This is a genomic window from Mycobacterium sp. URHD0025, assembly GCF_000426065.1.
Lineage (GTDB): Bacteria > Actinomycetota > Actinomycetes > Mycobacteriales > Mycobacteriaceae > Mycobacterium.
In genome coordinates, this window is the sequence record NZ_AUEQ01000012.1 from 229,649 (window position 1) to 336,248 (window position 106,600).

116 protein-coding genes and 1 riboswitch (1 of these 117 only partly in view) are annotated in these 106,600 nt (G+C 65.5%); of the genes, 60 read left to right on the plus strand and 56 right to left on the minus strand.

Annotated elements, in window-relative coordinates:
- The 5 genes from H977_RS0119790 to H977_RS0119810 form a co-directional block, all read right to left on the minus strand.
- On the minus strand, positions 1-611 hold the 5' portion of the coding sequence (locus tag H977_RS0119790; protein ID WP_029109485.1) for an alpha/beta fold hydrolase. The gene continues 304 nt to the left of window position 1, outside the view; only the first 611 of its 915 coding nucleotides appear in the window; it begins with the start codon at positions 609-611; the stop codon falls past the left edge of the window.
- Positions 612-625: 14 nt separating this feature from the next.
- Positions 626-1,528 carry a fructose bisphosphate aldolase gene (locus H977_RS0119795; protein WP_029109486.1) on the minus strand — a complete coding sequence of 301 codons (903 nt, stop codon included), beginning with the start codon at positions 1,526-1,528 and terminating at the stop codon, positions 626-628.
- 97 nt (positions 1,529-1,625) lie between these two features.
- The gene (locus H977_RS0119800; RefSeq protein ID WP_029109487.1) at positions 1,626-3,101 is read right to left on the minus strand and encodes an amidase; all 1,476 of its coding nucleotides are present in this window, start codon (positions 3,099-3,101) and stop codon (positions 1,626-1,628) included.
- A 1-nt stretch (position 3,102) separates the two neighbouring features.
- Entirely contained in the window at positions 3,103-3,330 is a 228-nt protein-coding gene (locus H977_RS0119805) for a hypothetical protein (RefSeq protein WP_029109488.1), read from the minus strand.
- A 47-nt stretch (positions 3,331-3,377) separates the two neighbouring features.
- Positions 3,378-4,007 (minus strand): hypothetical protein, encoded by a 630-nt coding sequence (locus H977_RS0119810; protein WP_231396007.1) that lies wholly within the window; start codon positions 4,005-4,007, stop codon positions 3,378-3,380.
- A 407-nt stretch (positions 4,008-4,414) separates the two neighbouring features.
- Here H977_RS0119810 and H977_RS36145 point away from each other — a divergent pair, with 407 nt between their 5' ends.
- The 6 genes from H977_RS36145 to H977_RS0119835 are packed head-to-tail and all read left to right on the plus strand — an operon-like array spanning position 4,415 to position 9,009.
- Entirely contained in the window at positions 4,415-4,663 is a 249-nt protein-coding gene (locus H977_RS36145; RefSeq protein WP_353588615.1) for a hypothetical protein, read from the plus strand.
- Positions 4,585-5,388 (plus strand): TauD/TfdA dioxygenase family protein, encoded by an 804-nt coding sequence (locus H977_RS33540; protein WP_353588618.1) that lies wholly within the window; start codon positions 4,585-4,587, stop codon positions 5,386-5,388. The genes H977_RS36145 and H977_RS33540 overlap by 79 nt, the downstream gene beginning before the upstream one ends.
- 1 nt (position 5,389) lies before the next feature.
- The gene (locus H977_RS0119820; protein WP_029109490.1) at positions 5,390-6,253 is read left to right on the plus strand and encodes an ABC transporter permease; all 864 of its coding nucleotides are present in this window, start codon (positions 5,390-5,392) and stop codon (positions 6,251-6,253) included.
- The gene (locus tag H977_RS0119825) at positions 6,240-6,983 is read left to right on the plus strand and encodes an ABC transporter ATP-binding protein (protein WP_051288960.1); all 744 of its coding nucleotides are present in this window, start codon (positions 6,240-6,242) and stop codon (positions 6,981-6,983) included. Before H977_RS0119820 ends, H977_RS0119825 begins: the two co-directional genes overlap by 14 nt.
- A gap of 4 nt (positions 6,984-6,987) precedes the next feature.
- Positions 6,988-8,058, plus strand: coding sequence for a PhnD/SsuA/transferrin family substrate-binding protein (locus H977_RS0119830; protein ID WP_081681783.1), 1,071 nt, complete (start codon positions 6,988-6,990; stop codon positions 8,056-8,058).
- A gap of 33 nt (positions 8,059-8,091) precedes the next feature.
- Positions 8,092-9,009: a TauD/TfdA dioxygenase family protein gene (locus H977_RS0119835; protein WP_029109493.1), complete on the plus strand. Its 918-nt coding sequence runs from the start codon at positions 8,092-8,094 to the stop codon at positions 9,007-9,009.
- A gap of 39 nt (positions 9,010-9,048) precedes the next feature.
- On the opposite strand, the gene yaaA is transcribed toward H977_RS0119835, so the two are convergent.
- From yaaA to H977_RS36075, 3 genes are all read right to left on the minus strand, one after another.
- Positions 9,049-9,795, minus strand: coding sequence for a peroxide stress protein YaaA (gene yaaA, locus H977_RS0119840; RefSeq protein WP_029109494.1), 747 nt, complete (start codon positions 9,793-9,795; stop codon positions 9,049-9,051).
- Between the two features lie 53 nt (positions 9,796-9,848).
- Entirely contained in the window at positions 9,849-10,535 is a 687-nt protein-coding gene (locus H977_RS0119845) for a C40 family peptidase (RefSeq protein ID WP_029109495.1), read from the minus strand.
- 296 nt (positions 10,536-10,831) lie between these two features.
- A complete protein-coding gene (locus H977_RS36075; RefSeq protein WP_286162652.1) occupies positions 10,832-10,963 on the minus strand; it encodes a hypothetical protein in 132 nt (43 codons plus the stop codon).
- Positions 10,964-11,086: 123 nt separating this feature from the next.
- Between H977_RS36075 and H977_RS0119855 the strand changes: the two genes are divergently transcribed.
- Entirely contained in the window at positions 11,087-11,860 is a 774-nt protein-coding gene (locus H977_RS0119855) for an ArsR/SmtB family transcription factor (RefSeq protein ID WP_029109496.1), read from the plus strand.
- Here H977_RS0119855 and H977_RS0119860 read toward each other — a convergent pair.
- The 5 genes from H977_RS0119860 to H977_RS0119880 all read right to left on the minus strand — a co-directional run bounded on the left by H977_RS0119860 (position 11,857) and on the right by H977_RS0119880 (position 17,681).
- Positions 11,857-14,754: an MMPL/RND family transporter gene (locus tag H977_RS0119860; protein ID WP_029109497.1), complete on the minus strand. Its 2,898-nt coding sequence runs from the start codon at positions 14,752-14,754 to the stop codon at positions 11,857-11,859. The genes H977_RS0119855 and H977_RS0119860 overlap by 4 nt on opposite strands.
- Complete coding sequence (locus H977_RS0119865) at positions 14,751-15,224, minus strand: MmpS family transport accessory protein (RefSeq protein ID WP_081681784.1); 474 nt, start codon at positions 15,222-15,224, stop codon at positions 14,751-14,753. Before H977_RS0119865 ends, H977_RS0119860 begins: the two co-directional genes overlap by 4 nt.
- Before the next feature lie 412 nt (positions 15,225-15,636).
- On the minus strand, positions 15,637-16,101 hold the full coding sequence (locus H977_RS0119870; protein WP_036476476.1) for a DUF5078 domain-containing protein: 465 nt from the start codon (positions 16,099-16,101) through the stop codon (positions 15,637-15,639).
- 39 nt (positions 16,102-16,140) lie between these two features.
- On the minus strand, positions 16,141-16,473 hold the full coding sequence (locus tag H977_RS0119875; RefSeq protein ID WP_029109500.1) for a DUF732 domain-containing protein: 333 nt from the start codon (positions 16,471-16,473) through the stop codon (positions 16,141-16,143).
- Between the two features lie 47 nt (positions 16,474-16,520).
- Positions 16,521-17,681 carry an alkaline phosphatase family protein gene (locus tag H977_RS0119880; protein ID WP_029109501.1) on the minus strand — a complete coding sequence of 387 codons (1,161 nt, stop codon included), beginning with the start codon at positions 17,679-17,681 and terminating at the stop codon, positions 16,521-16,523.
- 100 nt (positions 17,682-17,781) lie between these two features.
- Between H977_RS0119880 and H977_RS0119885 the strand changes: the two genes are divergently transcribed.
- A complete protein-coding gene (locus H977_RS0119885) occupies positions 17,782-18,330 on the plus strand; it encodes an Rv1352/Rv1906c domain-containing protein (RefSeq protein WP_029109502.1) in 549 nt (182 codons plus the stop codon).
- 60 nt (positions 18,331-18,390) lie between these two features.
- Here the strand turns inward: H977_RS0119885 and H977_RS0119890 are convergent, their stop codons facing one another.
- Positions 18,391-18,642, minus strand: a complete 252-nt coding sequence (locus H977_RS0119890; protein WP_196808280.1) for a hypothetical protein — start codon at positions 18,640-18,642, stop codon at positions 18,391-18,393.
- A 404-nt stretch (positions 18,643-19,046) separates the two neighbouring features.
- Here H977_RS0119890 and H977_RS0119895 point away from each other — a divergent pair, with 404 nt between their 5' ends.
- Positions 19,047-20,261, plus strand: a complete 1,215-nt coding sequence (locus tag H977_RS0119895) for an acyltransferase family protein (RefSeq protein WP_029109504.1) — start codon at positions 19,047-19,049, stop codon at positions 20,259-20,261.
- 168 nt (positions 20,262-20,429) lie between these two features.
- Positions 20,430-21,119 (plus strand): Rv0518 family GDSL lipase, encoded by a 690-nt coding sequence (locus H977_RS0119900; protein ID WP_029109505.1) that lies wholly within the window; start codon positions 20,430-20,432, stop codon positions 21,117-21,119.
- A gap of 9 nt (positions 21,120-21,128) precedes the next feature.
- On the opposite strand, the gene H977_RS0119905 is transcribed toward H977_RS0119900, so the two are convergent.
- Positions 21,129-22,100: a GlxA family transcriptional regulator gene (locus tag H977_RS0119905; protein ID WP_029109506.1), complete on the minus strand. Its 972-nt coding sequence runs from the start codon at positions 22,098-22,100 to the stop codon at positions 21,129-21,131.
- Positions 22,101-22,219: 119 nt separating this feature from the next.
- Between H977_RS0119905 and H977_RS0119910 the strand changes: the two genes are divergently transcribed.
- A complete protein-coding gene (locus tag H977_RS0119910; protein WP_029109507.1) occupies positions 22,220-22,762 on the plus strand; it encodes a cupin domain-containing protein in 543 nt (180 codons plus the stop codon).
- A gap of 49 nt (positions 22,763-22,811) precedes the next feature.
- A complete protein-coding gene (locus H977_RS0119915; RefSeq protein WP_036476478.1) occupies positions 22,812-23,465 on the plus strand; it encodes an HD domain-containing protein in 654 nt (217 codons plus the stop codon).
- Between the two features lie 59 nt (positions 23,466-23,524).
- Here the strand turns inward: H977_RS0119915 and H977_RS0119920 are convergent, their stop codons facing one another.
- Positions 23,525-24,187, minus strand: coding sequence for an MOSC domain-containing protein (locus H977_RS0119920; RefSeq protein ID WP_029109509.1), 663 nt, complete (start codon positions 24,185-24,187; stop codon positions 23,525-23,527).
- A gap of 18 nt (positions 24,188-24,205) precedes the next feature.
- A complete protein-coding gene (locus H977_RS0119925; protein ID WP_029109510.1) occupies positions 24,206-24,457 on the minus strand; it encodes a hypothetical protein in 252 nt (83 codons plus the stop codon).
- Positions 24,458-24,585: 128 nt separating this feature from the next.
- Between H977_RS0119925 and H977_RS0119930 the strand changes: the two genes are divergently transcribed.
- Both H977_RS0119930 and H977_RS0119935 read left to right on the plus strand, forming a co-directional pair.
- Positions 24,586-25,554, plus strand: coding sequence for an o-succinylbenzoate synthase (locus tag H977_RS0119930; protein WP_029109511.1), 969 nt, complete (start codon positions 24,586-24,588; stop codon positions 25,552-25,554).
- Between the two features lie 159 nt (positions 25,555-25,713).
- On the plus strand, positions 25,714-26,037 hold the full coding sequence (locus tag H977_RS0119935; protein ID WP_155946727.1) for a hypothetical protein: 324 nt from the start codon (positions 25,714-25,716) through the stop codon (positions 26,035-26,037).
- 14 nt (positions 26,038-26,051) lie between these two features.
- Here H977_RS0119935 and H977_RS0119940 read toward each other — a convergent pair whose 3' ends face one another.
- The gene (locus tag H977_RS0119940; protein ID WP_029109513.1) at positions 26,052-26,945 is read right to left on the minus strand and encodes an aminoglycoside phosphotransferase family protein; all 894 of its coding nucleotides are present in this window, start codon (positions 26,943-26,945) and stop codon (positions 26,052-26,054) included.
- Positions 26,946-27,007: 62 nt separating this feature from the next.
- On the opposite strand from H977_RS0119940, the gene tpx reads away from it, so the two are divergent.
- Positions 27,008-27,502 carry a thiol peroxidase gene (tpx, locus tag H977_RS0119945; RefSeq protein ID WP_029109514.1) on the plus strand — a complete coding sequence of 165 codons (495 nt, stop codon included), beginning with the start codon at positions 27,008-27,010 and terminating at the stop codon, positions 27,500-27,502.
- Between the two features lie 63 nt (positions 27,503-27,565).
- On the opposite strand, the gene tenA is transcribed toward tpx, so the two are convergent.
- On the minus strand, positions 27,566-28,249 hold the full coding sequence (tenA, locus tag H977_RS0119950; protein WP_029109515.1) for a thiaminase II: 684 nt from the start codon (positions 28,247-28,249) through the stop codon (positions 27,566-27,568).
- Between the two features lie 347 nt (positions 28,250-28,596).
- Between tenA and ripD the strand changes: the two genes are divergently transcribed.
- The 3 genes from ripD (at position 28,597) to H977_RS0119965 (ending at position 31,190) form a co-directional block, all read left to right on the plus strand.
- Positions 28,597-29,214, plus strand: coding sequence for an NlpC/P60 family peptidoglycan-binding protein RipD (gene ripD, locus H977_RS0119955; protein WP_029109516.1), 618 nt, complete (start codon positions 28,597-28,599; stop codon positions 29,212-29,214).
- A 79-nt stretch (positions 29,215-29,293) separates the two neighbouring features.
- Complete coding sequence (locus H977_RS0119960; RefSeq protein WP_029109517.1) at positions 29,294-30,352, plus strand: M48 family metallopeptidase; 1,059 nt, start codon at positions 29,294-29,296, stop codon at positions 30,350-30,352.
- Positions 30,353-30,407: 55 nt separating this feature from the next.
- Complete coding sequence (locus H977_RS0119965; protein ID WP_029109518.1) at positions 30,408-31,190, plus strand: hypothetical protein; 783 nt, start codon at positions 30,408-30,410, stop codon at positions 31,188-31,190.
- Positions 31,191-31,205: 15 nt separating this feature from the next.
- On the opposite strand, the gene H977_RS0119970 is transcribed toward H977_RS0119965, so the two are convergent.
- The 4 genes from H977_RS0119970 to H977_RS0119985 are packed head-to-tail and all read right to left on the minus strand — an operon-like array spanning position 31,206 to position 35,016.
- Positions 31,206-31,892, minus strand: a complete 687-nt coding sequence (locus H977_RS0119970; RefSeq protein ID WP_029109519.1) for a CPBP family intramembrane glutamic endopeptidase — start codon at positions 31,890-31,892, stop codon at positions 31,206-31,208.
- Positions 31,889-32,518 (minus strand): uracil phosphoribosyltransferase, encoded by a 630-nt coding sequence (gene upp / locus H977_RS0119975; protein ID WP_029109520.1) that lies wholly within the window; start codon positions 32,516-32,518, stop codon positions 31,889-31,891. The genes H977_RS0119970 and upp overlap by 4 nt, the downstream gene beginning before the upstream one ends.
- 9 nt (positions 32,519-32,527) lie before the next feature.
- On the minus strand, positions 32,528-33,745 hold the full coding sequence (locus H977_RS0119980) for a URC4/urg3 family protein (protein WP_029109521.1): 1,218 nt from the start codon (positions 33,743-33,745) through the stop codon (positions 32,528-32,530).
- Positions 33,742-35,016, minus strand: coding sequence for a GTP cyclohydrolase II (locus H977_RS0119985; protein WP_029109522.1), 1,275 nt, complete (start codon positions 35,014-35,016; stop codon positions 33,742-33,744). The genes H977_RS0119980 and H977_RS0119985 overlap by 4 nt, the downstream gene beginning before the upstream one ends.
- 97 nt (positions 35,017-35,113) lie before the next feature.
- Between H977_RS0119985 and H977_RS0119990 the strand changes: the two genes are divergently transcribed.
- On the plus strand, positions 35,114-35,488 hold the full coding sequence (locus H977_RS0119990) for an NYN domain-containing protein (protein WP_029109523.1): 375 nt from the start codon (positions 35,114-35,116) through the stop codon (positions 35,486-35,488).
- A 2-nt stretch (positions 35,489-35,490) separates the two neighbouring features.
- On the opposite strand, the gene H977_RS0119995 is transcribed toward H977_RS0119990, so the two are convergent.
- The gene (locus H977_RS0119995; protein ID WP_029109524.1) at positions 35,491-37,044 is read right to left on the minus strand and encodes a class I adenylate-forming enzyme family protein; all 1,554 of its coding nucleotides are present in this window, start codon (positions 37,042-37,044) and stop codon (positions 35,491-35,493) included.
- A 45-nt stretch (positions 37,045-37,089) separates the two neighbouring features.
- Positions 37,090-37,860 (minus strand): DUF899 domain-containing protein, encoded by a 771-nt coding sequence (locus H977_RS0120000; protein ID WP_029109525.1) that lies wholly within the window; start codon positions 37,858-37,860, stop codon positions 37,090-37,092.
- A 104-nt stretch (positions 37,861-37,964) separates the two neighbouring features.
- Here H977_RS0120000 and H977_RS0120005 point away from each other — a divergent pair, with 104 nt between their 5' ends.
- The 9 genes from H977_RS0120005 (at position 37,965) to H977_RS0120045 (ending at position 46,437) form a co-directional block, all read left to right on the plus strand.
- A complete protein-coding gene (locus tag H977_RS0120005) occupies positions 37,965-38,297 on the plus strand; it encodes an ArsR/SmtB family transcription factor (RefSeq protein ID WP_029109526.1) in 333 nt (110 codons plus the stop codon).
- Positions 38,294-38,737, plus strand: a complete 444-nt coding sequence (locus H977_RS0120010) for an SRPBCC family protein (protein ID WP_029109527.1) — start codon at positions 38,294-38,296, stop codon at positions 38,735-38,737. Before H977_RS0120005 ends, H977_RS0120010 begins: the two co-directional genes overlap by 4 nt.
- Before the next feature lie 9 nt (positions 38,738-38,746).
- On the plus strand, positions 38,747-40,597 hold the full coding sequence (locus H977_RS0120015) for a fatty acyl-AMP ligase (protein WP_029109528.1): 1,851 nt from the start codon (positions 38,747-38,749) through the stop codon (positions 40,595-40,597).
- A 26-nt stretch (positions 40,598-40,623) separates the two neighbouring features.
- Complete coding sequence (cynS, locus tag H977_RS0120020) at positions 40,624-41,091, plus strand: cyanase (protein WP_029109529.1); 468 nt, start codon at positions 40,624-40,626, stop codon at positions 41,089-41,091.
- A gap of 9 nt (positions 41,092-41,100) precedes the next feature.
- Positions 41,101-41,757 carry a maleylpyruvate isomerase N-terminal domain-containing protein gene (locus H977_RS0120025; RefSeq protein WP_029109530.1) on the plus strand — a complete coding sequence of 219 codons (657 nt, stop codon included), beginning with the start codon at positions 41,101-41,103 and terminating at the stop codon, positions 41,755-41,757.
- A 73-nt stretch (positions 41,758-41,830) separates the two neighbouring features.
- Positions 41,831-42,844 carry an alcohol dehydrogenase catalytic domain-containing protein gene (locus H977_RS0120030; protein ID WP_029109531.1) on the plus strand — a complete coding sequence of 338 codons (1,014 nt, stop codon included), beginning with the start codon at positions 41,831-41,833 and terminating at the stop codon, positions 42,842-42,844.
- A gap of 226 nt (positions 42,845-43,070) precedes the next feature.
- On the plus strand, positions 43,071-43,946 hold the full coding sequence (locus H977_RS0120035) for a CE1 family esterase (protein ID WP_502691189.1): 876 nt from the start codon (positions 43,071-43,073) through the stop codon (positions 43,944-43,946).
- Between the two features lie 214 nt (positions 43,947-44,160).
- The gene (locus H977_RS0120040) at positions 44,161-44,817 is read left to right on the plus strand and encodes a class I SAM-dependent methyltransferase family protein (RefSeq protein WP_029109533.1); all 657 of its coding nucleotides are present in this window, start codon (positions 44,161-44,163) and stop codon (positions 44,815-44,817) included.
- A 63-nt stretch (positions 44,818-44,880) separates the two neighbouring features.
- Positions 44,881-46,437 (plus strand): threonine/serine exporter family protein, encoded by a 1,557-nt coding sequence (locus H977_RS0120045; protein WP_029109534.1) that lies wholly within the window; start codon positions 44,881-44,883, stop codon positions 46,435-46,437.
- A gap of 8 nt (positions 46,438-46,445) precedes the next feature.
- On the opposite strand, the gene H977_RS0120050 is transcribed toward H977_RS0120045, so the two are convergent.
- Positions 46,446-47,294 carry an SMP-30/gluconolactonase/LRE family protein gene (locus tag H977_RS0120050; protein ID WP_029109535.1) on the minus strand — a complete coding sequence of 283 codons (849 nt, stop codon included), beginning with the start codon at positions 47,292-47,294 and terminating at the stop codon, positions 46,446-46,448.
- A 24-nt stretch (positions 47,295-47,318) separates the two neighbouring features.
- Positions 47,319-47,549: a hypothetical protein gene (locus H977_RS0120055; protein WP_502691186.1), complete on the minus strand. Its 231-nt coding sequence runs from the start codon at positions 47,547-47,549 to the stop codon at positions 47,319-47,321.
- Between the two features lie 246 nt (positions 47,550-47,795).
- On the opposite strand from H977_RS0120055, the gene H977_RS0120060 reads away from it, so the two are divergent.
- Genes H977_RS0120060 through H977_RS0120070 form a run of 3 tightly spaced genes read left to right on the plus strand, consistent with a single transcriptional unit; the run spans position 47,796 to position 50,748 of the window.
- On the plus strand, positions 47,796-48,203 hold the full coding sequence (locus H977_RS0120060) for a YciI family protein (protein WP_029109537.1): 408 nt from the start codon (positions 47,796-47,798) through the stop codon (positions 48,201-48,203).
- On the plus strand, positions 48,204-49,373 hold the full coding sequence (locus H977_RS0120065) for an RNA polymerase sigma factor (RefSeq protein ID WP_029109538.1): 1,170 nt from the start codon (positions 48,204-48,206) through the stop codon (positions 49,371-49,373).
- 25 nt (positions 49,374-49,398) lie between these two features.
- Complete coding sequence (locus H977_RS0120070) at positions 49,399-50,748, plus strand: NAD(P)/FAD-dependent oxidoreductase (protein WP_155946741.1); 1,350 nt, start codon at positions 49,399-49,401, stop codon at positions 50,746-50,748.
- A gap of 26 nt (positions 50,749-50,774) precedes the next feature.
- On the opposite strand, the gene H977_RS0120075 is transcribed toward H977_RS0120070, so the two are convergent.
- Entirely contained in the window at positions 50,775-51,992 is a 1,218-nt protein-coding gene (locus H977_RS0120075) for an NAD(P)/FAD-dependent oxidoreductase (RefSeq protein WP_029109540.1), read from the minus strand.
- Positions 51,993-52,157: 165 nt separating this feature from the next.
- Between H977_RS0120075 and H977_RS0120080 the strand changes: the two genes are divergently transcribed.
- Complete coding sequence (locus tag H977_RS0120080) at positions 52,158-52,724, plus strand: hypothetical protein (RefSeq protein WP_036476549.1); 567 nt, start codon at positions 52,158-52,160, stop codon at positions 52,722-52,724.
- Here the strand turns inward: H977_RS0120080 and H977_RS0120085 are convergent.
- From H977_RS0120085 to H977_RS33550, 4 genes are all read right to left on the minus strand, one after another.
- Positions 52,714-54,075 (minus strand): TIGR01777 family oxidoreductase, encoded by a 1,362-nt coding sequence (locus tag H977_RS0120085; protein WP_029109542.1) that lies wholly within the window; start codon positions 54,073-54,075, stop codon positions 52,714-52,716. The genes H977_RS0120080 and H977_RS0120085 overlap by 11 nt on opposite strands.
- A gap of 9 nt (positions 54,076-54,084) precedes the next feature.
- Complete coding sequence (locus H977_RS33545) at positions 54,085-54,522, minus strand: hypothetical protein (RefSeq protein WP_036476481.1); 438 nt, start codon at positions 54,520-54,522, stop codon at positions 54,085-54,087.
- 148 nt (positions 54,523-54,670) lie between these two features.
- Complete coding sequence (locus tag H977_RS0120095) at positions 54,671-55,276, minus strand: class I SAM-dependent methyltransferase (RefSeq protein ID WP_029109543.1); 606 nt, start codon at positions 55,274-55,276, stop codon at positions 54,671-54,673.
- Between the two features lie 48 nt (positions 55,277-55,324).
- Positions 55,325-55,963 carry an FKBP-type peptidyl-prolyl cis-trans isomerase gene (locus H977_RS33550; protein ID WP_029109544.1) on the minus strand — a complete coding sequence of 213 codons (639 nt, stop codon included), beginning with the start codon at positions 55,961-55,963 and terminating at the stop codon, positions 55,325-55,327.
- A gap of 173 nt (positions 55,964-56,136) precedes the next feature.
- Here H977_RS33550 and H977_RS0120105 point away from each other — a divergent pair, with 173 nt between their 5' ends.
- Positions 56,137-56,568 carry a Fur family transcriptional regulator gene (locus H977_RS0120105; protein ID WP_029109545.1) on the plus strand — a complete coding sequence of 144 codons (432 nt, stop codon included), beginning with the start codon at positions 56,137-56,139 and terminating at the stop codon, positions 56,566-56,568.
- Between the two features lie 36 nt (positions 56,569-56,604).
- Positions 56,605-58,860 (plus strand): catalase/peroxidase HPI, encoded by a 2,256-nt coding sequence (gene katG, locus H977_RS0120110; protein WP_029109546.1) that lies wholly within the window; start codon positions 56,605-56,607, stop codon positions 58,858-58,860.
- A gap of 19 nt (positions 58,861-58,879) precedes the next feature.
- Here katG and H977_RS0120115 read toward each other — a convergent pair whose 3' ends face one another.
- Positions 58,880-59,458, minus strand: a complete 579-nt coding sequence (locus tag H977_RS0120115; protein ID WP_029109547.1) for an ATPase — start codon at positions 59,456-59,458, stop codon at positions 58,880-58,882.
- A gap of 37 nt (positions 59,459-59,495) precedes the next feature.
- Complete coding sequence (locus tag H977_RS0120120; protein ID WP_029109548.1) at positions 59,496-59,885, minus strand: TA system antitoxin ParD family protein; 390 nt, start codon at positions 59,883-59,885, stop codon at positions 59,496-59,498.
- A gap of 468 nt (positions 59,886-60,353) precedes the next feature.
- On the opposite strand from H977_RS0120120, the gene H977_RS0120125 reads away from it, so the two are divergent.
- From H977_RS0120125 to H977_RS0120135, 3 genes are all read left to right on the plus strand, one after another.
- Positions 60,354-61,709 carry an alpha/beta hydrolase-fold protein gene (locus tag H977_RS0120125; protein WP_029109549.1) on the plus strand — a complete coding sequence of 452 codons (1,356 nt, stop codon included), beginning with the start codon at positions 60,354-60,356 and terminating at the stop codon, positions 61,707-61,709.
- A gap of 398 nt (positions 61,710-62,107) precedes the next feature.
- Complete coding sequence (locus H977_RS0120130; protein ID WP_029109550.1) at positions 62,108-62,518, plus strand: transglycosylase family protein; 411 nt, start codon at positions 62,108-62,110, stop codon at positions 62,516-62,518.
- Positions 62,519-62,996: 478 nt separating this feature from the next.
- Positions 62,997-64,226, plus strand: coding sequence for a S1C family serine protease (locus tag H977_RS0120135; protein WP_029109551.1), 1,230 nt, complete (start codon positions 62,997-62,999; stop codon positions 64,224-64,226).
- A gap of 67 nt (positions 64,227-64,293) precedes the next feature.
- Here the strand turns inward: H977_RS0120135 and H977_RS33560 are convergent, their stop codons facing one another.
- Positions 64,294-65,343: an AraC family transcriptional regulator gene (locus tag H977_RS33560; RefSeq protein WP_051288971.1), complete on the minus strand. Its 1,050-nt coding sequence runs from the start codon at positions 65,341-65,343 to the stop codon at positions 64,294-64,296.
- 296 nt (positions 65,344-65,639) lie between these two features.
- Here H977_RS33560 and H977_RS0120145 point away from each other — a divergent pair, with 296 nt between their 5' ends.
- Positions 65,640-66,956 carry a DUF1254 domain-containing protein gene (locus tag H977_RS0120145; protein WP_502691187.1) on the plus strand — a complete coding sequence of 439 codons (1,317 nt, stop codon included), beginning with the start codon at positions 65,640-65,642 and terminating at the stop codon, positions 66,954-66,956.
- Between the two features lie 95 nt (positions 66,957-67,051).
- Positions 67,052-67,312, plus strand: coding sequence for a hypothetical protein (locus tag H977_RS0120150; RefSeq protein ID WP_029109553.1), 261 nt, complete (start codon positions 67,052-67,054; stop codon positions 67,310-67,312).
- A gap of 47 nt (positions 67,313-67,359) precedes the next feature.
- Here the strand turns inward: H977_RS0120150 and H977_RS35380 are convergent, their stop codons facing one another.
- From H977_RS35380 to H977_RS0120160, 3 genes are all read right to left on the minus strand, one after another.
- Complete coding sequence (locus tag H977_RS35380; RefSeq protein ID WP_155946728.1) at positions 67,360-67,650, minus strand: hypothetical protein; 291 nt, start codon at positions 67,648-67,650, stop codon at positions 67,360-67,362.
- A gap of 206 nt (positions 67,651-67,856) precedes the next feature.
- Positions 67,857-68,276 carry a nuclear transport factor 2 family protein gene (locus H977_RS0120155; protein WP_029109554.1) on the minus strand — a complete coding sequence of 140 codons (420 nt, stop codon included), beginning with the start codon at positions 68,274-68,276 and terminating at the stop codon, positions 67,857-67,859.
- 33 nt (positions 68,277-68,309) lie between these two features.
- A complete protein-coding gene (locus tag H977_RS0120160; protein ID WP_029109555.1) occupies positions 68,310-68,813 on the minus strand; it encodes a DinB family protein in 504 nt (167 codons plus the stop codon).
- A gap of 436 nt (positions 68,814-69,249) precedes the next feature.
- Between H977_RS0120160 and H977_RS0120165 the strand changes: the two genes are divergently transcribed.
- Positions 69,250-70,011, plus strand: coding sequence for an alpha/beta hydrolase family protein (locus H977_RS0120165; RefSeq protein WP_029109556.1), 762 nt, complete (start codon positions 69,250-69,252; stop codon positions 70,009-70,011).
- Positions 70,012-70,049: 38 nt separating this feature from the next.
- Here the strand turns inward: H977_RS0120165 and H977_RS0120170 are convergent, their stop codons facing one another.
- On the minus strand, positions 70,050-70,331 hold the full coding sequence (locus H977_RS0120170; RefSeq protein ID WP_029109557.1) for an ANTAR domain-containing protein: 282 nt from the start codon (positions 70,329-70,331) through the stop codon (positions 70,050-70,052).
- Between the two features lie 125 nt (positions 70,332-70,456).
- Positions 70,457-71,188 (minus strand): PAS and ANTAR domain-containing protein, encoded by a 732-nt coding sequence (locus tag H977_RS0120175; protein ID WP_231396009.1) that lies wholly within the window; start codon positions 71,186-71,188, stop codon positions 70,457-70,459.
- A gap of 84 nt (positions 71,189-71,272) precedes the next feature.
- Between H977_RS0120175 and H977_RS33565 the strand changes: the two genes are divergently transcribed.
- Entirely contained in the window at positions 71,273-71,734 is a 462-nt protein-coding gene (locus H977_RS33565) for a heat shock protein transcriptional repressor HspR (protein ID WP_051288963.1), read from the plus strand.
- Positions 71,735-71,785: 51 nt separating this feature from the next.
- On the opposite strand, the gene H977_RS0120185 is transcribed toward H977_RS33565, so the two are convergent.
- Positions 71,786-72,241 carry a DUF1942 domain-containing protein gene (locus tag H977_RS0120185; protein WP_029109559.1) on the minus strand — a complete coding sequence of 152 codons (456 nt, stop codon included), beginning with the start codon at positions 72,239-72,241 and terminating at the stop codon, positions 71,786-71,788.
- 119 nt (positions 72,242-72,360) lie between these two features.
- On the opposite strand from H977_RS0120185, the gene pip reads away from it, so the two are divergent.
- On the plus strand, positions 72,361-73,335 hold the full coding sequence (pip, locus tag H977_RS33570) for a prolyl aminopeptidase (protein WP_036476488.1): 975 nt from the start codon (positions 72,361-72,363) through the stop codon (positions 73,333-73,335).
- Positions 73,336-73,394: 59 nt separating this feature from the next.
- Here pip and H977_RS0120195 read toward each other — a convergent pair whose 3' ends face one another.
- Positions 73,395-74,351: a zinc-binding dehydrogenase gene (locus tag H977_RS0120195; RefSeq protein ID WP_231396011.1), complete on the minus strand. Its 957-nt coding sequence runs from the start codon at positions 74,349-74,351 to the stop codon at positions 73,395-73,397.
- A 115-nt stretch (positions 74,352-74,466) separates the two neighbouring features.
- Between H977_RS0120195 and H977_RS33575 the strand changes: the two genes are divergently transcribed.
- Positions 74,467-75,099, plus strand: coding sequence for a TetR/AcrR family transcriptional regulator (locus tag H977_RS33575; protein ID WP_286162655.1), 633 nt, complete (start codon positions 74,467-74,469; stop codon positions 75,097-75,099).
- Positions 75,100-75,115: 16 nt separating this feature from the next.
- Positions 75,116-75,931, plus strand: coding sequence for an MBL fold metallo-hydrolase (locus H977_RS0120205; RefSeq protein ID WP_036476491.1), 816 nt, complete (start codon positions 75,116-75,118; stop codon positions 75,929-75,931).
- 80 nt (positions 75,932-76,011) lie between these two features.
- On the opposite strand, the gene H977_RS0120210 is transcribed toward H977_RS0120205, so the two are convergent.
- The gene (locus H977_RS0120210) at positions 76,012-76,296 is read right to left on the minus strand and encodes a DUF1905 domain-containing protein (protein WP_029109562.1); all 285 of its coding nucleotides are present in this window, start codon (positions 76,294-76,296) and stop codon (positions 76,012-76,014) included.
- Between the two features lie 41 nt (positions 76,297-76,337).
- The gene (locus H977_RS0120215; RefSeq protein WP_029109563.1) at positions 76,338-76,721 is read right to left on the minus strand and encodes a VOC family protein; all 384 of its coding nucleotides are present in this window, start codon (positions 76,719-76,721) and stop codon (positions 76,338-76,340) included.
- A gap of 518 nt (positions 76,722-77,239) precedes the next feature.
- Here H977_RS0120215 and H977_RS0120220 point away from each other — a divergent pair.
- The 3 genes from H977_RS0120220 to H977_RS0120230 all read left to right on the plus strand — a co-directional run bounded on the left by H977_RS0120220 (position 77,240) and on the right by H977_RS0120230 (position 79,335).
- Positions 77,240-77,869 carry a hypothetical protein gene (locus tag H977_RS0120220; RefSeq protein WP_231396013.1) on the plus strand — a complete coding sequence of 210 codons (630 nt, stop codon included), beginning with the start codon at positions 77,240-77,242 and terminating at the stop codon, positions 77,867-77,869.
- Between the two features lie 192 nt (positions 77,870-78,061).
- Positions 78,062-78,436, plus strand: a complete 375-nt coding sequence (locus H977_RS0120225) for a cellulose-binding domain-containing protein (protein WP_051288973.1) — start codon at positions 78,062-78,064, stop codon at positions 78,434-78,436.
- A 293-nt stretch (positions 78,437-78,729) separates the two neighbouring features.
- Complete coding sequence (locus tag H977_RS0120230; RefSeq protein WP_029109566.1) at positions 78,730-79,335, plus strand: LGFP repeat-containing protein; 606 nt, start codon at positions 78,730-78,732, stop codon at positions 79,333-79,335.
- A gap of 21 nt (positions 79,336-79,356) precedes the next feature.
- Here the strand turns inward: H977_RS0120230 and H977_RS0120235 are convergent, their stop codons facing one another.
- Positions 79,357-80,229 carry an HlyD family secretion protein gene (locus H977_RS0120235; protein ID WP_029109567.1) on the minus strand — a complete coding sequence of 291 codons (873 nt, stop codon included), beginning with the start codon at positions 80,227-80,229 and terminating at the stop codon, positions 79,357-79,359.
- Positions 80,230-80,450: 221 nt separating this feature from the next.
- On the opposite strand from H977_RS0120235, the gene ctaD reads away from it, so the two are divergent.
- On the plus strand, positions 80,451-82,178 hold the full coding sequence (gene ctaD / locus H977_RS0120240; protein ID WP_029109568.1) for an aa3-type cytochrome oxidase subunit I: 1,728 nt from the start codon (positions 80,451-80,453) through the stop codon (positions 82,176-82,178).
- 5 nt (positions 82,179-82,183) lie between these two features.
- On the opposite strand, the gene H977_RS0120245 is transcribed toward ctaD, so the two are convergent.
- Positions 82,184-83,545, minus strand: a complete 1,362-nt coding sequence (locus H977_RS0120245) for an NAD(P)/FAD-dependent oxidoreductase (RefSeq protein ID WP_051288964.1) — start codon at positions 83,543-83,545, stop codon at positions 82,184-82,186.
- Between the two features lie 116 nt (positions 83,546-83,661).
- On the opposite strand from H977_RS0120245, the gene H977_RS0120250 reads away from it, so the two are divergent.
- Positions 83,662-83,928, plus strand: coding sequence for a hypothetical protein (locus H977_RS0120250; RefSeq protein ID WP_029109570.1), 267 nt, complete (start codon positions 83,662-83,664; stop codon positions 83,926-83,928).
- 121 nt (positions 83,929-84,049) lie between these two features.
- Complete coding sequence (locus H977_RS0120255) at positions 84,050-84,733, plus strand: DUF4304 domain-containing protein (RefSeq protein WP_029109571.1); 684 nt, start codon at positions 84,050-84,052, stop codon at positions 84,731-84,733.
- A gap of 59 nt (positions 84,734-84,792) precedes the next feature.
- On the opposite strand, the gene H977_RS0120260 is transcribed toward H977_RS0120255, so the two are convergent.
- From H977_RS0120260 to H977_RS0120285, 5 genes are all read right to left on the minus strand, one after another.
- Positions 84,793-85,179 carry a hypothetical protein gene (locus H977_RS0120260; protein WP_036476494.1) on the minus strand — a complete coding sequence of 129 codons (387 nt, stop codon included), beginning with the start codon at positions 85,177-85,179 and terminating at the stop codon, positions 84,793-84,795.
- Positions 85,180-85,278: 99 nt separating this feature from the next.
- Positions 85,279-86,088 carry an LLM class F420-dependent oxidoreductase gene (locus H977_RS0120265; RefSeq protein WP_029109573.1) on the minus strand — a complete coding sequence of 270 codons (810 nt, stop codon included), beginning with the start codon at positions 86,086-86,088 and terminating at the stop codon, positions 85,279-85,281.
- Between the two features lie 101 nt (positions 86,089-86,189).
- Positions 86,190-87,866 carry a GMC family oxidoreductase gene (locus tag H977_RS0120270; RefSeq protein ID WP_029109574.1) on the minus strand — a complete coding sequence of 559 codons (1,677 nt, stop codon included), beginning with the start codon at positions 87,864-87,866 and terminating at the stop codon, positions 86,190-86,192.
- Between the two features lie 762 nt (positions 87,867-88,628).
- The gene (locus tag H977_RS0120280) at positions 88,629-89,741 is read right to left on the minus strand and encodes a serine hydrolase domain-containing protein (RefSeq protein ID WP_231396014.1); all 1,113 of its coding nucleotides are present in this window, start codon (positions 89,739-89,741) and stop codon (positions 88,629-88,631) included.
- Positions 89,742-89,965: 224 nt separating this feature from the next.
- Positions 89,966-90,421 (minus strand): hypothetical protein, encoded by a 456-nt coding sequence (locus tag H977_RS0120285; RefSeq protein ID WP_155946729.1) that lies wholly within the window; start codon positions 90,419-90,421, stop codon positions 89,966-89,968.
- Between the two features lie 107 nt (positions 90,422-90,528).
- On the opposite strand from H977_RS0120285, the gene H977_RS0120290 reads away from it, so the two are divergent.
- Positions 90,529-91,335 carry a helix-turn-helix domain-containing protein gene (locus tag H977_RS0120290; protein ID WP_036476501.1) on the plus strand — a complete coding sequence of 269 codons (807 nt, stop codon included), beginning with the start codon at positions 90,529-90,531 and terminating at the stop codon, positions 91,333-91,335.
- Between the two features lie 69 nt (positions 91,336-91,404).
- Here the strand turns inward: H977_RS0120290 and H977_RS34490 are convergent, their stop codons facing one another.
- Positions 91,405-92,763 carry a DUF2625 family protein gene (locus H977_RS34490; protein WP_051288966.1) on the minus strand — a complete coding sequence of 453 codons (1,359 nt, stop codon included), beginning with the start codon at positions 92,761-92,763 and terminating at the stop codon, positions 91,405-91,407.
- Positions 92,764-93,240: 477 nt separating this feature from the next.
- Positions 93,241-93,426: riboswitch (cobalamin riboswitch) on the plus strand.
- Positions 93,427-93,507: 81 nt separating this feature from the next.
- Here H977_RS34490 and H977_RS0120300 point away from each other — a divergent pair.
- From H977_RS0120300 to H977_RS0120315, 4 genes are read left to right on the plus strand one after another with little or no spacing between them, the layout of a single operon-like run.
- A complete protein-coding gene (locus H977_RS0120300) occupies positions 93,508-94,518 on the plus strand; it encodes an ABC transporter substrate-binding protein (protein ID WP_029109579.1) in 1,011 nt (336 codons plus the stop codon).
- Positions 94,515-95,285: a class I SAM-dependent methyltransferase gene (locus H977_RS0120305; RefSeq protein ID WP_029109580.1), complete on the plus strand. Its 771-nt coding sequence runs from the start codon at positions 94,515-94,517 to the stop codon at positions 95,283-95,285. Before H977_RS0120300 ends, H977_RS0120305 begins: the two co-directional genes overlap by 4 nt.
- Positions 95,286-95,338: 53 nt before the next feature.
- Positions 95,339-96,313 (plus strand): FecCD family ABC transporter permease, encoded by a 975-nt coding sequence (locus H977_RS0120310; RefSeq protein ID WP_231396018.1) that lies wholly within the window; start codon positions 95,339-95,341, stop codon positions 96,311-96,313.
- The gene (locus H977_RS0120315; protein WP_029109582.1) at positions 96,310-97,104 is read left to right on the plus strand and encodes an ABC transporter ATP-binding protein; all 795 of its coding nucleotides are present in this window, start codon (positions 96,310-96,312) and stop codon (positions 97,102-97,104) included. Before H977_RS0120310 ends, H977_RS0120315 begins: the two co-directional genes overlap by 4 nt.
- On the opposite strand, the gene H977_RS0120320 is transcribed toward H977_RS0120315, so the two are convergent.
- Positions 97,105-97,866: an IclR family transcriptional regulator gene (locus H977_RS0120320; RefSeq protein ID WP_029109583.1), complete on the minus strand. Its 762-nt coding sequence runs from the start codon at positions 97,864-97,866 to the stop codon at positions 97,105-97,107. It abuts the gene before it with no gap.
- 178 nt (positions 97,867-98,044) lie between these two features.
- Between H977_RS0120320 and H977_RS0120325 the strand changes: the two genes are divergently transcribed.
- Entirely contained in the window at positions 98,045-99,322 is a 1,278-nt protein-coding gene (locus tag H977_RS0120325; RefSeq protein WP_029109584.1) for a DUF6986 family protein, read from the plus strand.
- 8 nt (positions 99,323-99,330) lie between these two features.
- Positions 99,331-100,146 (plus strand): bifunctional allantoicase/(S)-ureidoglycine aminohydrolase, encoded by an 816-nt coding sequence (locus H977_RS0120330; RefSeq protein ID WP_029109585.1) that lies wholly within the window; start codon positions 99,331-99,333, stop codon positions 100,144-100,146.
- 65 nt (positions 100,147-100,211) lie between these two features.
- Here the strand turns inward: H977_RS0120330 and H977_RS0120335 are convergent, their stop codons facing one another.
- Positions 100,212-100,934: an aspartate/glutamate racemase family protein gene (locus H977_RS0120335; protein WP_029109586.1), complete on the minus strand. Its 723-nt coding sequence runs from the start codon at positions 100,932-100,934 to the stop codon at positions 100,212-100,214.
- Positions 100,935-100,945: 11 nt separating this feature from the next.
- The gene (locus H977_RS0120340) at positions 100,946-102,451 is read right to left on the minus strand and encodes an NCS1 family nucleobase:cation symporter-1 (protein ID WP_029109587.1); all 1,506 of its coding nucleotides are present in this window, start codon (positions 102,449-102,451) and stop codon (positions 100,946-100,948) included.
- Positions 102,452-102,675: 224 nt separating this feature from the next.
- Between H977_RS0120340 and allB the strand changes: the two genes are divergently transcribed.
- From allB to H977_RS0120355, 3 genes are all read left to right on the plus strand, one after another.
- Positions 102,676-104,043, plus strand: a complete 1,368-nt coding sequence (allB, locus tag H977_RS0120345; RefSeq protein WP_029109588.1) for an allantoinase AllB — start codon at positions 102,676-102,678, stop codon at positions 104,041-104,043.
- An 81-nt stretch (positions 104,044-104,124) separates the two neighbouring features.
- Positions 104,125-105,273, plus strand: coding sequence for a GDSL-type esterase/lipase family protein (locus H977_RS0120350; RefSeq protein WP_029109589.1), 1,149 nt, complete (start codon positions 104,125-104,127; stop codon positions 105,271-105,273).
- 198 nt (positions 105,274-105,471) lie between these two features.
- The gene (locus tag H977_RS0120355) at positions 105,472-106,275 is read left to right on the plus strand and encodes a ParA family protein (RefSeq protein ID WP_029109590.1); all 804 of its coding nucleotides are present in this window, start codon (positions 105,472-105,474) and stop codon (positions 106,273-106,275) included.
- Between the two features lie 28 nt (positions 106,276-106,303).
- Here the strand turns inward: H977_RS0120355 and H977_RS0120360 are convergent.
- On the minus strand, positions 106,304-106,600 hold a 297-nt coding region (locus H977_RS0120360), incomplete at its 5' end, for a YaeQ family protein (protein ID WP_029109591.1).

Genomic DNA, 106,600 nt, shown 5'->3' on the forward strand with positions numbered 1-106,600 from the left:
TTGAACTCGGGCCGCGCGAGCATGCGCCGGTCTCCCTCGGGGGATATCCGCGCATAGATCTCCAGCGCGGGGGAGGCGACCGGCCGGATGAGCCGGATCAGGCCCGAGGCGGCCAACCGGATCGGTGCGCCCGCCACCTGCAGGATCGGTGCGACCGCCGCGCCGAGTTGCATCAACGGACTGCTGATCGCGTCGGGGCCGACCATCGGCGCCACACCGCCGAGCACCCCGGCCGCCATGACCCGGTCGGGCATGGCGGCCGCGGTGGCCAGCGTGTAGGGACCGCCGCCGGACAACCCGATGACGGCCATCTTGTCGATGCCGAGAACGTCGGCGATGGTGCGCAGATCGTCACCGAACTCCAGGACGCGGCCGTACTGGTGTGGCGTGGAGGAGCCGATGCCGGGACGGTCCACCCCGATCAGCCGGATGTGATTGCGCTCGGCGTAGATCCGGGCCTCGGTGGGGATCTGCCTGCGGGCCCCCGGAGTGCCGTGCAGCCAGAAGACCGCACGGCCCTGCGGATCACCGAACTCGGCGAACCCGAGTTGCCGGCCGTCGCCGACGGCGACATTGCCCTCCAGTTTGGGGCGATCGATCGGGATGACCATCTGCGCGTGCCGGATTACTCTGCGCCAGAAGCGACAGAGGCATCGAAGATCGACTGGATGGACTTGTCCAATGTCGCATTGAACTCGTCGTCACTCTGCTGGGCAGACAGACCTTCGGTGAGCGCGCGGCTGAAGCTGGCGATAACGCCGGAGTTCTCGGCGAGCAGCTTGTTGGCCTCGTCGCGCGAGTAGCCGCCGGACAATGCCACCACCCGCATCACCTTGGGGTGGTCGACCAGCGACCGGTAGTGGTTGGCGTGAGTCGGCAGGGTCAGCTTGAGCATGACCTTCTGATCGGCGGGCAGGGCGTCGAGGTTCTTGGCGATCTCGTTCTTGAGCAGTTCCTCGGCCTCAGCCTTGTCCGAGATCGAGATGGTGACCTCAGGCTCGATGATCGGGATCAGGCCGTGCGACAGGACCTGCTTGGCGACGTCGAACTGCTGGGCGACCACGGCGGCGATGCCGTCGGCGTTGGCCGCGCCGATGACCGACCGCTCCTTCGTGCCGAAGATGCCGTTCTTCGCGCCGCGGGCCAGCAGATCGTCCAGGCCCGGCATCGGCTTCATCACCTGCACGCCGTTCTCGACGTCGGCCAGGCCCTTGTCGATCTTGAGCAGCGGCACCACGCCCTTGTCCTCCCAGAGGTAGGTGGCGGTGGGCTTGCCGTCGATGGAGCGGTCCATGGTCTGCTCGAACAGGATCGCGGCCAGTACCCGGTCCCCGGTGAACACCGGGGAGGTGATGATGCGTGAGCGCATCTGGTGGATAAGGTCGAACATCTCCTCCTCGGAGGAGTAGGCGCTCTCCTCGACACCGTAGAGACGCAGGGCCTTGGGGGTGGACCCACCACTCTGGTCGAGCGCGGCGATGAAGCCCTTGCCCGTGGTCATCTTGTCGGCCTGCTGCTGGTTCACCATGAGGTTGTCCACTCCTTTGAAGACGGCGTCCTGCTGTTGTCGAGCTGTCGGGGCGCACACCGCGGGTGGCGCACAGTTCGACTCAGAGGATAGGCGGCTAGGTCCCGGCGGTAGCGGCCACCCATCGGGGTGGGGTGCGAGCCGCCCACGGGGCCGCTTGTTCGAGCTGGCCGGCCAGGCTGAGCAGCACCGATTCGTCGGGAGCCATCAGCTGCACACCGATCGGCAGACCGTCGCGGGTCTGGCCGAGGGGCAGTGAAATCGCAGCCCAACCCGTCACGTTGGCCAGCGCGGTCCATCCGGTGGTGGCGAACTCGACGTCGAAGAAGGCTCGAGTGGTGCCGCGGGGCTGGTTCAACAGTCCGTACGGCGGTGGTCCGGTGAGCAGTGTCGGCACGAGCAGCACGTCGTGGCCACCCATTTCGGCGGCGAATCGACGGGTCTGGGCATGGATGGTCGAGATCGCCTCGGCGTAGGCGAGGCCCGTGGTGGTGAAACCCTCGCGGATCATCACCCATGTGCTGGGCTCGAATTCGTCTTCGCGGGGTGTTCGTCCCAGATGCTGCCGGGCCAGTTCGTGCAGCTCCGCGTTGCTCACGGTGTGCAGCACCGCGATGGCCTCGGCGACCGCATCCGCGTCGATCGTGGGAGCCCCGGGCTCGACGTGATGCCCCAGGGTTTCCAGCAGCCGGCCGGTGGCCTCGACCGCCACCACCACTTCGGGGTCGATCCGGTCGGTGGGAAAGGGCGACGACGTGGCGATGAGGATGCGCTGCGGCGACGGGGTCCGGGCGCAGGATTCGAGGAAGGAGACCTCCGGCATGGCCGCGCTGTAGGGATCGCCGGGTGCGGTTCCCGCGATGACGTCCAGCAGAGCCGCGCAGTCGCGCACGGTGCGGGTGAGGGCGTGGCTGTTCACCAGGCCCTCGAGCCCGTGGCCGCCGTCGGGGGAGAAGGAAGACCGTCCGCGCCGCGGTTTGAGGCCGACGACGCCGCAACACGAGGCCGGCACCCGGATCGAACCGGTGCCGTCTCCGCCCGATGCCGCGGGCACGACGCCGGCGGCCACGGCCGCCGCCGAACCGCCGCTGGATCCTCCCGGGGTGACGGTCGGGGACCACGGGTTCACCGTGGCGCCGAAGAGCAACGGCTCGGTGGTGCAATGGTTGCCCCACTCCGGGGTGTTGGTCTTGCCGAAGACGACGAGTCCGGCATCCAGATACCGGTCGACGGTCCAGGCGGATTCCGTTGCGACATGGTCGCGTAACGCCCGTGAGCCCATGGCTTCGGGGGCGCCCGCGAGGGCGGCCCCCAGATCCTTGAGCAGGAACGGCGCGCCTGCCAGCGGACCGGCCTGCCCGGAGCGCAGCACCCCGGAGCGGTCGAGCGCGGCGGCCTGGCTGCGTCCCCTGTCGAACAGGTCGGTGATCACAGCGTTCAGACCACGTGTCGCCTCGACCCGGATGATCGCGGCGTCGAGTAACTCGGTGGCGGTCAGTTCACCGTTCGCGGCCAGTGCTGCCTGCCCGATGGCGTCGGTGCGGGCAAGTTCGAATGCCGAAGAGGAATCCATTTCACTTCACTCCCGGGAGATCTCTGGTGGTGTCCGGCGGAGCGGTGCCGCGGGTCAGCGCGAGCGCGATGAGAACCTCGATCGCCGTGAGGATCAGACCAGTGAAGTACATCCATTTCAGGGTCGGATCAGGTTGTGCAGCAAAGTAAATGATCAGGAAAATCGGGCCGACGATGCCGACTACGAACACCATGGCCTGGATACGGAGGTACCGCCAGAATGTGGACATCGATCTCCCGCCGCGTGGCCGATGAGCGAGCGGCCAGCTTAGCGTGGTTATCGGGGTGCGACGACGACCGGCGTGGACAGGATCTCTCGGTACTCCACCATCGGTTCGCGTTTGAGAACCGCGCTACCCGAGGTGACGAGCAGTTCGGTCGGCGACACTGCGTAATCGACCTGGTAGTTGCGCGCGACGAAGCGGCGGCCCGGCGTGACATCGGCCGACGCCGCCAGCGCGGCCCGGTCGGACAGCCGGACACCGTGGTATTCCAGCCGGCCGGTGCGGTCGAGGCAGATCACCACGAGTGACCTGTCGGTGCGGCCGATGGCCCGGGCTGTCTGGGTGTCACGGCACCGCGCCGCGGAATCGACGAAACCCGATCCGTCTGAGGCGAACGCCGCGGCGGCCGGGGCAGCGGCCCGCTCGGTCAAGCCGCGGTGCAGCAGCCGGTTCGGTTTCACGTCATAGGTCCTGGCGCCGACGGCATATACCGAATCCTTGGCCGAGAACTTGGAAGCGAGTGTGGTGATGATGACGAATGCGGTGAGCAAGGAGCTGACAACGGCCGTGGCCGCCACCCCGATGCCGACGGGCAGCCAGCGTCGTTGCGGCGCTTTCCGGTGCCGTCCCCGGCGAGCCGGCTGATACGGCGGATGCGGTGTGGAAACTGGGCAGGTGACCAAACTTGCTCCCGGAAACGGCGGTGTGATGGGCACAGGCGAAAGGCGACACGCGACGGGCGCTGACGCGAGCTCATATTGTGCACGACGAGGTGGGGCGTTGTGGGCGACACCCGGGAATTCGCCGAAATCTGGTTCCTGTGCGGCACTGTCGAGCCCTGACGGCGACGTATCGATGAAATTAGCTCGGCAACAGTCTGATTCGTATCCATCGACCGGCGCCACCCCAGTGCGCCGCAGGCAGAAGCGATTTGGATCATCTGCTCAACCCTGCCCCGGCAACACTGATCGAGTATCACGAGCGTCGGATGCCATTCACGTCACGTAGATCCAAACCGGTAAGCACGGAGGCGAATCTCGTTAGCGTCGAATCGCCGATATGAGCGGCCGCTGTCGAGGGGAGCGTGGCCATGTCCACTTCTGAACTGTCTACTACTGAACTGTCCACTTCCGACCTGTCTTCGTCCGGACTGACGATCAGTCCGTTGTCGGGATTCACCGGCGCGTTGATCGACGGCGCCGATCTGTCGGTGCCTCTTCCGCACGAACAGCTCGAGGCCATCCGCGCGGCACTGCACCGATGGAAAGTGGTGTTCTTCCGGGGCAGGAGCTCGACCATGCCTCACAGGTCGCGTTCGGTACCCAGTTCGGCGACGTGACACCCGGCCATCCGTATGAGGGTGACTCTGCCCCAGCCGGATTCCCGCAGATCCACACGGTCTCGCCGGCGGCCTACGACCACCGGTACGGCACCAGGTACCGCAAGAGGCAAAGCCCGAACGGCCCCGGGTGGCATGCCGATGTCACTCCGCTGATCAACCCGCCGTCACATTCGATACTGCGGGCCGAGCGTGTGCCCGACTACGGCGGCGACACGCAGTTCACCAATGTTGCTGCCGCATATGCGGGTCTGTCGCCGTCGGTGCGGGCACTCGTCGACGAGCTGCGTGCCGAGCACCGTTTCGGGGCGAGCACGTCGGCCGAACGCAGCGCCGAGAAGATCGGCGATTTGGTACGCAGCAATCCGCTCGCCACCATCCATCCGGTGGTCCGGGTCCATCCCGAGACGGGGGAGAAGGTGCTCTACGTCAACCCGTCTTTCACGCGCGAGATCGTCAACCTCTCGCCTCGGGAGAGCAGGCACCTGCTGGATCTGCTCTTCGAGGAGATCGCGCGGCCCGATTACTCGGTGCGGTTCAAGTGGGAGCCGGGCAGTGTCGCGTTCTGGGACAACCGGGCCGCCCTGCATCTGGCCCCGCGCGACTTCGAGCACGTCGAAGGCGATCGGGTGTTGCATCGCATCACGCTGGTGGGCGACATTCCGGTGGGCCCCGATGGTGTTGCCTCGGAGTCAATTTCGGGCGATTACTTCGGGGCCGCCTGAGATGTCCATCGTGATGTCGCGGCCGGCCGGAACCCCGCGGGCCGGAGCCGCGATCGGACTCGTCGATCCGCGGGCGGCGGTGCGGCGGGTGCAGCGCAAACCGGCGGTGCCTCGCCCGGTACAGCGGCTGCTGGGTCCGGTCCTGTTGGTGGTCCTGTGGCAGCTGCTCTCCACCGTCGGCATCTTCGACGAGCGTACGGTGCCTCCGCCCACCCGGGTGCTCGGTGCTGCGTGGACCCTGATCGCCGACGGCACTTTCCAAGAGCATCTGACCGCCAGCCTGTTGCGAGTCGGATACGGCCTGGCATTCGGCATCGTGCTCGGACTCGGGCTGGCACTGATCTCCGGGCTGTCCCGCATCGGGGAGAACTTCGTCGACGCCAACATGGAAGTGCTGCGCGCGGTTCCGAATTTCGCGCTGGTGCCGCTGCTGATCGTGTGGTTCGGCATCAGCGAGGTGCCGAAGATCCTGCTGATCACCCTGGCCGTCGCCGTCGCGATCTACATCAACACGTTCAGCGCGATCCGCAGCGTCGATGCCGCACTGGTGGAGGCGGCACGTTCCTTCGGCGCGGGCCGGGCCGAGATGATCTACCGGGTCATCATTCCCGGATCCCTGCCCGGGTTTCTGGTCGGGCTGCGCCTTGCGCTGACGGCGTCCTGGTTGGCGTTGATCTTCGCCGAGACGATCAACGCCAAGAAGGGTCTGGGCCGGATGATGACCGACGCCCGCGAGTACTTCCAGATCGACATCGTCTTCGTGCTGATCGCCGTCTACGCGATCCTCGGGCTGATATCGATTCTGGTTGTCCGGTTCCTCGAAGGGCGCCTGCTCACCTGGAGACGGGCCTATGACGGCGACTGACACCGCGACAACCTCTGTGGGCACGTCGTCGGTGGTGATCGCCCGCGACATCCGGAAGCGGTTCGGGGACAACGTCATCATCGACGGCCTGGATCTGGAGATCAAAGCCGGCGAATTCGTCGCGCTGCTGGGTCGGAGCGGGTCGGGGAAGAGTACGTTCCTGCGCGCCCTGGGTGCGCTGGACGGTGACGTGGACGGCTATCTCCGGGTCCCCGAGCGCCGTGCCATCGTGTTCCAGGACTCTCGGTTGCTGCCGTGGCAGCGGGTGCTCGCCAACGTGACCATCGGATTGCCTTCGACCGGCGTAGTGCAACAACGCGCACTGGCAGCGCTGGACGAGGTCAATCTGGCGGACAAGGCGAAGGCGTGGCCCCGCACGTTGTCGGGCGGGGAGGCCCAACGAGTCGCGCTGGCCCGGGCCTTGGTGCGTGAACCGCAGCTGTTGCTGCTCGACGAGCCGTTCGGCGCGCTCGACGCACTCACCAGGATCAGGATGCACGGGCTGCTGATGGACCTGTACCGCAGGCACACGCCGGCAGTGCTGTTGGTGACCCACGATGTCGATGAGGCGATCCTGCTCGCCGACCGCGTGATCGTGCTGACCGACGGGGTCATATCTCTCGACGTCGATGTCGCGGTGCCGAAACCCCGTACCCGCGATACTCACGAATTCACCACGCTGCGAAAGCGATTGCTTTCCGAACTCGGTGTGTCCGAAGACAAGGAATAATCAGATGCCATTTGGTGGTCGAGTGCTGCGGGGTACTGCTGTGCTGTTGCTGATCCCGTTGGTCCTCAGCGCGTGCGGATTGTCCGAGGACGAGGCCGATACCGCGATCGACACCGTGAAGATCGCCGCCAAGACCGAGGTTCCGCCCGGCACCAAACTCGTCGTCGCCGAGCAGAACGGGACGCAGTCTTTGCCGTGGAACCTGGCCAACGCCGGTCAGGGAACGCCTTACGAGGTCGATTTCGCCGATTTCAGCGGGGGCGCGGCGGTCATCGAGGCACTGCGCTCGGGGGCGGCCGACATCGGATCGATCGGCGAGGCGCCGGTGCCGATTGCGGTGGACAGTGGTGTGACCGATCTGGTGACCATCGGGCTGCAGGCGAACCCGGGCACCAGCGGCGGTTACTACCTGGTGGCGCGCCCCGACAGCGGGGTGCGCACCATCGAGGATCTCCGCGGTAAGCGGGTGGCCTACCCGCCGGGATCGGGCCGGCACATGGTCACAGCCGGACTGCTCAAGCGCCACGGTCTGGACCTGAGAACGGATGTTCAGCCTGTGGAACTGGCTGGGGCGGAAGTAGTTCCGACATTTGCCGCCGGCGCTGTCGATGCCGCCATCGTGCTCGGCAACCAGTATTACCAGCTGGGTGAACCGCCGATCCTCGGTGACGGCAAAGGCATCAACACCGGCATCCAGACGTTGATCGTGCGCCGTGATGTGCTCGGCGACCCCGCCAAGGTGGCCGCGGTCGGCGACTACGTCGGCCGGGCCGTGGCGGCGAACAACTGGAAGGACACCCACGCCGACCAGTGGATCGACCAGTACTACGTCAAGGTGCAGGGCATCACGTTCGACCAGGGCAAGAAGTTGTACGAGGAGGACGGGATCGCCTCGTACTACCCGATCGATGCGGACTCCACGGCGCTGTTCCAGACCGTCGCCGATGGGCTGCACGAGACCGGGACCATCAAGGGCCGCGTCGACGTCAAGCCGTACGTGGACGGACGCTACAACGCCATCGTCATCGCGCAGAACGAACTCGACAGTGTCACACCGAAATCACTCAAGTCGTAACGACTCCGAACGCACAAAATCCAGGGAGACAAGATGACTCGATTGGCATCCGCACTCACGATCCGTCCACAGTCCGGGTGGACCGGTGCCGAGATCGGCGGAATCGATCTCACCGCACCGCTTCTCGACGAGCATGTGGCCGAAATCCGTGCCGCACTTCTCAAATGGAAGGTGGTCTTCTTCCGTGACCAGTTCATCGGTCACGATGACCACCTTCGAGTCGCCCGGGCCTTCGGCGCGCCGACGCCGGCCCATCCGTTGTTCGATTCCATTCCCGACCCCGACTATCCGACGATCTATCCGATTTTCGCCGACCGGTTCAAGTCGCGGTATGGCAGTAGCCGGGGATACGACAAGGCGAATTGGCATGCCGACGTGACCGCGGCGGTGAATCCGCCTGCGGCATCGATACTTCGGGCCGAGGTGATACCGCCGTACGGCGGTGATACTCAATGGGCGAACACCGTTGCCGCCTATGCCGGATTGTCCGCTCCGTTGCAGCGGTTGGCCGACGGGCTCCGGGCGGTACACCGGTTCTCGCCACCGGACGGCGCGACGGCAACCGAGGACTATGAGCGCCGCGTTCGGCAGCGTCCTCTGCTGACCGAACATCCGGTGGTGCGGGTGCATCCAGAGACCGGAGAGCGGGCGCTCTACGTCAACCCCGGTTTCACCAGCCACATCGTCGACGTGTCACCGCATGAGAGTCGCCGGCTGCTCGGCCTGTTCTACGACGAGCTGGTGCGGCCGGAATACACCGTGCGGTTCAAGTGGGAGCCGGGCAGTATCGCCTTCTGGGACAACCGCTCGACCGTGCATCTCGCACCGTCGGATCTCACCGGCGAACACGACCGTCGGCTGTATCGCGTGACGCTGGTCGGGGATGTGCCGCGGGGTCCGGATGGCCGACCCTCGCTGGCTTTGGACGGCGAGCCGTTCGAGGCGGCCTGAGGCGGCGAGCCGTTCGAGGCAGCCTGAGGCGGCGAGCCGTCAGGTCGGCACCACGACGGTGAGTTCGTTCCCGTCACGTTCCACGCGCATTCCCGCACGGCGGGCGACCCCGGCGACCGCGGCCGCATCGTCGGGCTCGCTGCGGGAGCCTGCGAGGGTACGGGCCAGGTGACCTTTGTGGGCCTTGTTGAAGTGGCTGACCACGGTGCGGTGCCCGTCGCTGTGTTCGGCCAGAACCTGCACGCGAACCGCACCGGCGATCCGGCCCAAGCCTTCATACGAGCCGGAGCGAAGGTCGACGATCAACTCACGGGTGGAGAGGTCGGCGAGCACCGGCTCCAGCAGCGGACGCCAACGTTTGGCCAGGCCGGGCTGTGCGGGCAGCTTGGATGAGGCGGAGAGCCGGTACGCCGGCACCGGATCGTCGGCCCGAAGCAGACCGAACAACGCCGATCCCACGGCCAACCGGGTGCGGGCTCGCGTGACGGCGGTGCCGCGTAGGGATCCGATGTCGAGGGCGTCGTACAGCACCCCGGTGTATCGCTCGATGGCCGGCATCGTGGGTGCCTGCCGGAGCGTGGCGTTGCGCTGGATCTCGGCATCCTGGCTTGCCGAGATGCCGAGGGCCTTGCGGCACGCCGGGGGGTCGGCAGCGAGGTCGACGAGTTCGTCGATGAGTGACTGGCGAAGCGGGGTGAGTTCGGGTGAGCTCAGAACGTCCAAACGCACCGGTGGGCCGTCCCCGCCGGTGCGTTTGGTCTCCGACGGTGGCAAGAGCACGATCACATCCAGACGTTATCCGAACGATCGTGGCCTCCTGACCACCGACAGGTGTGATGTCAGATGGCGATCGGAGCCGGTTCGTCGGGAGCCGGCGGCGCCGGCGGGGGCGGAACGTCGAGCACGATGGGTGCCGGACCGTCCATCGGGGCCGGCGGCATCGCATCGGCCGGTGGTGGTGGCGCGAAGGGGGCCATCGGGGCCGGAGCGGCCATCGGATCGACCGGGGCGGGAGCGGCCATGGGATCGACCGGCGGCGGTGCGAACGGGTCGATCGGGGCCGGAGCAGCCATCTGCTCGATGGGAGCCGGGGGAGGTGGCGGTGCGTCGAAGGGCAGTGGCGCGTCCGCAGGCGCATCCTGCGGGGCCTCAGGTGCCACGGGCAGGTACATGTGGTGGTTGAACTGGCGCTGATAGGCACCGCCGCCACCGACCCTCACGCCGTGGCCGCCTTCACCCGAGGACACGGGCGTGCCGTCCGGCAAGGTCACCGCGGTGTGGCCGCTGTTCCAGCCGATCACCAGGGCGCCCGGCTGCGTGCCGTACTTGAAGCCACGGGCCAGGAGTGCACGCTCCTGATTGCCCGTGTTGAAGCGGTCCCCGTAGACCGGTCGACCCGTGGCCATGTTGCTGACCCAGGAAGCCAGGCCGGAGCAGTCCGTGCCGGCCGGGGAGTCTCCACCGGTGATGTACGGCGTGCCCGAAACCTGCTGGACAAGCGCCATAAGCGTCGCGATAGCAAACATGCGGCGGGACGCTAGCAGAGCGGATTTTGGGCGGGCAAAATATGTGACTCCCTTCACAACGGGTGCGGTGTATGGACTGCTTCACGCATTTCGGCATTGAGTGCGATTGCCTGCGCGAGCAATTCGGTTGCCAGTGGCACCTGTTTGCCAGAGGGGTGACGCACGGTCTGGACTATCGCCAATAGTGCTGTGGCACTGGGCTTGTGCTGCACCATGTTGCGTCGGTGATCGGACTTGCGTAATGCAAGTCATTGGCGAAACGCGTTGAGGGAAAAGACCGTTCGACGGCTTGCATGTCAACGGTCCGGCTCGGAGAAGTCGTGCGCATAGGCGACCGGGCGGGCGGCGGCGTCCCGCGGAAGGGCAGTGCCGGGCGCGGTGGCGTCGGCAAAATCGGCACCTGCCCGATGGTGGCTGGCGGCACCCACCCGCCCAGCTGCGATTCGTGGGTCCGGCCCCTCTGGTCCGCCCGGGCCGTGTTTGACAGGCAGCCGTTTGGCTGCATGATTGACGGAGGCGGGTGGCGCCCGCATGAGAGGGGGACGGTGAGGATGGACGAAGTCTTCAAAGCGTTGGCCGATCCGAGCCGGCGGCTACTGCTGGACAGCCTCAACGACCGGAACGGACAGACCCTGCGGGAGCTCTGCAGCTGCCTTTCGATGGCCCGCCAATCCGTGAGCAAGCATCTGGCAGTGCTGGAGACGGCCAACCTCGTCACGACAGTTCGCCAGGGCCGGGAAAAGCTGCACTACGTCAACGCCGAACCCGTCGTTGCCATAGCGGACCGGTGGATCGACCGCTACGACGCCGCGAGGCTGCAGACGCTCGCAGAGCTCACGACGGTGCTGGAGAGTCCCGCCATGGCCGGCGAGTTCTCGTACACCACCTACATCCGCACCACCCCGGAACGGCTGTGGCAGGCGATCACCAATCCGGCGTTCTCCCGCGACTACCTGGGGCACGCCATCGAATCCGAATGGCAGAAGGGCTCGTCCTACGTCTGGCTCGAGGCCGGCCTACGCATCGAGGACCCCGAGCAGGTGATCGTCGAGTCCGATCCCTATCAGCGGCTGGCTTTCACATTCCACGCGGTCACTCCCGAACTGCGGCAGATCGCGCCCGATCTGAGCGAGGAGACCATTGCCCAGGCCCCGACCGAACCGCGGTCGCGGGTGTCGTTCGACATCGAACCGGTCGGGGATCAGGTGAAGCTCACCCTGACGCACGATGGTTTCGGCCCGGGCAGCCCCGTGCGAGAGATGATCTCGCACGGTTGGCCGCTCAAGTTGTCGAGTCTGAAGTCCGGACTGGAGCAGATCGACTAGACCAGTGAGTCCTGCGGGTCGCGTTGGACCGGGGCCGGCCATGGCGCAGGCAGCGGACGCTGACGGACCCGTTGCGGCCACCAGAACCACTTGCCCATCAGGGCCGCGATCGACGGCGTCATGAAGGACCGGATCACCAGGGTGTCGAACAGCAGGCCCAGGCCGATCGTGGTGCCGACCTGACCGATCACCGCCAATTCGCTGATCGCCATCGACATCATGGTGAACGCGAACACCAGGCCCGCCGAGGTGACCACCGACCCGGTGCCACCCATGGCACGGATGATGCCGGTGTTGAGCCCGGCGTGGATCTCCTCTTTGAACCGTGAGACCAACAGCAGGTTGTAGTCGGCACCCACGGCCAACAGCACGATGACCGCCATCGCGATCACCATCCAGTGCAGCTCCAACCCGATCAGGTGCTGCCAGATCAGCACCGACAGGCCGAAGGATGCGCCGAGGGACAGCACCACCGTGCCCACGATCACCGCCGCGGCCACCACGCTGCGCGTCAGGATCAGCATGATGATGAAGATCAGGCACAACGCCGCGATACCGGCGATCAGCAGGTCGTAGTTCGCGCCTTCCTGCATGTCCTTGAAGGTCGATGCGGTACCGCCGAGGTAGATCTTGGATCCCTCCAGCGGCGTGCCCTTGATGGCTTCCTTGGCGGCGTTCTGGATGGCGGCGATGTGAGAGATTCCCTCGGGGCTCATCGGGTCGCCCTCGTGGCTGATGATGAACCGCACCGCATGTCCGTCGGGGGACAGGAACATCTTCATGCCGCGCTTGAAATCCGGATTGTTGAAGGTCTCCGGCGGCAGATAGAACGAGTCGTCGTTCTTGGAAGCGTCGAACGCCTGGCCCATGGCCGTCTGGTTCTCCATCATCGCTTCCATCTGATCCTGCAGGCCGCCCATCGTGGCCTGCATGGTCAGCATCATGGTCTTCATGTTCTTCATCGTCGCGATCATCGGCGGCATGATCGTGAGCATCTGCGGCATCAGCTCATCGAGACGATCCATGTCCGGCATCATCTTCTGGATGTCATCGGTCATGGTGTCGATGCCGTCGAGCGTGTCGAAGATCGACCGGATCGACCAGCACATCGGGATGTCGAAGCAGTGCGGTTCCCAGTACAGGTAGTTGCGGATCGGCCGCAAGAAATCGTCGAAATCGGCTATGTGATCCCGCATTTCGGCAACATCGTCGACCATGGTGTGCATCTTGGACACCATGCTGTGGGTCGTGTCCGACATCTGCTTGACCAGCACGAGCATCTGCTGCATGGTGTCGACGGTCGTCTGCATCTCGTCGGCCATCTTCAACATGTCCTTCATGCGGTCCTGCATGTATTTCATGTTCATCATCTGCGTGGTGCCCTGCATGCTGATCTGGAACGGGATCGAGGTGTGTTCGATCGGGGTTCCCTGCGGGCGCGTGATGGCCTGGACGCGAGAAATGCCGGGCACCTGGAAGATTCGCTTGGCGATCCGGTCGATCACCAGGAAGTCCGCCGAGTTGCGCAGATCGTGGTCGCTCTCAATGAGCAGCAACTCGGGGTTCATCCGGGCCTGTGAGAAATGCCGGTCGGATGCGGCGTATCCGGTGTTGGCCGGCAGATCGGCAGGCAGATACTTACGGTCGTTGTAGTTGGTCATGTAGCCCGGCAGGGTCAACAGTCCGACCAGAGACAGTGCGATGGTGGCGATCAGGATCGGTCCGGGCCAACGCACCACGGCCGCACCGACCTTGCGCCAGCCGCGAGTCCTCATGGCCCGCTTGGGTTCCAGGGTCTTACCGAACTTGCTGGCCACGGTGATGATGGATGAACCGAGGGTGAGCGCGGCAACGACCACCGTGACCATGCCGATGGCCAGCGGGATGCCCAGTGACTGGAAGTAGGGCAGGCGGGTGAAGTGCAGGCACAACGTGGCGCCGGCGATGGTCAGACCCGAGCCCAGCACCACGTGCGCGGTGCCGTGGAACATCGTGTAGTAGGACTGTTCGCGGTCTTCGCCGACACTGCGGGCCTCTTGATATCGGCCTATCAGGAAGATCGCGTAATCGGTGGCCGCCGCGATCGCCAGTGTCACCAGCAGGTTGGTGGCGAATGTCGAGAGCCCGATGATGTTGTAGTAGCCCAGGAATGCGATCACGCCGCGGGCGGCCGACAGCGACAGCACCACCATGACCAGGGTGAGGATCACCGTCACGATGGACCGGTAGACCAGCAGCAGCATGATGATGATGACCGTGAAGGTCAGCGCCTCGATGATCTGAACACTGCGGTCACCGGCGATGTGCTGGTCGGCGGCCAACGCGGCCGGTCCGGTCACATAGGCCTTGACACCCGGCGGCGGTGTGACGCTGTCGACGATCTGCTGGACGGCCTCGACTGATTCGTTGGCCAGCGCCTCGCCCTGGTTGCCGGCGGTGTAGACCTGCACATAGGAAGCCTTGCCGTCGGAGCTCTGCGCACCTGACGCGGTCAGCGGATCGCCCCAGAAATCCTGAACGTGCTCGACGTGCTTCTTGTCGGCCTCGAGCTTGGCCACCACTTGGTCGTAGTAATCGTGCGCCTTGATGTCCAGCGCCTCGTCGCCTTCGAGGACGACCATGACCGAGCTGTTGGACTTGAACTCCTGGAACACCTCGCCGACGCGCTTCATCGCGATCATCGACGGCGCCTCGTCCGGGCTCATCGAGACCGAGCGCATCTTGCCCACCTCTTCGAGCTGGGGCACGACGGTGTTCAGGACAGCGATGACGGCGATCCAGCCGATGATGATCGGCACTGCCAGGCGCCGGATCCACTTGGCGATGCCGCTGTGCTTGGCAGGCCCTGGCCCAGTGACCGGAAAGGCGTCGGTCGGGGCGTCGTGGGTGCTCATGCAGATTTCACCAAGCAGAAGGTCTGGGCGTTGACGCCGTTGGAGGTTCTCTCGTCCTTGAGTTCGTCATCGACGGTGATGCGGCAGCTGATCGTGTCGCCGTTGCCCTGGGCCACGATGTTGGGGAAGACCGACGGCGCGGTGGACTCCAAGCGCAGTGTCCACGGCAGGCTGACCCCGTCGATGCGCTGCGGCTGCGCGTCGAGGTCGAGGTAGTTCACGTCCGCGGTGGCGCCGGGCTCACCGTAGATCTCGTAGACCACGACCTTGGGGTCGAAGGGCTTGGTGTCATCGACCTTGGCGCTGGCGAAACCGGAGCCGTCGCCTGCGCCGAAGAACGTGCGCACCCGCATCACCGTGAATCCGCCGACCACCACCACCGCGATGATGATCAACGGAATCCAGAACTTCTTGGCCAGGCCCGAAATCGAAAACTGTTTCCGGCGAGAGCTTTTCGTCGCATTGGTCATCGTGAAAGGGCACCGGTCCGTCGGTAGTGGGCAATGTGGGCAATCAGTGGGCGGTTCGAGGTCGACATACCGACGGAACGGCAGTCGATGGGGCAGCACCTGTGCACCATGTTCACCTCGATCACCCCTTGTTGTCTAGCCGAATGGCTAACTGAAGTTAGCGAGATATTAGCCTATTTAAATGAGTGGCAAAACGGTGACACAGCTGTGACGCCACAGGCCTGCCGCAGCCGGCCACTGGCGGCGTTCAACGTCGTCACAGGGCGCGTACGCCGAGGTCAGGCAGCCTTATTCGGCGCACGCTGGATAAGGCTCAAGCCAAGCGAAGCTGCCGACTGTGATGGAGCTAACGGAATGGGCTGGGCCTGGCTGCCGTGTCGGCCGCCAGGCCCAGCCCTGGGAAATCCTCGGACTAGTGCCAGTCCCACACAGACATGTCGTTGGGCGGGTAGTTCTGGCAGACGTCGGTGGTGTTGGCCGCGACGCCCTTGTTGTTGAAGAACAGCTTGGCCCAGTTCGGCCAGCGCCACGACATGTTCTCGAAGAACGCGTTGGTGGCTGTGTTCTCGGAGTACTGGCGGCGGCCGGCGTAATCCATCGAGAAGAACCAGTGGATGCGGTCCTGGGCACCCTGCTGATCCGCGACGGGCTTGTTGTTGTAGTCGATCATGTAGCGCTCGTAGTACACCGGCTCGACGTCGCGGGCCGCGGCCATGATCTGTTCGGCGGTGCACGGTGTGCGCAGGATCCGGTTGGGGATCGGGTAGTCGTCGGTGGCGTCGGCTCCGGCGATGCCGGCCCCCGCCAGGCTCGCGGCGACCGCGCAGGTGGCCACACCGGTTCGGATCAGGTTATTGACACTCTTGCGGTTCAACATCTCGCTCCAAGACTCGTCAGATCTGCGTCGGGAATCAGACTACGGCCGCGTAGCGGCCTGTTCGTAGATAAAGCGCTGATCGGGGCAGTAGTAATTGATCGCGGTACCAAGGAACTGCCACGCCTGAGCATCGGTGCTGTCCTTGGCCAGTTGCTTCTTCACGAAACCGACCGAGTCCTGCGCATTGTGGTCGACGCCGTTGTGCAGTCGCTTGCACATGATCTTGGCGATCCAGGCGTTGTAGTCACGTTGCCCATAGATACCGAATGTGTGCAGCTCATTCGCGAAATCAGTGTCGGGATCGGCATGTGCGGGAGCGGCGAAGGCGATAGCCGCCGCGGCACCGATTGCTGCCAGGCCTGCAAGCTTCATGCGGTGAATCTTAGCCCATCTAAGCCTGTTCCGGGCGGGTGCTTTGCTCATCCGATCGCGGACAAAAGCGGGATTTTCTGCTCAGCACTCGTCAGCGACCCGTGGTGGCCGATCAACCCGGACTCCAGGGGTTCGGCGGTTCGGCGCAGCAATGCGGCCGATCCACGGGCGGCCGCGACGACGTCGCCGATGCGGACCCGGACGTCATCGCACACCGTGGCGCCGAACCAGCCGGCGGCGATGGCCTCATCGCGCGACAACACCCAGGCGGAATCGGCCAGGATGCCGCGCCACGCCGCGAGGACGTCATCGGCAGCCCCGGCCTCTGTGTAGATGTGGCGGGCGCGGGCTTCGCCACCTACCGCGGCCACTCCGTCGAGCAGCGGTTCGCACTCGTCGATGTCGGTCACCTCGGTCTGATCCACGCTGACCATTCCGTGGTCGGCCACTACGGCCAGCAGGCACTCTGACGGCAGAGCCGCCAATATCGACTCCACCAGGCGGTCGACCTGTCGCAACTGCATGCGCCAGGCGGGGGAGCCGGGTCCGTGCAGGTGGCCCACGAGGTCGAGGTCGGCGTGGTATCCGTAGCAGAAACCGTGGCCTTCTACGGCCGCGATGACCCCGGCCGCGAGATCGCCGAGGGCGTGCACGCCGACGTAGGTTGCGCCGCGCAGGATCGCCCGGCTCAAGCCTGATCCGGCGTGTTCGGCGGCCGAGACCACCGAAACCTCGAATCCGGCTGCTCCCGCCCGTTCGAACGTGGTGGGCGACGGTTGAACCCGCTCGGGCACCACACGGTCACGCAGGTCCGGACCCCACGGATGCGGACGCCAGCGCAGCGCGTTGATGACGTCGAATTCCGGGCCGGCCTCAGGAACTCGGAAGGAGTAGCCGACAAAGCCGTGCTCACCCGAGCGGCATCCCGTGCCTATCGCCGCCAATCCGGCCGCCGTGGTCGACGGAAACCCGACGTCCAAGGTCCGGTAGTGCGACCTCCCGGCCAACTGGGTCAGGACCGGTGCATCGTCGGCGTGGGCCGCGAGCAGCTCGGCGCCCAGTCCGTCGATCAGCAATACGCATGCACCGCGGACCGGGCCGGGCCAGGACAGGCGCCCGTCGAAGCCGGGCACGCCCATCGCGGCGAGGACCGAAGGGACGACGTCGGCCAGGTGAGGCACATCGGGATCGGGACGCGGAGGCTCCACTCCGCGAGCGTGCCACAGATCACCTCAGCCGGTTTTGGCAACGTAGACCTCGTCGCAAGTGCGCCCGACCAGTTCGCCGTACCCGGTACGCTCGGTTTTCATGAAGCCGATGAAAGCCGTGATCTTCGCTGCCGCTTTGGCGGTGTCCGCAGGTGGGGCATTCAGTGGCGTCGCCGGCGCGGATCCGGAGGCACCCATGCCCGTGCCCGCGCCGGGTCCGCCGCCCGGACCGGTGGACCCCGCACCCGCACCCGCGGCTCCTCAAGGCGCCCCCGCTCCGGTGGCGTCCGGGGTGATCGACCACGACGGTCTCTTCATGGTCGGTACCGACATCCAGCCCGGCAACTATGCCTCGGCCGGTCCGGTCGAGGGCGGCACGTGCTACTGGAAGCGGATGGCCGATCTGCACGGTGGCGAAATCATCGACAACGCATTCAGCAAGAAGCCGCAGGTCATCACGATCGAGGCCACCGACAAGGCGTTCAAGACCAGCGGTTGCCAGCCGTGGCAGCCGACCGATGCCGTCCCGGATACGCCGGCCAACGGCGCCATCCCGGCGTTGGTCGGCCAGGCGAAGCTCCGGGCGTGGATGGACTCACTCAACAACAACGCCCGCAATTACGACGGGTCCTCGGTGCCAACTCCCTGATGACGCAGCGCTGATGACGCAGCCGTGAGTCATCACGTTTGAGTCAGCGCCCTCGAGTCATCAGCCGGGCGGGATCAGCGGCGGCCGGCAGGCGTTGCCCACGGGGTCCCACCACCAGCCGTCGTCGCACATCGGCGGCGGAGGTACCACGGGTGGGCGACAGCTGTTGGCCACCGGATCCCACCAGGCGCCGTTCTCACAAGCCAACGGCACGACCGGAGGGCGACACACGCTCGCCACCGGGTCCCACCATTCTCCGGCCCCACAGTCGGCCCAGCTGACGGCAGGCGTGGCCACCGTGACCACCGCCATCAGGCCGAGCGGCGCCAAGACAGCGCCGATGCTCGCCGCGCAACGGCTGACGATGCTGGTCATCTCAAACCTCCCCGAGAGATCACGTCGCCGAGCCTATCCGGACCGCAGGTCGACGGCCAGGAATCGGACACGCCGGGCCGTTGCCGTCCTGACGGCCCGGCGACGCGGTCGGCGCGGCAATTGCCTTGCTGCACAAGATCGCCCGGGACGCTGACAGCAGGCGCACGGATTTTGCCCAGGAACCGCACACGGCGCGGTCGGCACGCCGCGCGGGGCCTCGCTGCTAGTCTGCGAGAGCTGCCGGTTGCGCGAATCACGGGCCGATCCGCCCGGCCAGCTGCGGCGGTGACATGACAAACAGCGAAGTGACGAACTGCTGAGTGGATACGGAAAAGGGTGTTGTGCGCGGCGCAGAGATCAAGGCCTTAACGGGCCTGCGCATCGTTGCGGCGGTGTGGGTGGTCCTGTTCCACTTCCGGCCCTTGCTCTACCAGGTGGCACCCGACGTCACCCAGGCGCTCGCCCCGATACTCGACTGCGGAGCTCAGGGCGTCGATCTCTTCTTCATCCTCAGCGGATTCGTATTGACCTGGAACTACATCGATCGGATGGGCCCGACCTGGTCCACCCGGGCCACGCTTCACTTCCTTTGGCTGCGGTTGTCGCGGGTGTGGCCGGTGTATCTCGTCACGCTGCACCTGGCGGCCTTGTGGCTGATTTTCACCCTCAACGTCGGCCACATTCCACCCGAGGACACCAGCGGCTACAACGCCGTCAGCTATGTGCGTCAGCTGTTCCTCGTCCAACTGTGGTTCCAGCCCTACTTCGACGGTTCGAGCTGGGATGGACCGGCGTGGTCGATCAGTGCCGAATGGCTGGCATACCTGCTTTTCGGAGCGCTGATCCTGGTCATCTTCCGGATCGCGCGGGCGACGCGGGCGCGGAGCCTGGTCGTGCTGGCCATCGCCGCCGCCGTGCCGCCGGTGGTGCTGCTGATGGCCACCGGCCACTTCTATACCCCGTGGAGCTGGCTGCCGAGAATCGTCATGCAGTTCACCGCGGGTGCGCTGGCGTGTGCGGCGGTTCGCAAGCTGCACCTGACAGAGCGCACCCGGCGGCGAGCGGGCTATCTGTCGATCCTGCTGGGTGTCCTGATCGTCGGCGGGCTGTACTTCTTCGACGCGCATCCGTTGAACACCGTCGGTGATGCCGGCGGCCTGGTGGACATCCTGTTCGTCCCGCAGGTGGTGGCCCTGGCGGTCGGCGTCGGGAGCCTGCCGGCACTGCTGTCGACCCGGCTACTGGTCTATGGCGGACAGATCTCCTTCGGCCTGTACATGGTGCACGAGTTGGTGCATACCGCGTGGATATGGACCACCAGGCAGTTCGAGCTCACCCTGACACCCACTCTCTCGGGCAAGGCGACGCTGATCGGCCTGTTCGCGATCGCGCTGCTCGGAGCGGTCGCGCTCTATCACCTCGTGGAGGAGCCGGCCAGGCGGTGGATGCGCAGGATGGTCGACATTCGTCCCGTCGAGCCGGTCAGCAAGAAGCTGCACCGGATCGACACTGAGATCGAAGACACGTCCGACAAAGTTTCCGCCCGCGCGGGCTGACTCCCGCAGCTGATCGCTGTAACTATCCAAACCCGCTGCGCGACAGGTTGTTATGCCCTTGTTATCGGTGTGTCATCGACCGCTTATGTCCGGCCCGGGTTCACCCCATAGGCTGTTCGGCGTATCGCGGTCCGGGACGAATTGGTCCCGCCGGCAGTGGAGGTTGCAGTGAGTCGTCTGACCACTTTCATCGTCTCGCTCGCCCTCCTGGTCGGGCTGTTCATGCAGGCTCCTCAGCAGCGTTATGTCGCCTCCGGTCTGGACCCGCAGATCAACCACATCTCCGTGATCGGGGACTCGTACACCACGGGCATGCTCGCCGAAGGCGGCATGGGACCGAGGAACTGGGCGCCGCTGGCCTGGCAGAAGCTTTCGCAGCGCGGTGTGCAGGTGGATGCCGATGTGGTGGCCGAGGGTGGCGCCGGCTATGAGGCGCGCGGAAATCACGGCAGCATCTTCGCCGACCTCACGGCCCGGGCGGTGCAGCCTGACGACGCCTTGATCGTGTTCTTCGGGTCGCGCAACGACAAGGATTCGGACCTGGGCATCTACACCCGTTTGAGCCACGATGCCCTGACGATGGCGCGGCAGGCCGCCCCCACAGCGCGGATGCTGGTGATCGGGCCGCCGTGGGTGAATGCGGACGTGCCGCCGAATCTGCTGGGTGTTCGGGACATCCTGCGGGATCAGGCGCGGCAGGTGGGTGCGACGTTCGTCGATCCGATCGCCGAACGCTGGTTCTTCGATCGTCCGGAGTTGATCGGTGCCGATGGGATCCACCCGACCGACGCGGGCCACGCGTACATGGCCGACAAGATCGCCCCGCTGATCGGCAAGGAACTCCCGCGCTGGGTCTGAGGCCCCCGCTCAGCCCCGCGACGTGGTGCGGAACCTGTCCCGGTACGCCTTCGGTGACACCCCGAGATGACTGGTGAACACCCGGCGCAGGGTCTCCGCGCTCCCGAACCCGGCGAGCCGGGCGGTGTCTCCCACCGGACGTCCCGCGTCCAGAGCTGCCCGTGCGACATCGATCCGCACTATTTCGACGTAGCGTGCCGGTGTGGTGCCCAGCTCGGCCTGGAACAGCCGGGTCAACTGCCGGGTGCTCAATGAGGCAAGGGCTGCAAGGCTTTTCACGCTGTGGTCGGCGGCGGGGTCGGTTGCGATCGCGTCGGTGACCCGACGCAGCGCGGATTGTGCCGGCGCGTCCGACTCGACCAGTGTGGAGAACTGGGACTGGCCGCCCGCACGTTTGAGGTACACCACCAGCGATCGTGCGACATTGCGGACCAGATCGGCTCCGCAATCGGATTCCACCAACGCCAATGCCAGGTCGATGCCCGCCGACACCCCGGCCGAGGTGTAGACGTCACCGTCCCGGACGAAGATCGCGTCGGGCTCGACCGAGATCTTCGGATACGCCCGCGCCAGTAGCCGCGCGTGGCGCCAGTGCGTGGTGGCCCGGCGGCCGTCGAGCAGTCCTGCCTCGGCCAGGATGAACGATCCTGTGCAGATCGACGCGAGCCGCCGGGTCCGAACGGGCAGATCTCGAAGCGATGCCACCAGTTCGGGATCGATCGGCCGGCCCACGAGATCGTCTCCGCCGGAAACCAATACGGTGTCCACGCCGCAGATGTCCGCGATGCGGTCGGTCACGGCGAACGCGGTGCCGATCGAGGTGATCACGTCGGCGCCGTCGACCGAGGCGATGCGTAGCCGGTAGTCGGCGCCGAACCGATTGGCCTCGGCGAAAACCTCGGCGGGACCGGCGGCATCCAGCAGTTTCATTCCGTCGAAGACCACGATCACGATCTCGCGCGGCCCCACAGCTCGTGCCATGCGCCCATTGTGTCGCTTCTTGTGGGAAACGTGGCTCATCGGCCACGGGTCCGGCGGCCGGTGGCGACGCAGACTGGTCTCAGATCAAGAGGCACATCGGAACGCACAGGGAGGTCGACATGTCATTCACCGAAGGCGCAACCGTCACCGTGGTTCGGCCGGGAGCAGGGGACACCGCCGAAATACCGGGATTCGGTGCGGTCTTCAAACTCACCGGCAAGACGACCGGCGGCTTGGTCTCGATCGTCGAACACCCCTTCGGGGTCGGGATGATCACCGCGGCACATCGGCACACCAACGAAGATGAGCATTCGATCGTGCTGGCGGGTGAGATCGGATTCCGCTCCGACGACAACGAGGTCGTGCTCGGTCCCGGCGGCTACATCACGAAGCCGCGCGGTCAGATGCACGCCATGTGGAACGCCGGTACCGAGCCCGGCCGCATCATCGAAGTGATCACGCCCGGAAACGGTTTCGAGAACTACTTCCGCGAGCTCGGTGAGCTGCTCACGACTGCCGGCGAATCCGGTCCGGACGGCCCCGCACTGCACACCACCCCCGAATTCATCGAGCTGTCGCACAAGTACGGGCTGACCTATGGGGTGCCGGACTGGTTCGACGACATCGTGGCCCGCTATCACCTGCACCCGCCGACCCATTGACCCGCACCGCCTACGTCCACCGAAGAACCGAGCACCCGGGAGCCACATCATGACCACGTCCCTGACCAACAACATCGCCGGAATCGAATTGCCCGACACCGCGCTGACGCGAGACGTCACCGAGTACATCCGCGATGTCGAGGATGACCTGCTGTTCAATCATTCCCGCCGGGTGTTCTACTTCGGCGCGCTGCAGGGCCTGCGCCGCGGATTGCGGCCCGATCTCGAATTGCTCTACGTGGGAGCGATGTTCCACGACATCGGACTCACCGAGGCTTACCGCACGACCTCGCAGTTGCGCTTCGAGGTCGACGGGGCCAATGCCGCCCGGGACTTCCTGTTGCAGCGCGGGCTCGACGAGGCGGCCGCGCGCAAGGTGTGGCTGGGCATCGCATTGCACACCACGCCTGGAGTCCCCGAGTTCCTGGACCCCGAGATCGCCCTGGTGACAGCGGGCGTCGAAACCGACGTTCTCGGTATCGGCCGGGACGACCTGATGCCGGAGGAGTTGAGCGCAGTCACCGAGGTGCATCCGCGGCCGGATTTCAAGAATCGGATCCTGCGCGCGTTCACCGACGGGGTGCGGCAGCGGCCAGGGTCGACGTTCGGCACCGTCAACGCCGACGTGCTGGCGCACTTCGACGACTCGTTCGTCCGCGAGGATTTCGTCGACATCATCCTCAAGAACGGCTGGCCGGAATAGTCAGAGCCGCAGCATGTTTCGCTATGCCGGAATCGGGACGCCGAAATTCACCGGGTTGATCACGCAGTGCCTATGCGGCGTTCGGCGAGCTCCCGCAGGGGCTCCGGCAGTGCGGCCGCCTGCAGGATCGCGGGCAGATGCTGCGACTCCAGGGTCAAGGCACGGAACACGAACCCGACGGTGATGTCATGATCGGGCCGGTCGAAAACCACGATCTCGTCGCCGGCCGATACCGGTCCCGGTGTCACCAGGCGCAGGTAGGCGCCCGGAATCGCGGTTCTGGTAAAGGTTTTGACCCATCCGTTGATCTGCAACCAGTTTGCGAACGTGCGGCAGGGGATGCGCGGCCGGGATACCTCGAGCTCGAGGCCGCCGGACCCGACCCGCCAGCGTTCACCGATGACGGCGTTGGTGACGTCGATACCGGCGGTGGTCAGGTTCTCGCCGAACACCCCGTTGGCGATGTCCCGGTCCAGCTCGGTCTGCCAGGCATCGAGGTCCTCACGTGCGTAGGCGTACACAGCCTGGTCGTCTCCGCCGTGAAACTGTTGGTCGCCGATCGTGTCGCCGACGAGGCCGCTACCGAGCCCGCCGTGCATGGGGCCGGGGGCGCGCACCGCGACCGCTCCGTCGACGGGGCGCTTGTCGATGCCGGTGACGGCACGCCCCTCGGCGGTGTTGGGTCGTGGATGGGCCACGTTGACCGTCAGTACCTGCGCCATGCCGCACAGCGTAGTGGCTTAGAAGAGCGGTGTCGCAACGCCATTCGGGGCGCCCGGCGGTGGAGGCACCGGCAGGCACAGTCCGGTGGCGATATCGAGCTGCCGGCCCGGTACGCAGAACGGCGAACAGCCGTTGGTCACACCGGTTTCCCCGGGCGCACAGGCCGAGCTGGGGGCTGGTGTCACGATGGTGGCCACCGCCATCGACCCGGCTGACAGCACCGCGGCCGATACCACGGTGAACACCCCGCGCCACACTGCGCTCGTCATCGGTTGTCTCCTCATGAGCTGCACCTGCCCCGACCTATGGGCAAAGTCTAGGTGGCGCACCCGGCCCGTACCGGCAGTTGCCCCGTTGTCCGCCCAGACCCGGGCCCGTCCGCTAGCGTCACGTGGTTGTGCAGACCCTGATCGACTTCGACCGTGCGCCCGTTTTCGCCATTCCGACCGTCGAGCCGGTCGGCGGGCTCACCGTTCGCGAGGGCATGCTGCTCGAGGGCCCGCAGGGGTGGGGGGAGTTCAGCCCACTGCCGCACGAGCGTGCGCTGGGCCGCTGGCTCACGGCGGCGACCGAGCCGGGAACCGTGGGCTGGCCCGATCCGGTGCGTGGGCGAGTGCCGGTCGCGGTCACCATTCCGGCCAACGTGGACCCCGAACGCGCTCACCAGATGGCCGTGGCATCGGGCTGCCGGACCGCGGCTGTCGAGGTCGGTGTCGCGGGTCTCGCGCAGGACGTCGAGCGGGTACAGGCCGTGCGCGACGGGCTCGGAGCGGGCGGCGCACTCAGATGCGACGCCAAGGGCAGGTGGGATCCGGACGCCGCGGTCACCGCCATCACCGCCCTCGATCGTGCTGCCGGCGGACTGGAGTTCGTCGCCCAACCGTGCCGGACACTGGACGAACTCGTGCAGGTGAGACTTCGGATCGAGGTGCCCGTTGCGGCCGCCGAGTCGATCCGCGACGCCGACGACCCGATGAGCCTGCGCCTGGACCGGGCGGCCGACATCGCGGTGCTCGCCAGCGGGCCACTGGGCGGGGCCCGGCGCGCGTTGCGGGTCGCCGAGTCGTGCGGCTTGCCGTGTGTGGTCAGCTCAACCCTGGAGACGACGATCGGCCTCGCGTCGGGGCTCGCTCTGGCCGGGGCGCTACCCGAGCTGGCGTTCGCGTGTGAACTGGGAACCAGGGAGTTTCTGGCTGGTGACCTGGTCGCGGATTCGCGTTCCCTGGTCGCGGTCGATGGCTACCTACCCGTCGCGCCCATGCCCCCGGCTCCGCAGCGTGACCTGCTGGAGCGCTACGCCGTCACCGACCCGCGCCGAGCGGCGTGGTGGCGCGAACGTCTGCGCACCGCCCTATCTGCGTCCTGAACTGCGCCGATGTGATTTGCGGTGACCCAGCGCCTCTCGCGCCCGGCACCGGTTGCCCAACAGATTCAAGTAGCGCACTACGCATGTGCGCGGACCGCAGGCAACTCGAGAATCGACTTGGTCAGCTACCGCTGGCGGGAAGATCCAACGGAGGATGCCATGTCGATGTTCGCCAAGCTGTCGGAACTCCGGGCCGTCAAGACCCAGGACTCTGGTGGAACCGACGAGCTCAGTATCAGCAGAGCGGACGGGTTCCAGTTCAAGGCTGTGTCGATGTGCCAGGGGGATGTGGTGAATCTGGACCGACTGCTGCCCTTCGACGGCAAGCTCGAGATCGTGTTGAGGGAAGTGGATGTGCGTACCGACGAGATGGAGGATGTCGGCTCGATACTCATCTGTTCCGACGACTTGGGACGGGGAGAGCTCACCCAGCAGTTCAGGGGCGCGGGGGCCCAGTACGACCTCACCTACAAAGTGATCTGAGCCGCCTGAGAATCTCAGTCCTGTACTGCCTTTGCGATCGCCACACAGGTGGTCACCCAGTCCGCGTCGGGTTCGGGCATTTCCGTCAGCTCCCACATCGCGTTGTGCATCATCCGGACGATGACCCAGGCCCTGGCCCGGTCCATATCCAGGGCGGCGGCGTCGACCAGAGCCGACAGCCGGCGTCGGACGCCGTCGCGAACGTAGCCGGCAAGCTCGTCCCACCGGTTCCACAGCATCGGCGCGACCTCGTAGTGCGGGTCGCCGTTCATCGGCTTGGGATCGATCACCAGCCATGGCTCGCGATCGCCGGCGAGCACATTCTCGTAATGCAGGTCCCCGTGGATCAGGGTGCCGGTGACCGTCGGGTCGGCGGCCAGATCGTCGCCGAGGGCGATCGCCTGTTCCACCAGCCGACGTGGCACCGGGGCATTGCGGGGGAGCCGCTTCAGATCAGCGGTCGACCGGGCGGTGTGCACGGCCAGCGACCGCAGCTGCGGCAGCGCCGGGACATGAATCCTCCGGTAGAGCTCAGCCACGATCTCACAGGCCTCAATGTCCCAGAGCTCGTTGAGGTTTCGCTGGTGCAGCCGTTCCAGTAGCAGCATCCGACGGTGCGGGTCGGCGCTGAGCAGTCGGGCCGCACCGGCGCCTGCCCACCGGCGAAGCGCCAGGTGTTCGTGTTGTGACTCGTCGTCGGGAAAAGCGGCCTTGAGCACCGCGGGCACATCGTCGCGGGTCCGTACCGGCAGCACCATCGAGCAGTAGCCGTGAATTGCGGGCCCGTCGGCGTGCAGGTCCCATTCGTCGACCTGGGCGCGGATCAGTCTCGGCAGGCTGTCGACCCACGATTGCCACTCCGGCCCTCGTGCGCCCATCGCGCGCACGCCCTCGGGCAGATCGATCATCGCGGTCCATGGTCGCACCCCGGGCGGTCCGTCAGGCATCCGGTTTTGACAGACTGTGCCCTATGGCACAGATAACTCTCAAGGGAAACCCCATAAACACGGTCGGTGACCTGCCGGCAGTCGGTAGCGCGGCCCCCAGCTTCTCGCTGACCGGCACCGATCTCGGTGCGGTCACCAGCGAGCAGTACAACGGCAAGTCCGTGCTGCTGAACATCTTCCCGTCCATCGACACCGGGATCTGCGCGGCCAGTGTGCGCGCCTTCAACGAGCGTGCGGCCGCAAGCGGCGCCACGGTGCTGTGTGTGTCGAAGGACCTGCCGTTCGCGCAAGCGCGGTTCTGCGGTGCCGAGGGCATCGAGAACGTCACCACCGCGTCGGCGTTCCGGGACAGCTTCGGTGAGGACTACGGCATCACACTCGCCGACGGCCCGATGGCAGGTCTGCTCGGCCGAGCGGTCGTCGTCATCGGCGCCGACGGCAAGGTGGCCTACACGGAGCTGGTGCCCGAGATCGTCCAGGAACCGAACTACGACGCAGCCCTGGCCGCGCTCAAGTAGTCGCGTTCGTCCCTCACCGGCGCGACGCGCCGGTGAGGGACGAAGCGCAACCAGTGCCGGCGATCAGACCGGCCACTGCTCGCGGCGATAGGCCGCGTCGAAGAACATCCACTCGTATTTCGCCGTGACCGCGAAATGGGCTTGCGCGGCGGCCTCGTCCGCCCCGCCCAGTGTCGGTCCGAGCCGATCCGTGAGTTCCAGCACCTCGGCGACGGTGGTCGCGTATTCCTCGCCTCCGTAGCTGTCGATCCACCGCTGGTAGCGCCGATCGGGCGAACCGCGTTCCAGCAGCGCCGTCCCGACCCGGGCATAGATCCAGTAGCAGGGCAGGACCGCCGCCAATCCCTCGGCGAACCCGCCTCCGTAGGCGGTGGCCAGCAGATAACTCGTGTAGGCGCGGGTGGTCGGGGTTACCGGCGTCGCGTCCAGTGCAGCCGCATCCAGCCCCAGTTCGGGCAGCAGTTCGTTGTGTAGTGCGAGTTCGACATCGAAGACCTCGGCGGCATGCCGGGTGAACATCGCGGTGTCGGCGAGTGTGGGCGCCTTGGCGGCGACGATCGCCAGCGCGCGGGCGTAGTCGCGCAGGTAGTGCACGTCTTGCGCGACGTACTGCGCAAACGCGCCGTCATCCAGGCCGCCGTCGGTGAGGCCCGTCAGGAACGGGTGCGCCAGGATGGCGGCGAATGTCGGTTCGATCGTCTCCCACAGTCGGGCCGACCAGGATTGCGGATTCGCGTCGGGGCGCATGTCACCATCGTGGCAGGTCGCCCGCAAACGTTGGGTGCCACCTCTGCAAGCAGTCTGCCGCAACGATTTTCGTGACGGTGGGGCTTCGGGCGGAACCCAGGCGGATACTTTGCCCTGGCGCGCATGTGCATCGCGGTTCAGCGGTGTCCTGGACGGTGTGACCGGCGCCGCCACTCGCACTGGCTCCGGCGCGCGCGGTAACCGTTCGGTCACGGTAATGCATCTGATCGTGCTTGTGCCCCATACGGATTGGGCAAATCGCTCACCACGCGGTACAAATGGTTGACTCGACTGACGACGACCCGCAGTCGATGTCGTCGTCCGGTGGTCGAGAGAGTTGATGTTCGATGAGACGTACCTTTGCCCTTCTGTTCGGTCTGGCATTTCTGGTAGCGACTCCCGGACTGGCCGGCGCCGCACCGATCGAACGCCCTACCGGCAATCAGCGTTATGTCGATCTCGTGATCGCCCGCGCGTTGTCGCAGCGCGGTGTGCCCTTCAGCTACGGGGGCGGCGATGTCAACGGGCCGACCCGCGGCGTCGCCCGCACACTGCCCGCTCCGGGCCTGACTCCGGTGACCCCGCCCGCCATCGGGGGCGGTCTGACACCTGGGCTGTCCACCCCGGCGGTAACCGCCCCGGTGCTGACGCCGGGTGTCGGCCTTGCCCCTGATCCGTCGTCGAGCGTGGTCGGATTCGATGCCTCCGGCTTGATCGTGTATGCCTTCGCGGGGGCCGGCGTGAAGATGCCGCGATCCTCAGGTGAGCAGTACAAGGTCGGTCAGAAGGTGTTGCCGTCGCAGGCACTGCCCGGTGACCTGATCTTCTACGGGCCCGAGGGCACCCAGAGCGTGGCGCTCTACCTCGGCAACAATCAGATGATCCAGGGCACCGAGCCGGCAGTCGCCGTCACGCCGGTGCGGGGCGCGGGTATGACTCCCTATTTGGTCCGCATCATCGCCTGACCGCCGAAATTTGTGCGTCCTGGGCAGCTCAACTCTCCGTAGGCTGTGAGCCGTCGACGACGAAGGGCGCACAGGACCGATGGAACAGATCCCCGCGATCACGCGAACCGTTTTTCCCGACATCAGTTCGCGCGCCTGGGAGCACCCGGCGGACCGGACGGCGCTGACCGCGCTGCGCCGGCTCAAGGGATTCGACCAGATCCTCAAGGTGCTGTCGGGGATGTTTCGCGAGCGCAAACACCGGTTGCTGTACCTGGCCAGTTCGGCAAGGGTGGGTCCACGGCAGTTCGCCGACCTGGATGCGCTGCTGGAGGAGTGCGTGCAGGTGCTCGACGCTCCGGTGCGTCCGGAGATGTTCGTCATCCAATCCCCGGAAGCCAACGCGTACTGCATCGGCATGGACGATCCGTTCATCGTGATCACCTCCGGCCTCTACGACCTGATGACACACGACGAGATGCGTTTCATCATCGGTCACGAGCTCGGCCATGCGCTCAGCGGACATGCCGTCTACCGCACCATGCTCAATCATCTGATGCGCCTGGGCTCGTCGTTCGGTTTCATCCCGATCGGAGGCTGGGCGCTGCGGGCGATCGTCGCGGCCTTGCAGGAATGGCAACGTAAATCCGAGCTTTCGGGGGATCGCGCGGGCCTGTTGTGTGGCCAGGACTTCGACACGGCCATTCGGGTCGAGCTGAAGCTGGCGGCAGGTAGTCATCTCGAGAAGCTCGACACGCAGGCCTTCCTCGCGCAAGCGCGTGACTATGACGCCACCGGAGACATGCGCGATGGGTTGCTCAAGCTGCTCAACCTGGAGTTGCGCACCCATCCCTTCTCGGTGCTGCGGGCCGCCGCTCTGACCAAGTGGGTCGACACCGGCGGATACGGGGCGATCATGGCCGGCGACTATCCGCTGCGGTCCGATGATGACACGGCGAGCTGGACCGAAGACGTCAGCGCGGCGGCACGCCATTACAAGGATGGATTCGACCAGTCCGATGATCCGTTGATCCGTGGCATCCGGGACGGTTTGGGCGGTGTCGTCGACGGAGTGGGCCAGGCCGCGACGAGCGCTGCCGACGCGATGGGCCGCAAGATCTCCGAGTGGCGCCGCAACAACCGGCCCGGCGAGGAGTAGCGGTCCGGTGGGTAGTTGCCGTCGGGTCTACGGTAAGCCCCTAGACTAGGCGCTCGTGGGCATCCTGTTTGGCTTCGCGCCGTGGATCATCTACTGGGTACTCGTCGGCAATGTGCCGTTCCTGGTCGCCGTGCTGGTGGCTCTGGCGACGGCGATCGCGACGTTTGTGATCAGCCGGATCTCCGGCACGCCGGGACGCACATTGGAGGTCGGCGCTCTCGCGACCTTCGTCGTGCTGACGATCGTGACCCTGGTGCTGAGCCAGGACGTCATGGAGCGCTGGATCCAGCCGCTGAGCACGGTGGGCATCTTCCTGGTAGCGCTGATCGGCCTGTTGATCGGAAAGCCGTTCGTCCTGGAGTTCGCCGCGGCGGGCCAGCCGCCCGGAGTCGTGGAAAGCGATCTGTTCCAACGGATCGTGAAGATCCTGACCTGGATCTGGGTGGGCGCATTCGCCGGGATGACCATCTCCTCGGCGATCCCGCCCATCGTGCAGGGTGATGCCACGATCCTGGACACCAAGACGCCGCTGTCGTTCGTCTTCTACTGGGTCATCCCGTTCGCCCTGTTGGGCCTGGCCGCGCTGGCCTCCCGGGTCCTGCCCGACCGGATGACGGCGGGGATGAACGACATCGTGCGCAAGACCACGTTCGTGGCGTTCTCGGAGGCCGAGATCGACCAGCTGTACTACCTGGCGCAGGAGCACGCCAACCGCGAGGTCGGCGCCGGGCAGGAGGCGTACGACGTTCGGGTCGGCGGATCCGGAACTCCGTTGGTGGGTGACGAATCCCGGATGTCATGGCCGTCGACGTACAAGGTGCGCGACCGCAGGCGATAGGCAGGCGGTGACACCTCAGCCCGCCGGCACCATCCCGAGCAGGCCGAACATCATCACGATGCCCGGCAGCAGGTTGGTCACCTGATGGGCGATGATGCCGCCCCACAAGCTTCCGGAGTACAGCCGGGCCAAGGCAATCGGGATTGCCACCACCAGGAGCAACGGAGCGCGCTGAGGTTCCATGTGGGCCAGGGCGAACACCAGGGTGGACACCGTCACGGCGGTGATCCGACCCCAGCGTTGTTCGAGCGCGCCCCAGAGCAGTCCCCGGTAGACCACCTCTTCGCAGATGGGGGCGACGACGGCCACCAGGAGCAAAACGGTCACCGCGACCGGCCAGACGGTCCGTACGCCCTCGTAGACACCTCCCACGGCTGACGTCGCGTCCGGCCCGACGATCGACTGGTAGAGCAACGCCGCGGGCAGGGTGACGAAGAGGCCGCCGACGCCGAAGGCCACCCCGATACCGATGGCGCGCCAAGACCATTGCCACCGAAAGTCGATACGGGCCCCGTTGCCTCGCCATGACGCGATCGCGATGGCCAGAGCTGCGGCCACCAGTGTCGGCACGCCGATCGCCAGGGTGATCAACCAGGCGGGCGGTGGACCGGCGGGTGCGAACACGCCGAACGCTGCCGAGGTGAGCAGGTAGACGGCCTCGACGATCAGGAATGCGCCCAGACCCCAACGGTGAGTGGTCACTTGGTTCCGAAGATGCGGTCACCGGCATCGCCGACGCCGGGCACGATGTAGCCCTGCTCGTCGAGTTCCCGATCCAGTGCCGCAGCGTAGATGGGAACGTCCGGGTGCGCCTCGTGCATCGCCGCGACGCCTTCGGGGCATGTCAGCAGGCAGACGAACCTGATGGAGCGGGGGCCGTACTCCTTGATGCGGTCGATCGCCGCGACGGCTGAATTGCCGGTGGCCAGCATCGGATCGACGACCACGACGTCCCGTTCCTCAAGATCACTGGGCAGCTTGAAGTAATACTCCACGGCCACGCGGGTCTTCGGGTCGCGGTACAGGCCGATGTGGCCTACCCGGGCATTGGGCATCACACTGAGCATGCCGTCCAGGATGCCGCTGCCGGCCCGCAGAATGGACACGAACACCAGTTTCTTGCCGTCGATCACGGCTCCTGTGGTCGATTCCAGTGGCGTCTCGACGTCGATGTCGTGGACGGGGATGTCGCGCAGCACCTCATAGCTCATGAGCATCGATATCTCGATGAGAAGCTGGCGAAATCCTTTGGTGGACAGGTCTTTCTGCCGCATCAGTGTCAGCTTGTGCTGTACCAGCGGATGGTCGATGACGTGCAGGTTTCCCATGGTGTCCTCCTAGAAGACCGTGCCGTCGCTGACGATGGACAACGGCGGCCGGCCGTCGTGCAGGCGGGCAGCGAGTGCGCGTCCGGTCGCCCAGGTTCCGCCCTCCAGCACGCAGGCCAGCGGTAGTTGCGGGACCTCGAGATGGCGCACAACGAGGGGCGCCAATTCGTCGAGCAGCGCGACGGTCAGTGCCCGCCATTCCACCACGATTTCGTCGCCCACGGCCCAGTCCCGTTCGGCGAGCGCGGGATCACGCAACCGCAGGACGCCGGTGTCCAGGAGCAGACCGCCGTTTCGGTACTCGGGCAACCCGGTGAGGGCGTCGATGTCGGTCACCGTGACTCCTGCCCATTCGAACGGCTCCAGCAGTGAATAGGTCAGCCATTGCGACAACTTGTGAAACGGCATCCATCCACGCGAGAGACCGGGCCCGGGGACCTCCGCGTGCGGCCAGCAGTCACCCAGCGGTCGGCCATCGATGGCGTTGCCGGTCAGCCACACTCCGGAGAGGGTCCCCAATACGGTGGAGAGCAGGTCGTGGGCCGCGACCGCGGGACCGGACACCGTGTCGAACAGCCCACCGGGCCGGCCGTGCGGGCCGAACACGCCGGGGTGAGTGGCCAGTTGCGTGCCGAGTCGGCGCAGCAGTTCGACGCGGCCTGCGAGCCCGACCAACGGGTTCTCGGGGCCCACCTGAAAGGCGGCGGAAAGACTCTCGGCGTCGAGGCGCCGGAGCGCGGTTGCATCGACCCGCAGGGGATCGCCGGGATCACTGGAGAACAATCCACCGCAGAAGGCATGCCAGCCGGCCACCCCCAGCCCTTCCGACCGGGTCAGGACCAGGCCGGTGTCGGATTCGGTGTATTGCCAGTCGGTTCCGGCGCCCGCGTCCAGTAGCACGCTCACGACCGCCAGGTCGATCATCGAGCGAGCTTGGGCTGAGGCATCCATATTTCTTGTGCGCGTGGATAACTCGGCTCGACGGTCGATCCCGCCTGCCTCGAAATGACGCCATCTGCTGTGGTAGGGGATGGCGAGCGTGGGGTAGCGGGTCCGCGTCACGTCGGCGACGCTGACGGCCGCGTGGTCCAGGGCATCGTCATCGACCAGGAACCAGGGCGACTGGCCGGCCCGCGCGCGCCGGAGAAGGTGTTGGGCCCGTTCGCGAATCGCGGCGGTGGTGCGCAGGGTGGCGACGGCCGCCGAGCCGTCCACGGTGGTGGTCACGGGATGAGTCCGCGGCCCTTGGCGATCTTGAGTTCGTCGACGCCGGGCACCGGCCCCGGGGTGAAGTAGCCGGCGGCCATCTTGGCGTCGATCTCGACCCGGGCGTCGTCGGGAATCAGCTCGTCGGGAATGTTCACCCGTTCGCCGACCTCGATCCCGGAACCGGTGATCGCGTCGTATTTCATGTTGCTCATCGAGACCAGGCGGTGAATTCTGCGGATGCCCAACCAGTGCAGGACATCGGGCATGAGCTCCTGGAACCGCATGTCCTGCACGCCCGCCACGCATTCGGTACGGGCGAAGTACTGGTCGGCGGTGTCGCCGCCGTCCTGGCGCTTGCGTGCGTTGTACACCAGGAACTTGGTCACCTCGCCCAGTGCGCGGCCTTCCTTGCGTGAATATGCGACCAGCCCCACGCCTCCACGCTGGGCCCCGGCGATGCACTCCTCGAGCGCGTGGGTGAGATAGGGCCTGCACGTGCAGATGTCGGAACCGAAAACATCCGAACCATTGCACTCGTCGTGTACCCGAGCTGTCAGTTCCACGGTCGGATCGGCCAGATCGCGTGGTGCACCGAAGATGTAGAGGGTCTGCCCGCCGATCGGGGGCAGGAACACCTCGAGGTCGCCGCGGGTGACGAGTTCTGGGTACATTCCGCCGGTCTCCTCGAACAGCACCCGGCGCAGCGCGGTCTCGGTGCATCCGAACCGGGCCGCCACACCGGGCAGGAACCACACGGGCTCGATGGCGGCCTTGGTCACCAGTGCCGCACCGTTTTTCAGAAGCACTTCGCCGTCCGGATGCAGCCGTCCGGCAGCGATGGCCGTGGCGATCTCGGGCACGAGCACATGGGCCTTGGTCACCGCGATGGTGGGCCGGATGTCGTAGCCGGCCGCCAGCTCGGTGGCGAACGCGTCGGAAACCAACGCGCCCCAGGGGTCAAGGCTCACGATCGCGTGCGGTTGGCTCCACTGTGGGTATGGCCCGATCACGTCGGTGGGAGCGGTGTTGGTCAGGTCGGCACGGTGGGCGGGGGACAGCGCGCCGGCGGCGACGGCCAGTGCCCGGTACACGCTGTACGACCCGCTGTGGGTGCCGATCACATTGCGGTGTGCGCGCGTGGTGGTGGTACCGATCACGGGACCCCGCTCGGCGGCACTCGGTGCGGCCCAGTGGATCGTCGGGGTACCCGCGACAGCACTGTGGGATGTCAGCCGGATATGTCGGGCCTTCGCGGGCTCCGCCGATGCACCACTCGATTCGACGACCATCTCGGTGCTCCTTCCTCGGCGCACGCGCCGGCTGAGACATTCCAGTGAACCCTGATTCGGCGGGTTCTGCATGCGGTGTCGCCGTATCGTCGGTGCGGTGCGCTGGATCGTGGACGCCATGAACGTGATCGGATCGAAGCCGGACGGCTGGTGGAAGGACCGCCGCGGCGCGATGGCCGATTTGGTCCAGCGGCTCGAGCGCTGGGCCGCGGCCGGGGAAGATCCCGTGACGGTGGTGTTCGAAGGTCCGACGACGCCGCCGATCGAGTCCGCGGCCATCGAGATACGCCATGCCCCGCGGGCCGCCGCGAATTCCGCCGACGACGAGATCGTGCGGCTGGTCCAGGCGGATTCCCGGCCCGGAGAGATCACTGTTGTGACATCGGACAGCGCACTGGCCGAGCGGGTCCGCGCCGAGGGCGCACTGCTCCATCCGGCTGCCGGGTTCCGCGAGCTGATCGATCGATTCTGAGCTTAAACGCGTACTGTCTCGATCGATCCATCAATGATCAACTGGCGCAGGCTTTTCCGATCGAACTTTCCGCTGGGAAGGGTCGGTATCCGTTCGCTGGTGGTCAGCGCCCACCGGGTGGGCACCTTGTAGGCGGACAACTGTTCGCGGGCGGAAGCGGCCAAGGATCCCAGGTCGACCTCCGCGGTGGGCACCACGATCGCGCAGACTTCCTCGCCGCGCTGTGGGTCATCGATGCCGACGACCACGCACTGCGCGACACCAGCCGATTCGGCGACGACTGCCTCGACCTCCAAGGGTGAGACGTTGGCGCCCGCGGCCTTGATCAGATCGGTGGTCCGGCCGACGTAGAACAGCCGGGGATCGCCGTCGCGGCGGTAAACCTTGTCGCCGGTGTGGTACCAACCGTCGGCATCGAAGGTCTCGGACCGTTCACGCTTGTTGTATCCGGCCATCACTCCGATACCCCGGACCAGCAGTTCACCGGTGTCCCCGGGCGCGACAGGGGAACCGTGCTCGTCGACGATCGCCATGTCGGTGAAGGCGAATCCGCCCGCGGTCTCAGACATGGTGCGGTGGACCGGAAATCCGTCGGGCACATCGGTCATGGCGATGTCGAGCGGACCGTCGCGCAGCATCGGCGCACTGCTCAGGTTCCGCTCGGCGAAGGACGGATGTTCGCGCAACCGCTGGGTGAATGCGGGCCAGCCGACGAGTCCGGTGATGCGTTCGCGCTCAGCGAGATCCAGCGCGGTGGCGGGATCCAGTTTCGGCATGACCACGACGGTCACCGGTTCGTGCAGTGCGCCGGTGACCGCGAGCAATCCGCCGATCCAGAAGAACGGCATCGCGCACAGGACCCGGGACTCATCCTCGGTCCCGGTGATCGCCCGGATGGCGCTCGGCCAGGTCGAGGTCTGCCGCACCAGCGTGCCGTGGGTGTGCAGGACCCCCTTGGGATCGGCGGTGGACCCCGATGTGTGGACCATGATGGCGAGGTCGGCGGGGGAGACCTCGGCCTCGGCTGCGGCCAGCACTTCGACCGGCACCTCGTCGGCCGTCTCGTCACACCCTGGTGAGACCCAGGGCCGGTCCACCGCGCCGGTCAGTGCGATGCGACGCAGATAGGGGGCGGCGCGCAGGGCCAGCCGGTTCGTGGGCTGGTCGGTCAGCTCGGGCAGGGCCGCTTCCAACCGTGCTGCCACATCGATGTTCAATACGGTGTCGGGCGCGATGAGCAGCCCGATGTCGGCCAGGCGCAACACCTTTGCGATCTCGGCGGAGGTGTAGAGCGTGCTCAACGGCACGGCGACCGCACCGATCCGCGACACCGCGAGCCACCACGTCACCCACTCGGCACTGTTGGGGAAGAACAGGCCTACGCGCGTGCCCTTGCCCACCCCCTCGCGCAGCAACCACCGTGCCAGGCGCCCCGACCGCTGCTCGGCCTCCAGGTAGGTGAGCCGATCGCTGGGTGTGACCAGGTAGGCGGATTCACCGAACTGGGCAACGCTGCGGTGGAGCAGCGCCGGGATGGTCAGCGGGGGTGGTGTCACCGGACCATCTTCTCCAATGGTCCATACCGGCCTACCCGCGGTGGGTCACTGGCTTCCGCACGCGGGGCAGTCGGCTCGTGGTGGGCGTGGATCGTGGGGGTTGTCGGGGTCGGGGTCGCCGAACCACCGCGAGGGCTCATGCGCGGCGTACGTGTCGTGCCAGGACCACCACTCGTACGGTTTGGTCTGCGGATAACCCGGCGGGGAATCCTCCCAGCTCTCCTGTCGACCGAGCGCCGTCATATCCAGGAAGTTCCAGGTGTTGACGAACACTTCGTCGCCGCGGTCGTTGATGAAGTAAGTGCGGAAAATCTGATCACCGTCACGGATGAAGGCATTGGTGCCGTGCCATTCGTCGACGCCGAAGTCCACGTCGAACTCCGCGCCCTCGGTGGGGATCATGGTGTACCACGGGTGACTCCAGCCCATGCGCGCCTTGATCCGGGCGATGTCGGCCTGCGCCCCGCGGGAGGCGTAGACGAGTGTGGTGTCGCGGGCATTGAGGTGGGCAAGGTTACCGATGTGATCGGCCATCAACGAACAGCCGACACAACCGTGCTCCGGCCAGTCGTCCACACCCGGATCGAGGAACGCGCGGTAGACGATCAGTTGACGGCGCCCGGCGAACAGGTCGAGCAGCGTCATCGTGCCCTCGGGTCCTTCGAATGCGTAGTCCTTGTCCACCGGCGTCCACGGCATCCGCCGGCGAAGGGCCGCGAGGCGATCCCGTGTTCGGGTGAACTCCTTTTCCTTGACCAGCATTTCCTCCAGCGCGGCTTGCCATTCCGCCGCCGGCACGATCGGTGGGTTCTTCACGGCTGCTCCCGTCGTCGGTGCTCTTGATCTCCGGTCAAACATTCAACAACTCAGTTGAATAACATTGCTTCAGCACACCACGGTTCGTGGCTATAGTCAACAAGGTGGTTGAAGATCAAGTCCTGGACCGTGCCTATTCGGCCCTGGCCGATCCGACGCGTCGCCGTCTACTGGAGGCGCTGCGTCAGGGTGATGCCCGCATCAGCGACTTGGCCGCGCCGTTGCCCATGACGTTCGCGGGGGTCTCGCGGCATGTCGGGGTGCTGGAAGCCGCCGGTTTGGTGCAGCGCGAGGTCCGTGGTCGCGAGCACTGGGTGTCGCTCAAGCACGACGGATTGACCATGGCCCAGCAGTGGATGGACGAGCAGACGGACTTCTGGTCGAGCCGTGCCGACGCGCTGGCGGCACGGTTGCGGCGTCAGGCGGACTCTCGATGACCGACGCGCCGACAGTCCGCGTGCGGCGCCTGATGCCCGCGGCCCCTGATGTCGTATTCGACCAATGGCTGGATCCCGAGTCGCTGAGGGACTGGATGTGCCCGCGCCCCGTGCACTGCGTCGAGGTGGTGGTCGAACCCCGGGTCGGCGGGATCGTGCGGTTCGACGTCGACGATTCCGGCACGAGCGTGCTGATCACCGGGCAGTTCCTGGCCATCGAGCGGCCTCGCGTGCTGCGCTTCACCTGGAGCAACTCGGACTGGAGCGATCCGACGGTGGTGAGCATCGTCAACGTCGAATTCGAACCGGCCGGTGACGGGCAGACCTTGATGTCGATCGAGCATTCCCTTTTGCCCCCAGAGGAATTCGACAACTTCCACAGCGGGTGGGTCCTCACCTTCGAGCAGCTGGGAGCCCGCCTCGAGCGTGCCGCGACCTAGACTGCGGTCATGGACAGCGGCACCCAGGTTCAGTACGAGGCTCCGGCAGGCCTGCTCCGTATCGAGGACTGCCTCGATGAGGCCGGCGGTATCGTGCTGCCTCCGGGCACCACGCTGATTTCGCTGATCGACCGCAACATCGCTCACGTCGGTGATCTGGTTGCGTACCGATACCTGGATTTCAGCCACGGCGAGGACGAGATCGTCGAACTGACCTGGACTCAGCTGGGGGTTCGGCTCAGCGCTGTCGCGGCACGGCTCCAGCAGGTTGCCGTGCGCGGCGACCGCGTCGCGATCCTCGCGCCGCAGGGACTCGACTACGTCGTCGGCTTCTTCGCCGCGATCAAGGCGGGAAACATCGCGGTACCGCTGTTCGCGCCCGAATTGCAGGGCCACGCAGAACGACTCGAAACCGCGCTGCTGGATTCGCGCCCGACCACGGTGCTCACCACCGCCGCAGGAAATGCCGCGGTGCAGGAGTTCCTCGCGAAGATGCCGGAGGCCGTACGTCCCCGGGTGGAGCTCATCGATGAGATACCCGATTCTGAGGGGGACAGTTTCGCTCCGATTCCGGTCGATCCCGACGACGTCTCTCACCTGCAGTACACCTCGGGCTCGACGCGTCCGCCGGTCGGCGTGGAGATCACCCATCGTGCGGTGGGCACCAACCTGCTGCAGATGATCCTGTCCATCGACCTACTGAACCGAAACACCCACGGCCTCAGCTGGTTACCGCTCTATCACGACATGGGTCTGTCCATGATCGGGTTTCCCGCGGTGTACGGCGGGCACTCGACGCTGATGTCGCCGACCGCGTTCATCCGTCGTCCGCAGCGTTGGATCCGGGCGATGTCGGACGCATCGAAACACGGCCGCGTCATCACGGCCGCACCGAACTTCGCCTACGAGTGGACCGCCCAGCGCGGGGTGCCCGCAGCGGGGGAGGACATCGATCTGAGCAATGTGGTGCTGATCATCGGTTCCGAGCCGGTGATCCCTGAGGTGATCACGGCGTTCAACGAGACGTTCGCGCCGTACGGGCTGCCACCGACCGCCTTCAAACCGTCCTACGGCATCGCCGAGGCGACCCTGCTGATCTCGACGATCGCTCCGGCCGAGCAGGCATCGGTGGTCTACTTCGACCGCGAGCAGCTCGGACTCGGGCGAGCGGTGGCCGTGGACGCCCGCGACGAAGGAGCCGTCGCACATGTTTCGTGCGGTCACCCGGCCCGGAGCCTGTGGGCGGTGATCGTCGACCCGGCCACCGCCGACGCACTCGCCGAGGAAGTGCCCGATGGTGAGGTCGGCGAGATCTGGTTGCACGGCAACAACATCGGTCGCGGCTACTGGGGCAGGCCCGAAGAGACGCGCAAGACGTTCGGGGTGTCATTGCATTCGCGCCTGGCCCCGGACAGCCACGCGGACGGGCTGCCGGAGCACGCCAGGTGGCTCCGCACCGGCGATCTCGGGGTGTATTTCGAGGGACAGTTGTATGTGACGGGTCGCATGGCGGACTTGGTGCGCATCGACGGGCGCAGCCACTATCCCCAGGACATCGAGGCGACGGTGGCGGAGGCCTCCCCGTTGGTCCGGCGCGGCTACGTCACGGCGTTCACGGTGCCCGCCGAGGGAGATGGCGCCCAGCTGGTGGTGATCGCCGAGCGTGCGGCCGGCACCAGCCGGGCCGACCCGCAGGAGGCCGACGATGCCGTCCGTGCGGCGGTGGCCGAACGGCACGGTGTGACCGTGGCTGATCTGCGGTTCCTTCCGGCCGGTGCCATTCCGCGGACCACCAGCGGTAAGTTGGCCCGGCTGGCATGTCGCAGTGAGTATCTGGAGGGCGCATTGGGCGTGCGGTGACCGCTCACCGCGGGCATGCTGCTGATATGAGCAGAGACGAGATCACCGCCGCGATCGTAGAAGCCCGCCTTACCAAGGGCCTGACCTGGCAGCAGCTGGCCGATGCCATCGACAGACCCGTGGTGTGGACGGTTTCTGCGCTTCTCGGACAGCATCCGGTTCCGGTCGAGGCCGGCACGATCATCGTGGACCTGCTCGGATTGGACGCGTCGGTGATTCCGGTGCTGGCCGCGGTGCCGATGCGTGGTGGATTGCCGACGGCCGTGCCGACAGATCCCACCATCTACCGGTTCTACGAGGCGCTCCAGGTCTACGGCGGTGCGCTCAAGGAAGTCATCCACGAACAATTCGGTGACGGCATCATGAGCGCCATCAACTTCAGCGTCGACGTGCAGCGTAAATCGCACCCTGCCGGTGACCGAGTGGTGGTGACGTTCGACGGCAAGTTCCTGCCGTACGACTGGACGGCGGCCGAGAGAGTCGTCCGCTGCTAGTTTGCAGTCGTGGGCCAGTTTTCGGATTCGTGGGCCGCGCTGCGTGCGGCGGTGGCCGGACTCGCACCCGGCGACTTCGGTCAGCCGTCCGGATGTGCCGGATGGCTGATTCGGGATCTGGTGTGCCACCTCATCATTGACGCGCAAGATGTGCTGATCACGCTGGCCACCCCGGCCCACGCCGACCCCACCCGCGACGCACTGACCTACTGGGAGATCACCGGCACACCTCCCAATGGTGAGGATCCCCTCGACGCGCTGACCGTCCGGCTGGCCGCGGCGTACGAGGATCCGGCGCTGCTCACGTTCCATTTCGACGACGTGGGTTCGGCTGCGGGGAGAGCGGCCGAACTCGCCGACCCCGACCTGCGGGTCGGGACCAAGGAGCAGGTGCTCACCGTCGGGGACTACCTGGATGCCTACGTTCTGGAATGGACGCTGCACCACCTCGATCTCGTCGCGCACCTGCCTGCGACGCCGGGCCCGCCCGCGACAGGCCTTGCCGAGTCTCGGGCGATGTTCGAGGCCATCACGGGTGTCCGGTTTCCCGCGACGTTCGCCGACGCCGACGCACTGCGGGTGGGCACCGGCCGGCGAATCCCGACCGATTCGGAGAAGACGGCACTCGGCGCGACGGTGGCACAGCTACCGTTCGTGCTGGGCTGAGAGTTGCCTCTGGCCAAGCGGGCTGCCGACGGCCGATGATTACCTGACATCAGACGGCGACGGTAAGGATCTCATGTCTACACATCGAGCTGTACACGTCCAGTCCTCGGGTGGCGCCCTGGAACTCGTTGACGCGCAAACTCTCTCACCGGATCGGGGCCAGGTTCGGGTGGCCGTTGCCGCGTGCGGGGTCTGCGGCACCGATCAGGCCATCGTCAACGGCGGGTTCCCGGGTATGACCTGGCCGGTGACTCCGGGCCACGAGATCGCAGGCACGATCGCCGAAGTCGGCGCCGGTGTCACCGATTTCGCGGTGGGTGACCGCGTCGCGGTCGGGTGGTTCGGTGGCCACTGCGGGGTGTGCATTCCATGTCGCAAGGGACTGTTCATCCACTGTGACATCGGCCAGATACCGAGCCTGCATTACCCGGGCGGCTACGCGGAATCGGTGACGGTGCCGGCCAATGCGCTTGCCCGGATCCCCGACGAACTCTCCTTCGCCGAGGCCGCTCCCATGGGGTGTGCCGGCGTGACAACCTACAACGCCCTTCGCCACACCCGCGCGGTCGCGGGGGACCTGGTCGCGGTCCTCGGCGTCGGCGGCCTGGGACATCTCGGGCTGCAGTTCGCCCATGCGATGGGTTTCGAGACGGTTGCGATCGCCCGTGGCCGCGGCAAGGAGGCCGACGCCCGCTCGCTGGGGGCCAGGCATTTCATCGACTCGACGGCCGCGGACGTCAGTGCGGCGCTGCGTGATCTGGGTGGCGCGGCAGTCGTTCTGGCCACCGTCGGCAACTCGCAGGCCATGGCCGAGACTGTCGGTGGGTTGGCGCCGCGTGGCGAGCTGGTGGCGATCGGGGTGTCGGCCGATCCATTGCCGATCAGTCCGGTGCAACTGATCCAGCCCGCGCTGACGATCTCCGGGCATCCGTCCGGGACGGCGCGTGATGTCGAGGAGACGATGCATTTCGCGGTGCTGTCGGGGGTGCGCGCACTCATCGAAGAGCGCCCGCTCGCCGATGCGGCGGGCGCGTATGCGGCGATGGAACAGGGGCACGCGCGCTACCGCATGGTGTTGACGATCTGATCTATCTCACCCCGCCGGTCGTCGCGAGCAGGTAGCGTCGGTACTTCGTTTGCTGGACGACGAATCGGTGGGGGCCGGGATGGCGGGGAAGCAGATGGACACGGTTGCCGGGCGGATCTTCTCCAGGCGGCCACGTGGCGTTGTCCGCACGTTTGTCCGTGACATTTACTCTGCCCCGGTGCATTTCACGCCGAGGCGGCTCAGGACATTGGTATCCGCGGCGCTCATCGCCGTGTCGTCGTGCGTGGTCGGTGCCACGCCCGCCTCGGCTGCACCCGTGCCGTCGGCGCAGATCGACTTCGGCGGCATGATGCGCACGTACCGGCTCCACCTGCCGGCCGGAGGGGCACCTTCGGGGCTGGTGGTCAATCTGCATGCCGCAGGCGCGAGCGGTGCCGAGCAGGCGGCGCTGACCCATTACGACGCGGTTGCGGACGCCAATGGGTTCGCCGTGGTCTATCCCGATGGCATCGACTACAGCTGGGCCGACGGACGCGGCGCTTCGGTGCCGGACCGGCAGGGTGTCGACGACGTGGGGTTCATCTCGACCCTCGTCGAGCGTCTCGTGGCCGAGAACGGCATCCCGCGTGGCCGGGTGTTCGCCACCGGTCTGTCGGCGGGCGGCTTCATGGCCAACCGGTTGGCGTGCGACCGGGCTGATCTGTTCGCCGCGATCGCTCCGGTCGCAGGCACGCTCGGGACGAATGTCGGTTGCAGCCCGTCGCGGCCGGTGTCGGTTCTCGCGACCTACGGGACCGCGGATCCCATCGTGCCGTTCAACGGAGGGCCGATGACGGGCCGTGGCGGAGGGAGCACGGTGCTGTCCGGACCGGCCATGGTGGACCGGTGGCGCCAGATCAACGGTTGCCCGGCGCCGTCTGACGAGGTGCTGCCCGGCACTGGCGACGGCACCGAGACCCACCGCATCGCTTCCGATGGATGTGCGGCCGGTACATCGGTGGTGTTCATGCGAGTCGACGGCGGCGGACACACGTGGCCGGGGGTGCCCGACATCCTTCCGGTCCAGAACGTTGGCGCGGCCAGTCGAGCCTTCGACGCCTCCGACGTGTCCGGGCAGTTCTTCGCCTCGCACGGCAGATAGTCGCTGTCCCGGTACGGCGGGCGATCCAGCCGGCAATATCGATCACGTCGCGATTAACTGGCGGGCAGGTCCGGCGGTCGTACCGAGTTGCACTGAAATCCGTTGTTTAACAGACAAATTCACTTCACGACGTCCGGTGGTCACGTCAAGTCGCCGGCCGGGGCATCGGCCGGTGGGCCGAACTCAGGGGGATCGCGGCGATAAGGTTCCGGCCGTGGACTGGCACAGCTGGCACGACGATTACGACAGGCCCGATTCGGCGCTGGCACAGCGGCTTCGCGCGGTACAGGACTTGATCCGGCAAGCGCTGGACGTGGCTCCGGCAGGCCCGGTGCGGATCGTCAGCCTGTGCGCGGGCCAGGGGCGAGACCTGCTCGAGGTGCTGGCCGAACATCCGCGACGCGGCGACGTCCGGGCGCGGCTGGTCGAGCTGGACCCCCGCAATGCCGAGGTCGCCGCCGCGACCGTGGACAGACTCCGGTTGACCGGGGTGGAGGTGGTGGTCGGCGACGCCTCCCGCACCGACCACTATGCGGACCTGGTCCCGGCCGACATCGTGGTGGCCTGCGGCATCTTCGGCAACATCACCGATGACGACATCGAGCGGACGATCGGATTCTTCCCGCAGCTCGCCAAATCCGGCGCCACGGTGCTGTGGACTCGCGGGCGCACCGACCCGGACCGGATTCCCTTGATCCTGAATTGGTTTGACGAGCGGGCATTCGATCTCATCTGGGTGTCGTCACCGGATGTGAGCTACGGCGTCGGAGCTCATCGGTTCACCGGGCAGTCCGAACCGTTGGTGTCCGGTGCCCAGATATTCGACTTTGTCGGCTCCGATGTGATCCGGGCAGCCGACCGCGCCCGCTGACGACATCGCAGGCTGGGCGTAGTTCCACCGGGACCCGCCCTTTCGTCAGTACGCTTTTGAACGATGACTGAGGAAGGCCTGAACGGCAGGGCTCGCTTGCGCGGGGGGTTGCGTATCGCGCTGCGCGGACGCCGCGATCCGGCACCGGTCGCCGGCCGGCGCAGTCGCGCATCGGCGGGGATGGGTGACATACACACCCGCAAGGTTCTGGATCTCACCATCCGGCTCGCCGAGGTCATGCTGTCGTCGGGCTCGGGTACTGCCGACGTGGTCGCCACCGCCCAGGACGTCGCACAGGCCTACCGGCTCACCGACTGCGTCGTCGACATCACCGTCGCGACGATCATCGTCTCGGCGCTGCCAACGGCGGACAGTCCGCCGGTCACGATCATGCGCGCGGTGCGGACCCGGTCGACGGATTACACCCGGCTTGACCAGCTCGACCGTTTGGTGCGGCGGATCACCTCCGGCGGTATCACCGTCGACGAGGCGCATGAGGCCATGGATGAGCTGACCGAGAGCCCGCATCCGTTCCCTCGGTGGCTCGCGACGGCCGGATGGGCAGGTTTCGCGCTCGGCATCGCGATGCTGCTGGGCGGCAACTGGCTGACCTGCCTTCTCGCCAGCCTCACCGCGGCGCTGATCGACCGGGTCGGCCGTCTGCTGAACCGAATCGGCACGCCGTTCTTCTTCCAGCATGCGGTCGGGGCGGCGATCGCGACGGTGATCGCGCTGGCGGCTTACCGCTACGCCGGTCAGGGTCTCAGTGCGCTGGTCGCCACCGGCATCGTGTTGTTGTTGTCCGGCATGACCCTCGTCGGTGCGGTGCAGGATGCGTTGACCGGTTACATGGTCACCGCGGTCGCGCGGCTCGGTGACGCGGTTTTTCTCACCGCGGGAATCGTTGTGGGCATCACCGGCGCGCTGCAGGCCGCCACGCTGCTGGGAGTCGAGATCGAACTGCACGTCAACACCGCGGGCACCTTCATCACACCAAGAGGAGCACTGCCGATCGTCCTGGCGGTACTTGGTGCCGCGCTGGCCGGGATGTGCCTCACCATGGCCAGCTATGCGCCACTGCGCTCGCTACCCACCGCGGGGCTGGCGGCCGGGCTGGCCGAGCTGACGCTGATCGGCCTGGGGACCGCCGGGTTCGGCCAGTGGGCGGCCACTGGGATCGCGGCAGTCGGTGTCGGTTTTCTGGCCACACTGATCTCCATTCGCCGGCAGTCTCCGGCGCTGGTGACGGCGACTGCCGGCATCATGCCGATGCTGCCGGGCCTCGCGGTGTTCTGGGCGGTGTTCGCCTTCGCCGTGGATGAGAAGTTCGGTGAGGGCCTGGCGCACCTGCTGACCGCGGCCGCGACGGCGTTGGCACTCGGTAGCGGCGTGGTGATGGGTGAGCTGCTCGGTTCGCCACTGCGGTACCGGGCGGGACGCATCGGTGAGTTCTTCCGCAAAGAGGGGCCGCCAGGGCTGCGCCGGGCAGTGGGCCAGGTGGTGCAGCTACAACCGGCCGAGAGCGCCCCGGCGGTCGGTGTCCAACGCGAAAGCGTTCCGTTGGAAGCGGCCCCTGCCGATGAGCACGACGCCGACGAAAGCGAAGAACAGGGCCACTGACCAGGCGGTCAGGGCGATCCCACCCCGGGAACGCCGACGCGCGCCTGCAGAATCCGTCCCGTCGATGAGCCGGTCAGAAGGCCTTCATGGGTCGTGTCGTCCACCACGAGATACAGCGTTCGCCCGTCGTGTCCGCCGAGCGCCGGTGCGACTGCCCAGCCGCGGTCGATCTCGATGCGGTGGGTGATCTCACCGCCGCCGACCACGCGCAGGAACTCGCCGGTGTCATAGCAACCGACCCACACGCCGCCCGCGGCATCGATGCACAACCCGTCGGGATGCCGCTCGGGACCGAGTTCGGCGAAGACGGTCGGGTCACCCAGGCCGCCGTCGAGGCCGACCGTGAAGGCCAGCAGTCGCGACCCGTGGGTCTCGCTGACCACCAGGGTCGACCCGTCGGGCAGCATGCCGAGTCCGTTGGGCATCGACAGCCCGCGCGCGACGACCCGCACCGCACCGTCGGCGCCGACCAGTCCGATGCCGCCGGCGATGGTGCCGCCGTCGGCGATGTAGAGGTCGACGAACGTTCGGCCGTCCGGGGCCACCAGCAGATCATTGGTGGACCATGCGACGTCACTGATGTCGTACGAGGCGGTGACGTTTCCGGTGGCGTCGACGTGGTGCAGCTCGGCGGCGAAAAGCGTTGACACCACCAGAGTTCCGTCGGGAAGCCAGCCGAGCCCGGAGGCCCGTGCGAGTTCCACCTCGATTGCGAGGTCGCCGGCTTCACCGGCCGAATACACCCGCCCGGCGAGTCCGTCGGTGAACCACAGGCGGTCACCGTGCCAGCGAGGCCCTTCGCCGTAGACGATCCCGTCGAGGAACGGGGCCGCGGCGATGGCCTCGACCGATGTCATCGGGCCCTCAGGTCCGGTTACCGATCAGGTGAACGGGAGGAAGTCGCCGTTGACCCAGACGCCCCAGTGGCCGCCCGCGGGCAGGTTCCACCAGACCATCGGGTGACCCTGCCAGGTCTCAGCGGGCTTCTTGGGCGCGTTCGGCGGCGGCGGGAGGCTCGGATCGGGATCGGCACTCGCGATGGCCGTGCCCAGGCCGATGGCGGCCCCGAACACGCCCGTAGCCGCGATGGTCGCCAGGGTTGCCTTGCTCATGAACATGAATGTCCACCTCGGTGCTCGACTGGAGAAGAACTTGGATACCCCGAAGCTTAGCCAAACGAATTGATTGATTCTGCACTTGAGGTCGGCGTCGGGGCCCACAGGTCATCCTGAACCCGCGCGACGTGGCCTGACACCGAGATCGGAAAAGTTTTCCGTGATCGATGTCGAGAACGCCGCGACGGCTCCGTCCCAGAGGTGAGCGACCAACTAGGGTCGCAGAACTGAAGGGAGAATCCCATGGCGAAGTACCTGTTTCTCAAGCACTACCGAGGCGCGCCCGCGTCCGTCAACGACATCCCGATGGACCAGTGGACGCCGGCCGAGATCGACGCCCACATCCAGTACATGAACGACTTCGCGGACCGCCTGAAGGGCACCGGCGAGTACGTCGACAGCCAGGCACTCGCTCCCGAGGGCGCCTGGGTGCGCTACGACGGCGACGGCAAGCCACCGGTGACCGACGGCCCGTTCGCGGAAACCAAGGATCTGATCGCGGGCTGGATGATCATCGACGTCGACTCCTACGAACGTGCCGTGGAGTTGGCAGGAGAACTGTCAGCGGCACCCGGCGCGGGCGGCAGACCCATCCACGAGTGGCTCGAGGTCCGTCCGTTCCTGACCGCCCCGCCGACCGTCACCGAATAGATGGAGCCCGGTGCGGTGGACGAGGCCCGGTTGCGGGATCTGATTCCCGGTGTCCTGGCCGCCCTCGTCCACCGCGGGGCCGACTTCGCGACGGCCGAGGATGCCGTGCAGGAGGCGCTGGTCCGCGCCTGGGAAACCTGGCCGGCCCAGCCACCCGACGATCCCAAGGGCTGGCTGGTCACCACGGCATGGCGACGTTTCCTCGACGTCACCCGCTCCGATGTCGCGCGGCGCAACCGTGAGGCGCGGTTCTGGACCGAACCGGCAGCCGGACCGGTCCCGGCGGACGACGACACATTGCAGTTGTACTTCCTGTGCGCACATCCGAAGCTGTCCCCGTCGTCGGCCGTCGCGCTGACGCTGCGTGCGGTCGGCGGCCTGACCACGCGCCAGATCGCGCAGGCGTATCTGGTGCCGGAATCGACCATGGCGCAACGGATCAGCCGGGCCAAGCGCACCGTCAGCGCGGTGCGCCTGCATCGGCCCGGCGACCTGGGCACCGTCCTGCGCGTGCTCTATCTGGTGTTCAACGAGGGCTACACCGGCGACGTCGACCTGGCGGCCGAAGCCATCAGGCTGGCCCGCCAATTGGCCAGAACCACCGATGACCCGGAAGTTTCTGGTCTGCTCGCGCTGTTCCTCCTACACCACGCCAGGCGTCCGGCGCGCACCCGAACCGACGGGACTCTGGTTCCCTTGGCGGATCAAGACCGCACACTGTGGCGGCGCGACCTCATCGCCGAAGGCGTCTACATACTGCAGGCCGCGCTGGCCCGGGACCGGCTCGGCGAATACCAGGCGCAGGCGGCTGTCGCGGCGCTGCATGCCGACGCGCCGTCTGCCGAGGAGACCGACTGGGTGCAGATCGTCGAGTGGTACGACGAACTCGTCGCTCTCACCGGCAGTCCGGTGGTGCGCCTGAACCGCGCGGTCGCCGTGGGTGAGGCGGACGGTCCGCGCGCGGGCCTCGCGGCGCTCGCCGAACTGGATCCGATGCTGCCGCGTCACACGGCCGCGGCCGCCTATCTGCATGAGCGGGCGGGAGACGTCGCGACCGCCGCACAGCTCTATGTTCAGGCCGCCGCCAAGGCGCAATCGCTTCCCGAACGCAACCATCTCACGCTGCGTGCGTCTGTCCTGCACGGTCGCATTTCCTCCGGCGACGGCTAACCTCCTAGGGGTGGACAACAGTCGGATGAGGGTGTTGATCATCGGCGGGGGATTCGGCGGTCTGTTCTGCGCGCGACGCCTCGGCGGCGTCGACGTCGACGTGACCTTGCTCGACCGGGCGGCCGGACACCTGTTCCAGCCGTTGCTCTACCAATGTGCCACCGGGACGCTGAGCTTCGGCCAGATCAGTCGTCCGCTGCGCGAGGAGTTCGCCCGCCATCGCAATGTCACCACCCTGCTCGGGGAAGCGGTCGACATCGACCCTCGGTCCCGTCAGGTGACCGCTCGCCGGCCGGACGAGACGACGTTCACCATCGACTACGACGTACTCGTCGTGGCCGCGGGAATGCAGCAGTCCTACTTCGGCAAGGAGCACTTCGCTCAATGGGCGCCGGGGATGAAGACGCTCGACGATGCGCTTCACATCCGGCAGCGGGTCTTCACCGCCTTTGAAATCGCCGAGACGCTGCCACCGGGACCCGAGCGCGACGGTTGGCTGACATTCGCCGTGGCCGGTGGAGGGCCCACCGGCGTGGAGCTTGCCGGGCAGATCCGCGAGATGGCCACCCGGACTTTGGCGCACGAGTTTCACAGCATCGAGCCCGAGGAAGCCAGAGTGCTGTTGTTCGACGGCGGCGAGCGTGTGCTCAAGGCGTTCTGTCCCGAGCTGGGGGAGAAGGCGACACGGTCGCTGCAGCGGCTGGGCGTCGAATTGCACATGGGAGTTCACGTGACAGATGTGGGTCGGGACGGGGTGACGGTCACCCCGAAAGCCGGAGGGCCCGACGAGCGATACGTGGCACGCACCGTGTTGTGGACCGCCGGGGTCGAGGCCGTGCCGTTCGCCCGGCACGTCGCCAAGGTGCTGGGCGCCGATGCCGACCGCAGCGGCAGAATCGCTGTGGAGCCGGACCTTTCGGTGGCCGGATATCCCGAGGTGTTCGTGATCGGGGACCTGGCCGGTCGCGACAACCTGCCCGGTGTTGCCGAGAATGCGATGCAGGGCGGCCTGCACGTCGCTTCGTGTATCCGCAGGGAACTGGCGGGCAAGCCCCGAAAGCCCTTTCGTTACCGCGACCTCGGGGCGGCGGCGTACATCGCCCGGGGGCAAGCACTTCTGCAAGTCGGCCCGATCAGGATGGCCGGGTTTTTCGGTTGGCTGGCGTGGGGTTTCATTCACATCGCGTTCCTGGCTGGAATCCGCAACCGGCTCAGCACGGTCGGCACCTGGCTGGTCACCATCGCGCGCGCCAGCCGCTCGCACCGGGCATTTCTGCTCGGCGCCTCAGGTCTTCCCGAGCAGCGTTACACCTGGACGACCTGGGACGCGCTGACACCGCCACCCGATTCGCCTGAGGAGCGCGACAAAGCCTGAGCATCTGGCCGGCGTCGAGTCAGCGGTTATCCGTCTCGCTCCGGCCTGGCCTCAAGGTCGGGTGCGGCTGCGGCGAGCAAGGCCTTCCGGTCACCGGTGAGCGGTGGATAGATCCGTTCGGTGTTGATGGTCTTCTTCGTGGTCTTGGCCACCGTCCCGGTCGCGACGACGCGCCGGTCCCAGCCCTCGGTGTAGACCGCTCCGGCCGGACCCAGATCGAGAACGGTGACATACCAAGGGATTCGAAGCGCACGCATGGGCAGGCCGAGAATGTCGCCGATCACGTTGTACCCGGCGTACCGACCCATCGGCCTGCCGTGCTGACACGACATCACGGACAGATGACCGTCATCCACCCTCGCCGCGGCCACATCGCCTGCCGCGAAAACTCCGGGTGCACCGTCGACCCGTAGGAAGTCGTCGACGGCCAGCCGGCCGAACCGGTCCAGCGTCCCCGCGAACTGCGCTGTCAGAGGGTTGGCCCGCATTCCCGCGCACCACACGACGGTCGCGGTGGGCACCATGTCGCCCGATGAGAGCGTGACCGCACCGATGTCGACGGCGTCGACGCTGACCCCGGTCATGACCTCGACCCCGTTCTCGGCCAACGCGGTTTCGATCACCGGGCGCGCCGATTCACCCATATCCGATCCCACCTGGGCGTTGTGATCGACCAGCAGAACTCGAGGCGTGACGGTGCCGGTGCACATCGTGGCGAGCCGCGCCGGGAGTTCGCATGCGGTCTCGATGCCGGTGAGCCCCGCCCCGACCACGACGACGGTGCAGGCGCCCGCCGTCTGGGGATCGGCGGTCACGATGTCCAGATGAGCGGCCAGCCGGGCGGCGCCGTCGAATGTGTCGACGTCGAAACCGAACTCGGCAAGGCCGGGGACATTCGGCCGCACGACCCGGCTGCCTGCCGCCAGCACCAGTCGGTCATAGTCGACAACCAGCGTTCGCCCGCCCTGCTGCGCGGTGACAGTTCGGGCCTCGACATCGATTGCGGTGACGTCGGCGACGATGTGACCGACGCCCACGGGATCGAGCAGTGTCTCCAGTGGGATCCGACATGCCGAGAGGTCGGTTTCGTAGTTGCGCACCCGGATGTCGTGGAAGGGCCGGTCGCTGATGACCGTGATCTCCACCGCGGTGGCTTCCGATCCGATCTCGTGGACCCGTCTGGCCGCGGCAAGCGCTGCCCACAACCCGGCGAAACCCGATCCGACGATCAGAACGCGGCCCACCGATTCAGCGTGCCATGCGAGACACGTCGTGGTCGCCAGTATCGCCGCGCGCGAGCCCGCGCTTCATTCGGCGCAGTGTGCGACGATGCACAGTGCTCGTCCTGGCTGATCCTGCTCCCCGATGCAGGCGTGTCGGCCGAGGTAACAGAGAGGACTGCCGGATTGATGACCGAAGCGCGCCGCGCCACAGTCTCAGCCAAGGGTGCGAAGCTCGCGATCGCCGGGTTGAGCATCGTCGGAGCCGTGCTGACCAGTCCCGGTCAGGCAGCCGCCGACCCCGTCCTTCCTGATCCTCCGCCTGCACCGGCGGATCCCGCGGTGGCAGCACCGCCGCCGCCGGCCCCGGCCGGTCCGCCGCAGGTGCCCGAGATCGCCAATCCCGTGTACGGCTCGGGCCAGTACGGATCGGGTCCGATCGGCACATTGAGGGATCTGTGGCATCAAGCGCGCGATCCGGGTGGATTCCAGGGCGACGGGGGAATGCCCGAGGGTGGTGTTGCGCCGCCACCGGGTGCCGGACCGCCGCCGCCCCTGCCGCCCGGCTACCGATCGATCAATGCTCCGGGCTCGGAGACACCGGTCACGGCACCGGCGCCCGGCACCGGACCGGCGGGCCCAGCGCTGCCGCCCGGGTACTACCCGTTGAACGGTCCGCCGCCTCCCGGCTACGAGTTCCACTCTCCGGGTGGGCCGGCCGCAGCTGCCGCGCCTCCGGCGGCGCCTACGCCGTGACCGCGCGTCCCAATACGTGGCGTAGCGCCTGATCCAGGTCGGGATGGCGGAAGCGGTGTTCGGCGGCGGTGAGCACCGCGGGGACTGCGCGTTGGCTGGCGCAGGCCAGTTCGCGAGCACCCTGGTCGCCCAGCAGTAACCGAGGCCCCAGCGTCGGTACCGGCAGAATCGTCGGGCGGCTCAACACGTGACCGAGCGTGTCGGTGTACTCAGAGTTGCGTACCGGCTGCGGTGCCACGGCGTTGACCGGCCCCGACAACTGGCTGTCCCACAGCGCACGGTGATAGATGTCGACCAGGTCGTCGATTCCGATCCAGGGCAACCACTGCTGCCCGTCACCGATACGCCCGCCGAGCCCGGCCGCGAACAATGGCCGCAGCAGTCGCAGGGTGCCACCGCTCGGTGACTGCACGATGCCCGTGCGGACACGCACCACACGCACACCCGAATCCGCGGCCGGTGCCAGTGCGTCCTCCCATCCGGCCACGACGTCGGCCAGGAAACCATCGCCGCGTTCGCTCGACTCGGTGAGTACCTCGTCGCCGCGGTCGTAGCCGTAGAAGCCGACCGCCGAGGCGCTGATCAGGACTTGTGGTCCAGCGTCGGCATGCGCGGCGATCTCGGCGAGCCGGCGGGTCGGCGCGATGCGGCTGTCGCGAATGGCCTGGCGGTGTTTGTCGGTGAACCGGCCGGCGATCGACGCTCCGGCCAGGTGGATGACAGCATCGACGCCGTCCAGCAGATGCGGATCGGGATCGTTCGGATTCCATTGGCGCTCATCGAGTTTGGTCGATGGGTGGCGTACCAGGCGGATGACCTGATGACCTCCGGTGCTCAAGAAAGCTGACAATGCCGAACCGACGAGTCCGGAAGCTCCGGTGACGGCTACGGTCAGCGGTTTCAAGCCATGCGTCCGGGCCAGTTGATGGGCGGCGAGGTCATCGACCAGCTGACGGTGGCGATAAGCGAACATCGGACGCAGTAACCGCCCGGGAATCGGGGTTTCCACCCGGTCGGTCATACGGGTGTGGGTCGCGTCGATGGCTTCGAAGTCATGTATGTGCTTCCAGCGCACCGCCAGCGCCGCCGGCAACGAGGCGGGTGCGCCGGCGGCGACCTTGTCGACGAAGCGCCGTGGCGGATCGTAGGCGTCGGCCTGGTGCTGGGCCACCCAACGCAAACCGCCGGGCAGGGCGAGCTCGGCGCGGCCGTCCCGCAGTGAGGACGCCTCGGTTCTGAGGTGCATGGGTTGCCATGGCGGCGACAGCCTGGCGAACGCGCCGGGCCGGGCGTGCCAGGCAAAGACTTCTTCAATCGGGGCGCCGACGACGCTGGAGTACACCAATCCCATCGACCGACGTTACCCGCGATTCGGGACGGACAGGGGCCGCGCGTTTCTCGCTCGTGCGCCCGCGTAGGCGAACAGCAGTCCGGTCCCGATCTCAGAAAGGGCTGTCACCCAGGAGAACCACGTGACATTGATGCGTGGTCCGCTGATGAAGCTGTCCTGGAAGGCCGGCCAGAAACTCGGCAGCAGGTGCGCATAGCTGAACACGAGTGCGCTTCCGACGCCGGCGAAGACCGCCGCTTCGGGAGCCCGTGGAATGCTGCGCAATGCCATGGTGATCGCGATGACGACGACCACGCCCTGAACCATTCCGCCGGCCATGATGAAGGTCGGGGATGCAGACATTCCTCGCCGCAGATGATCGGCCACGTGTAGCCCCCAGCCGAGCAGGAACATCCACGCGGTGATACGCAGAAAGCGGTGAGCCGCAACATCGTTCGGTGCCGTCATATGACCCCCATCGACGAACTACTACAACCGATAGTAGATCGCCTCGCGGCCCAGGGCAATGCCGAAGATCGCGGGAATGTCCATGGGACCGGGTAAACCGGCTCGGCCTGTGTCCGTAAAGGCCGCGTCCGTAAAGGCTGTGGGGGAGCTAGGCCGGACGGAGGATCGCGACGAGGAAGTCCGAGCTTTCGGTGAACGGACGAACATCCCAGGTGGACAGCAATTGATCCGGAACCAATCCGGCCGTTGCCGCGTCGTCGAGGAACTGATCGAACCCGTACTCGCGGCCGGCGCCGAATCCGATCACCGCTCGGCCGTCGTCGGCGAGGTGGGCGCGCAGCCGCCCGAGCACCAGCACCCGGGTGCTGGGGGCGAGGAACGTCATCACGTTGCCCGCGGAGACGATGATGTCGAACGGGTCGGCGATGCCGCGCGCCGGCAGGTCGAGTTCGGCCAGGTCGCCGACGAGCCACCGGGGCCCAGGATGATCGTTCTCGGCCGCCTCGATCAGTACCGGGTCCACGTCGACGCCGACCACCTGGTGCCCGGCGCCGGCCAGATATGCGCCCACCCGCCCGGGACCGCAGCCGGCATCCAGGATGCGGGCGTTGCGCGGCGCCATCGCGTCCACAAGACGAGCTTCGCCGGCCAGGTCCTCGCCGGCTCGCTCCAACGCGCGAAAGCGTTCGATGTACCAGTGCGAGTGGCCGGGATCGGCCGCGACTTTCTGCATCCACATGCTCGGCTCGACCATATGAGCATTGTCGCAAGCGTGGACCGGGCTCCGGGTTGGCGGTGTAGGTCAGCCCTGGGCGTCGAGGATCTTGATCGCGAAGATCAGCGAATCGCCCGCCTGGATACCGGCGGCGGGCTCGCCCTCGGGATAGCCGTCGGCCGAGGTCATCGCGACCGCCACGGTGGATCCGACTTTCTGTCCCGAAATGGCCTTCTGGAAGCCGGGCACCACGCCATTGAGCGGGAAGTCGACCGGCTCGCCGCGTTCGTAGCTGCTGTCGAACACCGATCCGTCGCGTCCGTTGACGCCCATGTAGCAGACCGTGACGTTGGCCGACGGTGAGACGACCGGACCGTCACCGGCCTTGAGGGTGTGCACCTGGGTCTCGGCCACGCTGAACGGCCCGGTCACCTTGACCACCGGAGCCGCGGTGTCGGTGGAGCCGGTGACCGCGACGTTGCCGCTCGCCCCGGACAGCGTCCATTCGGGAGTGCCGGCGTTCTGTGGCGCTGCCGTCGGGCATGTGCTGGCCTCGGTGGCCGTCTCGGCGATGGACGGAGTGAGTGCATCGGCCACCGACGGCGTGCTCGCCGAGGATGTGGCCGAGGAGGTTTCCGTGTCCGAGCCGCACGCGGCAAGCGCCATGGTCAACGACGCGGCACAGGCCACGAGCACAAACGAGGAAGGCACGCGAAAGGAGTTCATCCCCGTCACGCTACAGCCGCGTCGGCCGGGGACTGCCCACGGCTGGCGCCGCGGTGCGGGGTTGCGCGACGAACCTGACGGGTCGCGTGGGGTGCGCCGATCAGAGGTGTTGTACTGCAGTGAGTTTGGCCAGAACCTTGATACCTTCCAACTTAGCCGCCACACTCGAGGTGATGGCTGAATGCCTCGACTTCACAGGCATGTTGCGTTCGGCCGGGCTCCGCGTCACCCGCCCCCGGCTGGCGGTGCTCGACGCGGTGAACAAGCATCCACACGCCGAAACCGACCTGGTCATCCGAGCGGCCCGCGTCCAGCTCCCCGATATCTCGCACCAGACCGTGTATGACGCGCTCAATGCGCTGACCGCGACCGGCTTGGTACGTCGCATACAGCCGACCGGATCGGTGGCCCGCTATGAGACGCGGGTCGGCGACAACCACCACCATGTCGTGTGCCGATCGTGCGGTGTCATCGCCGATGTGGACTGCGCCGTGGGCGATGCGCCGTGCCTGACCGCATCCGACGACAACGGCTTTGCCATCGATGAAGCCGAGGTCATCTATTGGGGTCAATGTCCTGACTGTTCACGCTCTCGAAGTACTTGACGGCAACCCCGTCAGTCAACGATGAAAGGGAATGTAATGCCTCCGAACAGCTCCGATACCTCCGACGCCCGTCCACCCCACGCCGATACCGAAACTCACAGCCACAGCGAGTCGGAGAACCCGGTCATCGAGTCACCCAAGCCCAAGGCTCATGCACCACTGACCAATCAGGACTGGTGGCCCGATCAAGTCGATGTGACGAGACTGCACCGGCATCCGGCCGAGGCGAACCCGCTGGGTGCGGATTTCAACTACGGCGTGGAGTTCCAGAAGCTCGACGTCGACGCGCTGCGGTCGGACATGCTGGAGCTGATGACGTCGTCGCAGGACTGGTGGCCGGCCGACTATGGCAGCTACGCCGGGCTGTTCATCCGGATGAGCTGGCATGCCGCCGGGACGTACCGCATCTTCGACGGCCGTGGCGGCGGAGGCCAGGGCGCGCAACGATTCGCGCCGATCAACAGTTGGCCGGACAACGTGAGCCTGGACAAGGCGCGCCGGCTGCTCTGGCCGATCAAGCAGAAGTATGGCAACCAGGTCTCCTGGGCCGATCTGATCATCTTCGCCGGCAATGTTGCTCTGGAGTCGGCCGGATTCAAGACCTTCGGCTTCGCGTTCGGCCGCGAGGACATCTGGGAGCCGGAGGAGATCCTGTGGGGTCAGGAGGACACCTGGCTCGGCACAGACAAGAGATATGGCGGTACCAACGAAAGCGATCGCAAGCTGGCCAACCCGTTCGGGGCCACCACGATGGGCCTCATCTACGTGAATCCCGAAGGGCCCGAAGGCAAGCCGGATCCTTTGGCGGCGGCCCACGACATCCGCGAGACGTTCGCCCGGATGGCGATGAACGACGAGGAGACGGCGGCGCTGATCGTCGGCGGCCACACGCTGGGAAAGACGCACGGCGCCGGCCCGGGTGACCTGGTCGGTCCCGAACCGGAAGCCGCGCCCATCGAACAGCAGGGTCTTGGTTGGAAATGCGCATTCGGCTCAGGTAAGGCCGGCGACACCATCACCAGCGGGCTGGAAGTCGTCTGGACCACGACGCCGACGAAGTGGAGCAACAGCTATCTGGAGATCCTCTATGGCTACGAGTGGGAGCTGACCCAGAGTCCTGGTGGCGCTTGGCAATTCGAGGCCAAGGACGCGGAGCCCATCATTCCCGACCCGTTCGGCGGGCCACCGCGCAAGCCGACGATGCTCGTCACGGACGTCTCGATGCGGGTCGATCCCATCTACGGCCCGATCACGCGGCGCTGGCTGGAGCATCCCGAAGAGCTCAACGAGGCATTCGCCAAGGCCTGGTACAAGCTGCTGCACCGCGACATGGGTCCGATCAGCCGCTACCTCGGCCCGTGGATACCCGAACCGCAGCTGTGGCAGGACCCGGTGCCCGATGTGGACCATCCGCTGGTCGACGAGCAGGACATCGCGACGCTGAAGGGCAAGGTGCTCGAGTCCGGCCTGTCGGTGCAGCAACTGGTGAAGACGGCCTGGTCGGCGGCTTCGAGCTTCCGGGGCACCGACAAGCGCGGTGGTGCCAACGGGGGTCGGCTGCGCCTGCAGCCTCAACGCAACTGGGAGGTCAACGAACCGTCCGAGCTGGACAAGGTGCTTCCGGTGCTGGAGCGGATCCAGCAGGACTTCAATGCCTCCGCATCCGGCGGCAAGAAGATCTCGCTGGCCGACCTCATCGTTCTGGCCGGCTCCGCCGCGGTCGAAAAGGCCGCTCGAGACGGCGGATACGAGGTCAAAGTGCACTTCGTCCCGGGTCGCACCGATGCCTCACAGGAGAACACCGACGTCGAGTCGTTCGCGGTGCTCGAACCGCAGGCCGATGGGTTCCGCAACTTCGCACGCCCGGGTGAGAAGGCGCAACTCGAGCAGTTGCTGGTGGACAAGGCGTACTTCCTCAACCTGACCGCACCGGAGATGACCGTCCTCGTCGGCGGGCTGCGTGCGTTGGGCGCCAACCATGGTGGCAATAAGCATGGTGTGTTCACCCAGAACGCCGGTGCGTTGTCCAACGACTTCTTCGTCAACCTTCTCGACATGAGTACCGAGTGGAAGCCTTCGGAGACCACCGAGAACGTGTACGAAGGCCGAGATCGCGCGTCCGGTCAAATAAGGTGGACTGCTACGGCCAATGACCTTGTGTTCGGCTCGAATTCGGTGTTGCGCGCTGTCGCCGAGGTCTATGCGCAGGAGGACAACAAGGGCAAGTTCGTCGAGGACTTCGTGACGGCCTGGGTCAAGGTGATGAACAACGATCGTTTTGACCTGGACTGAGCCGAGCGGAGCGGTGTCTCTATCCCGACAAACGTGTACTGAGCACCGCGGGACTCCATTTCGGCCACGTCGGCGATCCGACGACGAATCCGCCGGCGATCTGAGCGACGATCCGGGGGCCTCTGATGGTGCTGTTGTCGTAGAACGTCGCGGAGTCCGCACGCACCGCGGCGACGGCGACAAGGTCCCAAAGGCGTTGGTAGCGTTCCCGAATCTTCGCCTCGGGCACATCGTGGCCACCCGCCTGGACGCGGTGGCGCACGCGCTGAACAGCCAGATCTTCGGGGATCAGCAGGCAATGCAGTACGACGGTGTATCCGGCCGCGTGTGCGTGGTCGATGAGTTCGAGCTTGGAAGGATGTGAGAACACCGTCTCGGCGATGAACGACTCACCGAGATCGATGAGTTTGGTCCGGGTTTCGGCGGCGACCAGTGCGGCCTCGTAGGAGTGCGGGCCAGGGTCGTGGGGCCACCGTCGTTTGGCGATCTCATCGGCATTGACGAAAGCGCTGCCGGGCAGAAGAGGTGCGAGGGTGAGTTCGACAAAGGTGGACTTGCCGGCGCCGTTGCAACCGACGACGAGGTCGAGGCGCTTCACCGCGTGACAGTGCGGTCCGTGTCAGCGCAAACCACGATCACGGTTGGTGCGCCAGCACCGCAGTGCTGCCGTCGGGGCGGTACTGCACGATCTCGCCGTTGTCGTCGAGGGCTACCGTGGTGATCCCGCGTCCGGCCAGCGTCTTGCCGTAGTCGGCGCGGGCCAGGCTCTCCTCGATGGAGGCGGCGATCTCGGCGTCGAACACGGTGCCTTCCTCGGCCGTCAATTCGCGCAGGGGGATGTCGCCCGCCAACGCTGACTCCACCTTGCGGCGCGCCGCGCTGTGCTGGCTCGATACCGCCCGTCCCACTCGCGCCCAGTGGTCGAGTTGCTGTTTGGCCGATCGGCTCTGACGTGCGCCTTCTGCGGCAGCACTGTCCATCAGGTCGGCGGCGAACCGGGTGACCCGATCTGCGGTGTCGGTCATGACGGACCTCCGTTGTAGCAGTCTGAAACCAGCGTAGCAGAATGCTACAACGTTGGCAGTCCCGGCGTTATGCCCCGAAATATGCCCTCGATATCACCGCGTTCTCGGCCGTACCGCCCGATTGATGACGTCAACATCATCAAGGTTCCCACGGTGATGGAGCTTGCCGGCGCCGAAGGCGGCGAAAGGTCGGATGGTGACGCGACTGCCACGGTCGGATGTGCGGTGCGGCGGTTTCGCCCGGCACGAGCGCGGAGAGTGCTGCCGACGGGCACGACCGGCAAGGTCACCGATTTTTGCCGCAGCCCTGCCGTCGTCGTCACGCCGGCCGCGACGTACGGGGGCAGCCGCCGGACATCCGTAAAGCCTTTGAAGTCAACCGTTTCAGGCCGCCGCGCGCCTAGACTTGTGGGCATCAGGGCAGCCGGATTCGTGCCCCAGAGCTCGTGACAACTTAAGGAGGGGACCATGGTCAGGATTCATACGGTCGTGGCGGGGGAGACGCTGTCAGCACTGGCGCTGCGGTTCTACGGAGACGCGGAACTGTACCGGCTGATCGTGGCGGCCAACGCAATTCCCAATCCCGACGTCGTCAGCGTCGGGCAAAAATTGGTCTTTCCCGATTACACGCGGTACACCGCCGTCCCCGGAGACACGTTGCCTGCCGTGGCTTCCCGTTTCTACGGGCATGCCGAGTTGTCCCGTTTGGTAGCTGCCGCCAGCGGCATCGCCGATGGCGCCGGCCTCAATCCGGGGCAACGGCTCATCGTGCCGGAGCTCAAGAGGTATACGGTGGCTCCCGGGGATACGTTGTCGGCGTTGGCATCACAGTTCTACGGCGACGCCTCGTTCTATCCACCGATAGCCGGTGTCAACGGCATCCCCGACCCAGGTCACATCAACCCCGGACAGACGCTGGTCATCTTCAGTGGTCGTGGCGACGGGTTCGGCCTGCGCATCGTCGACCGCAACGAGGCCGACCCCCGCCTCTGGTACTACCGGTTCCAGACTGCGGCTGTCGGATGGAACCCCGGCGTCAACGTCCTGCTCCCGGACGACTACCACACCAGCGGCCGCACCTACCCCGTGCTCTACATGTTCCACGGCGGCAACGACGACTTCCGCTCGTTCGACTTCATGGGTATTCGCGACTGGACGGCAGGAAAGCCGATCATCGTGGTGATGCCCGACGGGGGGCATGCCGGCTGGTATTCCAACCCGGTCACTTCCTTTGTCGGACCGCGCAACTGGGAGACATTCCACATCGCCCAGCTGCTGCCGTGGATCGAGGCGAATTTCCGCACGTACGCGGAGTATGACGGGCGCGCGGTCGGTGGCTTCTCGATGGGCGGCTTCGGTGCGCTGAAGTACACGGCCAAGTACTACGGCCACTTCGCATCGGTCAGCGCTCACTCCGGTCCGGCGAGCCTGCGCCGCGATTTCGGCCTCGTGGTGCACTGGGCGAACATCACCTCGGCGGTCTTGGATCTGGCCGGAGGAACGGTTTACGGCGCCCCGCTGTGGGACCAGGTCAGGGTCAGTGCCGACAATCCGGTCGAGCGGATCGAGAGCTACCGCAACAAGCGGATCTTCCTGGTTGCTGGAACCAGTCCCGATCCGCTCAATTGGTTCGACAGCGTGAATGAGACGCAGGTCCTTGCCGGCCAACGGGAGTTCCGCGACCTTCTCGGACGTGCCGGCATCCCGTTCGAAGCGCACGAGGTGCCCGGCGGTCATGTCTTCCGTCCCGACATGTTCCTACAGGATCTCGACGGGATCATCGCGCGACTGCGTCCAGCCAACGTTGTCAGTAGCACTTTGTAACAGCAACCTCACCTCTCTCAACTGTCACATTTGCATCAGAAATCATTCTTTTCACTACCAACGCTTTGGAAACTTAATTCACGGTAGCCAACAATTGTCACAGTGGGCGAGGCTGGAATTTAGAAACCCTCGTCGGTGCACGTGGGAGGGCACGGTTGCCAGCAATAGGTGGTCTGGCCTGGAGTTTTGCTTTCATGGCGTCCGGACCTCGCCATGCCCATCTGCCACATCAGCCGCATAACTATTAAATAAACTCAAAGAAGATAATTAGACTCTCTAGCACGGCTATTTTACTTTCGCCTCATCGGTAAACTCTGTATCACGATGGGCTGCAAATAGTCTTTCGCCCGCCATTACAGGCGTGCACAGGCAGTGCATGCCGCGATGAAGGGATCGACATGCGCGTGCGCAAGGTCGTCACCGTCTTCGGTTTCGTCGGTGCGATCGCTCTGGCTCAGACCGTCTTGACAGTCCCCAACGCCGGTGCGGAACCGAACTGGGACGCGATGGCGCAATGTGAATCGGGCGGCAACTGGTCTGCTGACACCGGCAACGGCTTCTACGGTGGGCTCCAATTCGCGCCCGCCACGTGGGCATCCCATGGGGGTAGGGGATCGCCCGCCGAGGCCAGTCGCGAGGAACAGATTCAGGTGGCCCGCAACGTATTGCGAACTCAAGGGCTCGGGGCTTGGCCGGTGTGTGGCGGGCCGATCGGCATGGCGACCGGGACCTGCCGCCAGATGGTGGCGTGGATTCCCATCGGGCACTTGCCACGTCTGTGTACCGTGGTGCTCAATCCGCTGTCCTGATACCCGTTTTCGCCAGTTGCGGTGAGCTCTCGACAGCTCAGGTTGACGACGTCCCTGCCGCGGTTGCGCTTTCGGTGGCTCGGTCCCGTGTGCCTGTGACGGTGCCCACGCGCGGCGGGGCAAAGTCTTGGGCCGCACCGAACCTCCTCTCAGCAAACCCTCAGTGCGGTAACGCAACATCTACGTAGGCGCCGGCAGGGCGCATAAATGTCGGTGTCGCAAGGGAAGAAGCAAACGCATGAATCAGTGGTCGGGGATGTCGTCGCAAAGTAGCAACCGTGACTGGGAAGCGAATGGCACGGCGGATCAACGGGATTCAAGCCCGTGGAGCCGCAAGGGCTATCAGCAGCCGTACCCGCCTTATGGGGTGCATCCCGAGGTGACCCAGAAGTTCGACGCCCCTCTGGTGCAGGAGAGTTCACAGCCGAAGAAGAAGTCGCGCGTCGGTGTGCTCGTCGCCGGCACCGCGGCGGTGGCGATGGCTACCGGCGCAGTGGCCGCAGTCGCCGTGGTGGATCACGCCGCACGCCCGACGCCAGTCGCTCAGGCACCGGCCGCTGACCGCATCGGCATACCTTCGCCGGCCGTGGGAGCCGCTCCGGCACAGCCGAAGGGTTCCGCACCCGCCGGGTCTGTTGAACAGGTCTCCGCCAAGGTGCTGCCCAGCGTGGTGAAGTTGCAGGTCGAGACCGGTCAAGGGCGGGAGGAAGGGTCCGGCATCGTTCTGAGCGAAGACGGCCTGATCCTGACCAACAACCACGTCGTGGCCTCGGCCGCCCAAGGTGCCGGCGGTCAGGGTCCGATGGCCGCGCAGGCGTCACCTGATGGCGCGTTCCCCGGATTCCCGCGCGGACTGCTTCCCGGCGGACAGTTCCCCGGCGACGACCCGTATTCGCCCGACGGCCCTTCGGCCAACAGTTCCGGTCGCTCCGGCGGCGCCATCCAGGCGACCATCACGATGTCCGACGGACGCACGGCGCCGTTCACCGTTGTCGGCACCGATCCCGACGACGACATAGCGGTGGTGAAAGCGCAGAACGTCTCCGGGCTCACTCCGATCACGATCGGCTCGTCGAAAGACCTCAAGGTGGGCCAGAACGTCGTTGCGGTCGGCTCGCCTCTGGGCCTTCAGGGCACCGTGACGACCGGCATCATCAGCGCGCTGGATCGCCCGGTCGCGACCGGCGACGGGCAATCCGGCCAGCATTCGGTGATGAGTGCCATTCAGACTGACGCCGCGATCAATCCCGGCAACTCCGGTGGTGCTCTGGTGGACATGAACGGGGACCTCATCGGCGTCAATTCGGCGATCGCATCGTTGGGGGACAGTCAGGGTTCGCAAGGTGGCGGGCAAGCCGGATCCATCGGTCTGGGTTTCGCCATCCCGGTGGATCAAGCCAAACGTATTGCCGACGAACTTGTTTCGACGGGAACCGTGCAGCACGCCTCGTTGGGCGTGCAACTTTCCGGCAATGACACCCGGGGCGCCGCCGTCGCCGGCGTCGTCGCAGGCGGTCCGGCAGCAGCCGCGGGCCTGCCGGAAGGAGCAGTGATCACCAAGGTCGACAACCATGTGATCGACGGTCCGGATGCCCTGGTCGCCGCCGTGCGCTCCAAGGCGCCGGGGGACACCGTGACGCTGACCTATGAGGATGCGTCCGGAGCTTCGCGAACCGTGGATGTCACTCTCGGGCAGGTGCAGGCGTAGGAACCTCGGAGTCGGCCCCAGCCTGGTATTCCTGGCTGGGGCCGATCGTCATTGCCGTTTCGGGGGGTCACGTAATCGGCGATGCTCCCGGAAATGGTTGTAGCACAGCAGGATTTCCCACGCTGTGGCGGTACGCGGTGGGCGTGGTGTCGAACCAGCGCTTGCAGGCTCGGGTGAGCACGCTGTGTTCGGCATAGCCGAGATGGCGGCAGATTTGGTCCAGGCTCAGGTCGGTATCGAGCAGTAGCCGGTGGGCGACGTCGCGGCGGGTCTCCTCGAGTAGTTCGGCGAAGGTGGTGTCTTCGGCGGCCAGGCGGCGACGCAGGGTTTTGGGGTGAAGGCCGAACTGACGCGCGGCGATCTCGGCGGTGAGATTTCCGGTCGGCAGTAATTGGCGGATGACGCTGCGCAGAGTGTCTGCCAGGCCGCGGGTCGTGGTGGCCGGGGTGGTGGACAGGTAGTTCAGGGCGAGTTGATGGGCGACGATGTCGTGGCTGAGCGGCCGTTGCAGATCGCTTGCGCGCACGGTGAATCCGGCGATCGGCTCGTCGAAGTGCGGCGGGCAACCGAAATAGCGGCGATAGTCGGTTTTGGTGCCCAGCGCCGGGTGGGGCAGGTGCACGGCCACGGGTCGGTAGGCGGTGCCCAGAAACAGATGCAGCGCCTGCAATGTGACACCGAGCGCCAGTTCGATCGCCTGCGCCTGCGCCTGCGCAGGTCGCGGATTGAGCAGGAAGTCGAACTCGAACCGGCCCAGTGCGGGATCGGGATGGACAGTGACCCGCGTGACGATGCCGGGACTGTAGGCGTTCATGTAGGTGTCGAGTACGGCGAACGCGTCGGCAACGGTGGCCGAGGTGCGGGCCGCGAATCCGACCGGGCCGAGGATGTCGATGCTTTGGCGCAGCGCGAGCTGACGACCGAAGTCACCCACGTTGAGAACCACGGCCGCGTCCTCCACGGCGGCGATGGCGTTGCGCAGCGGGATATATCGGTCACGGTGCCCGACGTCATCGGCATCGAGGTTGACCAATCCGAGCAACGCTGCGGGGTCACCGCCGTGCGCGGTCACCAGTGACGAATACCCGGTCAGTGAAGAGCCCCGGATCAGCAACATGTCCATGACAGTCAAGAACTTGTCCAGGAAAGTCAAGACAACCTGGTCGGCATGCAGCAAGATGATCGGAGCCCGGTTCACTGGCGACGGTGACATGGGGACGGGCCCGTTGTAACTACACGCGTGCCGGTGCGGCACGCCGGTCTGTCCCGATGAAGGGGTGTGGGTTGAAGTTCTCCAATTCGTGGCAATGGCTGAAGGGTGCGGTTGCCGTGATAGCGGCGACGGCTGCATCGACGGCTGCGCTGACGGCGTGCAGCGGTACCGGCGGATCCGACGATCGGAATGAGTTGAGCATGGAGCAAGTGCGCGAAATCGCGAAAGAAGCCTACATTTACGGCTTTCCGATGGTCGACAACTACCGCATCCAATACTCCTACTTCGTCGACAAGGAGGATTCGAATTACAAGGGCGCATGGAACCAGCTCCACAGCATCGCCCGCGTTGCCACACCGGCCGACACCGCCATCCAGACACCCAACTCCGACACGCCCTATTCCTTCGTCGGCGCTGACCTGCGCAGCGAGCCGCTCGTGCTGACCATCCCGCCCATCGAGGCCGGGCGCTACTTCTCCGTGCAGTTCATCGACGCCTACACCTACAATTTCGCCTACGTCGGCAGCCGCACCACCGGCAACGGCGGCGGCACATATCTGCTTGCCGGACCGAACTGGCACGGCGAGAAGCCCGCCGGCATCACCGAAGTCGTCCAGTCCGACACCGATTTCGCGTTCGCCGCCTACCGCACCCAGCTGTTCGGTCCCGACGACCTCGACAACGTCAAGAAGATCCAGGCAAGCTACCGGGCCCAACCCTTGTCGGCGTTTCTGAACCAGCCGGCCCCGGCCGCAGCGCCCGCCATCGACTTCGTCAAACCCCTGGCGCCCGAGCAGGAGAAGACCTCGGCCGAGTTCTTCGACATCCTGGACTTCACGCTGCGCTACGCCCCGACGCTGCCGTCGGAGAAAGACCTGCGAGCCCGTTTCGCCACCATCGGTATCGGCGGTGACGACGCCTTCAACGCAGACACGCTGACACCCGATATGCGCGCCGCCATCGAAGGCGGAATGGCCGACGCCTGGGCAGAATTCACCGCTTTGCAGACAGACAAGATCAACACCGGGAAGGTGACCACCGCCGATCTTTTCGGAAGCCCCGAGGAAATGGGCGACAACTACCTCTACCGGATGGCCGGGGCCGTGCTGGGCATCTACGGCAACACCAAGCAGGAGGCGATCTACCCGTACTTCGCGACCGACTCGGCTGGAGCGCCGCTGAACGGGGCCAACAACTACACCTACCGGTTCCCGCCCGGACAGCTGCCTCCTGTCAAGGCGTTCTGGTCGTTGACCATGTACAAGCTGCCGGAGATCCTGCTGGCGGCCAATCCCATCGACCGGTACCTGGTCAACTCAGCGATGCTGCCGAGCCTCAAACCCGACGCCGACGGCGGTTACACCCTCTACATTCAGCACGCATCACCAGGCGCGGACAAGGAATCCAACTGGCTGCCTGCTCCGCAAGGCCCGTTCAGTCTCGTCGAACGGCTGTACTGGCCCGAGCAATCCGCGATCGATGGCCACTGGCAGGCACCCAAACCGCAGAAGGTCTAGAACCCATCCTGCGCGAGGTGGCCGCTGGATTCAACCCGGATGAGAGCACGTACACGCATGGTTTCGTATGTCGATCACCGAACTTGGAGGTTCCGATGAAGAAGTGCACGCTCGTCCTCATTGCTGCCACGGCCCTGTCCATAGCGCCGATGACGGGAGCGCCCGCCGCGGGCGCGGAAGTCTGTGCCGGCGCCGACGGACGCCATTTCGCCGCCGGCGGCTGCACCGACATCGCCGGTGACGCCGCCACCGGTGCGGCCATCGCCGCAGCCCACGATCCCTATGTTGCCGGTGAAATCCCTTGTTACACCGTCGAAGGCGTGCCCTACTACACTCCGCCCGGGGAGCCTTGCTGATTCGTGATCGGAAAGCGCCGGCCCCTCGGGGATTGCCGAGGTGACGACTAGATGGCCCCAGGTGTTCCAGGCGGGCTCATCGACCCGTCGACATTGGGCACCATTGCCGGGGCCGGGATCCCGCCTCCGGCAGCGTCATCTCCGGGGATGCCGTCGTCGGGCGCCTGGTCGTACATGCCTCCGAAGCAGGACGGATTCCACCCCTCAGTCGCGCATGCCGGATCATCCGGGCTATTGGGTTCGAAAGTCGCGAGCATGCCGGGTGGCGCTGAAGCGACGGCGGCGATATTCGCTGGAAGCACCGCACCCAGCACGGATAGTCCAGCAATCGCCGCCACGGCTGCTCTGTTCAGCGTGTTTCGTGCCTCACAAGTCATCGTCCGACTCATCTGCCGCTCCTTTACCTGGGACCTGACGCGGGGCGGCTTGACGTTTGCCATGGCCGATCCGGTATTGCCCATGCTTGCAGTTCCGCAGGTGCCGTGGGTGAAAACCGGAGCTTCGCTGGCAGATCCTGGCGATGCCAGTTGTCAGAGGAGTCCGCTCACGTGGACGGCAGGGCATCTACGATCGGGGTGTTCTGGGCTGCGGCGACCCACCATTTTCCGCCACTGAGCACCAAGACGTACATCGCCATCTCGCTGAAACCACCGTCAAGCGCACTTCGGCGAATCTGCGCCACGGTCACCCCTGGTGCGGGGCAGACGACCTGCGCCAGTTCAAAGCGTGATGGCGGAACAACAGGTGGGCCGCTCATCATCCGGCGGTGAATCGGGTTGAGGATCGAATATCCTTGGAGTGCCGCGCCTTTCGGCGTGCCCCAAAGGATGTCGCCGGCGAACATGCTGTCGTAGACGTCGGCGTCGCCCGCGTCGCCGCCACGCTGAAGTTGGTCGATCAGATCACGCACCGCTTGCGAGCCGTCGAGGGTCGGATCATCGAGGTCGGGGCGTCGCGTCGTCATCGCTCAACCGTAATATCTCAACTGCACTTGAGTTCAAGGAGTTTCACGCGCCCGGTGATCGGAATCGATCTGTTCGCGAAGAATATCTCCGTGACCCGCGTGCCTGGCGAACTCTTCGATCATGGCGAGCAGGGTCCATCGCATGCTGACTGTGCCTTCGCGGGGATTGTGCTTTGTGTCGTCGAGGTCGAACCCGGCCGCGATGGCTCGTGACCGCCGGCTCGCGCGCTCGAACTCGGCGATGACGTCGGGCAGTGTCTCGACGTCTGATACGGCGAAGGTGCCCTCGTCGCGGTTGGAGTATCCGTCGCACTCAGATTCATCGAGACCGGCCCAGAACCGTTGGAACCAAATCCTTTCCGCAGCAGCGGCATGTTTGAGGATCGAGATCGGCGTCGAAAGCGATGTGACGAGCCGACGGCGGGCGTCTGCCTCGGACAGGCCTCGTGCTGTCTCGATGAGCGCCTGCCGGTTGCGGTCGAGCATGTTCTCGATGATCTCTCGCTCGCTGCCGTTGGTAATCCGGTAGGTATTCATGGGTTTTCGGCTCCATTCTGGGTGCTGTGGTCTGTGATGGCAGAACGTGGTCACAGAAGCTGTGGGTGTGCCGATGCATCTGGGGCAGCGACGAGGTGGCCGACGCCGGTAGGCGATCGGGAGAGGGGAGCGCCCAACGCGCGGATGCGGACGATCGCGGGCGAAACGGCTGCTGCCAGAGCCAGTATGTCGGAGATCTTGATTCAGGGCTACGACTTGACGACTCGGGGACAGCTGATGGACCAGGCGTCCCCGAAAATTAGTTGGACGGGATCAGATGCAAGTTGATAGCGTGCGCGAGACCGTGACATTACGCGAGGAGGTGAGACCCATGACCGCAGGAATCATGTGGGTGCTCCCACTCGTGCTCACGGTCGGGCGTTGACGTAGGTGTCGCCGGGAGCGCCTGAAACAGGCAATCCCGAAAGGCAACACCATGCAATTCATTTCTGCGACATCGTCGAACGGTGTCATCGAACGCAATTTCGCCGTGGGCGAGGTCACCGGCGTGCTGTGGTCGCCCGCATCGACGTCCGTCGGTGGGCCACTGCTCTTGTTGGGGCACTCCGGCGGCATGCACAAGAAGGCTCCCGGGCTGGTGGCCAACGCGCTTCACAGCGTTACCGCCCATGGGTTCACCGTCGCTGCCATCGACGCACCGGGACATGGCGACCGGCCCCGAAGCGATCAGGATCAACAGTGGGCCGAGGAAATCCATCGGGCCCGTGCGGCGGGGGAGCCGATCGCCCCCATCGTCATCGACTACAGCATGTCGCTCGCGCGGCGTGCGGTACCGGAATGGCAAGCAACGCTGGACGCGTTACTGGCGTGGCCGGAGATCGGCGACGAAGCGCCCATCGGATATGGCGGCGTGTCATCGGGAGTCGTGACCGGGCTGCTGTTGGCCGCGGTCGAACCCCGGATCGCTGCCGTGAGCTTCGGCGCGGTTTTCGTAGACGACACTCTGATCGAGGCCGCACGGCGGATCAGAGTTCCGGTCGAGTATTGGATCCCTTGGGACAACGACATTTTCAATCGCGCATACGAGGTCGATTTGTTCGATGCGTTCGGGTCGACGGAGAAGACTCTGCACGCCCATTCGGGCCGGCCTCATTCTGCACCGGAACACGCACGCGACAGTTCGGCTCGGTTCTTCGCTCGCCACCTTCGCCGTTACGCGAGAGGCGGGTCGGACTGACCTCAACGGGTGTCTGTGGGTCGCCGTCGTGGCGGCCCTCATCGATGGCCGGCAGGGCTGGGTTGCAATTGGTCCCACATCGTGCGGGCGGCATCGACGACGCGGTCGTCGAGATGGTGGGTCGGTGCCGCCTGCGCGATCGCCACGAGCGCGTCGGCGAGGCAGATCGGACCGACCGAATGCTGCCGGGCGTGCTCCACAATCTCGTCGAACGCTTGCTCGACGCTGCATCGTCGTAGGCCCACGACGATTCCTTTGGCAGTGTCCAGCGCCCGCGCACCCGCGGATGTCTGGCCGGGCGATCCGGTGTGGGCGTACATATCGTCATCACCTCCAGCATGACTGTCGCATCGGTCATTTCGTTGTGTACCCACCGGTCGTGCGCCCCACCGTCCGAGCGGTCGGTGACGGGTCCTTTGGCAACGTTCCCGCGCTCGTCGTGCGGTCAGCGGGAGGTGGTGAGAAGCGCCTGGTCGACGTAGGTCAGCCCGGTGGGCGGAACCTTGCCCGAGATCGCCTCAAGGAACTGGGCGGCGAATTCACGAAGTTTGGTGTTCGTCTCTTGGGAGCGCCAGACCAGGATCTCGAATGCACGCTGGGCCGAAACACCATAGGCGGCCATGAGTACGCCTTTGGCCTGTTCGATGAGGGACCTTGAGGCGGCGATATCGGACATCATCGCGGTGATCTCTGACTGCTGGGCCTCGGTGACATCGATGTAGAACCCCGAGGTGCCGGTCACGGTGCCCTGGTCGTCACGCAGAAGGTCGCCCACCACGATCACCAAATGGGTGTGGCCTTCGGTGTCGATGATGCGGTGACGGCTGCTGAACGGTTGGCCGCCCAACACGAGGTCCAGTACCGCGGCCACCTGTTCACGGTCCTCGGGGTGCTTGTGTTGCAAGAGCAACTCGGTGGTGGGCTGGACCGTGCCGGGCTCGTACCCGTGCATCCGCGCAACCGCATCGGACCATTCCCACCGTTGGCCGTCCAGTAAGAACCTGAATCGTCCGACCCGTTGCGGCGCACCGGAACCCATGACCGTCTCCACTGCCGTGAGCTCCTGAGCGATGCTGCCGTCGCCGTCCACCGAGTCGATGTTCGTTTCTGGCACGAACAGGGTGGACGTGGTCCGCTCGTCCACATCCGGGGTCAGATCTGATGAGTTCTCCACCATATTTGGCCTTCCCTCAGGACTGGAAAACCTATGTCTGAAAGCATAGCCTTGTTGTATCGACGGTTCTACCCTTATTCGACGAAGATGGGTGAAGCGATTGGTCACGGAGGATGGAGAGAGGGTGTGACGAAGGAGGATGGGGCCGCGCGGTCGGCGCGCGGCGTGTACGGAATCTCGGTGGCCGCCGAGCTCTCCGGGATCGGGCCGCAGACGCTGCGCCTCTACGAACGGTGGGGATTGATCAACCCGTCGCGGACCGCGGGCGGGACCCGGCGCTACAGCGATGACGACATCGAACAGCTACGGCGGATCACCGAATTGGTCGACCAGGGCATCAATTTGGCCGGCATAGTCCAGATCCTCGATCTGCAGGAGAAGAACGTCGAGCTCGAATCCGTCAACAGCGAGCTGGAATTGCGCAACGCTGCGCTCGAGGCCGACCGAGAGACCCCGCAACCGCAGCCACGGCAGAAGGCCGCGGCCCGTGGCGGAGGGCGTCATGGCTCCGGGCACAACCCAGATTCCGCGAGACGCACCGGCCAGTAAGAAGTCTCGGTCTCCAGCGGCGTCGAGCGCCATCCGCGGGCACTGGATGGGTCAGTCTCTCCAGACAACCTTGTCGGTGCCCCCGGCGTCCCGATAAACGACGCTGTCCGGGGCGGTGGCGCCTCGTACGTCGAAGTAGACCCGCCCGGTTGTCTGGGTGCCCGGCGCGATCGGTTGGTTGGGAAGTCCGTCCGTCTGATTGCCCTTCATGTCCGCGTACGTGGAGCTGTTGACGGCTCGCGCGTTGAAATCGGAAATGTTCGGAGTGGGGGAGCCACTCACAGCTCGGGCCGTCACGTCGGAGTACCAAATGCCGTCGTTGTGACCGCTGGGGCGCAAGTTACTGACGGTGTAGTCGATGGCGCCTCCCGGACTCGGGACCTCTGCGGTTTGCCCGAACTGCAGCACCTCCGGATCGGCGAACCCGGGTGGCGCCGCCAAGACTCCGGCCACCGCCACTCCGGCAGCGGCCACTGTAGTTTTCAGAGCGATTTGCGAAAACGTCACCTCAAGCTCCCTCCGCCATTCTCCTGTCTCCAAGAGTGATTGCGTGTGGTTCCACCTGACGGGTAACCGCACACGAGGATTACAAACCTGCGAGCGGCCGTCGGCTAACGTGGCGACCTGTGGGGGATGAGGCGCGTCGCGAAGGCTTGCTCGATGTCGGCGACGGGAACCTGGTGTTCTGGGAATCCCGAGGAAATCCACGCGGGCGGACTGTGTTGATTGTGCATGGCGGCCCCGGCGGCGGGCGGTCCCGCACCGCACACAAGTCTTTTGACCACACGGTGTTTCAGATCGTTTCGTTCGACCAACGAGGGTGCGGGAACAGTGTGCCCAGCGCCGCGGATCCGGCAACAGCGATGCGCCTGAACACGACTGACCATCTCCTGGCGGATATGGAGAAGTTGCGAAATCACCTCGGCGTGGATCGATGGCTGCTCTTCGGTGGATCCTGGGGCTCGACTCTGATCCTGGCCTATGCCCAGCGTTACCCACATCGCGTGGCCGGCATCATCCTCATCGGTGTCACCATGACGCGGCGCAGCGAAATCGACTGGCTCTATCGCGGGCTGCGACGACTGTTGCCTCAACAGTGGGAACGGTTCCGGGCCGGTGCCCCTGCGCATCTGAGGGACGGGAATCTGGTGCAGGCGTATCGCCGGCTGATGGAGCATCCTGACCCTGAAGTGCGCCGGCATGCCGCACGGGAGTGGTGCGCCTGGGAAGATGCCGCGATCGCCCACGAGACGCAAGGCAGCCCGGGGCAGTACAGCGCCAAACCGGATGAGGCGAGACTGGCTTTCGTGCGGATCTGCACCCACTTCTTTGCCCACTACGCATGGCTCGACGACGGGCAGTTGTTGCGCGAGGCCGGCAGACTCGCGGGCATTCCCGGAGTGCTCATCCATGGCAGGCTCGACCTCTCGGCACCGCTGATCACCGCATGGGAGCTCGCTCAAGCCTGGCCCGACGCCGAGTTGGTGGTGATCGAAGATTCTGGGCATACGGGAAGTGCTGCGATGGAAGATGCTGTTCGGCAGGCGATTTCACGGTTCACCGACGGCGATCTGAGCCGCGGCCCCCGATGGCCGCCGTAACCGGTCGATCAGTGCCGTGAACCCATGGCGTCGCTCAAGGCGAAGGGCGAACCAACCTCTCAAGGAGTGAGGACGATCCGGCCGAACACACGCCCTTGATCCATCTGACGGTGCGCTTCGGCCGCCAGCTCAAGGGGAAGGACCTCGTGCACGACGGCATGTAATTCCGCGCGCACCGCTGCGTCGAACTGTGCGGCACGAACCGTTGCCGTCGTATCGGCCGGCACAGTGTCGAGGCTGAAGGTGGCGAACGAGCGGGACTGCTGGAATGCGGCCAGGTCGATGAGTCGCCGTCCGAAGTCCGCAGGGGGTAGTCCGGCCACCACGCCCGCGAGGACCAGGCGTCCATTCGGTGCCAGACGGTCGACGAATGCGGGAAGCCCTGTCCCGCCGACGATATCGATGATCACGTCGAACGACTTCGGCGCAGCGGAATCGCCTTCGCCGGCGCGGTCGAGCACATGCGTGGCACCCAGAGCGCGAAGTCGTCTGCCGCGCTCGGGCGTTGACGTCGTCACCGCGACGATGCCCGCCCCCGCGCGCGCCGCGATTTCCACGGTCGCGATGCCGATGCTGCCCGCGGCACCGCGTACGAGCACGGATTCGCCAGGGGCGAAGTGCGCGTGGGCAAGTGCGAAGTGCGCGACTGTCGCCGAACCACCCAGCGTCACCGCGTCGATCGACGATAGATCTTCCGGCAGCGCGACGATGTCTTCGATGCCGGCAACCGCCTGCTCGACGTAGCCGCCGGTGCGGGTGAATGCCCACACGCGCCTGCCCACCCACGCCGAGTCGACGGCGGCACCGACCGCGGTCACGGTGCCCGCCACCTCGCTGCCCGGGATCATGCCCTCGGAGAACCCATATCCGGCGAGTGTGCCGCGGCGAATCACCGCATCGACGCCGCCGACCCCGATCGCCTCCGTCGCGATGACCACCTGTCCCGGCGCTGGAACCGGAGACGGCGTTTCGATCACCGCCATACCGCTCGGGTCGCCGAATTCCTGGATCGCCACTGCGCGCACCATCGCCTCCGTCTCGCTACATTTGTCTGCGGTATCGTTTGCGACGTTAACGGACGCCCCCGTCCACTTCCGTGAAGTGAGAACCATGGCCGCTCGATTGCCTCACATGCTCCGTTCCGACGCACAGGACAATCGGGACCGTGTCCTCAAGGTTGCGCGACAACTCTTTTCGGAACGCGGAATGGACATCACGATGCGCGAGGTCGCCCGGCGCGCCGGCGTCGGTCCCGCGACCCTGTATCGACGGTTCCCTACCAAGCAGATGTTGGTCGACGAGGCCTTCGCGGACGAAATGCGATCATGCCGAGACATCGTGAACGACGGTTGGGCAGATCCCGACCCGTGGCGAGGGTTCTGCTCGGTGATCGAACGGATCAGCGTCCTCAACAGTCGCAACCAGGGTTTCGTGGATGCCTTCACGTCGGCGAACCCTCAGATCGACACGTTGGCAGCCCACCGCGCTTTGGTACTGCGGAAGCTAACCCAGCTGGCCGACCGCGCCAAGGCGGCCGGCGAGCTGCGCCACGACTTCGTCATCGACGATCTCGTACTGGTGCTGCTTGCCGGGCGCGGACTGTCCTCGACGGCACCATCGGACCGGGAGGTGGCGGCTCGACGCTTCGCGGCGCTCGCCATCGACGCGTTTCGGCCTTCCGGTGCGACGAGCAAATTGCCACGCTCCCCGGGACTCATCGCGTGCGTAGCGCGGCCGCATCCAGATCCTCACTCAACACGATGACGGTAGGAGCTCTGCCATGGCAACTGTCACAACGCAATCCGAACTGCTCCGAGAAGACTGCGCAGCGCTCGTCGTGGGCGGCCCGACCACGGTTCTCGACCTCGGCGGTCTGCGTATCGTCAGCGACCCGACCTTCGACGACCCGGGCCCGCACGGTTACCTGACCAAGACGGAAGGACCCGTCATCGTCGAGGACCAACTCGGCGCCGTCGACGTCGTGCTCGTCAGCCACGACAACCACACCGACAACTTCGACGACCGCGGCCGCGCCTTCGCCCTGGCCGCACCGTTGCTCCTCACCACCCTCGGCGGCGCTCAGCGCCTGGGCGCTCCAGCCGTGGGCATGGCGGAGTGGAGCACTCACCGTCTTGCGCGGCCAGACGGCGGCGAGCTGACCATCACGGCCGTCCCTGCTGTCCACGGTCCTGAGGACGGTGAGCGCGACCCGGACGGCAACATCAACTGCGAAGTCATCGGATTCGTGCTGTCGGGCAGCGGACTGCCCACCGTCTACATCAGCGGTGACAACGCTTCCATCCGCGCTGTTGCCGAGATCGCCCGTCGTGTCGGCAAAATCGATGCGACGGTCCTGCACGCCGGCGCTGCCCGTGTCCCCGGCAAGTTGCGGCATCGCCCGGTCAGTTTCGACAGCGTCCGAGCCGCCGCAGCCGCCGCGGTTCTCGGCGCCCCGGTCAACATCCCCGCCCACTACGCCGGTTGGGAACACTTCACCGAAGGCCGCGACGACATCGTGAGCGCTTTCGATGACGCCGGCCTCACCCCGATTCTGCGTGTCGCGGACCATGGCACCTGGCTGTCGCTACGCCCGTGAGGCGATGGGCCGGGCTCGGTCAGATGTTCCAATATGCCTGTACCGCAACGGATGTGTGCGTGTAGCGAGACGTCACGGGCTCAGTTCAGCCGCTCGGTGAGGTGGACCTCGACGTCATCACCGTCGTTTTTGCCGATCACCTTGCGGATTGCAGCAGCCACTGGGAGCTTGTGGGTTCCGTCGCCCAGGGCCATGAACGCTCCGGTGAACGGCTGGCCATCGACGGTGCCGGCGACCTTGACCAGCCCCCGGGTGCCGAAGATCTGCGCCGAGTCGGGCAGCTGGACGCAGGTCCAGGTGTCGCCTGGGCGCGCTTTGCCCAGACGAGCGGTGAATGTGATGTCCAAGGGCTGCGGATTCGCCATGATCGCGGTCCTCCTTACTTGTTGAGCGAGGCGACGGTCGGTCAGCGCGACGTGGCCTGGTCGACGTCCTCCAGGTACACCAAGCCGTTGCCGTCGGGGTCGGTGAAGGAGAACATCGCCGGTACGCCCTCGATACGGACCAGCTCGTCGTTGTGCAGGGTCACGCCTGCGGCGCGGACCTCGTCGTGGGCTTGTTGAGCGTCAGGGGTACCCATCCGGATCGCAATCGGGATCTGGCTGTCGAGTGGTAGCAGAACCAGCGCGACATTCGAGCCTGGCGGCACGACCTCGATCATGCGCGCACCAGGCCAGACCTCCACGTCGTTGCGAAGCTCGAATCCCAGCACGTCGGTGTAAAACTTCAGCGCGGCGTCCTGGTCAGATACCGGAACCGACACACTCAGCACTCTGGTCGTCATCGTCATGCTCAATCAGACTCCGCTGCAGTCGAAGACTCATCGCGAGCGTGTCAATTCTCGGCGGGAGGATCTGGGGGCAAAGGGAAAGTCCGCCCCAATCTGACGCGCTCAAGCGCCACTTTGGTCGATCTGTACTGCGGTTTTGCCAGACCCAAGATGTTCCAATACAGTGCATGGCTAATTACTACTACGTAGTAGTACCAGGCAAGGTGACACGGATCACATCGTGGCAAACAGGGTGGTTGTTGCCACGAATGTGAGGTGTCGGCGGCGAGCTAGCTCTCGTTTCGCCACGCTGTAGTACAGGCAGCAAACTTTTTCTGGTGCGCATCCGATCGGTCGGTGCTTGGTCGCCGCATGGCCATCGGTGTGCAGTCCAACCCTGTCTTCTCGCGCCGAGAGCCGGGGTTGGAGGGGGGTTTGTATCCGACACGCGGATCCACAAGTTCAGATCCCCCGCAGAGGAGAGCAAGACCATGCCGAAAGCCGACCGGCCAACGGACACGTTCGGAAAACGCCATCAAATGAAAAAGATCATCACCACCTGCCTCGTTGTTACCGGACTCGGCGGTGCCACTCTGCTCTCCCAGCCGATGCACCGGCATACGGCAGTCGCGGTCGAGCCACGGCCGGCGGGCGGCGTAGTCACCAAGACGAGGGCCGCCATCGTCCCTCCGCCGGTGGTCGTGACCAAAGACTCCAGCGCGCAGGACATCGTCAAAGCCATCGTGAGCCAGGGCAAGGCCGCCAGGCTCGACGACGACCAGATCAAGACCGTCATCGCCACCGCGAAAATCGAGTCCACTTTCCGCCCGACCGTGTCCGGCGGTGTGCAGGCCTACGGCGGCCCTGGGGGCGGCGCTGACGAGGTCATCGGCCTATTCCAGGAGAAAGCCAGTTTCGGCTCCGTGGCCGAACGCCAAGACCCCAACAAGGCGATCGCCCGGTTCATCGCCCGGTTCACCGAGGCGTACAAGAAATACGGCATCACCAATGACACCGTGCTCGCGGCCACGCTCGCGCAGAACCCACAACTGTCCAAGTACCACGGCGGAGTCGGAACTCAGTACTACAACACGATCAAGAACGCGATGAGCGCGGCCGCAGGCTTGTACAGCCAGGCCGCCGGCGCCACGCTGCAACCGGTCACCTAACCGCTGGATGGGTCCGGCTGCGTCGCTCAAAGCCGGCAAGAAAATTCCGTGACGGTTTCAATTGGGCCAAAGTACTGCACCATATCGGCGACGCGGCTCCGATATCGCCTGTTCGGCTCTAGTGTTGACTGCTGTGGCCGAACGGGACAGGACAAGCATGTGAAGCGCTGGCGCACAGCGCTTCACGTCGCCATGACGGCACTGACAGTGGCCGTCCTCGGGCTCGCGATCACTCCGGTTGCTCATGCGGCCGCGGCCACGGGGACGTTGTCGGTGACATCGACGTGGCAGACCGGTTTCATCGCCCGCTTCACCATCACCAACTTGAGCATGGCGCCTCTGACCGACTGGAAGCTCGAATTCGACTTGCCGGTAGGAGAATCCATCTCGCACACGTGGAGCAGCACGCTCACCCAATCTGGCACGCACTATGTCCTCAGACCCGTGAACTGGAATCGCATCATTCCGCCGGGCGGTTCAGCCAAAGGTGGCATGAGGGGTGTGCTGAGCGGTTCCTATACGCCACCGTTGAATTGTGTGCTGAACGGGCAGTATTTCTGCACTTAGCGGTTACTGCGTATGTGATCACCGTGCCGCAATCATGCATACGCAGGCGGGTTTCTGCGAAAAACACTGTGGACCAATAGGTTCGACCATCTGCGATGACGGCTGGACGCGGGGCGGGCGATTGGCGATCCTGCACTCGGATGCCCTGGCTCGCCGTCAACGATCGCTTTGCTGTTCGGAGCTACGAGGACCGCGACCGACTGCGACGCTCGTCACGTTCCGTTATAGTCCCGGCTGGGCGAGGGTTCGGCCGGGACTGACCCGAACCACGCCGATGACGCGAGAGGAAATCCATGAGGACGATCGCATACCGCCGCAGGGCAGTTGTCGGCCTGGCCGCCGTCGCGCTCATTACGGCGGGCTGCAGCAATGGCACGAGCAGCGAGGCTTCGGCGCCACCTGAGGTCGGGTTGATCGCCACGTCCACGTCTGAAACCCCTGCACAGCCTGAGGTGAAGCTGATCGGGGACAGAGACGTCGAGGTGACGCTGACCGGCCCGATCGCCGCCAAGTACTCGTCGGCAACCGAGGATCAGAAGCAGGCTCTCGGCAAGCCACTGACGGGTGACCACAATGCGGGTACGCGGGACAGCGGTGTGGTGTTCCAGCAGTTCCAGGGCGGGGTGATCGTCGCCAAGAACGACGACGCCGGCACACCCGCATATATCACCGGGGGCAAGATCCGGGAAGCCTGGAATGTCGAGCGCGACCCGAATGGCATTCCTCAGATCGGCGGCAAGAATGGCTCGCCAGGTCCGCTCGGCGTTCCCACCAGCGACGAGAATGCTGTCGGCGATCTGCTCGTGTCAAGCTTCGAGCACGGCAAGGTCGAGTACAACACGAAGACCGGCCAGGTCGAGGTGACTGTCAACGGCAAGGTCGTACCGTCCGGCCTGTAGACGGCGGTGCGAGATCACCGATCACCTGTCAGTGAGTCGATCCAGCCGCGAATCGGCCTGCCTCAGGGCCGCTTCAGCAGCGTGCACCCCGCGCCGCAGCCCCTGCTCTGACCGCTCCGCTGCGTTCAGCTGCGTCGTAGCCGTCTCGATGTCGTGCTCAGCGGCAGCGACCGCCTCGAGTAGCTTCTCGTAGCGTCGTCGCGCGGTTTTGACGCTCGCGCGATGCTCCGCCACCGAGGCCACCGCGTCGTCGTGAGCGGTACGCGCAGCGTTGAATTCCGACGCGGCGTTGTCGCGGGTGCGCCGGGCCTCGTCGATCGCGGCGGCGTCTCGGTCGGACTTTTTCTTTGTCTCCTTCGTCGCGGGCGGTGAGGACGTCCGCGACTCCGACCTCGTATCAGGTCGAGGTTGGGCGACGACTGCCGAGGAAATACCGAAATCACCAAAGCCGGACCATTCTTCGGCTCGGGACAGCCGGCCCAGGCGTGCGGCGACGTCGGGATCGGCGATCGCCGCTTGCCATGTGGCTGTGACGTCGTCGCGCACCGCCGGCGTCGGATCCAACTCTGCGGACGCAAACGCCGCGCGGGTCAGTTCCTGCACCAGGCGCCGCTGCACTGAGGACAACTCGCGGATGCGTTGCCCGTCCATGGCTGCGTGCGCGGCGTGCAGGGCCCCGTGCAGGTCAGCCAATCTCGGCCGCACCGTTGCGTCGGTCAGAGCCAGCCTGTTCACCACCCAAGCCGCCATCGTCGGTCGTCGCGCCGCGGCAATCGCCTTCGCTGCCTCCGCGTCGCCGCGCTTGCGTGCAGCCGCCGCGAATTCCTTGCGCCGCGCCGTGAACTCCTCCGGCCGCGTGCCGTAGAGCGAATCGAGGTCGTCGTCGACGGTCACCGCTGCGACCTCGTCGTTGGGCCAGCCACCCGTCGATTTTCGCAGACGAGCAAATGTTGATCGAACCCATGGGGCTGGGCCGGACCCCGGCCGGTACCCGATCTGCCACGGGTCGCATCGGCCGGTTTGCCCGGACGCGGAAGGGGTACTCGTCCGGCCACCCGCGTATGTGGAGGTGCGAACATGCCCACACCCGTATGTGCCTCGGTGACGGAGAATCGATGACCGCCGAAGCACCCCCTCAAGTTCACCTCATCGCAGGACGACCGTTTCCGGAACGCCTCGGCCCGAGGGGCGCATTGATCTACAAACTTGTGACCACCACGGATCACAAGCTCATCGGCATCATGTACTGCGTCGCGTGTTTCGCCTTCTTCTTCATCGGTGGGCTGATGGCGCTGCTGATGCGTACCGAATTGGCGGAGCCCGGCCTGCAATTCCTGTCCAACGAGCAGTACAACCAGCTGTTCACCATGCACGGCACGGTGATGCTGCTGTTCTACGCCACCCCGATCGTGTTCGGGTTCGCCAACCTGGTGCTGCCACTGCAGATCGGCGCTCCTGATGTGGCGTTCCCGCGGCTGAACGCGCTGTCGTTCTGGCTGTTCTTCCTGGGCGCGCTGATCGCGATGGGCGGTTTCATCGCGCCCGGCGGTGCCGCGGACTTCGGCTGGACGGCGTACTCGCCTCTCACCGATGCCATCCACTCGCCGGGACCCGGCGGCGACCTGTGGATCCTCGGTCTGGCAGTCGGTGGCCTCGGCACCATCCTGGGCGGCGTCAATATGATCACCACGGTTGTGTGCATGCGCGCCCCCGGAATGACGATGTTCCGGATGCCGATCTTCACGTGGAACGTCTTCGTCACCTCGATTCTGGTGCTGATCGCCTTCCCGATCTTGACCGCGGCGTTGTTCGCATTGGCCGCGGATCGCCACCTGGGTGCCCATATCTACGACCCGGCCAACGGGGGACCGATCCTGTGGCAGCATCTGTTCTGGTTCTTCGGTCACCCCGAGGTGTACATCGTGGCACTGCCGTTCTTCGGCATAGTCACCGAGATAATTCCCGTGTTTGCCCGCAAGCCGATCTTCGGCTACACCACCCTGATCTACGCGACGATGGCGATCGGCGCGCTCTCGGTGGCCGTGTGGGCGCACCACATGTTCGCCACCGGAGCCGTTCTGCTGCCGTTCTTCTCCTTCATGACCTATTTGATCGCAGTACCCACCGGTATCAAGTTCTTCAACTGGATCGGAACGATGTGGAAGGGGCAGTTGACGTTTGAGACACCTATGTTGTTTTCTGTCGGCTTCCTGGTCACGTTCCTGCTCGGAGGTCTGACCGGAGTCATGCTGGCCAGCCCGCCGATCGACTTCCACGTCACTGACAGCTATTTCGTGGTGGCGCATTTCCATTACGTGCTCTTCGGCACCATCGTGTTCGCGACGTTCGCCGGCGTCTACTTCTGGTTCCCGAAAATGACGGGTCGTCTGCTCGACGAGCGCCTGGGCAAGTTGCATTTCTGGTTGACGTTCATCGGCTTCCACACCACCTTCCTGGTGCAGCACTGGCTCGGTGACTACGGCATGCCGCGCCGCTATGCCGATTACCTGCCCTCGGATGGATTCACGCCCCTCAACGTGGTGTCGACAATCGGAGCGTTCACGCTCGGCGTCTCGATGTTGCCGTTCGTGTGGAACGTGTTCAAGAGCTGGCGTTACGGCGAGCCGGTGATGGTCGACGACCCGTGGGGTTACGGCAACTCGCTCGAGTGGGCGACCTCGTGCCCACCGCCGCGGCACAACTTCACCGAGCTGCCCCGGATCCGTTCGGAGCGCCCCGCATTCGAGCTGCACTACCCGCACATGGTCGAGCGGATGCGCAACGAGTCGCATGTCGCACGTCAACGTGGGCATTCCATCGAAGCGGCCGACGTCTCGAGCTAGGAAGGTCAGTCGATCTCGGCACGGCGGCCTGGGTGGCGTAACGGAATACCCTCGGCAGCGGTGAAACTGGCGTCGTCTTCTGAAGACAGTCCGATAGACACCACAGTGCGCGGAAAGACGGCGTCGGTCAGGTACGCCAGCCCCACCGCCCACCGGTTCACCATTCGCGGCATGGCGTAGAGGTGGTAGGCGCGGGTGACTGCCTTGGCGGCCAAGCCGGAGATCTGCACGCCCAGCGGATTCGCGACGGCGTAGCGCGGCCCCAAATCGACGACCAGACCCATGTTGCGGTGCTTGTAGTGTCGCCTGTTGCCGTAACCGAGGCTGGCAGCAACGTTGTGCCCCAACGTGTTACCTTGCCGGATCGCATGTTGGGCGGTCGGCGGAGTGATCTTGCCAGGCTGGGTGATGTCCGGCACGGCGGCCGCGTCACCGGCGGCGAAGACGTCGAGATGGCCCGGCACCTGCAAATCGGGCTGCACTTTCAGCCGGCCTTTCTCGGTGTCCAGTCCCAACGTCTCGATCAGAGGTGCGGCGGCCACCCCGGTCACCCATGCGACGGTACGGGTGCCCACCACCGAATCGTCGCTCAGCACCACGCGATCGTGATGGACCTCCTTGAGTGTCGTGCCGAGCCGTACGTCGATGCCACGGCTTTCGAGTACCCGCATGGCAGCCTCGCCCAATTTGCTGCCCACCTCTGGCATCACCTGCTTCGCCACGTCGAGAAGTAGGAACTTGACTGACCGCGGATCGAAATTCATCTGCTGCCCGGCCGCATCGGCGAGTGCCCGCAACTGGGCGGTGAGCTCGGTTCCCGAATAGGAGGCCCCCACGACGACGATGGTGCGCCGCGCCTGAGCCAGCGTGGCGTCGGTATCGAGGCACGCAAGCTCGAGCTGTTCGATCACGTGATCACGTAGGTAAAGCGCTTCGGCGGTCGTCTTCAGCCCACGGGCATGTTCGGCCAGACCGGGAATGTCGAACAGCTTCGTAACGGATCCCGGCGTCAGCACCAACCGGTCCCACTCCATGCTTGCTGCGCGATGCTCTGGATCGGTGAACGTCACCGTGCGGGCATCAAGGTCAACGCCGTCGACGCGTCCGCGTACCGCCCGTACGCCCTTGAGCGCACCGGCCAACGGGACGGTGACGAACCGCGCATCGACGACACCTCCGGCCACGTCCGGGAGCAGCGGCGTGTAGAGCATGTAATCGACCGGCGAAATGATCGTGATGTCGATCGGCGCGTGATGCCGGCGCGCCAAACCGGCAAGCCGCCGTGCGCATTGGAAACCGGTGAACCCGCTACCGACGATGACGACAGACTTTCTTGGCCCGCCGCCGTCCAGAGAATGTTCGCCCATGCTGCTGGCGTACCCGTCTGGCAACGGGACGACACCTCACAATCGACCTGTACGGGCTCGTTGAATCCTTTGTCGATTGCGAGACAAAGCGCGATGACGCGCTGCTAGCGTGGGGTATGAGAGCGCAATCATCGCCATTCCACCCCGTCCATTGCGCCGATGATCTTGTTGACGCCTACCTCGCACACGAAGATCGGCTACTCGCCGAAGCAGCGGGCGACGCGACCGGCGCCGGCGAGTACCGCCGCCGCGACGATGACGACGTGCTTGCGGCGCTCAGCACGTGGAAAACAAGGGCCGGAGATCGCGGCACGCCGCTCACCGAGAAGGACTGGACAAGTCTGGTCCTCGAGCTTGTGCACCGCGCTGCCGCGCAACGCTGACGGCGCGTCGGCATCGTGCCGTTCACCGTGCTGACGTCGTGCACCTTGCCGTCGGGCCGTCGATCTCGCCCCGGAAAATTCGTGCACGGAACGGCTGTGTCGGCGACTTAGCCTTGGGGTCATGGGTCAGGGGACAGCCGACGGTTCATTGCAGCTCGCTTACTTAGCCATGGTTTCCGCCGATGTCGGGCCTTTCCTGCGAGCGCGGGGGTTCGACGTAGCAGGGTCCGGTTTCGAGCGGGAACGGGGATCGCTCTACGACATCATCAACTTTCAAGCCGACCGGCATAACGGCACGACGTCGTGGCACGGATTCTTCGTCAACGTGGGCATCGGATCGGCTGAGGTCGACACCGCATGCCCAGGATACGAGCGTATGAGTCATCCCCTCAAAGGTTCGCTGATGCAACATCGTTGGGAGCATTTGGTACCTGATCTGCCCTACGAGGTGCGGTTCAACGATCGCACCGACATGCAGCAGCTCGCTGCCGCGCTCTGCGACGGCCTAGATCTGGTGCTGGCGGAGATGGAACAGATAAGCACCACAAAGCAGTTGGTGCGATATGCAGTCGACAACAACTTGCTGATCGAATACGACAAGATCAGCCGGTACCTGGCCGCCGTCGACGATATCGACACGCTGACGGAATACGTCACGACGTTGCACAATTGCTTTGGGAGTCAAGAGCGTTGGTCGATCTTCAGCCGCAACATCAGCGCGGCCGTCGGGCCTTGTGCGCGCCTGCTACGGGACCAAGGGCTGCTTGACCCGACTACTCCCACTGGCGGGGATGACCGTCCTTGATCGACCCCGTCACCGGCCCGGTGTCCGCTTCCAGTTCGAAGCGTCGCATCGACGCGCTACTACACGGAACGCGTGGCCGATTCTTCTCGACTGTTGAGTGCCGCGACGCCGAGGCTGGCGAACAGTGCAGCACCGCCTCCGGCGACGATGGCGCCGGTGGCCGACAGGGTTCGGGCCCGTACACCGCGCACGGCAGCGATGACCTCCAGGAGGTCGGTGAGCAGGCCAAGCTGTAGCGCGCGCGTCTGCAGTGACGGTGAAGCGGCGTCGGTGATCGCGACTGCCAACGTCAGTTCGCGCGAGCCGAAGAGTTGGGCGGTGAAGGGTTGATCGCGGCCGGCACTCAGGCCCATGAGCCGACCGGTCGCGTTCGGAACCAACCACGCGGCGACGCCGGTAGCGAACCGTAGGGCTGCGAAGACATGAATGAGCGCGTTGCGATTCACTCTCCCAGACTGCAGGAAAGCGTCGGACCCTTCAAGAAGGAAACCCATCCGCCAGTTTCGCTGGTGCGACAGCCAGACTCGTGGGCACGGCGTCGCGCGTCACCCGTTGTCCCGCCAGGCGAGTACCTCCTTGAGAGACGCGAGGTCGTACCCGTTGTCGGCGGTGAGTTCGGTCTGGAACAGTGTGACTCCTGCCTCGCGGAATGCGTCGGCGCTGTCGGCGTTCTCCCACAGCGTCGAGCGTTCGATATCGGCACCGTTGCGGCCGAACGTCGCTGCCAGCTCATCGACGCGATCGCTGGATCGGCGGAAGGCGTCGAGGTCCTGGAATGCATGCCAGATGTCTGCGTGCCGGGCGATGGCGGGCAGTGAGCGCTTGGGTCCCGTGCCGCCGATGAGGATCGGTAGCTTGCGCACGGGCGGCGGAATCAGTGCAGCGAGCCGGTTTTCGATGCGGATCAGGCTCTCGTCGAACAGATCGAAGCGGGAGCCGAAGGTGCCGAAGTCGTAACCGTAGGTGGTGTAGTCCTTTTCGTACCAGCCCGCGCCGAGGCCGAGGATGAGCCGGCCGCCGCTGATGTGGTCGACGGTGCGTGCCATGTCGGCGAGCAGGTCCGCGTTGCGGTAGCCGACGCCGGTGACGAGGAGCCCGATCTCGGCGTGTGAGGTGATCTCGCCCCACGACGCGAGCGCGGTCCACCCCTCGAAGTTGGCGACGTCGGGCTGCTCGTCAGTCAGGATGGGCTTGCCGTCGACGATGGCCTCCATCGCCGGGCGGTGGAAGTGGTCGTAGCCGAAAATCACGTCGACGCCGAGGTCGTCAGCGGCCAGGACGGCGTCGCGCCATGTGTGGTAATCGGGTGTGCCGCCGGGCTGGATCTGTACGGCGACGCGGACGGGACGAGTCATGGAATGCTCCTGAGTCGGGGAGAGGGCGACTCTTGAGCCAAGTTCACCGGGCACGGTGTTTATTCCGGATCGACACGTCGATGTCGGTAAAGCGCTGCCGCTTATCCCAGGATCGCCCGCGCCGCGCGCTCTGCGATCAGCATGACCGGCGCGTTGGTGTTCCCGGAAGTGATGGTCGGCATCGCCGACGCATCAACCACGCGCAGGCCGGCGACGCGGTAGACGCGACAGTCGGTGTCGAGCACCGTGGCGGGCGACCGCGGCAGACCTTGTGCGTCAAAGGCTCCCATCGCGCAGGTGCCCACCGGATGAAAGATGGTGGTACCGAGTTCACACGCTGCCTGCTGCAGGTCTTCGTCGCTCACCAGTTGCGGGCCGGGAAGCAGTTCTTCCGGGTGGTAGCGGGCCAGGGGCTGCGCCGCCATGATCTGCCGGGTCATCCGGAGACCCTTCACGGCAGCGTGACGATCGGCGTCAGTGGACAGGTAGTTGCAGGCGATTTTCGGATTGGTCAGCGGGTCGGCACTGGCTATCCGAACATGCCCTCGGGAGCTGGGTCGCAAATTGCAGACCGAGGGAGTGATCGCTCCGAAAGGATGAAGCGGTTCGCCGAACTTGGGCAACGACAAGGGCTGCACATGCCACTCCAAATCGGGACTGGCCAACGCGGGATCACTTTTGGCGAAAGCGCCCAGCGTGGAGGGTGGCATGGTCATCGGCCCTGAGCGCAGCAACAGGTACTGAAGTCCCATTCCTGCACGGGTGACCCAATTCCGGTACAGCGTGTTGACGGTTCGGGCGCCCCGCACCCGGTAGATCGTTCGCAGCTGCAGGTGGTCCTGGAGGTTTTCACCCACTCCCGGCAGATCGACGGCCACCGGCACCTGATGCTGGGTGAGCAGCCCGGCCGGGCCCAGACCCGAGGCCTGCATGAGCTGCGGCGAACCGATCGCTCCGGCGCTCAGGATCACCTCCCGGCGGGCCTGGACGTCGATGATCTGGCCGTCTCTGAGCAGCCGCACACCGGTGGCGCGACGCTGAGCAGTGGTCCAGGCGCCGCGACGCTGATCGTCGTGGACCTGGTCATCCATCAGAAGCTGCATGGCCTGGGTGTGGGTGTAGACGGTGAGATTTGGTCGGTGGGCGACGGGATGCAGGAAAGCATCGGCCATCGACCAGCGACGGCCGCGCCGTTGGTTGACGTGAAAGTACGCGCTGCCGGAGTTGTCTCCCCGGTTGAACTCCTCGATCGGGGCGATGCCCACCTGTGCAGCGGCGGCCTGCCACGCGTCCAAGATCTTCCAGCGCACCCGCGGCCGTTCGACAGCGATCTCGCCACCGGCGCCGTGCCAGGCGTCGGCGCCGCCGAAGTAATCTTCCAATTTCTTGTAGATCGACAGCGTCTCGCCGGGACCGTCCCAACGCCAGCGGTCGTCACCGGTGGCCCGAGCCCACAAGTCGTAATCGCTGGCTTGGCCGCGCATATGGATCATGGCGTTGATCGACGAGGAGCCGCCGATCACCCGGCCGCGCGCGTAGTGAATGCTGCGGCCGGCCAGACCCGTGTCGGCATCGGTCGTGAAGCACCAGTCGGTGCGGGGATTGGCGATGGTGTACAGGTAGCCCACCGGGATCTTGATCCAGAACCAGTCGTCGTTGCCGCCGGCCTCGACCAAGAGCACGCGGTGATCAGGATTGGCGCTGAGCCGGTTGGCGAGCAGGCAGCCCGCGCTGCCTGCTCCCACGATGACGAAATCGAACTCGGCGACAGGGCTCATTTCCGGCATCGGGGGAGACTAAAGCTTCGCGGCATGTGTTGTCGCGAAACTGGACGCGTGATCGACAAGCTCACAACCTGTCGTCCCACTTGGCAATCGTCCTCGATCTCAGCGGCCGGCGACTCGAGTGCAGCGGCTTCCTTTGACACCGCTGCAACCTATCCGTCGGTCTCGTGTGGCGCCCAGAGAATTACTTTGGTGCTCGCCACAATTCAGAAGAGAATGCGAAATGCGAGGCGTCGGTCCGCAAATTCGCTCTACTGGAATAGTCAACGCTTGCACATCAGATCGACATACGCAGTCGTATATCGCACAAGATTGTTCACCCTACCGGTTGGGCCGCGCTGCACCCACGAATGCTTGACGTCAGTGCCCTGGCGCACAGCTGTGACCGTGCACTGATCCATGGGCGCGTTACCGACCTTGTTGAGGATCACCCGGAAGCCCTGGGCCTCAAGCTCGCTGATTGTCGCCTGCGCTGACGTTTGACCGGTCGGCGCTGCAGACGCCGGCACGGATACGCCCAATCCCAATACCGCCGCAGCTGAGGCAACGGCAAGGCTCCTTATGGTCCGGCCGCCCGACATTTAAGCTCCTTTTCCGCTTTTCGATCAATGCACGCGCGATTTCCCACGCGCGGATTTGTATCGAGTTTAGTCGTGTGTGAAAATTCGGCCAGGAACTCATATGCGACGCATAACTATGCTCATAGGAAACGCATAGCCGATTCGTGTCAATTTCATACGGAAGCTCACTGGTAAGTCACAGCGCGTCGTACACCGCGGCGATGAGCCGATAGGCACGGCGATCGCCGGCCAGCCAGTCGCGGCGCAGATTGGGTACGAAGGCGAAGGCGACCTTGTGTTCGAGATCTGCCAGTCCCACCGAGCCACCGGCCCCCGGGTGACCGAAAACAGTCCGTTGGACAGGTTCAGGCACCACGAAATTCTGCGACGGCAGCATGTAGCCGAGGCCGAATGCGCTTTCCAGGCGGAGCACCCGGTCGCGGCCGCGGACGCGTTCCGTGATCGCTTCCAGCAGAAGACCGGGGGAGAGCAGGCTTCCGCCGATCAAGTCGCCATAGAACTTCGCCAGATCGCGAGCGGTGGTGACCAGGCCAGCCGCGGGCCAACCGGCCGCCAATACTTCTGGATCATTATAGGACGCAACGGGATTCGATGATGCCCGGATGAACAGCGATTCTGGATCGGCGATGGCGGCCACCATCTCGGCGACTATATCGTCCGGTATCGGCGGCGCGTTCTCCGCGCTCCAGACACGCTGCTCGGGCGGAGGCGAACTCATCCGGGCAGCCTCTCGCACCGCCGTGCCGGAAACGCCGATGTGCAGCCGATCGCCCAAGTGGCGCAAGGTGAACTCGCCGACTGTCATACCGGTGTGGCGGCGCACGAATTCGCCGACCAGCCATCCGAAAGTCAAAGCGTGATAACCATGTTCCGTGCCCGGCCGCCAGAGCGGGCATTGGCCTGCCAACAGGTCGGCCATCGCCGCGGGATCCGAGGCTTGGGCCACTGAAACCGGGCTCTCCAAGACGGGTAATCCGGCGCGGTGGGCCATCAGGTCGCTCAGTGTGGACTCGTGCTTGTCGTGCTGCGCGAATTCCGGCCACCAGGTGCTCACCGGTTCGTCGACACCATGGCCCCGTTGTTGGGCGGCCATTAGGGCAGCGGTCGTTGTCACACCCTTGGTGCAGGAAAAGGTCGGGCACGCGGTGTCGCGCGTCCAAGGACGCGCGGTCCGTCTGTCGGCGATGCCTCCCCAGAGATCCACCACCGCACGACCGTCGACGAAGACCGCCACCGCGGCGCCCAGATCGTCGCCGTCGGCCAAACCTGCTTCAAAGACAGCTTTCACATCCGCAAACGCGGGGTCAGCGTGTCCCGACGCTGAACTGGACATACACGGAATTAGAACACGTTCTAGTATGGGCGGAGGGCGGATTCCGGATGCTAGCCGCGGATATTGACGCACGACCTCAGGATCAGTGCAAGGGTACTTTTCCGCAGATTCTGTCGTAGACCGCCTATCTTCCTGGTGGTTGAGCGAACCCGGATTCGCTGCCCACAGATGCGCTGTCGTCAACGAGATTCAGAAAGAGTCCTGGAACGGTGATCACTGCGCCGCTCATCGACCAGTCGCGGAAATAGGGGTGCTCCGCGCAGCGGGCGGTAGTCAGCGGCTGCAAACGCAGCGGCGGCCGCCGACATCAACGCCAGGATGAGGGCCGGCTGGCGGCTGGCATGAGCAGGGAAGTCGTAAAACAGCAGCCAGGCCAACGTCATTGTGGTGATTACACCAAGACCATCAGTCGCGCCGATAATCGAAACATCCGGTCTGTTCAGGCCAATCTGTCCGCCCGTAATTGCGGTGGTCAATGCGCACACGGCGAGGACCACGCAGAGCGGAAAAGTGAGCTGCCACAACCCCCATGCGGTGCGATCGCTGTCCTGAGCCTGTGCCCACGGCAGGAATAATGCGACGACCATCGAGGCGCCGGCTGCGCCGCAGACCAGCCGTCGGAGCAATGTAGTCATTTCGTCCTCCTAATGGGTCTACTCGTGATCGTCACGGTCAAAGGTCGTGCTGTCGATTACCTCGAGGTAATGGAGCTGCGTACCTGAAGCGGCTACAGTCGGTGCGAATGGCGACCACCAGCTCCGCTGCTCAGGTCGGGTCGCTGCTGCGGGAGTGGCGGCAACGGCGTCGGCTGACCCAGCTAGAGCTTGCACTCGATGCGGGCGTATCGGCCCGCCATCTGAGTTTCGTCGAGACCGGCCGCTCCAAGCCTGGACGAGCGATGCTTCTGCGCCTCGGAGAGCGGCTCGAAATCCCGTTCCGCGAACGCAACCGGCTACTGGTCGCAGCTGGGCACGCTCCGGCATTCCCCGAGCATCCGTTCGGCGCACCCGAACTCGCGCCGATCCGCGAAGCGCTGGAGCGGATTCTGAAAAGCCACGAGCCGTATCCGGCGGTCGTCTTCGACCACCACTGGAACCTGGTCGCCGCAAACGCGGCCATACAACCGCTCATCGCGACCATCGATCCAGCCCTACTGAACCCGCCTGTCAACGTCCTCCGCATCGGCCTGGAATTGATGCCGCAGATCATCAACGCCCACGACGTCATGGCCTACTTCCGTGATCGCATTCAGCGCCAGCTCGCCGACACCGCCGATGAGCAGCTCGCGCACCTCGTGGAGGCTTTTGACTACCACATACGCAACGACGACCGCGATGTGGCAAGCGAATCCAACTTCGAGCAGAATCTCGGTCCGGTTCGAGTCCGGGCGCCTGACGGCGGCGAGTGGTCCTTCTTCGGCATGTTCGGCACCTTCGACATGCCGTTTGAAGTCACGATTTCCGAACTAGCCATCGAGTTGCTCTTTCCCGCCGATCGCGCGACCGCGGATGCGTTTGAATCGCTTGCTCGACATCGCGAAGAGAGCTAGAGGGACCCAGATCGCCTGTTGCGCCGAAACGCTGGTCCATCTGGAGCACCCCCGATGGCCGGCAACGGGCTACTCGGGGCTGGACCAGGTCATCGGGTAGGGGTGATCGGGGTTTGCTGCGGCGGTGCATCGTTGGACGATGACACTCATGGGCGTGGGTGTGCGGTCGATGATGCCGTGGTCGAGCGGTAGTGCCGCGACGGTGGTTTCCCAGCCGGGCCAACGTGATTCGCGATAGTAGGTGTCGAGTCCTCCGGACAGTGCCCAGGTGAGGAACTGTTCGTAGGTGAATCCCAGGGGCTGCCACTGTGCGTTGGCTGGGCTCCAGTGCAGCATCGTCTCGACCTCGATGTTGTTGAAGTGGCCGAGGTTGATGGCGTAGAGGCCGCCGAGGACGTCTTCGCCGACCAGCCACATGAAACCGCGGGCCAGTCCGCCGATCAGATCGCGGGATTCGTTGTCGTCGCTGGTGCCGCAGCCGTACAGCCGCAGCCAGCCGTGGTCGACGAGCAGGGTGGCGCAGTGATACACCATGGCACCGATGCCGGTGTCGACGCCGTATTCGAGATATTCCAAGCGTCGTTTCGCGATCTCCGCGTCGGCAGGGACGACCTGGTGGGCACCGGCTTCGATCAACGGTTGCAGCTGCGGCCACAGGGGATTGTCGACGTTGAGCAGATCGTCGAGGGCGATGAACCGGTCGATGTCGGGACGGTAGTGGCGACCCTTGGTCCAGTACATGGGATAGCGGGGTGAGGTCGTGGCGAACAGGCCGCCGGGGCGGGTCAACATCTGCATGACGCGACAGATCTCGGCCATCGGCACCACACCCTTGCGCACCTGCGACTTGTCGCGCCCCTCAACGGTATACGGGTCGGGCGTGAGGGTGTATCCCTGGTCGACAGCGAGAGCAGCCACGTCGTCCTGCCAGCCCGGCCAGCGCAGATCGGCGTAGAACTTATCCATCTGCCCGGTCAACGCGGCATACAACAGGTCGACGTGTTTCCAGTCGCCACAGGGTTCCCAGTCGAGCGCATCTGGCGCCCAGTACCAAAGCAAGTGGTGCTCACCGGGAAACGCGCCCCAGTTGATTGCGAACACTCCGCCGAGGACGTCGATGCCGCACAAGCCCGCGCCGCCGATGCCCTCGATGCCGCTGATGAGATCGGCCAAGGCCGGCATGTCAGCGGTGCCCCCGCCGAAGAGTTTCAGCCAGCCGTGATCGGCGAGGATCCCACCGCAGTTCAAGGTGACAGCACCTTGTGTGGACAGTGTGGTCATCTGCAAGTTGAGTAGTTGGGCCTGGCCCTCGGTGGCGGTGATGGGCAGGACACGGTTGGTTCCTTGCTGAGCCCACTGCTCGATCTGAGCCCACACGGTCGACTCGGCAAGGTCCAATTCGTCGAGCCCACGCCGTTGCTCGGCCACCTATGGCTCCTTCTGCCGAGTCGATGTGCTGCGGGCTTGCGCCCGGCACGCATCGGTCAAGTTACCCCGACAGCGGACAGTTAACACTATACAGTTGCGGCAACAAACTGTTCCCGGCACTTCTGCCAGGTGGATGACGGGGTGAGCGGAAGTGCTGACCAGGCAGGAGAACGGTGAAATGTCCTTGTATACCGGACTAATGCGCAGCGTTCAATGGCAACGTACTGCGCTGCGCGCCGCGGTCCAGCGCTTGACGCTCGCAGGCGTGTGTGATGGCTCGACGTTGCCCAGCAAATATTCTGGTCGCTGTGCGCGATCGACGTCGGGGTTGTGGGTTACTGCGTGGTCGGGGGCAAGTACGCCGACGGGGGCAGATGTCACCGCATGCCTGCGAGGGCCGCCCGTCAGGGGTGCTGATACATGGCTTAATGAAAATGATTATCATTAGGTCGATGACGACATCGCTACTTGCGCTGGTATGGTCCGGTCGAGCCAGTCGAACCCAACCTGATTGGGTCAGGGAATCCGGCGAGAACCCGGAACTGACGCGCAGCGGTATGGAGGACGGGCGGAGCAGCGGCCACTGGCCCCCTCGCGGGGCTGGGAAGGCGTTCCGTCCGGATGATCCCGAGTCCGAAGACCTGCTGGCTTGGGCCTTGACGCCGAGCCGTGGCGCGAGGTCCGCCCATCGGATGGACCTCGCGCCTGGGTCCCGGATCGGAAGGCACCGCCTTGTCTGAACGTATGCGCGCTGTTGCCCTACTCGTACTCGCCGCGGCGCTCACCGCCGGCTGCGGTTCCTCGGTGCGAGATTCACGTGTTGGCGGGGCTGCCGCCCCAGGGCAGCCCGGATATCCCGTGACGGTGCAGAACTGCGGACGCACCGTGCACGTGCCGGCCCCGCCGCAACGCGCAATCTCGATAAACCAACCCGCCACCGAGCTGCTGCTGACCCTCGGCCTGGCCGATCGGATGGCCGGCAGCGCATCGTGGAGTGATTCCGTGCGTCCCGAGCTTGCCGCCGACAACGCCAAAGTGCCTGTGCTGAGCCGTGATTTCCCCTCGCTCGAACGTGTTCTGAAAGAGAACCCCGACTTCGTGTACGCCACGTTCGACTGGACGTTCACCGACCAGGGCGTCGCGCCGCGGGACCGGTTCGAGCGGCTCGGGGTGCCCACCTACCAGTCCTCCAGTGAATGCGGCGGCCAGGACGCCCTCCAGCAGCGGCCGCTGACTTTCGACGACATGTACGCCGAGATCACCGATGTGGCAAAGATGTTCGACGTACCCGAACGCGGTGAGCAATTGATCTCGTCACTCAAGACCCGCACGGCCCACGCGACCGACGGCGTCAAAGCCGACGATGTCTCGCTGATGTGGTGGTATGCCGGCACCAAGGTGCCCTACATCGCGGGGTGCTGCGGTGCGCCCGGCATCATCACCCGCGCCGTCGGCGCCCAGAACGCGTTCGCCGACAACCGGCAGCTGTGGCCCGAGATCTCGTGGGAGGCCATCCTCGACCGCGACCCCGACGTTCTGGTTCTGGCCGATCTCACCCGCGGCGACGACGGCGACAGCGCCGCCGCCAAGGTCCAGTTCCTCGAATCCGATCCGGTCGCAAAGAAACTGACCGCGGTACGCGAACGCCGATTGATCGTCATACCCGGAACGGCGATGGACCCGTCGCTGCGCAACGTCGACGCCGTCGAGACGATCGCGACCGGGCTGCGCGCGCTGCCGGAGGCCGCCAAATGAGCGGCGCGGATCCCATGGCACTGCTCGCGGCGTGGGATGAGCAGCAGGCGGCCTACATCGCCGACCGCGAGGGCAGATTCCGCATCATGGTCGAATTGCTCGAGCTCGCCTGCGGCGAGGCGCCGCTGGTGGTCGACCTTGCCTGCGGCCCAGGCTCATTGACCGCCCGAGTGCTCCAGGCCATACCCCGGGCGCACGTGGTCGCGGTCGATCACGATCCGCTGCTGCTCGACCTCGCCGCGCGGGCGTTGGGTCCCGCCTACGGCGACCGGCTCACGGTGCTCGATGCCGACCTCGACGCCGACCACTGGACCGCACTTCTCGAAAATGTGCTCGACGGTCGCAGACCCGACGCTTTCGTCTCCACCACCGCGTTGCACTGGTTGGCGCCCGACGCCCTGCTGGGGGTGTACGCCGGGGCGGCCGCGCTACTGGGCACCGGCGGAGTGCTCCTCAACGGCGATCACTTCCGCTTCGACGGCCGGTCGCCCGCGCTGAGACGTTTCGCCGCCGCGCATGACGAATCGACGCAACAGCGCGCGCATGCGTCCGGTGCGCCAACGTGGGATGCGTGGTGGGCGCAGGCGCGGGCACATCCGAACGCCGCCGAGCTGGCAGCCTTGCGGGATGAGCGGTACGCCGGCCGCCCGGCGCCGCCGTCGACCGCCGTCGACTTCCATGTCGCGGCGTTGATCCAGGCCGGGTTCGCCGAAGCCGGCACGGTATGGCAGCTGCTCGACGACTATGTCGTGCTCGGCGTGAAGTGAGCGCCCGGCCTGGGCTCCGTAACGCCGGGCTGGTGTTGCTCGTGACCACCGGGATGGCGGGTGTCGTGCTGTCGATCGCGGCAGCGGTGACGATCGGTCCCGCCGAACTCGGCCTGCGGGACGTGTATGCGGTGTTCGCGCAGCACCTTTGGCACAGTGACCGGGAAGTCACGATGATCGAAGACGGCATCGTGTGGGAGTTGAGGCTGCCGCGGGCGCTACTCGCCGCGATCTGCGGCGCGGGCCTGGCGATCTGCGGGGCGATCCTGCAGTCGTTGATGCGCAACCCGCTGGCAGACCCGTTCATGCTGGGTATTTCCTCGGGCGCCTCGACCGGTGCCGTACTGGTCGTGGTGACCGGTCTCGGCGGTGCGCTCAGTCTGTCCGGTGGCGCCTTCGCGGGAGCACTGACCGCCTTCGGGCTGGTCCTCGCCCTGGCCGCGGTCGCAGGCGGCGGTCAGGATCGTGTCGTGCTCGCGGGCGTCGCTGGGACGCAACTCTTCTCAGCGGCAACAGCGTTCGTGGTGTTCTCCTCGGCCGACGCCCAGCAGACCCGTGGCGTGCTGTTCTGGTTACTCGGCTCGCTCGGTGGTGCGAACTGGGATCAGGTGGCGTTGTGCGGCGCGATCTGCGCCCTGGGCCTGGTGATCTGCTGGACACAGTCAGACGCGCTGGATGCGTTCGCGTTCGGCCTCGACGCGGCGGCTTCGCTGGGCGTTGCCGTCATGCGGGTCCGGATGTTGTTACTGGCGACGACGGCACTGCTCACCGCGGTGCTGGTGAGCGCAGCGGGTGCGATCGGGTTCGTCGGCCTGGTGCTGCCGCATGCTGCGCGCATGATCGTCGGCCCGGCCCACCGCAGACTGCTGCTCGTCACCGCGCTGACCGGCGCGGTCTTTCTGGTCTGGGTCGACACCGCGGCACGCACCGTCTTCGCGCCGCAGGAACTGCCGGTCGGTGTGGTGACGGCGCTGATCGGGGTGCCGGTGTTCGCGCTGATCCTCGCGCGCCGGAGACGGCCCCGATGAGCCGGGAATCGCCCCCTGCCTCGATCACGGCAGATTCGGTGAGCTGGTCGGCGGGCGGCACGCTCATCATCGGCGATGTGTCGGTGACGGTGCAGGACGGCGAGACGCTGGGTCTGCTCGGGCCCAACGGAGCCGGGAAATCCTCGCTGCTGCGACTGCTGGCCGGGCTGCGCCGACCGAGCGCGGGCGCGGTCCTGCTCGACGGCCGACCACTGGCCGGGCATCGCCGGCGGATGGTCGCACAACGGGTCGCCGTCGTCGAACAGCAGGTCAGCGCCAACGTCGATCTCACGGTCGGACAGATCGTGCGGCTCGGCCGCATCCCGCACCGGGGGATATGGTCCGGCGACACCGAGGCCGATGACCGTGCGGTGCAGCGGGCGCTGGAGCAGACCGGCATCTCGGAGCTGCGCGACCGCGACTGGCGCACGCTGTCGGGCGGGGAAGCCCAGCGCGTCCAGATCGCGCGTGCACTCGCCCAGGAGCCGCGTGAGCTGCTGCTCGACGAACCGACCAACCACCTCGACATCCGCCACCAGTTCGAGCTGCTCGCCCTGATCCACGAGCTGCCGCTGACCGCCGTCGTGACCCTGCACGATCTCACGCTGGCCGCCCTCTTCTGCGATCGGGTCATCGTGCTCACCGCGGGTCGTCTGGCCGCAGCCGGAACGCCCGCAGAGGTCCTCACCCCCAGCCTGATCTCGGCGGTCTACGGGGTGGACGCGCATGTGATCGTCGATGGCGCAGGCCCGGGGCGGCCGTCCATTCATCTGCTCCCGCCGCGGGGATGATTACCGCTCCCTCGCCCCGATCAGGGCTTCCGAGATCACGCCGGTCGCCCTCTTCAGTGCGGGAACAGCCCGAGCGATCAATTCCTCACCGATGTGAGCCGAGGGCCCGGAGATGCCGATCGCCATCGGCGTCGGAGCGCCGGGCACCGCCATCGCGACGGAGCGAACCCCGATCTCGGACTCCTCATCGTCGACCGCATAGCCGTCGACGCGCACGCGCTCGACGTTCGCGAACACCGCAGAAAGGGTCGACGCACTGTTCGCGGTCGGTGCGGAAAATCCAGACTGCGTAACCAACTTCAGAATGCGTGCATCATCCAACTCGGCCAGAACCGCCTTGCCTACACCGGTTGTGTGCAGACCGACGCGCTTGCCGACCTCACTGTTCGTCCCCATCAGCTTCGAAGGAAGAACCTGTCCGGTGTAGATCACCATGTCACCGTCGAGCACAGCGAGACTTGCCGTCTCCGAGAGTTCATCGACCAACGACTGCAGCACTGGGGCGGCGACCGCGCCCAGCTGGCGGTTCGCCACCACACCGAGCCGAATCAATCTCGGCCCCAGCGCGTAGCGGCGATTGGGCAGTTGGCGCACGTAGCCAATGCCGACCAAGGTGCGCAGGAAACGGTGAATTGTCGGTGGCGGCAGTGGAGACTCTGCCGACAACTCCGTCAAGGAGCACTCTCCTCCGGCACGGCCGATCAATTCCATCAACTCGAACGCGCGCTCCACCGACTGCACGCCGCCCGACTTCTCCGTCATTCAGTCCACTCCCGGTCGACGATTGTCGTTCCATCCAACATGCGCAAAATGTTTTCCGCAATATGGAATAAGTGATTCGGCCATAGATCGAGACAATCATGCGCCGAGAACCTCGCATTAAACTCCACAATGTGGAATTCTGTTGTCACGGAAACTTGCGACCGGGGAGGGGACACCTGTGACACGACGCCTCGACGAGGCGGTGCTGGCCGACGTCGATCGCCGCCTCTCGGCCGCCGACGCGCAACTGCTGAACCAATACCCCGGTGATGACGGCCGCAGGCAGCCGATCCACACCGTCTACGTTCCGGGCAACCGGTACTCGGCGACGCTGCCCGCCGACTGGGGTACCGCCGCGCTCGCAGCCGCGAACGACGCGGGCGGGCTCGACGCGGTGGCTGCACTCGTCGGTGTGAGCAGCGGAACCGACTGTGCGCCCGAGACGCTCGCAACCCTCGTCGAGAACAAGCTGACCGCCGAGCCGATCGAGGACCTCCGCATCGACTTCGAAGACGGCTACGGCACTTTCGACGACGCGACGGAGGACGCCGATGTCGAACAAGCGATCGCCGCGCTGCGGATCGCGCTCGACGCAGGCACCTCAACGCCTTTCGTCGGTACCCGCTTCAAGTGCTTCGAGGCAGGCACCCGGGCGCGCGGACTGCGCACTCTCGACATCTTCGTCAGCGGACTCGTCGACTCCGGCGGCCTGCCCGACGGTCTCACCCTCACCCTCCCCAAGGTGACGTCCGTCGACCAGGTCGAGGCGATGGTCGTCGTCGCGAGCGCGCTCGAACGTGCGAACGGACTGCCGGCCGGCCGCATTCGCTTCGAAGTGCAGGTCGAGACACCGCAGGCGATCCTCGGCGCCGACGGCCGCGCACCCGTTGCGCAGTTCATCCACGCCGGCCAGGGGCGTGTCAGCTCGCTGCACTACGGGACCTACGACTACTCGGCGTCCCTCGGTATCGCCGCCGCCTACCAGTCGATGGAGCATCCGGCGGCAGACCACGCCAAGAACGTCATGCAACTCGCCGTCGCAGGCACGGGCGTCCACATGTCCGACGGCTCGACCAACATCCTCCCGGTCGGCGAGCCCGCGAACGTTGCCATGGCCTGGAAGCTGCACGCACGCCTTGTCCGGCGCCATCTGGAACGCGGCATCTACCAGGGCTGGGACATGCACCCAGCGCAACTCGTCACTCGATACCTGGCGACCTACGCGTTCTACCGCGGTGCCTTCGCGTCCGCCGCGACGCGCCTGCGCAACTACGTTCACCGACTCGACTCGACCGTCATGGACGAGCCGGCGACCGCCCGCGCACTCGCGAACGTGATCCATCGTGGCAGCGTGTGCGGCGCCCTCACCGACGACGAGATCGAGAGTGCCGCCGATCTTCCCACTTCCACCGTGCGCGACATCGCGCTCGGCCGCACAACCAGGAGCAACCAGTGACCCCCCCAGTGACCGAAGCGTCGTACTACACACCCCGCGGCGGCCTGCCCCCGCAGACCGATCTGCTGACCGACCGCGCCATCGTCACCGAGGCCTACACGGTCATCCCGCGTGGCGTCCTCTCGGACATCGTGACCTCGGTGTTCCCGGAGTGGACCGATACGCGCGCATGGGTCATCAACCGACCGGTCGCCGGCGGTGCGACGACGTACTACCAGGCGATCGTCGAGGTCAAACCGGGCGGCGGGGCACAGCGACCCGAGCCGCAGCCCGAGGTGCAGAGCTTCCTGTTCGTCACCTCCGGTGCACTCACCGTCGCCGCGGCAGACCAGTCGCAGACTCTCACCGAGGGCGGCTTTGCCTACCTACCGGCAGGCACCGACTGGTCGGCCCACAACAACGGCGACGCCGACGCGACGTTCGTCTGGATCCGCAAGCGCTATGAGGCGATCGAGGGCCACCCGGTATCGGTCAAGTTCGGCAACGAGCAGGACATCGAACCCTCAGCCATGCCGGGGACCGACGGCAAATGGCGCACGACACGCATGCTCGACCCGCAGGATCTCGGGTACGACATGCACGTCAACATCGTCACCTTCGAACCCGGCGCGACCATACCGTTCGCCGAGACCCATGTGATGGAACACGGCCTCCTGATGCTCGAGGGCAAGGCCGTCTACCACCTCAACGGCGACTGGGTAGAGGTTCAGGAAGGCGACTTCCTCTCGCTGCGCGCCTTCTGCCCGCAGGCCTGCTACGCGGGCGGGCCGTCCAACTTCCGGTACCTGCTGTACAAGGACGTCAACCGCCAGATCATGCTCTGACGCACGACGAGACCGGGCGCCTCATTGAGGCGCCCGGTCTCGTCAATTTCTTCTATGGCATTGGCCTACGGCTGGATTGGCCAGCCGATGACCTTCTTCGCGCGCGGAGGCGCGTAGGTACGCACCTTCGAGGTGGACAGCCCCATCCGGACAAGACCTTCGGCGATCGTCACCGCCGAGCGCACTCCGTCGACGATCGGGACGCCCGTCGCGGCCGTCACCTTCTCTTCGAGTTCGGCCATGCCGCCACAGCCGAGGCAGATCACTTCGGCGTGATCGTTCTCGACGGCCTCTCGCGCCTGGCGCACGATCGCCTCGACGGCCCGATCCGGATCCGACTCGAGTTCGAGCACACCAAGGCCAGACGCCCGCACCGACGCGCATCGTGCGTCGAGGCCTGCGAGTTTGAGACGGTCTTCGATCAGCGGGACGGTGCGGTCGAGCGTGGTGACCACCGAGTACTTGTGTCCGAGATACATCGCTGTCGACGCGGCCGCCTCGGTGATGTCCACCACCGGGACGTCGAGCAACTCCTGCAGACCTTCCCGGCCGTGCTCGCCGTAGCCGGCCTGAATCACCGCGTCGAACGGCTCGGGGTACGACGTGATCGCGTCCATGACAGCGATGGCCGCGAGATAGCTCTCGAAGTTTCCTTCGCACGAGTCCGCACCGAAACGCGGTGTGATTCCGACGATCTCGGTACCCGGCGACGCGACACCACGCGCCGACTCAGCGATCGCGTCGGTCATCGAAACTGTCGTGTTGACGTTGGCTACGAGGATTCTCATGGCAGTCCCTACTAGTGCGTGCTCGCCACGGCGATCGGCTCGCCGGACACATCGTTGAACGGTCCCCGGCGGTCTGCAACCAACAAGTACACGATCGCACCGAGGCCTGCACCGATGAACCAGGAGAACTCCGAGACGACCTTGAACGCCGGAACGAACGCCATCAGGAGTGCCACTACCGCAGTGATGACCAAGGCGACCACGGCACGCACGTTGATGCCCTTCGCGTAGTGGTATTCACCGGACGCATCGGTCGAGAACAGGGCGGGAACGTTGATCTTGGAACGGCGCACCAGCCAGTAGTCGGCCATGATGATGCCGAACAGCGGCCCGAGTATGGCGCCGAGGCCACCGAGGAAGTAGTTGATCACGGCAGGCGAGTTGTACAGGTTCCACGGCAGGATCACCAGGCCGATGACGGCCGAGATGAGTGCTGCGCGTCGGAAGTTGAGGTGCTTCGGGAACAGGTTGTTGAGGGCGTAGATCGGGGCGACGAAGTTCGCCATCAGGTTCACGGCGATGGTCAGGATCAGGAGCGCGAGTGCTGCGAGCACCAGCAGCAAGGTGTTCGGCACTTCCTTGACGATGTCGGCGGGCGATTCGATGATGCGTCCGTCGATGCGGAACTGAGCGCCGGCAAGAGTGATGACGATGCTGCCGAACACCAGCATGTTGAGCGGGATGCCCCAGAAGTTGCCTTTCACGATGGCCCGCTTCGACGTCGCGTTGCGGGTGAAGTCGCAGAAGTTGAGGACGAACGTGCCGTAGATCGAGACCCACAGGCTGGCGCCGCCGACGATCTTCAGCCACATGTCGATGCCGGTCAGCGAATCGGGCGTGGTCCACGCGATGGTCCAGTCGGCGCTGCTGAGCATCCAGATCGCGAGTGCGACCATCGTGATCAGAATGACCGGACCGGCGACCGCCTCGTACTTACGGATCATCTCCATGCCGTAGCTGACGATGACCACCTGGATCACCCACAGCGCGACGAACGAGATCCATCCGAGTGTCGACAACCCCAGGAACCTGTTCGAGTCGAGAGTCTGGGCCGACGGTGCGAGCGCGACGATCAAGATGCGCAGCACCACCGACGCGAGGTACGTCTGGATGCCGAACCAGGCGATCGCGACCGCGCCACGGATGACGGCGGGGATTTGCGCGCCGCGGATGCCGAACGAGATGCGGCTCATCACCGGGAACGGAACGCCGGTCTTTTCCCCCATGAACCCGGACAGGCTGAGCAGCAGGAAGAGGAAGGCGCCGCCGAGTCCAAGCACCAGCAGGATCTGCCACCCGCCGAGGCCGAGAGCGAACAACCCGATGGCGAACGAATAGTTGCCCAGGCTGTGTACATCGTTGGCCCACAGGGTGAAGATGTTGTACGCGCTCCACCGTCGACCGTCGCGCTTGGTGGGCGCGAGATCGGCGTTGTACAGATGCGGACTCACGTCGACGAACGGGGTCGTATCGGAACGGTCGGAGTCGCCGACAAGCCCGGTGGCCTCTGTGCTCATGGATCGCCTGTCACGGTCGGTGCGCCGGCGCTCAACGCCGGGCGCATACATTCCATTATGTGGAAGTACTATTCCACGATTTCAGTAAGTAAGTCGCATGCAGACGCCGACTGTCAAGCTTTTGGTGCGATTGACTGTGTCCACGCTCACACTCAGAGTCGCTCGACGAGTGGAGTGTCATTTCCACGATGAGGAATTATGCTGCTAACCATGGAGAGCTGCCGATGACCGCCGACGCAGGGGAGCGGTCCAACCAACCCGATTTCGACCTGGTGGTCCGCGGCGAGCGCACGCTGACGACGGCCGGAATCGTCGCCCGTGAGATCGGTATCCGCGATGGTCGCGTCGTCGCCATCGAGCCGCTGGGGAGCGGTCTCACCGGCGCGGAGATCGTCGAACTCACCGACGAGCAGGTCATGATTCCCGGCTTGGTCGATACGCACGTCCACGTCAACGAGCCGGGCCGCACCGAGTGGGAGGGGTTCGACTCGGCTACCCGCGCAGCGGCGGCCGGCGGTGTGACCACCCTGATCGACATGCCACTGAACTCGATTCCGCCGACGGTCAACGTCGAAGCACTGAATGCCAAGCGCGCGGCCGCTTCTGGCAAGACACACATCGACGTCGGTTTCTGGGGCGGCGCGATTCCGGGCAACACCGGCGATCTGCGCGCCCTGCATGACGATGGCGTGTTCGGCTTCAAATGCTTCCTGCTGCACTCCGGCGTCGACGAGTTCCCGCATCTCGATGCCGATGAGATGGAGAAGGACATGGCCGTACTGGCCGGCTTCGACTCCATGATGATCGTCCACGCTGAGGACTCACGCGCCATCGACCGAGCGCCCTCGGCCGAGGGCAACAAGTACGAACGCTTCCTCGCGTCGCGGCCGCGCGGTGCCGAGAACGTGGCAATCGCGGAGGTCATCGAGCGCGCCCGGTGGACCGGCGTCCGCGCGCATATTCTGCACCTTTCGTCCTCGGACGCACTGCCCATGCTCGCCACCGCGAAGCGCGACGGCGTCAAGATCACCGTCGAGACCTGCCCGCACTACTTGACTCTGCTGGCCGAGGAGATCCCGAACGGCGCGACCGCATTCAAGTGCTGTCCGCCGATCCGTGAGGCGTCGAATCGGGAACTGCTGTGGCAGGGGCTTCTCGACGGCACGATCGACTGCATCGTCTCTGACCACTCACCGTCGACGGTCGACCTGAAGGACGTCGAGAACGGCGACTTCGGCGTTGCATGGGGCGGTGTCGCGTCGCTGCAGCTCGGTCTGTCGTTGATCTGGACCGAGGCCAAGCGCCGGGGGATAGAACTCACGCAGGTGCTCGAGTGGATGGCGGCCAAACCCGCCGCACTCGCCGGATTGAGCAACAAGGGCAAGATTGCACTCGGCTACGACGCCGATTTCGCGATCTTCGAACCCGATTCTGCGCAAGTCGTCGACGTGAACAAGCTGCACCACAAGAATCCGATCAGCCCGTACGACGGACGTGCACTCGCCGGCGTCGTGACGAGTACCTGGTTGCGCGGCAAGAAGATTGACTTCCAGACCGCACAGGGTCGGATGCTGCGCCGCGGCGGCGTGTAGCGCAACGCGGCGGGAAGCCACATGGGCGGGGCGTAGTTGGGAACTCAGGTAGCCTGGGGCACGACCTCGAGGAGCTTCGTCATCATCTCGCACCCCATAACCATCGAGTTGTTTCGCGGACTCGCAGAGCTCGAAGATACTGGCCGCGGCCAACTTCCGCACCGCTTGCCGCGGAGCGCACGTGCGCGATGCGACGACCCGCAACTGTTGAGTGCTGAAGCGCAGCCCTCCGGTGTGCGTGTCGCGGTGCGCACGACCGCGACACTTATCGAGCTCGATCTGCTGCGGACACGCGTTGTGTTGACCGGCGTGCCGCCGCGTGCCGACGGTGCCGTGGATCTGCTGGTCGATGGTCGGCGGGTTCAGCATGCGACGGTGTATGGCGGTGATCTGGTGCGCATCGACCCGGCAACGGGTGCGACGGAGATGGAGCAAGGTGAGGCGGCGACCCTTCGCTTCGACGGGCTTGCTCCACAGGACAAGACGGTCGAGCTGTGGCTGCCGCATTACGAGCGAGTCGAATTGATTGCCTTGCGTACGGATGCACCGATCGCAGCCGCCCCGGCGGACCGACCCATCTGGGTACACCAGGGCAGCTCGATCAGTCAGGGTTCCAACGCCGCCACTCCCAGCACCACGTGGCCCGCGTTGGCGGCCGCTCACGCGAACCTCGACCTGGTGAATCTGGCCTTTGCGGGTAGCGCAATGCTGGATCCGTTCGTCGCCAGGACAATTCGTGACCACCCCGCCGACCTGATCAGCGTGAAGATCGGTATCAACCTGGTGAATTCGGACCTGATGCGCCAACGCGCGTTCGGTCCCGCTGTGCACGGATTCCTCGACACCATCCGTGACGGGCACCCAACGACGCCAATCATGGTCATCGGCCCACTGCACTGTCCGATTCACGAATCTACGCCAGGGCCGGGAAGTTTCGACGAGGAAGCGCTGGCGGCAGGAACGATTCGCTTTATTGCGCTGGGCGACCCGGCCGATGCGGAGATTCCGAACGCGGCGCTACGGCGGCTCACGCTCGAGAGCATCCGCGAGCAGCTCACTCAGATCGTGGCGCAGCGCCAGACCGAGGATCCGCATCTATCCTATGTCGATGGTCTCGACCTGTACGGACCTCGCGACGAGGCGGCACATCCGCTACCCGACAATCTGCACCCGGACGCCGCTACCCATCGGCTCATCGCAGAACGTTTCGTTGCATTGACATTGGGGTAGATGCGACACCGACCTCCTGGTAAAGCCCACATACTGACCAGTGGACCTTTCGGGTGGCGAAACCGTTTCCGTCTTGCCGGGTGACGAAGGGCTATCCGCTGTTCGGCATATACGCTGAGAACGCGCGGTGTCTGGCAACAGCGCGAACACGATGGGGGAATGCAGCGAGGTGCGTCAGGCATTGCATAGAGGCTCACAGTGGTAGCTGTTTCGGCGCTGGTGCTTTCGGGTAAGGGCGGAACAGCGAAAACGCTATGGCAGATGATGCTGGCGGGGGAGGCCTCGCGGGCTGGGATCTCCGCGTTGTTAGTCGACGCAGACCCAGAGCGAAATCTGTCTAACCACTTCGGAGTTTCGCAGCATTCGACCGGCCTGGGTTCAGTGCTTGAGGATGCCGATATCAGTTTTTGGGGGAATCCCGACAAGGGAGCGAAGCGAATCGATGAGGAGATCATTGAAACTCGATGGCCCGGAATCGATTTGCTACCTGCGGGTGCTTCCTTAGGCCGTGTTGCGGGCTTCGGCGTATCGGACACGGGATTGTTGCGGGCCATATTTGACATTGCCGGCATCTTTGGCCGTTATGAGGTTGTCCTGATCGACACTGGCGGCCGCACTGGCTCTCTGGAAGCCCTGGCAATGCATCTAGGTGACGTTGCGTACGCGCCGATCACTCCGACCCTTGACGCTGTACGCAAAGCCCGCGAGGCCCGTGACAGAGTTGAGCGCATCCAACGAACGCATCCACTGAGGTGGTGCGGTGTGGTTCTATCTGGTTTCGACCGTAGAAACGGCATCGACCAGTCGATCAGGGAACGGGTAGAGACGGAATTCGGCGACGAGGTCCGTGCTGAACTGCCACGGCGGGCCGTCATCAATGAGGCCTTTCAACTCGGAAACCGACTCGGTGATTACTCCGACGCAACAGCGAAGAATCTCGCGCGAATCTTCCGAGATTTCCTGGAACACGACCTGCTGGGTCGAAACGCGAGCGACCTGTGACGGCAGCGAAACGTGGTGGGTCAGGCGTTCACTGCAATGGCTCGGGCGTGAAGGTGACGTCGACTCCGCCTACGGTCATCGTCACCTGACCTTCCATCACCATCACCTGCGCCGAGACCCGTCGATCGACAGTCTGGGCCAGTTGCTGCACCGGTGCATGCGGTATCTGCAGCACCGACAGGTTCGGCAGTTTCGCTACTTTGGGTCCCACGGTGCGCCACCAGGTGGGAACGCCGGCGGCGAACGGGAACAGCAGCACCTGGTCCGCCTGGCTGGCTGCCTTGCCCAAGGCGCGTTCATCGGGCTGGCCGACGTTGATCCACTC

Bases quoted from the DNA above. Each gene is read 5' to 3' on its own strand.
- H977_RS0119795 (WP_029109486.1), bottom strand. From the start codon at position 1,528: ATGGTGAACCAGCAGCAGGCCGACAAGATGACCACGGGCAAGGGCTTC.
- H977_RS0119800 (WP_029109487.1), bottom strand. From the start codon at position 3,101: ATGGATTCCTCTTCGGCATTCGAACTTGCCCGCACCGACGCCATCGGG.
- H977_RS0119805 (WP_029109488.1), bottom strand. From the start codon at position 3,330: ATGTCCACATTCTGGCGGTACCTCCGTATCCAGGCCATGGTGTTCGTA.
- H977_RS36145 (WP_353588615.1), top strand. From the start codon at position 4,415: ATGTCCACTTCTGAACTGTCTACTACTGAACTGTCCACTTCCGACCTG.
- H977_RS33540 (WP_353588618.1), top strand. From the start codon at position 4,585: ATGGAAAGTGGTGTTCTTCCGGGGCAGGAGCTCGACCATGCCTCACAG.
- H977_RS0119820 (WP_029109490.1), top strand. From the start codon at position 5,390: ATGTCCATCGTGATGTCGCGGCCGGCCGGAACCCCGCGGGCCGGAGCC.
- H977_RS0119825 (WP_051288960.1), top strand. From the start codon at position 6,240: ATGACGGCGACTGACACCGCGACAACCTCTGTGGGCACGTCGTCGGTG.
- H977_RS0119830 (WP_081681783.1), top strand. From the start codon at position 6,988: ATGCCATTTGGTGGTCGAGTGCTGCGGGGTACTGCTGTGCTGTTGCTG.
- H977_RS0119835 (WP_029109493.1), top strand. From the start codon at position 8,092: ATGACTCGATTGGCATCCGCACTCACGATCCGTCCACAGTCCGGGTGG.
- H977_RS0119845 (WP_029109495.1), bottom strand. From the start codon at position 10,535: ATGTTTGCTATCGCGACGCTTATGGCGCTTGTCCAGCAGGTTTCGGGC.
- H977_RS0119855 (WP_029109496.1), top strand. From the start codon at position 11,087: ATGGACGAAGTCTTCAAAGCGTTGGCCGATCCGAGCCGGCGGCTACTG.
- H977_RS0119860 (WP_029109497.1), bottom strand. From the start codon at position 14,754: ATGAGCACCCACGACGCCCCGACCGACGCCTTTCCGGTCACTGGGCCA.
- H977_RS0119865 (WP_081681784.1), bottom strand. From the start codon at position 15,224: ATGACCAATGCGACGAAAAGCTCTCGCCGGAAACAGTTTTCGATTTCG.
- H977_RS0119870 (WP_036476476.1), bottom strand. From the start codon at position 16,101: ATGTTGAACCGCAAGAGTGTCAATAACCTGATCCGAACCGGTGTGGCC.
- H977_RS0119875 (WP_029109500.1), bottom strand. From the start codon at position 16,473: ATGAAGCTTGCAGGCCTGGCAGCAATCGGTGCCGCGGCGGCTATCGCC.
- H977_RS0119885 (WP_029109502.1), top strand. From the start codon at position 17,782: ATGAAGCCGATGAAAGCCGTGATCTTCGCTGCCGCTTTGGCGGTGTCC.
- H977_RS0119890 (WP_196808280.1), bottom strand. From the start codon at position 18,642: ATGGCGGTGGTCACGGTGGCCACGCCTGCCGTCAGCTGGGCCGACTGT.
- H977_RS0119905 (WP_029109506.1), bottom strand. From the start codon at position 22,100: ATGGCACGAGCTGTGGGGCCGCGCGAGATCGTGATCGTGGTCTTCGAC.
- H977_RS0119910 (WP_029109507.1), top strand. From the start codon at position 22,220: ATGTCATTCACCGAAGGCGCAACCGTCACCGTGGTTCGGCCGGGAGCA.
- H977_RS0119915 (WP_036476478.1), top strand. From the start codon at position 22,812: ATGACCACGTCCCTGACCAACAACATCGCCGGAATCGAATTGCCCGAC.
- H977_RS0119920 (WP_029109509.1), bottom strand. From the start codon at position 24,187: ATGGCGCAGGTACTGACGGTCAACGTGGCCCATCCACGACCCAACACC.
- H977_RS0119925 (WP_029109510.1), bottom strand. From the start codon at position 24,457: ATGACGAGCGCAGTGTGGCGCGGGGTGTTCACCGTGGTATCGGCCGCG.
- H977_RS0119935 (WP_155946727.1), top strand. From the start codon at position 25,714: ATGTCGATGTTCGCCAAGCTGTCGGAACTCCGGGCCGTCAAGACCCAG.
- H977_RS0119940 (WP_029109513.1), bottom strand. From the start codon at position 26,945: ATGATCGATCTGCCCGAGGGCGTGCGCGCGATGGGCGCACGAGGGCCG.
- tpx (WP_029109514.1), top strand. From the start codon at position 27,008: ATGGCACAGATAACTCTCAAGGGAAACCCCATAAACACGGTCGGTGAC.
- tenA (WP_029109515.1), bottom strand. From the start codon at position 28,249: ATGCGCCCCGACGCGAATCCGCAATCCTGGTCGGCCCGACTGTGGGAG.
- ripD (WP_029109516.1), top strand. From the start codon at position 28,597: ATGAGACGTACCTTTGCCCTTCTGTTCGGTCTGGCATTTCTGGTAGCG.
- H977_RS0119960 (WP_029109517.1), top strand. From the start codon at position 29,294: ATGGAACAGATCCCCGCGATCACGCGAACCGTTTTTCCCGACATCAGT.
- upp (WP_029109520.1), bottom strand. From the start codon at position 32,518: ATGGGAAACCTGCACGTCATCGACCATCCGCTGGTACAGCACAAGCTG.
- H977_RS0119985 (WP_029109522.1), bottom strand. From the start codon at position 35,016: ATGGTCGTCGAATCGAGTGGTGCATCGGCGGAGCCCGCGAAGGCCCGA.
- H977_RS0120010 (WP_029109527.1), top strand. From the start codon at position 38,294: ATGACCGACGCGCCGACAGTCCGCGTGCGGCGCCTGATGCCCGCGGCC.
- H977_RS0120015 (WP_029109528.1), top strand. From the start codon at position 38,747: ATGGACAGCGGCACCCAGGTTCAGTACGAGGCTCCGGCAGGCCTGCTC.
- cynS (WP_029109529.1), top strand. From the start codon at position 40,624: ATGAGCAGAGACGAGATCACCGCCGCGATCGTAGAAGCCCGCCTTACC.
- H977_RS0120030 (WP_029109531.1), top strand. From the start codon at position 41,831: ATGTCTACACATCGAGCTGTACACGTCCAGTCCTCGGGTGGCGCCCTG.
- H977_RS0120045 (WP_029109534.1), top strand. From the start codon at position 44,881: ATGACTGAGGAAGGCCTGAACGGCAGGGCTCGCTTGCGCGGGGGGTTG.
- H977_RS0120050 (WP_029109535.1), bottom strand. From the start codon at position 47,294: ATGACATCGGTCGAGGCCATCGCCGCGGCCCCGTTCCTCGACGGGATC.
- H977_RS0120055 (WP_502691186.1), bottom strand. From the start codon at position 47,549: ATGAGCAAGGCAACCCTGGCGACCATCGCGGCTACGGGCGTGTTCGGG.
- H977_RS0120060 (WP_029109537.1), top strand. From the start codon at position 47,796: ATGGCGAAGTACCTGTTTCTCAAGCACTACCGAGGCGCGCCCGCGTCC.
- H977_RS0120065 (WP_029109538.1), top strand. From the start codon at position 48,204: ATGGAGCCCGGTGCGGTGGACGAGGCCCGGTTGCGGGATCTGATTCCC.
- H977_RS0120070 (WP_155946741.1), top strand. From the start codon at position 49,399: ATGAGGGTGTTGATCATCGGCGGGGGATTCGGCGGTCTGTTCTGCGCG.
- H977_RS0120080 (WP_036476549.1), top strand. From the start codon at position 52,158: ATGACCGAAGCGCGCCGCGCCACAGTCTCAGCCAAGGGTGCGAAGCTC.
- H977_RS0120085 (WP_029109542.1), bottom strand. From the start codon at position 54,075: ATGGGATTGGTGTACTCCAGCGTCGTCGGCGCCCCGATTGAAGAAGTC.
- H977_RS33545 (WP_036476481.1), bottom strand. From the start codon at position 54,522: ATGACGGCACCGAACGATGTTGCGGCTCACCGCTTTCTGCGTATCACC.
- H977_RS0120095 (WP_029109543.1), bottom strand. From the start codon at position 55,276: ATGGTCGAGCCGAGCATGTGGATGCAGAAAGTCGCGGCCGATCCCGGC.
- H977_RS33550 (WP_029109544.1), bottom strand. From the start codon at position 55,963: ATGAACTCCTTTCGCGTGCCTTCCTCGTTTGTGCTCGTGGCCTGTGCC.
- H977_RS0120105 (WP_029109545.1), top strand. From the start codon at position 56,137: ATGGCTGAATGCCTCGACTTCACAGGCATGTTGCGTTCGGCCGGGCTC.
- katG (WP_029109546.1), top strand. From the start codon at position 56,605: ATGCCTCCGAACAGCTCCGATACCTCCGACGCCCGTCCACCCCACGCC.
- H977_RS0120120 (WP_029109548.1), bottom strand. From the start codon at position 59,885: ATGACCGACACCGCAGATCGGGTCACCCGGTTCGCCGCCGACCTGATG.
- H977_RS0120125 (WP_029109549.1), top strand. From the start codon at position 60,354: ATGGTCAGGATTCATACGGTCGTGGCGGGGGAGACGCTGTCAGCACTG.
- H977_RS0120130 (WP_029109550.1), top strand. From the start codon at position 62,108: ATGCGCGTGCGCAAGGTCGTCACCGTCTTCGGTTTCGTCGGTGCGATC.
- H977_RS0120135 (WP_029109551.1), top strand. From the start codon at position 62,997: ATGGCTACCGGCGCAGTGGCCGCAGTCGCCGTGGTGGATCACGCCGCA.
- H977_RS33560 (WP_051288971.1), bottom strand. From the start codon at position 65,343: ATGTTGCTGATCCGGGGCTCTTCACTGACCGGGTATTCGTCACTGGTG.
- H977_RS0120145 (WP_502691187.1), top strand. From the start codon at position 65,640: ATGGAGCAAGTGCGCGAAATCGCGAAAGAAGCCTACATTTACGGCTTT.
- H977_RS0120150 (WP_029109553.1), top strand. From the start codon at position 67,052: ATGAAGAAGTGCACGCTCGTCCTCATTGCTGCCACGGCCCTGTCCATA.
- H977_RS0120155 (WP_029109554.1), bottom strand. From the start codon at position 68,276: ATGACGACGCGACGCCCCGACCTCGATGATCCGACCCTCGACGGCTCG.
- H977_RS0120160 (WP_029109555.1), bottom strand. From the start codon at position 68,813: ATGAATACCTACCGGATTACCAACGGCAGCGAGCGAGAGATCATCGAG.
- H977_RS0120165 (WP_029109556.1), top strand. From the start codon at position 69,250: ATGCAATTCATTTCTGCGACATCGTCGAACGGTGTCATCGAACGCAAT.
- H977_RS0120170 (WP_029109557.1), bottom strand. From the start codon at position 70,331: ATGTACGCCCACACCGGATCGCCCGGCCAGACATCCGCGGGTGCGCGG.
- H977_RS0120175 (WP_231396009.1), bottom strand. From the start codon at position 71,188: ATGGTGGAGAACTCATCAGATCTGACCCCGGATGTGGACGAGCGGACC.
- H977_RS33565 (WP_051288963.1), top strand. From the start codon at position 71,273: ATGGGTGAAGCGATTGGTCACGGAGGATGGAGAGAGGGTGTGACGAAG.
- H977_RS33575 (WP_286162655.1), top strand. From the start codon at position 74,467: ATGCTCCGTTCCGACGCACAGGACAATCGGGACCGTGTCCTCAAGGTT.
- H977_RS0120205 (WP_036476491.1), top strand. From the start codon at position 75,116: ATGGCAACTGTCACAACGCAATCCGAACTGCTCCGAGAAGACTGCGCA.
- H977_RS0120210 (WP_029109562.1), bottom strand. From the start codon at position 76,296: ATGGCGAATCCGCAGCCCTTGGACATCACATTCACCGCTCGTCTGGGC.
- H977_RS0120215 (WP_029109563.1), bottom strand. From the start codon at position 76,721: ATGACGATGACGACCAGAGTGCTGAGTGTGTCGGTTCCGGTATCTGAC.
- H977_RS0120220 (WP_231396013.1), top strand. From the start codon at position 77,240: ATGAAAAAGATCATCACCACCTGCCTCGTTGTTACCGGACTCGGCGGT.
- H977_RS0120225 (WP_051288973.1), top strand. From the start codon at position 78,062: ATGACGGCACTGACAGTGGCCGTCCTCGGGCTCGCGATCACTCCGGTT.
- H977_RS0120230 (WP_029109566.1), top strand. From the start codon at position 78,730: ATGAGGACGATCGCATACCGCCGCAGGGCAGTTGTCGGCCTGGCCGCC.
- ctaD (WP_029109568.1), top strand. From the start codon at position 80,451: ATGACCGCCGAAGCACCCCCTCAAGTTCACCTCATCGCAGGACGACCG.
- H977_RS0120245 (WP_051288964.1), bottom strand. From the start codon at position 83,545: ATGGGCGAACATTCTCTGGACGGCGGCGGGCCAAGAAAGTCTGTCGTC.
- H977_RS0120250 (WP_029109570.1), top strand. From the start codon at position 83,662: ATGAGAGCGCAATCATCGCCATTCCACCCCGTCCATTGCGCCGATGAT.
- H977_RS0120255 (WP_029109571.1), top strand. From the start codon at position 84,050: ATGGGTCAGGGGACAGCCGACGGTTCATTGCAGCTCGCTTACTTAGCC.
- H977_RS0120265 (WP_029109573.1), bottom strand. From the start codon at position 86,088: ATGACTCGTCCCGTCCGCGTCGCCGTACAGATCCAGCCCGGCGGCACA.
- H977_RS0120270 (WP_029109574.1), bottom strand. From the start codon at position 87,866: ATGAGCCCTGTCGCCGAGTTCGATTTCGTCATCGTGGGAGCAGGCAGC.
- H977_RS0120285 (WP_155946729.1), bottom strand. From the start codon at position 90,421: ATGACTACATTGCTCCGACGGCTGGTCTGCGGCGCAGCCGGCGCCTCG.
- H977_RS0120290 (WP_036476501.1), top strand. From the start codon at position 90,529: ATGGCGACCACCAGCTCCGCTGCTCAGGTCGGGTCGCTGCTGCGGGAG.
- H977_RS0120300 (WP_029109579.1), top strand. From the start codon at position 93,508: ATGCGCGCTGTTGCCCTACTCGTACTCGCCGCGGCGCTCACCGCCGGC.
- H977_RS0120305 (WP_029109580.1), top strand. From the start codon at position 94,515: ATGAGCGGCGCGGATCCCATGGCACTGCTCGCGGCGTGGGATGAGCAG.
- H977_RS0120310 (WP_231396018.1), top strand. From the start codon at position 95,339: ATGGCGGGTGTCGTGCTGTCGATCGCGGCAGCGGTGACGATCGGTCCC.
- H977_RS0120315 (WP_029109582.1), top strand. From the start codon at position 96,310: ATGAGCCGGGAATCGCCCCCTGCCTCGATCACGGCAGATTCGGTGAGC.
- H977_RS0120320 (WP_029109583.1), bottom strand. From the start codon at position 97,866: ATGACGGAGAAGTCGGGCGGCGTGCAGTCGGTGGAGCGCGCGTTCGAG.
- H977_RS0120335 (WP_029109586.1), bottom strand. From the start codon at position 100,934: ATGAGAATCCTCGTAGCCAACGTCAACACGACAGTTTCGATGACCGAC.
- H977_RS0120340 (WP_029109587.1), bottom strand. From the start codon at position 102,451: ATGAGCACAGAGGCCACCGGGCTTGTCGGCGACTCCGACCGTTCCGAT.
- allB (WP_029109588.1), top strand. From the start codon at position 102,676: ATGACCGCCGACGCAGGGGAGCGGTCCAACCAACCCGATTTCGACCTG.